Origin of the sequence: Ruegeria sp. HKCCD6604 (assembly GCF_013110635.1) — a bacterium.
Classification (GTDB): domain Bacteria; phylum Pseudomonadota; class Alphaproteobacteria; order Rhodobacterales; family Rhodobacteraceae; genus Ruegeria.
Window position 1 is genome coordinate 284,322 of record NZ_WVQW01000001.1, and the last position, 111,681, is coordinate 396,002.

The 111,681-nt window shown below is 56.3% G+C and carries 119 protein-coding genes and 2 tRNA genes (2 of these 121 running past the window's edge); 69 read left to right on the plus strand and 52 right to left on the minus strand.

Features of this window, described 5'->3' with window-relative positions; genetic code table 11:
- The 4 genes from GS614_RS01385 to GS614_RS01400 form a co-directional block, all read right to left on the minus strand.
- Positions 1-142: the 5' portion of a TenA family protein gene (locus GS614_RS01385; protein ID WP_171725326.1), read on the minus strand. Its footprint begins 509 nt before the window's first position; the window shows 142 of its 651 coding nt (coding positions 1-142); it begins with the start codon at positions 140-142; the stop codon falls past the left edge of the window.
- Positions 143-201: 59 nt separating this feature from the next.
- Complete coding sequence (locus GS614_RS01390) at positions 202-855, minus strand: hypothetical protein (RefSeq protein WP_171362893.1); 654 nt, start codon at positions 853-855, stop codon at positions 202-204.
- A gap of 13 nt (positions 856-868) precedes the next feature.
- Positions 869-2,269: a selenium-binding protein SBP56-related protein gene (locus tag GS614_RS01395; protein WP_171725327.1), complete on the minus strand. Its 1,401-nt coding sequence runs from the start codon at positions 2,267-2,269 to the stop codon at positions 869-871.
- Between the two features lie 117 nt (positions 2,270-2,386).
- Positions 2,387-3,118: a FadR/GntR family transcriptional regulator gene (locus GS614_RS01400; RefSeq protein WP_171725328.1), complete on the minus strand. Its 732-nt coding sequence runs from the start codon at positions 3,116-3,118 to the stop codon at positions 2,387-2,389.
- Between the two features lie 115 nt (positions 3,119-3,233).
- Here GS614_RS01400 and GS614_RS01405 point away from each other — a divergent pair, with 115 nt between their 5' ends.
- From GS614_RS01405 to GS614_RS01490, 19 genes are all read left to right on the plus strand, one after another.
- A complete protein-coding gene (locus GS614_RS01405; protein WP_171725915.1) occupies positions 3,234-3,998 on the plus strand; it encodes a DUF2182 domain-containing protein in 765 nt (254 codons plus the stop codon).
- Positions 3,999-4,002: 4 nt separating this feature from the next.
- Complete coding sequence (locus tag GS614_RS01410) at positions 4,003-4,707, plus strand: DUF1326 domain-containing protein (protein ID WP_152457918.1); 705 nt, start codon at positions 4,003-4,005, stop codon at positions 4,705-4,707.
- 26 nt (positions 4,708-4,733) lie between these two features.
- A complete protein-coding gene (locus GS614_RS01415) occupies positions 4,734-5,234 on the plus strand; it encodes a DinB family protein (RefSeq protein ID WP_371809374.1) in 501 nt (166 codons plus the stop codon).
- Complete coding sequence (locus GS614_RS01420) at positions 5,235-6,338, plus strand: dimethylsulfoniopropionate demethylase (protein ID WP_171362891.1); 1,104 nt, start codon at positions 5,235-5,237, stop codon at positions 6,336-6,338.
- Between the two features lie 89 nt (positions 6,339-6,427).
- Positions 6,428-7,423, plus strand: coding sequence for an acryloyl-CoA reductase (acuI, locus tag GS614_RS01425; protein ID WP_171725329.1), 996 nt, complete (start codon positions 6,428-6,430; stop codon positions 7,421-7,423).
- A 181-nt stretch (positions 7,424-7,604) separates the two neighbouring features.
- Positions 7,605-8,168: a ribosome recycling factor gene (gene frr, locus GS614_RS01430; RefSeq protein ID WP_171116013.1), complete on the plus strand. Its 564-nt coding sequence runs from the start codon at positions 7,605-7,607 to the stop codon at positions 8,166-8,168.
- 9 nt (positions 8,169-8,177) lie between these two features.
- Positions 8,178-8,909, plus strand: a complete 732-nt coding sequence (locus GS614_RS01435; RefSeq protein WP_171116012.1) for an isoprenyl transferase — start codon at positions 8,178-8,180, stop codon at positions 8,907-8,909.
- Entirely contained in the window at positions 8,906-9,688 is a 783-nt protein-coding gene (locus GS614_RS01440) for a phosphatidate cytidylyltransferase (protein WP_152457923.1), read from the plus strand. The genes GS614_RS01435 and GS614_RS01440 overlap by 4 nt, the downstream gene beginning before the upstream one ends.
- Positions 9,688-10,860 (plus strand): 1-deoxy-D-xylulose-5-phosphate reductoisomerase, encoded by a 1,173-nt coding sequence (dxr, locus tag GS614_RS01445; RefSeq protein WP_171168244.1) that lies wholly within the window; start codon positions 9,688-9,690, stop codon positions 10,858-10,860. The genes GS614_RS01440 and dxr overlap by 1 nt, the downstream gene beginning before the upstream one ends.
- 4 nt (positions 10,861-10,864) lie before the next feature.
- Positions 10,865-12,217: an RIP metalloprotease RseP gene (gene rseP / locus GS614_RS01450; protein ID WP_171231669.1), complete on the plus strand. Its 1,353-nt coding sequence runs from the start codon at positions 10,865-10,867 to the stop codon at positions 12,215-12,217.
- Between the two features lie 78 nt (positions 12,218-12,295).
- Positions 12,296-12,424, plus strand: a complete 129-nt coding sequence (locus GS614_RS22330; protein ID WP_256367495.1) for a hypothetical protein — start codon at positions 12,296-12,298, stop codon at positions 12,422-12,424.
- 235 nt (positions 12,425-12,659) lie between these two features.
- Positions 12,660-14,912 (plus strand): outer membrane protein assembly factor BamA, encoded by a 2,253-nt coding sequence (bamA, locus tag GS614_RS01455; protein ID WP_371807866.1) that lies wholly within the window; start codon positions 12,660-12,662, stop codon positions 14,910-14,912.
- Positions 14,913-14,918: 6 nt separating this feature from the next.
- Positions 14,919-15,497, plus strand: coding sequence for an OmpH family outer membrane protein (locus GS614_RS01460; RefSeq protein ID WP_152457927.1), 579 nt, complete (start codon positions 14,919-14,921; stop codon positions 15,495-15,497).
- 73 nt (positions 15,498-15,570) lie between these two features.
- Positions 15,571-16,044, plus strand: coding sequence for a 3-hydroxyacyl-ACP dehydratase FabZ (fabZ, locus tag GS614_RS01465; protein WP_152457928.1), 474 nt, complete (start codon positions 15,571-15,573; stop codon positions 16,042-16,044).
- Entirely contained in the window at positions 16,041-16,826 is a 786-nt protein-coding gene (gene lpxA / locus GS614_RS01470) for an acyl-ACP--UDP-N-acetylglucosamine O-acyltransferase (RefSeq protein ID WP_171116000.1), read from the plus strand. The genes fabZ and lpxA overlap by 4 nt, the downstream gene beginning before the upstream one ends.
- A gap of 4 nt (positions 16,827-16,830) precedes the next feature.
- Complete coding sequence (locus GS614_RS01475; protein ID WP_171725330.1) at positions 16,831-17,625, plus strand: LpxI family protein; 795 nt, start codon at positions 16,831-16,833, stop codon at positions 17,623-17,625.
- Entirely contained in the window at positions 17,625-18,791 is a 1,167-nt protein-coding gene (lpxB, locus tag GS614_RS01480) for a lipid-A-disaccharide synthase (protein ID WP_171725331.1), read from the plus strand. Before GS614_RS01475 ends, lpxB begins: the two co-directional genes overlap by 1 nt.
- Positions 18,784-19,359, plus strand: a complete 576-nt coding sequence (locus GS614_RS01485; RefSeq protein WP_171362883.1) for a hypothetical protein — start codon at positions 18,784-18,786, stop codon at positions 19,357-19,359. The genes lpxB and GS614_RS01485 overlap by 8 nt, the downstream gene beginning before the upstream one ends.
- A gap of 100 nt (positions 19,360-19,459) precedes the next feature.
- Positions 19,460-20,005, plus strand: a complete 546-nt coding sequence (locus tag GS614_RS01490; RefSeq protein WP_171204732.1) for a carboxymuconolactone decarboxylase family protein — start codon at positions 19,460-19,462, stop codon at positions 20,003-20,005.
- Here the strand turns inward: GS614_RS01490 and mnmA are convergent.
- Entirely contained in the window at positions 20,002-21,147 is a 1,146-nt protein-coding gene (gene mnmA, locus GS614_RS01495; protein WP_171725332.1) for a tRNA 2-thiouridine(34) synthase MnmA, read from the minus strand. The two genes, GS614_RS01490 and mnmA, sit on opposite strands and share 4 nt — an antisense overlap.
- Before the next feature lie 128 nt (positions 21,148-21,275).
- Here mnmA and GS614_RS01500 point away from each other — a divergent pair, with 128 nt between their 5' ends.
- The 5 genes from GS614_RS01500 to GS614_RS22335 all read left to right on the plus strand — a co-directional run bounded on the left by GS614_RS01500 (position 21,276) and on the right by GS614_RS22335 (position 27,070).
- The gene (locus GS614_RS01500; protein WP_171725333.1) at positions 21,276-21,569 is read left to right on the plus strand and encodes a DUF1153 domain-containing protein; all 294 of its coding nucleotides are present in this window, start codon (positions 21,276-21,278) and stop codon (positions 21,567-21,569) included.
- A gap of 86 nt (positions 21,570-21,655) precedes the next feature.
- A complete protein-coding gene (gene ctrA / locus GS614_RS01505) occupies positions 21,656-22,372 on the plus strand; it encodes a response regulator transcription factor CtrA (RefSeq protein WP_152457936.1) in 717 nt (238 codons plus the stop codon).
- A 123-nt stretch (positions 22,373-22,495) separates the two neighbouring features.
- Positions 22,496-24,748: an NAD-dependent DNA ligase LigA gene (ligA, locus tag GS614_RS01510; RefSeq protein WP_171328455.1), complete on the plus strand. Its 2,253-nt coding sequence runs from the start codon at positions 22,496-22,498 to the stop codon at positions 24,746-24,748.
- Positions 24,745-26,835 carry an ATP-dependent DNA helicase RecG gene (gene recG, locus GS614_RS01515; RefSeq protein ID WP_171115985.1) on the plus strand — a complete coding sequence of 697 codons (2,091 nt, stop codon included), beginning with the start codon at positions 24,745-24,747 and terminating at the stop codon, positions 26,833-26,835. Before ligA ends, recG begins: the two co-directional genes overlap by 4 nt.
- Before the next feature lie 112 nt (positions 26,836-26,947).
- Complete coding sequence (locus tag GS614_RS22335; RefSeq protein WP_256367496.1) at positions 26,948-27,070, plus strand: hypothetical protein; 123 nt, start codon at positions 26,948-26,950, stop codon at positions 27,068-27,070.
- A 183-nt stretch (positions 27,071-27,253) separates the two neighbouring features.
- Here the strand turns inward: GS614_RS22335 and GS614_RS01520 are convergent, their stop codons facing one another.
- Both GS614_RS01520 and GS614_RS01525 read right to left on the minus strand, forming a co-directional pair.
- Positions 27,254-27,892, minus strand: coding sequence for a MarC family protein (locus GS614_RS01520; RefSeq protein WP_152457939.1), 639 nt, complete (start codon positions 27,890-27,892; stop codon positions 27,254-27,256).
- 59 nt (positions 27,893-27,951) lie between these two features.
- On the minus strand, positions 27,952-28,404 hold the full coding sequence (locus tag GS614_RS01525) for an iron-sulfur cluster assembly scaffold protein (RefSeq protein ID WP_171725334.1): 453 nt from the start codon (positions 28,402-28,404) through the stop codon (positions 27,952-27,954).
- A 48-nt stretch (positions 28,405-28,452) separates the two neighbouring features.
- Here GS614_RS01525 and hisI point away from each other — a divergent pair, with 48 nt between their 5' ends.
- The gene (gene hisI, locus GS614_RS01530) at positions 28,453-28,842 is read left to right on the plus strand and encodes a phosphoribosyl-AMP cyclohydrolase (protein ID WP_171228735.1); all 390 of its coding nucleotides are present in this window, start codon (positions 28,453-28,455) and stop codon (positions 28,840-28,842) included.
- 10 nt (positions 28,843-28,852) lie between these two features.
- Here hisI and gluQRS read toward each other — a convergent pair whose 3' ends face one another.
- From gluQRS to GS614_RS01550, 4 genes are all read right to left on the minus strand, one after another.
- On the minus strand, positions 28,853-29,734 hold the full coding sequence (gluQRS, locus tag GS614_RS01535; protein WP_171168219.1) for a tRNA glutamyl-Q(34) synthetase GluQRS: 882 nt from the start codon (positions 29,732-29,734) through the stop codon (positions 28,853-28,855).
- Entirely contained in the window at positions 29,731-30,345 is a 615-nt protein-coding gene (locus GS614_RS01540; protein ID WP_171725335.1) for a class I SAM-dependent methyltransferase, read from the minus strand. Before GS614_RS01540 ends, gluQRS begins: the two co-directional genes overlap by 4 nt.
- A gap of 37 nt (positions 30,346-30,382) precedes the next feature.
- Entirely contained in the window at positions 30,383-31,723 is a 1,341-nt protein-coding gene (gene trmFO / locus GS614_RS01545; protein ID WP_171725336.1) for a methylenetetrahydrofolate--tRNA-(uracil(54)-C(5))-methyltransferase (FADH(2)-oxidizing) TrmFO, read from the minus strand.
- A 253-nt stretch (positions 31,724-31,976) separates the two neighbouring features.
- Positions 31,977-32,762, minus strand: a complete 786-nt coding sequence (locus GS614_RS01550) for an enoyl-CoA hydratase (protein ID WP_171725337.1) — start codon at positions 32,760-32,762, stop codon at positions 31,977-31,979.
- Positions 32,763-32,820: 58 nt separating this feature from the next.
- On the opposite strand from GS614_RS01550, the gene GS614_RS01555 reads away from it, so the two are divergent.
- Positions 32,821-33,264: a PaaI family thioesterase gene (locus GS614_RS01555; RefSeq protein ID WP_171228740.1), complete on the plus strand. Its 444-nt coding sequence runs from the start codon at positions 32,821-32,823 to the stop codon at positions 33,262-33,264.
- Positions 33,265-33,325: 61 nt separating this feature from the next.
- Here GS614_RS01555 and GS614_RS01560 read toward each other — a convergent pair whose 3' ends face one another.
- Positions 33,326-33,553, minus strand: coding sequence for a DUF1127 domain-containing protein (locus GS614_RS01560; protein ID WP_171115969.1), 228 nt, complete (start codon positions 33,551-33,553; stop codon positions 33,326-33,328).
- Positions 33,554-33,652: 99 nt separating this feature from the next.
- Here GS614_RS01560 and GS614_RS01565 point away from each other — a divergent pair, with 99 nt between their 5' ends.
- A complete protein-coding gene (locus GS614_RS01565) occupies positions 33,653-35,056 on the plus strand; it encodes a PLP-dependent aminotransferase family protein (RefSeq protein ID WP_171725338.1) in 1,404 nt (467 codons plus the stop codon).
- 3 nt (positions 35,057-35,059) lie between these two features.
- On the opposite strand, the gene GS614_RS01570 is transcribed toward GS614_RS01565, so the two are convergent.
- Positions 35,060-35,425, minus strand: a complete 366-nt coding sequence (locus tag GS614_RS01570) for a nuclear transport factor 2 family protein (RefSeq protein WP_171725339.1) — start codon at positions 35,423-35,425, stop codon at positions 35,060-35,062.
- Between the two features lie 243 nt (positions 35,426-35,668).
- Between GS614_RS01570 and rplM the strand changes: the two genes are divergently transcribed.
- Together rplM and rpsI are read left to right on the plus strand one after the other, a co-directional pair.
- The gene (gene rplM, locus GS614_RS01575; RefSeq protein WP_039536983.1) at positions 35,669-36,127 is read left to right on the plus strand and encodes a 50S ribosomal protein L13; all 459 of its coding nucleotides are present in this window, start codon (positions 35,669-35,671) and stop codon (positions 36,125-36,127) included.
- A 6-nt stretch (positions 36,128-36,133) separates the two neighbouring features.
- Complete coding sequence (rpsI, locus tag GS614_RS01580; RefSeq protein WP_152457951.1) at positions 36,134-36,619, plus strand: 30S ribosomal protein S9; 486 nt, start codon at positions 36,134-36,136, stop codon at positions 36,617-36,619.
- Between the two features lie 391 nt (positions 36,620-37,010).
- On the opposite strand, the gene GS614_RS01585 is transcribed toward rpsI, so the two are convergent.
- The 8 genes from GS614_RS01585 to GS614_RS01620 form a co-directional block, all read right to left on the minus strand.
- Positions 37,011-38,171, minus strand: coding sequence for an ABC transporter substrate-binding protein (locus GS614_RS01585; protein WP_171725340.1), 1,161 nt, complete (start codon positions 38,169-38,171; stop codon positions 37,011-37,013).
- A gap of 25 nt (positions 38,172-38,196) precedes the next feature.
- The gene (locus GS614_RS01590; RefSeq protein WP_171725341.1) at positions 38,197-40,083 is read right to left on the minus strand and encodes a long-chain fatty acid--CoA ligase; all 1,887 of its coding nucleotides are present in this window, start codon (positions 40,081-40,083) and stop codon (positions 38,197-38,199) included.
- Between the two features lie 5 nt (positions 40,084-40,088).
- Positions 40,089-40,862 carry an ABC transporter ATP-binding protein gene (locus tag GS614_RS01595; protein ID WP_171204747.1) on the minus strand — a complete coding sequence of 258 codons (774 nt, stop codon included), beginning with the start codon at positions 40,860-40,862 and terminating at the stop codon, positions 40,089-40,091.
- Positions 40,859-41,623 carry an ABC transporter ATP-binding protein gene (locus GS614_RS01600; RefSeq protein ID WP_171204748.1) on the minus strand — a complete coding sequence of 255 codons (765 nt, stop codon included), beginning with the start codon at positions 41,621-41,623 and terminating at the stop codon, positions 40,859-40,861. The genes GS614_RS01595 and GS614_RS01600 overlap by 4 nt, the downstream gene beginning before the upstream one ends.
- Positions 41,620-42,717 carry a branched-chain amino acid ABC transporter permease gene (locus GS614_RS01605; protein ID WP_171725342.1) on the minus strand — a complete coding sequence of 366 codons (1,098 nt, stop codon included), beginning with the start codon at positions 42,715-42,717 and terminating at the stop codon, positions 41,620-41,622. Before GS614_RS01605 ends, GS614_RS01600 begins: the two co-directional genes overlap by 4 nt.
- A 3-nt stretch (positions 42,718-42,720) precedes the next feature.
- Positions 42,721-43,596 (minus strand): branched-chain amino acid ABC transporter permease, encoded by an 876-nt coding sequence (locus tag GS614_RS01610; protein WP_170344324.1) that lies wholly within the window; start codon positions 43,594-43,596, stop codon positions 42,721-42,723.
- A 75-nt stretch (positions 43,597-43,671) separates the two neighbouring features.
- Positions 43,672-44,700 carry an alcohol dehydrogenase catalytic domain-containing protein gene (locus GS614_RS01615; protein ID WP_171725343.1) on the minus strand — a complete coding sequence of 343 codons (1,029 nt, stop codon included), beginning with the start codon at positions 44,698-44,700 and terminating at the stop codon, positions 43,672-43,674.
- 198 nt (positions 44,701-44,898) lie between these two features.
- Positions 44,899-45,456, minus strand: coding sequence for a hypothetical protein (locus GS614_RS01620; RefSeq protein ID WP_171725344.1), 558 nt, complete (start codon positions 45,454-45,456; stop codon positions 44,899-44,901).
- Positions 45,457-45,894: 438 nt separating this feature from the next.
- Here GS614_RS01620 and GS614_RS01625 point away from each other — a divergent pair, with 438 nt between their 5' ends.
- The 5 genes from GS614_RS01625 (at position 45,895) to GS614_RS01645 (ending at position 50,264) form a co-directional block, all read left to right on the plus strand.
- A complete protein-coding gene (locus GS614_RS01625; protein WP_171725345.1) occupies positions 45,895-47,109 on the plus strand; it encodes a site-specific integrase in 1,215 nt (404 codons plus the stop codon).
- A 324-nt stretch (positions 47,110-47,433) separates the two neighbouring features.
- Positions 47,434-47,619, plus strand: coding sequence for an AlpA family transcriptional regulator (locus tag GS614_RS01630; protein ID WP_171363066.1), 186 nt, complete (start codon positions 47,434-47,436; stop codon positions 47,617-47,619).
- Positions 47,620-47,623: 4 nt separating this feature from the next.
- Positions 47,624-47,890 (plus strand): hypothetical protein, encoded by a 267-nt coding sequence (locus GS614_RS01635; protein WP_171725346.1) that lies wholly within the window; start codon positions 47,624-47,626, stop codon positions 47,888-47,890.
- Complete coding sequence (locus GS614_RS01640) at positions 47,890-48,768, plus strand: toprim domain-containing protein (protein ID WP_171725347.1); 879 nt, start codon at positions 47,890-47,892, stop codon at positions 48,766-48,768. Before GS614_RS01635 ends, GS614_RS01640 begins: the two co-directional genes overlap by 1 nt.
- Positions 48,765-50,264 (plus strand): DUF3987 domain-containing protein, encoded by a 1,500-nt coding sequence (locus GS614_RS01645; RefSeq protein WP_171725348.1) that lies wholly within the window; start codon positions 48,765-48,767, stop codon positions 50,262-50,264. Before GS614_RS01640 ends, GS614_RS01645 begins: the two co-directional genes overlap by 4 nt.
- A 182-nt stretch (positions 50,265-50,446) precedes the next feature.
- On the opposite strand, the gene GS614_RS01650 is transcribed toward GS614_RS01645, so the two are convergent.
- The 4 genes from GS614_RS01650 to GS614_RS01665 form a co-directional block, all read right to left on the minus strand.
- Positions 50,447-50,758, minus strand: coding sequence for a hypothetical protein (locus tag GS614_RS01650; protein WP_171725349.1), 312 nt, complete (start codon positions 50,756-50,758; stop codon positions 50,447-50,449).
- A 55-nt stretch (positions 50,759-50,813) separates the two neighbouring features.
- A complete protein-coding gene (locus tag GS614_RS01655) occupies positions 50,814-52,157 on the minus strand; it encodes a HEAT repeat domain-containing protein (RefSeq protein WP_171725350.1) in 1,344 nt (447 codons plus the stop codon).
- Between the two features lie 36 nt (positions 52,158-52,193).
- Positions 52,194-53,666, minus strand: coding sequence for a serine protease (locus GS614_RS01660; protein ID WP_171725351.1), 1,473 nt, complete (start codon positions 53,664-53,666; stop codon positions 52,194-52,196).
- Positions 53,667-54,276: 610 nt separating this feature from the next.
- Positions 54,277-54,366, minus strand: a tRNA-Ser gene (locus tag GS614_RS01665).
- A gap of 123 nt (positions 54,367-54,489) precedes the next feature.
- On the opposite strand from GS614_RS01665, the gene GS614_RS01670 reads away from it, so the two are divergent.
- From GS614_RS01670 to GS614_RS01710, 9 genes are all read left to right on the plus strand, one after another.
- A complete protein-coding gene (locus GS614_RS01670; protein ID WP_171725352.1) occupies positions 54,490-55,332 on the plus strand; it encodes a DUF2059 domain-containing protein in 843 nt (280 codons plus the stop codon).
- Entirely contained in the window at positions 55,332-56,132 is an 801-nt protein-coding gene (locus GS614_RS01675; protein WP_171725353.1) for a DUF2059 domain-containing protein, read from the plus strand. Before GS614_RS01670 ends, GS614_RS01675 begins: the two co-directional genes overlap by 1 nt.
- A gap of 219 nt (positions 56,133-56,351) precedes the next feature.
- Complete coding sequence (locus GS614_RS01680) at positions 56,352-56,963, plus strand: 50S ribosomal protein L21 (RefSeq protein WP_152457962.1); 612 nt, start codon at positions 56,352-56,354, stop codon at positions 56,961-56,963.
- An 11-nt stretch (positions 56,964-56,974) separates the two neighbouring features.
- Entirely contained in the window at positions 56,975-57,244 is a 270-nt protein-coding gene (gene rpmA, locus GS614_RS01685; RefSeq protein ID WP_039535512.1) for a 50S ribosomal protein L27, read from the plus strand.
- A 95-nt stretch (positions 57,245-57,339) separates the two neighbouring features.
- Positions 57,340-57,948 (plus strand): LysE family translocator, encoded by a 609-nt coding sequence (locus GS614_RS01690; protein ID WP_171725354.1) that lies wholly within the window; start codon positions 57,340-57,342, stop codon positions 57,946-57,948.
- A complete protein-coding gene (locus GS614_RS01695; RefSeq protein WP_152457964.1) occupies positions 57,945-58,481 on the plus strand; it encodes a GNAT family N-acetyltransferase in 537 nt (178 codons plus the stop codon). The genes GS614_RS01690 and GS614_RS01695 overlap by 4 nt, the downstream gene beginning before the upstream one ends.
- A gap of 38 nt (positions 58,482-58,519) precedes the next feature.
- Positions 58,520-59,554, plus strand: coding sequence for a GTPase ObgE (gene obgE / locus GS614_RS01700; RefSeq protein WP_171725355.1), 1,035 nt, complete (start codon positions 58,520-58,522; stop codon positions 59,552-59,554).
- On the plus strand, positions 59,542-60,648 hold the full coding sequence (gene proB, locus GS614_RS01705; protein WP_171725356.1) for a glutamate 5-kinase: 1,107 nt from the start codon (positions 59,542-59,544) through the stop codon (positions 60,646-60,648). Before obgE ends, proB begins: the two co-directional genes overlap by 13 nt.
- A 33-nt stretch (positions 60,649-60,681) precedes the next feature.
- Complete coding sequence (locus tag GS614_RS01710) at positions 60,682-61,944, plus strand: glutamate-5-semialdehyde dehydrogenase (RefSeq protein ID WP_171168187.1); 1,263 nt, start codon at positions 60,682-60,684, stop codon at positions 61,942-61,944.
- On the opposite strand, the gene GS614_RS01715 is transcribed toward GS614_RS01710, so the two are convergent.
- Entirely contained in the window at positions 61,941-62,537 is a 597-nt protein-coding gene (locus tag GS614_RS01715) for a histidine phosphotransferase family protein (protein WP_171725357.1), read from the minus strand. The genes GS614_RS01710 and GS614_RS01715 overlap by 4 nt on opposite strands.
- A 43-nt stretch (positions 62,538-62,580) precedes the next feature.
- On the opposite strand from GS614_RS01715, the gene GS614_RS01720 reads away from it, so the two are divergent.
- The 5 genes from GS614_RS01720 to tsf all read left to right on the plus strand — a co-directional run bounded on the left by GS614_RS01720 (position 62,581) and on the right by tsf (position 66,387).
- Positions 62,581-62,763, plus strand: coding sequence for a DUF3553 domain-containing protein (locus GS614_RS01720; protein ID WP_050602459.1), 183 nt, complete (start codon positions 62,581-62,583; stop codon positions 62,761-62,763).
- Positions 62,764-62,871: 108 nt separating this feature from the next.
- Positions 62,872-63,627: a GNAT family N-acetyltransferase gene (locus tag GS614_RS01725; RefSeq protein WP_171725358.1), complete on the plus strand. Its 756-nt coding sequence runs from the start codon at positions 62,872-62,874 to the stop codon at positions 63,625-63,627.
- The gene (locus tag GS614_RS01730; RefSeq protein WP_171725359.1) at positions 63,614-64,468 is read left to right on the plus strand and encodes a 1-acyl-sn-glycerol-3-phosphate acyltransferase; all 855 of its coding nucleotides are present in this window, start codon (positions 63,614-63,616) and stop codon (positions 64,466-64,468) included. The genes GS614_RS01725 and GS614_RS01730 overlap by 14 nt, the downstream gene beginning before the upstream one ends.
- A gap of 166 nt (positions 64,469-64,634) precedes the next feature.
- Complete coding sequence (rpsB, locus tag GS614_RS01735) at positions 64,635-65,435, plus strand: 30S ribosomal protein S2 (protein WP_152457971.1); 801 nt, start codon at positions 64,635-64,637, stop codon at positions 65,433-65,435.
- A 76-nt stretch (positions 65,436-65,511) separates the two neighbouring features.
- Positions 65,512-66,387 carry a translation elongation factor Ts gene (gene tsf, locus GS614_RS01740; protein ID WP_171725360.1) on the plus strand — a complete coding sequence of 292 codons (876 nt, stop codon included), beginning with the start codon at positions 65,512-65,514 and terminating at the stop codon, positions 66,385-66,387.
- 367 nt (positions 66,388-66,754) lie between these two features.
- Here the strand turns inward: tsf and GS614_RS01745 are convergent, their stop codons facing one another.
- Positions 66,755-67,510, minus strand: a complete 756-nt coding sequence (locus tag GS614_RS01745) for an autoinducer binding domain-containing protein (RefSeq protein WP_152457973.1) — start codon at positions 67,508-67,510, stop codon at positions 66,755-66,757.
- Positions 67,507-67,956 (minus strand): type II 3-dehydroquinate dehydratase, encoded by a 450-nt coding sequence (gene aroQ, locus GS614_RS01750; protein ID WP_171725361.1) that lies wholly within the window; start codon positions 67,954-67,956, stop codon positions 67,507-67,509. The genes GS614_RS01745 and aroQ overlap by 4 nt, the downstream gene beginning before the upstream one ends.
- Before the next feature lie 456 nt (positions 67,957-68,412).
- On the opposite strand from aroQ, the gene GS614_RS01755 reads away from it, so the two are divergent.
- Complete coding sequence (locus tag GS614_RS01755; RefSeq protein ID WP_171725362.1) at positions 68,413-69,231, plus strand: SDR family oxidoreductase; 819 nt, start codon at positions 68,413-68,415, stop codon at positions 69,229-69,231.
- Between the two features lie 28 nt (positions 69,232-69,259).
- Here the strand turns inward: GS614_RS01755 and GS614_RS01760 are convergent, their stop codons facing one another.
- Positions 69,260-69,889: a 2-hydroxychromene-2-carboxylate isomerase gene (locus GS614_RS01760; RefSeq protein WP_152457975.1), complete on the minus strand. Its 630-nt coding sequence runs from the start codon at positions 69,887-69,889 to the stop codon at positions 69,260-69,262.
- A gap of 197 nt (positions 69,890-70,086) precedes the next feature.
- Here GS614_RS01760 and GS614_RS01765 point away from each other — a divergent pair, with 197 nt between their 5' ends.
- Positions 70,087-71,319 carry a serine hydrolase gene (locus GS614_RS01765; protein WP_171725363.1) on the plus strand — a complete coding sequence of 411 codons (1,233 nt, stop codon included), beginning with the start codon at positions 70,087-70,089 and terminating at the stop codon, positions 71,317-71,319.
- Positions 71,320-71,370: 51 nt separating this feature from the next.
- Entirely contained in the window at positions 71,371-72,240 is an 870-nt protein-coding gene (locus GS614_RS01770) for an acyl-CoA thioesterase II (protein ID WP_171204759.1), read from the plus strand.
- On the opposite strand, the gene GS614_RS01775 is transcribed toward GS614_RS01770, so the two are convergent.
- From GS614_RS01775 to GS614_RS01825, 11 genes are all read right to left on the minus strand, one after another.
- Complete coding sequence (locus GS614_RS01775; RefSeq protein ID WP_171204760.1) at positions 72,237-73,004, minus strand: SDR family oxidoreductase; 768 nt, start codon at positions 73,002-73,004, stop codon at positions 72,237-72,239. The two genes, GS614_RS01770 and GS614_RS01775, sit on opposite strands and share 4 nt — an antisense overlap.
- A 187-nt stretch (positions 73,005-73,191) precedes the next feature.
- The gene (gene phoB / locus GS614_RS01780; protein ID WP_152457978.1) at positions 73,192-73,881 is read right to left on the minus strand and encodes a phosphate regulon transcriptional regulator PhoB; all 690 of its coding nucleotides are present in this window, start codon (positions 73,879-73,881) and stop codon (positions 73,192-73,194) included.
- 12 nt (positions 73,882-73,893) lie between these two features.
- Positions 73,894-74,595, minus strand: a complete 702-nt coding sequence (phoU, locus tag GS614_RS01785; protein ID WP_171115921.1) for a phosphate signaling complex protein PhoU — start codon at positions 74,593-74,595, stop codon at positions 73,894-73,896.
- 16 nt (positions 74,596-74,611) lie between these two features.
- Positions 74,612-75,409: a phosphate ABC transporter ATP-binding protein PstB gene (gene pstB / locus GS614_RS01790; RefSeq protein ID WP_152457980.1), complete on the minus strand. Its 798-nt coding sequence runs from the start codon at positions 75,407-75,409 to the stop codon at positions 74,612-74,614.
- A 12-nt stretch (positions 75,410-75,421) separates the two neighbouring features.
- Positions 75,422-76,753 carry a phosphate ABC transporter permease PstA gene (gene pstA, locus GS614_RS01795; protein ID WP_171204761.1) on the minus strand — a complete coding sequence of 444 codons (1,332 nt, stop codon included), beginning with the start codon at positions 76,751-76,753 and terminating at the stop codon, positions 75,422-75,424.
- Positions 76,750-78,222, minus strand: a complete 1,473-nt coding sequence (gene pstC, locus GS614_RS01800; protein WP_171725364.1) for a phosphate ABC transporter permease subunit PstC — start codon at positions 78,220-78,222, stop codon at positions 76,750-76,752. Before pstC ends, pstA begins: the two co-directional genes overlap by 4 nt.
- A gap of 92 nt (positions 78,223-78,314) precedes the next feature.
- Complete coding sequence (locus GS614_RS01805) at positions 78,315-79,355, minus strand: substrate-binding domain-containing protein (RefSeq protein ID WP_152457983.1); 1,041 nt, start codon at positions 79,353-79,355, stop codon at positions 78,315-78,317.
- Positions 79,356-79,549: 194 nt separating this feature from the next.
- Complete coding sequence (locus GS614_RS01810; protein WP_171168162.1) at positions 79,550-80,590, minus strand: cell wall metabolism sensor histidine kinase WalK; 1,041 nt, start codon at positions 80,588-80,590, stop codon at positions 79,550-79,552.
- Between the two features lie 27 nt (positions 80,591-80,617).
- Complete coding sequence (locus GS614_RS01815; protein WP_171725365.1) at positions 80,618-81,142, minus strand: gamma carbonic anhydrase family protein; 525 nt, start codon at positions 81,140-81,142, stop codon at positions 80,618-80,620.
- Positions 81,139-81,780, minus strand: coding sequence for a guanylate kinase (gmk, locus tag GS614_RS01820; RefSeq protein WP_152457986.1), 642 nt, complete (start codon positions 81,778-81,780; stop codon positions 81,139-81,141). The genes GS614_RS01815 and gmk overlap by 4 nt, the downstream gene beginning before the upstream one ends.
- A 17-nt stretch (positions 81,781-81,797) precedes the next feature.
- Positions 81,798-82,688, minus strand: coding sequence for a YicC/YloC family endoribonuclease (locus tag GS614_RS01825; RefSeq protein ID WP_171665618.1), 891 nt, complete (start codon positions 82,686-82,688; stop codon positions 81,798-81,800).
- A gap of 245 nt (positions 82,689-82,933) precedes the next feature.
- On the opposite strand from GS614_RS01825, the gene GS614_RS01830 reads away from it, so the two are divergent.
- A complete protein-coding gene (locus GS614_RS01830; protein WP_171725917.1) occupies positions 82,934-83,608 on the plus strand; it encodes a PAS domain-containing protein in 675 nt (224 codons plus the stop codon).
- A 68-nt stretch (positions 83,609-83,676) separates the two neighbouring features.
- Here GS614_RS01830 and GS614_RS01835 read toward each other — a convergent pair whose 3' ends face one another.
- Positions 83,677-85,047, minus strand: coding sequence for a class II 3-deoxy-7-phosphoheptulonate synthase (locus tag GS614_RS01835; RefSeq protein ID WP_171115908.1), 1,371 nt, complete (start codon positions 85,045-85,047; stop codon positions 83,677-83,679).
- A 169-nt stretch (positions 85,048-85,216) separates the two neighbouring features.
- On the opposite strand from GS614_RS01835, the gene GS614_RS01840 reads away from it, so the two are divergent.
- Complete coding sequence (locus GS614_RS01840) at positions 85,217-86,221, plus strand: GlxA family transcriptional regulator (RefSeq protein WP_171168156.1); 1,005 nt, start codon at positions 85,217-85,219, stop codon at positions 86,219-86,221.
- Between the two features lie 9 nt (positions 86,222-86,230).
- On the opposite strand, the gene GS614_RS01845 is transcribed toward GS614_RS01840, so the two are convergent.
- Together GS614_RS01845 and GS614_RS01850 are read right to left on the minus strand one after the other, a co-directional pair.
- Positions 86,231-86,758, minus strand: coding sequence for a GNAT family N-acetyltransferase (locus tag GS614_RS01845; protein ID WP_171725366.1), 528 nt, complete (start codon positions 86,756-86,758; stop codon positions 86,231-86,233).
- 96 nt (positions 86,759-86,854) lie between these two features.
- Positions 86,855-87,952: a PQQ-dependent sugar dehydrogenase gene (locus GS614_RS01850; protein WP_171725367.1), complete on the minus strand. Its 1,098-nt coding sequence runs from the start codon at positions 87,950-87,952 to the stop codon at positions 86,855-86,857.
- Positions 87,953-88,105: 153 nt separating this feature from the next.
- Here GS614_RS01850 and GS614_RS01855 point away from each other — a divergent pair, with 153 nt between their 5' ends.
- The 7 genes from GS614_RS01855 to GS614_RS01885 all read left to right on the plus strand — a co-directional run bounded on the left by GS614_RS01855 (position 88,106) and on the right by GS614_RS01885 (position 94,653).
- Positions 88,106-89,287, plus strand: coding sequence for an ABC transporter substrate-binding protein (locus GS614_RS01855; RefSeq protein WP_152457993.1), 1,182 nt, complete (start codon positions 88,106-88,108; stop codon positions 89,285-89,287).
- 125 nt (positions 89,288-89,412) lie between these two features.
- Positions 89,413-90,201, plus strand: a complete 789-nt coding sequence (locus tag GS614_RS01860) for an ABC transporter ATP-binding protein (RefSeq protein ID WP_171725368.1) — start codon at positions 89,413-89,415, stop codon at positions 90,199-90,201.
- Positions 90,198-91,028, plus strand: a complete 831-nt coding sequence (locus GS614_RS01865) for an ATP-binding cassette domain-containing protein (protein WP_171725369.1) — start codon at positions 90,198-90,200, stop codon at positions 91,026-91,028. Before GS614_RS01860 ends, GS614_RS01865 begins: the two co-directional genes overlap by 4 nt.
- Positions 91,029-91,356: 328 nt before the next feature.
- On the plus strand, positions 91,357-91,686 hold the full coding sequence (locus GS614_RS01870) for a hypothetical protein (protein ID WP_171725370.1): 330 nt from the start codon (positions 91,357-91,359) through the stop codon (positions 91,684-91,686).
- Positions 91,687-91,896: 210 nt separating this feature from the next.
- Positions 91,897-92,907 carry a branched-chain amino acid ABC transporter permease gene (locus GS614_RS01875; protein ID WP_171725371.1) on the plus strand — a complete coding sequence of 337 codons (1,011 nt, stop codon included), beginning with the start codon at positions 91,897-91,899 and terminating at the stop codon, positions 92,905-92,907.
- Entirely contained in the window at positions 92,904-94,217 is a 1,314-nt protein-coding gene (locus GS614_RS01880) for a branched-chain amino acid ABC transporter permease (RefSeq protein WP_171725372.1), read from the plus strand. The genes GS614_RS01875 and GS614_RS01880 overlap by 4 nt, the downstream gene beginning before the upstream one ends.
- A gap of 181 nt (positions 94,218-94,398) precedes the next feature.
- On the plus strand, positions 94,399-94,653 hold the full coding sequence (locus GS614_RS01885; protein ID WP_171115893.1) for a hypothetical protein: 255 nt from the start codon (positions 94,399-94,401) through the stop codon (positions 94,651-94,653).
- Between the two features lie 32 nt (positions 94,654-94,685).
- Here the strand turns inward: GS614_RS01885 and GS614_RS01890 are convergent, their stop codons facing one another.
- A complete protein-coding gene (locus tag GS614_RS01890) occupies positions 94,686-96,233 on the minus strand; it encodes a helicase HerA-like domain-containing protein (protein WP_171725373.1) in 1,548 nt (515 codons plus the stop codon).
- Positions 96,234-96,681: 448 nt separating this feature from the next.
- Between GS614_RS01890 and GS614_RS01895 the strand changes: the two genes are divergently transcribed.
- A complete protein-coding gene (locus tag GS614_RS01895; protein WP_171115889.1) occupies positions 96,682-97,260 on the plus strand; it encodes an invasion associated locus B family protein in 579 nt (192 codons plus the stop codon).
- A 51-nt stretch (positions 97,261-97,311) separates the two neighbouring features.
- Here the strand turns inward: GS614_RS01895 and GS614_RS01900 are convergent, their stop codons facing one another.
- Genes GS614_RS01900 through GS614_RS01915 form a run of 4 tightly spaced genes read right to left on the minus strand, consistent with a single transcriptional unit; the run spans position 97,312 to position 101,553 of the window.
- Positions 97,312-98,520, minus strand: a complete 1,209-nt coding sequence (locus GS614_RS01900) for a beta-ketoacyl synthase (RefSeq protein ID WP_152458002.1) — start codon at positions 98,518-98,520, stop codon at positions 97,312-97,314.
- A gap of 9 nt (positions 98,521-98,529) precedes the next feature.
- The gene (locus GS614_RS01905; protein WP_171204768.1) at positions 98,530-98,787 is read right to left on the minus strand and encodes an acyl carrier protein; all 258 of its coding nucleotides are present in this window, start codon (positions 98,785-98,787) and stop codon (positions 98,530-98,532) included.
- A gap of 32 nt (positions 98,788-98,819) precedes the next feature.
- Positions 98,820-99,911, minus strand: coding sequence for a UDP-3-O-(3-hydroxymyristoyl)glucosamine N-acyltransferase (gene lpxD / locus GS614_RS01910; protein ID WP_171328386.1), 1,092 nt, complete (start codon positions 99,909-99,911; stop codon positions 98,820-98,822).
- Between the two features lie 34 nt (positions 99,912-99,945).
- Positions 99,946-101,553 carry a murein L,D-transpeptidase gene (locus GS614_RS01915; RefSeq protein ID WP_171725374.1) on the minus strand — a complete coding sequence of 536 codons (1,608 nt, stop codon included), beginning with the start codon at positions 101,551-101,553 and terminating at the stop codon, positions 99,946-99,948.
- A 351-nt stretch (positions 101,554-101,904) separates the two neighbouring features.
- Here GS614_RS01915 and GS614_RS01920 point away from each other — a divergent pair, with 351 nt between their 5' ends.
- Positions 101,905-102,474, plus strand: a complete 570-nt coding sequence (locus tag GS614_RS01920) for a DUF882 domain-containing protein (protein WP_152458006.1) — start codon at positions 101,905-101,907, stop codon at positions 102,472-102,474.
- A 55-nt stretch (positions 102,475-102,529) separates the two neighbouring features.
- Here the strand turns inward: GS614_RS01920 and GS614_RS01925 are convergent, their stop codons facing one another.
- Positions 102,530-102,862, minus strand: a complete 333-nt coding sequence (locus tag GS614_RS01925) for a hypothetical protein (RefSeq protein ID WP_171115883.1) — start codon at positions 102,860-102,862, stop codon at positions 102,530-102,532.
- A 239-nt stretch (positions 102,863-103,101) separates the two neighbouring features.
- Here GS614_RS01925 and GS614_RS01930 point away from each other — a divergent pair, with 239 nt between their 5' ends.
- From GS614_RS01930 to GS614_RS01960, 7 genes are all read left to right on the plus strand, one after another.
- On the plus strand, positions 103,102-103,404 hold the full coding sequence (locus GS614_RS01930; protein WP_171725375.1) for a hypothetical protein: 303 nt from the start codon (positions 103,102-103,104) through the stop codon (positions 103,402-103,404).
- Between the two features lie 391 nt (positions 103,405-103,795).
- Positions 103,796-104,497, plus strand: coding sequence for a hypothetical protein (locus GS614_RS01935; RefSeq protein ID WP_171725376.1), 702 nt, complete (start codon positions 103,796-103,798; stop codon positions 104,495-104,497).
- Between the two features lie 541 nt (positions 104,498-105,038).
- Positions 105,039-105,590, plus strand: a complete 552-nt coding sequence (locus GS614_RS01940) for a recombinase family protein (protein ID WP_171725377.1) — start codon at positions 105,039-105,041, stop codon at positions 105,588-105,590.
- A 600-nt stretch (positions 105,591-106,190) separates the two neighbouring features.
- Entirely contained in the window at positions 106,191-107,042 is an 852-nt protein-coding gene (locus GS614_RS01945; protein WP_171725378.1) for a hypothetical protein, read from the plus strand.
- 238 nt (positions 107,043-107,280) lie between these two features.
- Positions 107,281-107,520 (plus strand): hypothetical protein, encoded by a 240-nt coding sequence (locus GS614_RS01950; protein WP_216601080.1) that lies wholly within the window; start codon positions 107,281-107,283, stop codon positions 107,518-107,520.
- Positions 107,501-107,818: a hypothetical protein gene (locus GS614_RS01955; RefSeq protein WP_171725380.1), complete on the plus strand. Its 318-nt coding sequence runs from the start codon at positions 107,501-107,503 to the stop codon at positions 107,816-107,818. Before GS614_RS01950 ends, GS614_RS01955 begins: the two co-directional genes overlap by 20 nt.
- A gap of 212 nt (positions 107,819-108,030) precedes the next feature.
- On the plus strand, positions 108,031-109,230 hold the full coding sequence (locus GS614_RS01960; RefSeq protein ID WP_216601081.1) for a hypothetical protein: 1,200 nt from the start codon (positions 108,031-108,033) through the stop codon (positions 109,228-109,230).
- A 192-nt stretch (positions 109,231-109,422) separates the two neighbouring features.
- On the opposite strand, the gene xerC is transcribed toward GS614_RS01960, so the two are convergent.
- The 3 genes from xerC to GS614_RS01975 form a co-directional block, all read right to left on the minus strand.
- Complete coding sequence (gene xerC, locus GS614_RS01965) at positions 109,423-110,769, minus strand: tyrosine recombinase XerC (RefSeq protein ID WP_171725381.1); 1,347 nt, start codon at positions 110,767-110,769, stop codon at positions 109,423-109,425.
- 75 nt (positions 110,770-110,844) lie between these two features.
- Positions 110,845-110,921, minus strand: a tRNA-Arg gene (locus tag GS614_RS01970).
- 77 nt (positions 110,922-110,998) lie between these two features.
- Positions 110,999-111,681, minus strand: partial view of a cysteine desulfurase gene (locus GS614_RS01975; protein ID WP_152458008.1) — the 3' portion only. The gene runs 538 nt beyond the window's last position; only the last 683 of its 1,221 coding nucleotides appear in the window; its start codon lies off the right edge, out of view; its stop codon occupies positions 110,999-111,001.

Here is a 111,681-nt window from a genome sequence, read left to right on the forward strand (position 1 = left end):
CCTGTTGCAGATACCAGCGCATCTTGTTCTCGGGCAGGGTGCCGTCAGACAACTCGCGGGTAAAGGCATGGGTTGTGGCGGCCGTCCAGTCGACGATTTTGCCCTGACGCAGCACTTCGGTTGGGCGGGATTGGTCCGGCATTCGGAAGCTCCAGTTTTGTTTCCATGCAGACAAAGCGCGTTTCAAAACAAAGTACAAGGTCAGCCAAGTGCGGACCAGAGACCCAGACCACCGACCAGAATGAGGCTCAGGGCCCAGAGGAGCTCCAGGTTGAACCAGCTGCGCGACAGGAATTGCAGTCCGAGCCAACGATAGACCGCAAAGGCCAAAAAACCGCCCCCCAGAACCATGGCGGCCGTATGCAGCGCGGCGACGCCCAGAACCAAAAGGGTGTTCGTGGTCATGATCTGAGAAATCGCTTGATGGCCCGCGTCCAGTTCATCCACGGCACACAGGCCCAGATAGATTGGAACCAGCATCAGGGCAGCCCCGTGGGCAAGCGCCACAAGAAAAGACCACAGCGCGAGCCTGCTTGGCGGGATCCGCGAAAGAAAGCGGGGGTGACGGCGGGTTATCGCGATGTACAGGCCCATGCCAATCACGACCAGAGCCGCGCCGATGCGGATTTCATTTTGATAATCGACCAATACGGCCATCAAGGCAAAAGGAAGAAGTACGCCGAGCATGGCTACGAAATGCCCGCCAGCCAAAGCCGCGAGTGCACCCCAAAGCGCGGATTGGCGTTGTTCCATCAAAGCCGAAGACACTGCCAGTGGCCAGCCCATGCCGGGGTTCAGGCCGTGATAGGCTCCGCTCAGAACAACGGCCAGCCACAGGCCAGCCGTTGATGACATCAAAAATTCCAACTCAGACCGACGGATAGCAGAAGCTGTCGGTTGAACAGTCTCCGCCTTCCAACCGGATCTGGTGGCTGCGATAGCCCTTGGGAAACTCTACCCAGAACTTCGGATCCAATGTCAGACCACCATTCTCGCCGACATCAGCCTTGACCATGGCCGCACCACCTTCCTCGGGGTAGAACTGGTCGTCCCACGTGGAATAAAGCGAATTGGTCCAATAGACGCGTTTGCCGTCGCGGCTGATTTCGACCATCTGTGGACCATAGCCAAAGGTTTGACCATTTGGATGCTTTGTCTTTTTGACGATTCCGCCGATCTCGACCTTGCCTGCCAGGGTTGGGTTCATCGGGTCGGATACATCGTATTGATGCATCTCGCCGGTTCCCCAGCACGCGACATAGAGGTACTTGTCGTCCAGGCTCAGGTCGATATCAGTAACCAGCGGCGGAACGGCAGAAAAGCCCTTCAGAAGGTCAGGAAGATCATCAGGATCAGCGGGTTGCGGATCGATTGATATGGTCTTCTTGGCTTCGAACGTGCCGTCATCATTGCGCCACCAGGTGAAGATCGCACCTTGCAGGTTGGTCGTATCGACGACAACGCCGCAGAACCCGTATTGTTTTACGGGATCATGCGCGGGGCGGATTTCCAGGGCCATCTGATGGTTTTCGCCCAGATCGATGGTTTGAATATTCGTCCGGTTCCGAAGGTTCCAGAAATGGATCCGGTGGCCGTATTTGTTGGACAGCAGATCCTCGGCCACCAGCCCGTTTTCGAATTGCGGCGGCAGCCCCCATTCGGAACTGACCATGTAGTCACGCGGCAGGTTCCACCAGAAATCATAATGCTTGTCCTGCACGCCGCGCTCGATCTCATAGCGCCCGATGATATCGAAGGTCTCGCAATCCATGATGAATATGCCCGGAGGGCCATCTGTGCCGTCGGGGCCGCCGCCACCAAGGGTGCTGACATAGATGCCCTCAGGCCCGCAATGGATCGTGTGCGGACGGGAATACCCTGTCTTTGCAAAGACTTCTTCGGGTTCGATGATCTTGTGAATCTTGGCCTCAAGCGGGTTTTTCACGTCAATGACATAAATCCGGCTGGACCGGATGCCCGGGATGATCAGATAGCGCCGCTCCAGAAACGCGTGACCGCTCAGCGGCGACAGGGAAGAAGAACAGGCGTTCCAGCCAAAGTGGTGAAATTCGTCGCCCTTTTCGGGCATGATCACCTGATGCACGATCTTTCCGAAATCGTCCGAGCTTGGATCGACATTCACAACCGCCAGCCCGTCGGGTTGAGAAAAGTCAGGGCTGAGCATCAGCGTGAATGCAAGCGTCTCAGCGGGGCCCTCCATCGCTAGTTTCGCGGATGGATAAAAACTTGGGTCCGGTCTTTGGTTCATAACGTCCTCCCGTAAGTCATTGAACTTCAATTCATATTGAGAGTTCCGATCTTGGCGCCGGATGACAATCTGCCCGCTTTTTTGCCCCTTGTTCTGATCTTGTTTCGAATGCGGCCCTCAGGTCGGTTTACGTTTGCTTTCGGCCACGTCATGGGCCAGCCGTCGTGTGTAATGTTCCAGATCAATAAGTGCGGTGTCTACGGTGTCTGCGTCTTTTGCCTCAAGCGCGTCCACTATTCTGCTGTGCAGTCCGATGATCTCTTCGCGGGATCGCGCCGTGAACGTGATCATGTTCATCAGCGGTTGCATCGCTTCCACGGCGCCTGCCAGCTGATAGGACAGGACCGGGTTGCCAGCCCCATCCACCAGAGCGCGATGAAAAGTGACGTCCGAGGCGCAAAATGCTTCGTCCGTCAGGCCCGGTTGGGACTGGCGGAATATTTCTGCCCGCATGGTCGCCAGGTGATCTGCCGTGCGCCGTTGGGCAGACAAGGCCGCACAGGCCCTTTCCAGGGCATATCGCGCTTCGCATGCGGTATCGAAGCTGACCGCATTCATCGACAGCAGCAATGTCGAAGTCGTGACTTGCTGAGAATAGGCATCCTCAAAGCTCAGGCGATTCACGAACGCTCCGCCAGAAGCGCCGCGTTGCGTGCGGATCAAGGATTGCGCGGCCAGCCGTTTCAATGCCTCACGTACGGTCGGGCGAGAGACCTGGAACTGATCCGACAGTTCGGCTTCGGACGGCAGGCGCGCGTCCACGATCAGTTCACCCGATACGATCGCATCCCGAATGGCCTGGGCGATCTGGGCAGACAGGTCTGCGGTTTTCCGGGGCGCGGTTTTCATCTTCAGACGACCTTGGGCAAATTTTTATTTGTCTGACATTTAAAAGTCTGACATTTGAAAAGCAAGGGAGTTGAGTCGGGAGGCCGAAGTGAGTCGTACGTGGCTGCGCAGCGGAATGTGGCTGGGCTTTTATGTTCTGATCTTGTGGGCGTGGTGGGTCATGTTCTCGATGAGCCGGGACATGGACCTTGATCTGATCGGCCGTCCGGGGCCGATGGGGCAGGCGATGGCCGCGATGGATCCGCGCATGGATATGTACATGCCCATGGCCGAGTTCGGGCCGCTGTTTTCAATGTGGGCGATCATGATGGCGGCCATGATGCTGCCGACCCTGATCCCGACCCTGCGCAGTTACGATGACCTGATCCGCAGCGCAAATGGCAGCCGCGCCGGCTGGCTGGGGGTTCTGGCCGGGTATTCCATCGTCTGGGTCGGGTTTGCGGCCGTGATCGCAGGAATTCAGTTGGTTCTGCTGTTTGGCGGTGTTGTCGATATGCTGGGAATTGCCAAATCCGGATGGGTCGCGGGCGGCTTGATGATTGCCGTGGGCGCCTTTCAGTTTTCCCGCGCCAAAGAGGTGTGCCACGGTGTCTGCCATGCCCCGATGACCTATTTCCTGGGACATTGGAGAACCGGTTTTGCAGGTGGCGTGCGCATGGGCCTGGGTCTTGGCGCGTTTTGCGTCGGCTGTTGCTGGGGCTTTATGGCACTTGGCTTTGTCGGCGGTGTTATGAGCCTGTTGTGGATGGGGCTCGCGACCCTGTTCATGGTTTTGGAGAAACTTCCTCAGATCGGGCACGCCGTGACCCGTCCAATGGGGTTTATGTTGATTGCGGGCGGTCTTGTCCTGCTCGTGTATCCAATTAGCTACGGAGGATAAGCCAATGGCTAAAAACAGAAAACCAGACGCCGACCGGCTGCCCGTCAGCCAGCGCATCGACAGCCGCATGCCCAATCCCAAGCGGCGAGAGATGAGCCCGACGGAATGGGCCATCAAGGGCGAGTTGATCCTGAATTGTTCATGCGACGTGTTCTGCCCCTGCGTGGTGTCGCTGGGCGCACATCCCCCGACGGAAGGTCACTGCCATGCTTGGATGGGCATCATCGTTGATGAAGGCCACTATGAAGGCGAGGATCTGTCGGGTCTGAATGTCGGCTTGCTGGTCGATATTCCGGGCCGGATGGGGGAAGGCCAGTGGAAAGTCGCCGCTTATGTCGACGAGCGCGCAAGCGGCAAAGCTTATAACGGTTTGTTGCAAATCTTCAGCGGTCAGGCGGGCGGCACGACCGGTCTGTTTACCATGCTGGTCAGCGAGATCATTGGTGCGGAACGGGCGCCGGTCCAGATTGAGCGCGACGGAAACAAACGTCGGATCGCGATTGGTCGCAAAATCCAGGGAGAGATCGAGATGCTTGCGGGCAAGGACCCGGAGCATCCGGTGATGGTCTCAAATTCCAAATATTGGATGGGACCTGACATCATCGTGGCGCGTGGCACCAAATCGAAGGTGCGCGACTATGGCCGGGTCTGGGACTTTGGCGGCAAGTCCGCTGAAATCTGCCCGATCGACTGGCACGGGCCCAAATGATGATCACGGGTAGGTATGCGCAGGAAATGGCGCGTTACAATCACTGGCAGAACAAACAGTTGGCAGAGTTTTTGCAATCTCTGACACCGAAGGAGCTGACCCTTGAACGCGGGGCGTTCTTTGGCTCGATCATGGGCACGGTGAACCATCTGCTGTGGGGCGACTGGATGTGGATGTCGCGTTTCGAAAAGCGCGACGGGCCAGATGGCAATATTCACAAGGCGGGCGGGGGTATCCATGAAAGCGTATACCTGTGCCCGTACCTGCAAAGCTGGTTGGCGTTACGCGAAAAGATCGACACGCGTATCCTGCACTGGGCAGAAGGGCTGGGGGATGATCCGCTGACCGGATCGTTCACGTGGTATTCCGCCGCAAAAGAGGCCGATGTCACAATGCCTTACGCGCTGTGCGTGATCCATTTCTTCAATCATCAGACCCATCACAGGGGACAAGTGCACAAAATGCTAACCGAGACGGGCTCGGAAGCGCCTGTCAGTGATATCGTCTTTATGCCGCAGGAGGTATGAATGCCGCAGATTTCCGCCTCACGCCGCTTGCGGCGCACTCCGTTCTCTGAAGGAGTCGAAGCTGCCGGGGTCAAGGGCTATACGGTTTACAACCGCATGTTGTTGCCGACGGTATTTGAAAGTGTTGAAGCCGATTACCGGCATCTGAAGACCCATGTTCAGGTCTGGGATGTGTCGTGCGAGCGGCAGGTTGAATTGCGTGGCCCTGATGCTGCGCGTCTCATGCAGATGCTGACCCCGCGCGATCTGCGCGGTATGCTGCCGGGGCAATGTTTCTATGTGCCGATCGTTGACGAAACCGGCGGCATGCTGAACGACCCGGTGGCGGTGAAGTTGTCCGAAGACCGATGGTGGATCTCGATTGCCGACAGTGATCTGTTGCTGTGGGTCAAGGGTATCGCCGTTGGGTACCGTCTGGATGTGCTGGTGGATGAACCGGACGTGTCGCCGCTTGCCGTTCAGGGCCCGAAGGCGGACGAGCTGATGGCCCGTGTCTTCGGGGACCGAGTGCGCGACATCCGTTTCTTCAAATTTGATATGTTCGAGTTCGAGGGGCGCGATCTGGCCGTCGCGCGATCCGGTTATTCGAAACAGGGTGGTTTCGAGATATACGTGGAAGGTGTCGATATCGGCATGCCTTTGTGGAACGCCCTGTTTGCCGCGGGCGAAGACCTGCATGTGCGCGCGGGTTGCCCGAACCTGATCGAACGCATTGAGGGCGGTCTGTTGTCCTATGGGAACGACATGACCGACGACAACACCCCGCATGAATGCGGTCTGGGAAAGTTCTGCAACACGCACACCGCAATCGGCTGCATCGGTCGGGACGCTCTGTTGCGTGTCGCCAAGGAAGGGCCGGTGCAGCAAATCCGACCTATCGCCATTGATGGTGATCCGGTGCCGGGTTGCGATCGTCCCTGGGACCTGTTTGCAAGCGGCAAGCGCGTGGGGCAGGTGACATCGGCGGCTTGGTCTCCGGATTTTGAAACCAATGTGGCGATCGGTATGGTGCGCCTGAGCCATTGGGATGCCGGGACGGAACTGGAAGTGGAAACACCGGCCGGGATGCGCCGCGCGACCGTGCAATCGCATTTCTGGATCTAGCAGAATCAAGGACGCTGCCGCGTCGACCTCGGGATATTTTGAACCAGCTGACGACATGGGCTGGTCGCTGAACACGAAAGGAATGACAAATGTTCAATGCACTTGTGATGGACAAGGATGAAGAGAGCGGACTTGCCACCGGCTCGATCAAACAATTGTCGGTGGATGATCTGCCGCATGGTGATGTCACGGTTGCGGTCGAATATTCCACGGTGAACTACAAGGATGGCCTGTGCCTGTCTCCGAAAGGGGGCGGGCTGGTGCGGGCCTATCCGCATGTCCCGGGCATTGACTACGCCGGCACGGTCGAGGCCTCATCGGATGACCGCTACAAACCCGGTGACAAGGTTGTTCTGACCGGATGGCGCGTCGGTGAGGCACACTGGGGCGGCTATTCGCAAAAAGCCAACGCGCGGGCCGATTGGCTGGTGCCGCTGCCCGATGGGCTGACAACGCGTCAGGCAATGGCTGTGGGCACCGCCGGGTTTACTGCGATGCTGGCGGTCATGGCGCTGGAGGATCATGGGCTGACCTCGGATCGTGGACCGGTATTGGTGACCGGAGCGGCGGGCGGCGTCGGATCGGTGGCCACGGCCATTCTTGGCAATTTGGGCTATGAGGTCGCCGCGGTCACCGGACGGCCCGAAACCGGTGACTATCTGAAATCACTTGGTGCGACGACCATCGTGCCGCGCGACGACCTGAACGAGACCACAAAACGTCCACTGGAAAGCGAAACATGGGCGGGCTGCGTTGATGCTGTGGGCGGCGCCATGCTGGCGCGTGTTCTGGGCCAGATGAAATACGGATGTTCAGTTGCTGCGGTTGGTTTGGCAGGGGGCGCTGCTTTGCCAGCGACGGTGATTCCGTTCCTGCTGCGCGGCGTGAACCTTTTGGGCATCGACAGCGTGATGCAGCCCTATGACAACAGGGTGCGCGCGTGGAAACGGATCGCCACGGATCTGCCGATGGACATGCTTGAGGCGATGGTTCAACCGGCCGGTCTGTCCGATCTGCCGCAACTGGGCGCCGACATTCTGAAAGGTCAGGTCAAGGGGCGCGTCGTGGTGGACGTGAACGCCTGAGGCTGACCCATGAACTCAACCTGGCCGAAGAAACTCGGCCAGGTTCCGGAAAAGATGTTTGCCCAAATTGGTCGCAACACCTCTGGCCATTGATACAATTCCCGATCATGATTGCTATACATCCCAATTGCGATGGCGTAAGACCCATCCAAAGATTACCTGAAGACGGGGAGTGAGCAGAATGTCTGACGACTTCGAACTGGACACCGATGATCTGCAGCGCCGCATGGATGGCGCAATGGCCAATCTGAAAACCGAATTTGCATCATTGCGAACAGGGCGTGCTTCGGCCTCGATGCTGGAACCTGTCATGGTTGACGCTTACGGTTCGATGACACCGATCAACCAGGTGGGCACCGTGAACGTGCCCGAACCGCGAATGGTCACTGTAAACGTCTGGGACAAGTCACTGGTGGGTAAGGTGGAAAAGGCCATCCGCGAAAGCGGCCTTGGGATCAATCCGCAATTGAACGGCACCATCATAATGCTGCCGATACCCGAGTTGAACGAAGAACGTCGCCGCGAGTTGAGCAAGGTCGCCGGTCACTACGCGGAAAACGCGCGCATTGCGATCCGGAACGTGCGTCGCGATGGCATGGATCAGATCAAGAAGGCCAAGGCGGACGGCATGTCGGAAGATGACCAGAAGCTTTGGGAAAGTGAAGTTCAGGACATGACGGATGAGATGATCAAGGCCGTAGATGCTGCGCTCGAAACCAAGCAAGCCGAAATCATGCAGGTCTGAGCCGAACTGATGCCAAAAGACCCGCAAACCGAGCTGGAGTCCGGCCCGCGCCATGTGGCCATCATCATGGATGGCAATGGTCGTTGGGCGCAGGCACGCGGCCGTCCCCGGCTGTTCGGCCACCATGCAGGGGCGCGGCGCGTGCGCGAGGTTGTCGAGGCCTGCCCTGGTTTGGGGATCAAGTACCTGACGGTGTTCGCTTTTTCGACCGAAAACTGGAAGCGGACCCAGGTCGAGGTGGCCGGCCTGATGAACCTGTTCCGCCGCTATATCATCAAGGAAACCCGGACACTTGCGGATAATGGCATCCGCGTTCGGTTCATCGGAGATCGGGTCCGGCTGGATTCCAAGTTGATCGAGTTGATGGACTCGCTGGAAGAAGAAACCAAGAACAACGATCTGGTTCATTTGACCGTCGCGCTGAATTACGGTGGGCGCGACGAGGTCGCTCGCGCCACAAAGCGTCTGGCACGGGATGTGGCTGAAGGGCGGCTGAAACCCGAAGAGGTGGATGAAGAAACTCTTCCTAAGTATCTGGATACGCGTGTTCTTCCTGATCCCGACCTTGTTATTCGAACCAGCGGTGAAGCACGGATTTCAAACTTTCTTCTGTGGCAATCGGCTTACTCGGAATATGAATTCATCGACACCCTCTGGCCGGACTTCACTGCTGCTGAACTGGCCCGTCTGTGCCAGAATTACGGCACCAGAGATCGGCGGTTCGGAGCGGTTCTGGCATGAGAGACGGCCGATGGTCTGACCTGACAACACGGGTTCTTTCTGCTGCAGTTCTGGTCGTGATCGGATCAATCGAAGTCTGGCTTGGCGGGTGGTGGTTCGAAACCTTCATTGCCGCAGCCTGTGGTCTGATGACGTGGGAATTGGTTCGGATGATCGACCCGCAAGCCCGCGGCGTGGCCGTTCAATTGGGGATTCTGACAAGCATCACCGTGGTTCTCAGCTATCATCTGCCGCCGATTTACACTTTGCCGGTCGTGCTTGCGCCTGCGCTTGTGGGAGTGGGGCAGATCAGTCGTTCGAAGGTTCTGTTCGGGATGTTCGTGGTCTGGATCGTCGGGGCCGGGCTGGGTTTCATTTCGATCCGGGAAAATTCCGGTTTTGGCTGGATGGTTTGGCTGATTGCTGTCGTGGTCGCCACGGACGTCGCGGGCTATTTCGTGGGCAAGGCGGTTGGTGGCCCGAAATTCTGGCCCAAGGTCAGCCCGAAGAAGACGTGGTCGGGAACCGCCGGCGGGTGGGCCGCCGCGGCATGTGTCGGCGCGGTTTTTGCAAGCCTGGCCGGCTTTGGATTCGCTTTTGTCGTTGTTTCCGTTTTGGCTTCAATGGCAAGTCAGGCCGGTGATATTGTCGAAAGCGCGGTCAAGCGCAAGTTCGGTGTCAAAGACAGTTCGAACCTGATACCGGGCCATGGCGGCTTTCTGGATCGGTTCGATGGCATGATGGGGGCCGCGCTGTTCGTTCTGATCGCGGGGCTGATCTATTCGCCGGGTGAAATGTAATGCGAAAGGTATCTGTTTTTGGAGCCACCGGGTCGATCGGGCAGAACACGATTGATCTGATTTCGCGCGCACCGTCCGAGTATGACGTCGTGGCCTTGACCGGTGGTGCCAACATTCAAAGGCTTGCGGATGACGCGCGTCGGCTCGGTGCCGATATTGCCGTCACCGCTCATGAAGACCGGCTTGATGACCTGCGTTCCGCTTTGGCCGGCAGTGACGTCGAGGCGGCTGCGGGCCGGCGCGCCATCGTCGAGGCTGCGGCACGTCCGGCGGATTGGATCATGTCGGCCATTGTCGGCTCGGCCGGGTTGGCGCCGGGCATCGAGGCGTTGAAACAGGGCACAACCCTTGCACTGGCAAACAAAGAGACATTGGTCTGCGCAGGATCATTGGTTCTGGAAACGGCCAAACAGCATGGCGCGCGATTGCTGCCGGTCGACAGCGAACATTCGGCGGTGTTTCAGGCTTTGGTCGGTGAAGACGTCGAAACAGTCGAGCGTGTGATCATCACCGCCAGCGGCGGGGCGTTCCGAGATTGGCCCCTGAGAGAACTGGTGAACGCGACTGTTGAACAAGCCTCCAGCCATCCGAATTGGGATATGGGGCAGCGTATCACCATCGACAGCGCATCGATGTTCAACAAAGCGTTGGAAGTCATCGAAACAAAAGAATATTTCGGTGTCGAACCGGATCAGATCGAAGTGCTGGTGCATCCGGAATCCATAGTACACGCCCTGGTTGGCTATCGTGATGGTGCGATGATGGCCCATATGGGGGCACCCGATATGCGCCACGCCATCGGTTACGCGCTGCATTGGCCCGAAAGACGGGAATTGCCGATACAGCGCCTTGATTTGGCCAAGCTGGGGCAGTTGCGTTTCAACGCGCCGGATCTGGCACGTTATCCGGCATTGAAACTGGCCCGGGACGTGATGGCGCGTGGCGGCCTGGCGGGCGCTGTTTTCAACGCCGCGAAGGAACGTGCGCTGGATCATTTCATCGCACGCCGGACCGGATTTCTGGATATGGCTGATGCCGTCGCCGCGGTTCTCGACAGGTTCGACGCGTCAGACAGCCTTATTGATGCCCCGATGACCCTTGATAACGTACAGCAAACAGACCATCTGGCACGTCAGTGGGTCGATGACGCTGTGGTGGAACGAGCAGGATAGAATTTTGGACGTACTTTCCCTAATCCCGCAATTTGGCAATCTTCTCTGGACGATTGTCGCGTTTGTCATCGCATTGTCGGTCATCGTCGCGGTGCACGAATACGGCCACTACATTGTGGGGCGTTGGTCCGGTATCCATGCCGAAGTGTTCTCGATCGGGTTTGGCCCGGTTCTCTGGAGCCGTGTCGACAAACGGGGGACCAGATGGCAGATCGCGTTGCTGCCTTTTGGGGGGTATGTGAAGTTCCTGGGCGATGCCAATGCAGCATCGGGCAAGGATGAAAAGGCGATGGAAGGCATCGCTACCCAAAGCCCGGAAGAGCTGCGCCGCACCATGCACGGTGCCCCTTTGTGGGCACGGGCCGCAACGGTCGCGGCCGGACCTGTCTTCAACTTCGTCATGTCCATTCTGGTGTTTGGCCTGATTTTCTGGTCACAAGGCGTATCGAAAGAGCCGCTGACAGTCGGATCGTTGCAACCCTTGCCGGGCACTGTGCAGGAGCTGAGAGAAGGTGATGTGATCACGGCCATCGCCGGTGTTCCGACACCTGACTATGATGAAGAGGGGGCCTGGCAGGACTTTATTGAGGCGCTGCCTGTGGAACCGGTTCTGGATTACACGGTGATCCGGGACGGTGAGACGCTGGATGTACAAGCACCATGGATGTTTCCACCCCTGATCCGCCAAGTGGCCCCACGCAGCGCGGCGATGGATATTCAGCTGAAACAAGGCGATGTCATCACGGCGGTGAACGGGGAGCCGATCTTTGCCTTCGAGCAGCTGAAGGATTTTGTCGAAGGGTCCGATGGCCGGGTTCTGCTGTTGGACGTCTGGCGGGATGGGTCCGAGCTGGAATTCGCATTGGCCCCCCGACGCACGGATGAACCTCAGCCGGATGGCGGTTTCGTCACCCATTGGCGGATTGGGATCATCGGGGGCATGATGCTGGAGCCGGCAACTGAACCGGCTGGTATTCTGGATTCACTGACCGGCGGTGTCAGACAGACGGGCCGCATTATCGAAGGGTCGCTGTCGGGTATATGGCACATGGTGACGGGGGCAATCAGCACTTGCAACATCTCGGGGCCGATCGGAATCGCCGAAACCTCGGGGGCAATGGCCAGCCAGGGGGCGCAGAACTTCATTTTCTTCATCGCGGTTCTGTCGACGGCGGTCGGATTGCTGAACCTTTTTCCGATCCCGGCATTGGATGGCGGGCATCTGGTGTTCTACGCCTATGAAGCCATTGCAGGGAAACCACCCAGTGATGGGGCGTTGCGAGTGCTCATGGGGGTAGGGATCACCTTAATTCTCACCCTCATGCTGTTTTCAGTGAGCAACGATTTGTTCTGCTAATTGTGGCGCGTGGCGCAAGATTGGGCCGCAATATTGCCTCATTCTGACGTTATGGTTTTTGCGTCTGAGGGAAAAGCCATGACCAAAACGCTGAAAAAATCGTATCAGAGCTTTAGCTTCCTGTTCGTGCTGAATTGGGATGTTCTACTGAGCTTTGCGGTTACGGCTTTGGCTATGGCAGGTGCCGCCTATCTGGCGGCCATGTGATTCTTACCGAAATTAACGTCGTCAATTTGAATGGCAGTCTTCGCGGCTGCTTCTATTTCGCCTTTTGACAAGCTCATTCAATCCCGCTACTCAGCATTAAAGTCTTAAATTCTGGGTAGAGCATAAAATGACTGACAGGCGAGGGGCGGGCACATCCTGCGGGCAGCAAATGCCAACAAACAATATTTTGTGGCAGGCGCTAGCGGTTCTTTTCCTTTTTGTTGCTGCAAGCTTAATGACTTTTCCGCATGCAGCACTGGCGCAAAATTTCACGATCAATTCGTTTGACGTTGAGGGCAATCGCCGGATTGAAACCGGTACGATCATCGCCCGAACGGGAATCGAACCTGGCCAGACCGTAACTGCCGGCCAGCTCAATGATGCCTATCAGCGTTTGCTTGACAGTGGTGTATTTGAAACAGTTGAGCTGACGCCGCGGGGGTCTACGCTGGTCATCACGGTTCAGGAATATCCGACGATCAATCAGATCAGCATCGAGGGTAACGCCCGTGTCAAAGACGACGTGTTGCTGGACGTAATCGAATCTCAGCCGCGCCGCGTCTTTACCCCGCAGTTGGCCGAGTCTGACGCTGACATGATTGCTGAAGTGTATTCAGCCCAAGGCCGAGTTGCCGCGACCGTAATCCCTCGGATTATCCGCCGTAGCGACAACCGAGTTGATCTGGTTTTTGAAGTGGCAGAAGGCACGACCATTGAAGTGGAACGTGTCAGTTTTGTTGGCAACCGTGCCTTTTCGGACCGTCGTTTGCGCCGCGTTCTGGAAACCAAGCAGGCAACCTTCCTGCGGACCTTCTTCCGGAACGACACGTTCATCGGCGATCGTATCGAGTTCGATAAGCAAGTCATTCGGGATTTCTACCTTTCACGAGGCTATGTCGACTTCCGTGTGAACAGCGCCAACGTCGAGTTTACCCGTGAAAGGGATGCGTTTTTCCTGGTGATGAATGTAACCGAGGGTCAAAAATTCTCGTTCGGTAAAATCACGACCGTCAGCGAAATTCCGGGCGTCGATCCGGCACCTTATCAGGACGCGCTGAAGATCAAACCCGGCGTCACATATACGCCGACGCTTGTTGAAAACTCGATTACAAGACAAGAGCGACTGGGCCTGAAGCAAGGCGTGGATTTCCTTCGGGTGGAACCTCGTGTTACGCGCAATGACCGCGATCTGACTTTGGATGTCGAATTTGTTCTGACAAAAGGTCCTCGGATCTTTGTCGAGCGGATCGATATTGAAGGCAACACAACCACCCTGGACCGAGTGATCCGCCGGCAGTTTGACACTGTCGAAGGCGACCCGTTCAATCCACGCGAAATCCGTCAGGCTGCGGAGCGTATCAATGCCTTGGGCTTCTTTGCTGTCGCCGAAGTCGAACCGCGCGAGGGATCGTCGCCAAGCCAGGTCATTCTGGATGTAGACGTTGAAGAACAACCCACCGGCTCGCTGAGCCTTGGAGGCAGCTACTCGGTTACGGACGGTTTCGGGATTGCAATTGGTCTGAACGAATCCAACTTCCTGGGCCGTGGCCAGAACCTTGGTGTCTCGATCTCCACCGCGCAGGACTCGGAACAATATACGCTCAGCTTTACAGAGCCCTATCTGCTGGGCCGCAAGCTGCGCTTTGACCTTGGTCTGGGGTTGTCAGCCACCAATTCCGGGTTTGCAAGTTACGACACAAGCAGTCTTTTCTTTGCACCTCAACTGACCTACGCGATTGGTGAATTGTCGGCTCTGCGGGTTCGCTATGGCTGGGACCGCAGCGAGATGACGCAGCAGGACAATGAAGTTAACGGTGCGGTGATTTCTTCTGAAATTGCGCAGGGCAAACGGACGTCCAGTTCATTGGGACTGTCCTACATTTATGACAGCCGTCTCGGCGGCCTGGACCCCAACACTGGCGTTCTGTTTGAAGTAGGTGTTGATGCCGCCGGACTTGGTGGGGACAACAAATTCTTCAAGACCACGGCACGTGGCATCGCGCAAACCCGGGTTTGGAACGAAGAGGTGGTGCTTCGGGCAACGATGGAACTGGGCGCTCTGCATTGGCGGGGAAACGATTTCAGCCGTACTGTTGACCGGTTTGTGCTGGGCCCCAATACTTTCCGGGGTTTCGAACCTGCGGGTATCGGACCGCGTGACCTGTCCAACGGTCAGGATGACGCGATCGGGGGCAATTACTACTGGGTTGCCCGTTTCGAAACCGACTTCCCGCTGGGTCTTCCCGAGGAACTCGGTCTACGCGGTGGCTTGTTCTATGATGTTGGCAACCTCTACAACATCGACAACGTCAATACGGCAGGTGCAACTATTGTCGGTGCAAACGGATCGATCCGGCACGTGATTGGGATTTCGGTGCTCTGGGAAACTCCATTCGGGCCGTTGCAGTTCAACTTCTCGCAGCCTCTCAAGAAAGAATCTTTCGACAAGGAGCAGAACTTTGACTTCACGATCCAGGCCCGGTTCTGATCCGCGATGCTGAACAGATTGCTTGGCAGAACACGGGGCCCGCTTTGGGCCCTGTGTGCATTTGTGACGATGGTCTCGGCGCCTTTGGCAAATGCACAGCAGCTTGGTGTGCCACAAGCCAGTGTTGTCACCCTGTCCAGTGAAGAGCTGTTTGCCAAGTCCGCCTTTGGACAGCGCGTTTTTCGCGAAATTGAAAAGGAAAGCGCCTTACTGGCCGAAGAAAACCAACGGATTGTCGCGGAACTGAGCCGCGAAGAAAAGGAACTCACCGAGCAGCGCGCCACCATGTCGGCCGACGAGTTCCGCCCCCTGGCCGAGGCGTTTGATCTCAAGGTTCAGTCCCATCGCGAGGGGCAAAGGGCAAAGCTGGATGTTCTGGCCCGTCGCAGCGAAGAAGCCCAGCAGACCTTTTCCGAAATTGTGCGCCCGGTGCTTGTCGATCTGTTGCGCGAAATTGGGGCCAGCGTGATGATCGAGCGATCCAATGTCGTCGTCAGCACGTCCGACATCACCGAAGCCGCAATCATCCGAATAAACGCTGCGATAGGTGACGGAAGCGATTTGCAAGAGGGTCAGGGCGAATAGGTTCGCTTGCCCTTGCAGTGCTGTATTGCTAACCACGCAAAAAAAGAAACATCCAAAACGGGATATCTGCATCATGAGCACTGAAACCAAAAGCGCAGACATTCAGCTGATCCAGAGGATCCTGCCGCACCGCTATCCGTTTTTGCTGGTCGACAAGGTGGTAGATATCTCGGGCTATCAGTCGGCGCGTGGAATCAAGAATGTCACCATGAACGAACCGCATTTTCAGGGGCATTTCCCCGGTACGCCGATCATGCCGGGTGTCACGATTGTCGAGGCAATGGCGCAGACCGCCGGTGTGATGCTGGGTGTGGGAATGGACGTCATCGACACCGAACTGTTGATCTACTTCATGAGCATCGACAAGTGCAAATTCCGCCGCAAGGTCGTGCCCGGTGATGTGCTGGAAATGCATGTGGAAACCGTACGTGGGAAAAAAGGCGGAAAGCTGTTCAAATTCAGCGGCCGTGCAACTGTCGAAGGCGAAGTCGCCGCCGAGGCGGAATTCTCGGCCTATGTCGACTGGGATATGGAAAAAACAACATGAACGGAGTCCATCCCAGCGCAATTATTGAAGATGGTGCGCAGATTGGACAGGATTGTATCATCGGTCCCTTCTGCCACGTGGGCCCACAGGTGAAACTAGGCGATCGGGTCGAGTTGAAATCGCATGTGGTCGTGACGGGCGACACCTCGATCGGCGACGATACCGTCGTGTTCAATTTCTCGGTGATTGGTGAGATCCCTCAGGATCTGAAATTCAGCGGCGAAAACACCCGGCTTGAGATTGGCAAACGCAACCGCATTCGCGAGCATGTGACAATCAATACCGGGACAGAAGGTGGCGGAGGGGTCACGCGGATCGGTGACGACTGTCTGTTGATGGCGGGTGTTCACGTGGCCCATGACGTTCAGATCGGCAGCCGTGTGATCATGGTGAACCATGCCGGCGCCGCCGGGCATTGTATCGTTGAAGACGACGTGATCGTCGGTGGCATTTCGGGGTTGCATCAATGGGTGCGCGTTGGACGCGGGGCCATTATTGGCGCGCTGACCATGGTGCCGAAAGATGTTATTCCTTACGGTCTGGTACAGGCGTCGAGGGGTGAGCTGGATGGCCTAAACCTCGTCGGTCTCAAGCGCAAGGGTGTATCGCGTGAAGATATCTCGGCGCTGCGCGCGGCCTTCAAGGAATTGTCCGACGGCGAAGGCACCTTTATGGATCGCGCCAGCCGGATCGGTGAAGGCAACGAAAGCGACTATGTGCAGCAGATCGTGGATTTCGTCACCGGCCACAGTGACCGATCCTTCCTGACCCCGAGGAAATAGGGTCATGCTTGCGTTGATTGCGGGAACCGGGGCGCTGCCGACCGAAGTTGTTGCGCACTTGACAGAACGCCCTTTGATCTGCGCGATGGAGGGGTTTCTGCCGGACACCCTGAGCGCGGATGTCGTATTTCCTCTGGAACAGCTGGGCAGTTTCATCGCTGACCTGAAGGCGCGGGGCGTGACCGATATCTGTCTGGCTGGCGCTGTTCGGCGCCCGCCAATCGACCCCTCGCGCATTGACGCCGCGACGCTGCCATTGGTTCCGATCATCCAAAAGGCCATCCTGTCCGGGGATGACGGCGCTTTGCGCGCGGTGATCGGAATTCTTGAAGGGGCCGGCCTCACCCTCAGGGCCGCGCATGAGATCGCGCCCGGTTTGTTGCCGCCTGTGGGATGTCTGACCGAAGCCCAGCCCTCAGACGCCGACATGGCAGACGCTGACCGCGCCGCCGGGATTCTTCGGGCAATGGGGGCGGCGGATACGGGGCAGGCCTGTGCCGTGTCCAAAGGGCAGGCGCTGGCCATCGAGGGGGTGTTCGGCACCGCGTGGATGCTGCAATCCCTGACCCAACGCCCCGACGCTGGCGGCGGCATTCTGTTCAAAGGTCCCAAACCCGATCAGGATCGGCGCGCCGATTTGCCCGCCATCGGGCCGGAAACTGTTGCGGACACGGTTGCGGCAGGTTTGTCCGGGATCGTTTTGGAAAAAGGCGGTGTACTGGTTCTGGAAAAAGAGCGTGTCATCGCTGAATGCAACCGTCTGGGTCTGTTTCTCTATATCCGCGAGCGGGCGGTCTGATGCGTGTCTTTCTGGTCGCCGGTGAACCTTCGGGCGACCGGTTGGGCGGCGCGCTGATGGATGGGTTGAAAACCCTGGTGCCTGATGTTGAATTCGACGGGGTCGGTGGCCCGTTGATGCAAGCGCAGGGCCTGAGCAGCCGGTTTCCCATGTCCGAGCTTTCGGTCATGGGGCTTGTTGAAGTTCTGCCGAAGTTTTTCCACCTGAAACGGCGGATTTCCGAGACAGCACAGGCGGTGCTGGACACGAAACCGGATGTATTGATCACCATAGACAGCCCTGATTTCAGCTTGCGCGTCGCCAAGATGGTCAAAGCCAACAGCAAAATCCGAACCGTGCATTATGTCGCGCCCAGTGTCTGGGCCTGGCGCCCCGGGCGTGCAGGCAAGATGGCAAAGGTCATCGACCATGTGCTGGCGCTTCTTCCTTTTGAACCTCCGTATATGGAGCGGGCAGGGATGGAATGCGACTTTGTCGGCCATCCAGTGGTTGGCGAACCGATTGCAACACCTGACGAGATCGCCGCCTTCCGCCACCGCTTTGATCTGGGCAATGCGCCGATCTTGCTGGCCTTGCCCGGGTCTCGGCGGGGTGAGATCGAACGTCTGGCAGAGTCTTTCGGCGGTGCGTTGCGGTTGTTTGTCGATGACCACCCGAATTACCGCGTGGTGATCCCGACCGTAGGTGCGACAACCGATCTGATAAACGACCTGGTGCCAGAATGGCCAGGCACTCCCGTGGTGCTGGACCCCCGCCAGGTGGGGGCAGAGCAAGCCACGGCCGACAAACGAGCAGCCTTTGGCGCCGCAGATCTTGCGCTTGCTGCTTCGGGAACGGTCTCGCTGGAACTTGCGGCGCAGAATACACCGATGGTCATTGCGTACAAACTCAACTGGCTGACGCAGAAAATGGCGGAACGGATGGTCAAGCTGGACACCGTTACACTGGTCAATCTGGTTTCGGAAACACGCGCCGTGCCGGAATGCCTGCTGGATGACTGTCAGCCTCAAAAAATCGCCGAAGCCTTGCGAAAGGTGGCCGGCGCGCCCGATGCGCAACAGCATGCCATGAACCTGACCATGGACAGGTTGGGGCGTGGGGGCGAAGCACCCGGCTTGCGCGCGGCGCGGGCGGTTTTGAACAGAATGCAGCCAAGCAATGCTTGATCACGCGCTGTTTGCAGTCTCTGCGGGGATCGCGATGATCTCTACCAATCTGGACAATTTGGCTGTTTTGTTGGGTTTGATTCTGGTGATCGAACAGCGCCGTGCGATTGTGGGCTTTGCCGTCGCTCAGACGATCGTACTTTCCCTGGCCATGACCGTGGCCGTGGGCCTGAACCAGAGCGGCCTTCCGTTTTGGATCGGCTATCTTGGCCTTGTCCCACTGGTGTTTGGCTTGCGCGGAATCTGGCATCAGTTTCGCGAGTCGGACACCGAAGGCGCGGAGTCAAAAGGGGCGGTGACTTCGGTGGTGACGCTTTTCCTGAGCCTCTCGATAGACAGTTTTGCGGTAATGACCCCTCTGCTTGCGGATTCGGCGCCGTCCTATCGGGTTGTTGCGTTGATCGGTGCAGCCAGCGCGGCCGCCTTGCTGGTTGTTGTTGCGGCATGGGGGGCACCACACGCCAAAAGCCTTGGCCCGCGCGTTGCCCGGCTGGATCGGATTGCGCCCTATATCATGGTCTGCGTCGGCCTCTATATTCTCTTCAACTCTCCCACCGATATGTTGTGACCCGGCAAAGAGAGCGCTTCGTCTCGCATATGTGACCTGCAAAGGTCTGTTGCAGGAACGCAGGTCCAAGGTATCGTGACCCAGAAAAGGAGCTTTCGACATGACCCGCATCCCCCCTTTGTCGGATCAGGAAATGACCGCCGACGCGCGCGCGTCCCACGCTGCATTGGGCGCCTATGGACCATTTGACAACTGGGCCCGCGTCGCTGCGTATTGCCCTCCGGTTCTGAACCATGTCACGGGAATGCTGACAACCCTGCGAGAGCAAGAGAACTTGCCACGCCGTGCGTTGGAGCTGGCGATGGTGACGGTATCGAAACTGAATGCCTGCGATTATTGCGTGTCGCATCACACACCGCTGCTGTCCGTCGCGGGGCTGAGCCCCGAAGGGGCGTCGCGTCTGCCGGACGTCGAGGATCATCCGGAGCTGGATGCCTGTGACAAGGCGGTCGTGCGCTATGCCGAAGCCGTGACGATCCGGTCGGGCCGTATGAAGGATGCCGAAGTGGCGGATCTGAGGGAATGGTTCACCGATGCCCAGATCGTCGAGCTAACTTGGCGCATCGCCTTGTGCGGTGCGTTCAATCGGTTCAACGATGCATTGCAGATTCAGATCGAACCCGAGGTCGAGCCGGTTTCAGCCTAATACCCACGCCAGATCCAGCCGCCGCCGAACACGCGACTGCCTTCGCTTGCGTAAAATACGCAGGCCTGCCCAGGCGAGATGCCTTCCTCGGGGGTCAGCAGTTCGACCTCGGCCGTGGTGTCCGACAGCGGCCGAATGATTGCCTCGCGCGGCGGGCGGGTCGAGCGGACTTTGACGGAAAGATGCCATTCATCGCGTGACGAAAAGGGTTCATCGCCCAGCCAGTTGATCTCGCGCACCGGAACGACGCGCGTTGCCAGCATCTCTTTCGGGCCGACAACGACCTGCTTTTTGTCGACGTCCAGTTTGACGACGTAAAGCGGCTCGCTAAGGCCGCCGATGCCAAGACCGCGACGTTGCCCGATCGTATAGTGGATCACGCCGTTGTGCTGCGCCAGTACGCGGCCATCGGCGTGAACGATCTCGCCGGGTTCCGCGGCTCCGGGGCGCAGCTTTTCGATGACACTGGCATAGTTGCCGTCGGGCACGAAGCAGATATCCTGACTGTCGGGCTTGTCCGCCACCGACAGCCCATACTGCGCCGCCATCTCACGGGTTGCGTCTTTTGACGGCAGGTGGCCCAGCGGGAAGCGCAGAAAATTCAATTGCTCTGGCGTGGTCGAGAACAGAAAATAGGACTGATCGCGATTGGCGTCTTCGGCGCTGTGCAGTTCCGGTCCGTTGGCGCCCATCTTGCGCTGAATGTAATGGCCGGTGGCCATGCAGTCTGCCTCGAGATCCTTGGCGGTTTCCAGAAGGTCCTTGAACTTCACGCGCTCGTTGCAGCGGATGCAGGGAACCGGCGTCGCGCCTGCCAGATAGCTGTCGGCAAACTCGTCGATCACGGCATCCTTGAAGATGTTCTCGTAATCCAGAACGTAATGCGGAAATCCCCGCTCTTCCGCCACGCGTCGCGCATCATGAATATCGATTCCAGCGCAACAGGCACCTTTCTTGGCCAATGCCGCGCCGTGGTCATATAGCTGCAAAGTCACACCGACCACATCATAGCCCTGATCGGCCAGATAGGCCGCGACAACGGAACTGTCGACGCCCCCCGACATCGCCACAACGACCCGCGTTTCCGAGGGTGGTTTGGCAAAGCCAAGCGAGTTCAGCGGGGTCTCGGTATCGAGGGCCATTGCAGGTTCCAGTCCGGGTTAAGAAAGACCGGCAGAATATAGGAAAATTCTACACACTCTCAAGGGGCGGTTTCACGCGACTTTAAGTAGGCTGAGGGCAGCTTTGGTGCAGCAAGAAGGGTAAAGCGATGTATTTGCACAAAGTTGAAGGGCCAAGGTCTGTTGCTCTGCCGGATGGATCTATTTTGACGCATGCGGATTTGCCGCCGGCGAACACAAGGCGATGGGTGGCGTCACGCAAGATTCTTGTCGTGCGTGGCGTGCTTTACGGGCTGATCAGCCTGTCTGACGCAAAAAAGAAATATGGCCTGAGCGACGAAGAATTCAATGGTTGGGTTTCTTTGGTCGCGGAACACGGCGCCGAGGCGTTGAAGGCGACGGCGCTAAAAAGGTATCGACAACCTAAAGGAGAGCGTGAATAAATAATTCAACGGTAACGTCAGATTAACCATTCTTGGTCAGGTTTGAATTTAATTGGAATTATTGACCCGAATTGGAGCAGTGAAAAATGCGCATACTTCTTGTCGAGGATGATCCGACCACGTCCAAAAGCATCGAACTGATGCTGACGCATGCGAACCTGAACGTCTATGCGACGGATCTTGGCGAAGAAGGAATCGATCTGGCGAAACTCTATGATTACGACCTGATCTTGCTTGATTTGAACCTGCCGGACATGAACGGGCACGAGGTTCTGCGCCAGTTGCGGATCGCCAGGGTGGAAACGCCGATTCTGATTTTGTCCGGTGCCGATGATACCGAAAGCAAGATCAAGGGATTCGGCTTTGGCGCCGATGATTATCTGACCAAGCCCTTCCATCGCGAAGAACTGGTGGCACGCATCCACGCCATCATCCGCCGTTCCAAAGGGCATTCGCAATCGATCATTCATACAGGGCGAATTGCGGTGAACCTTGATGCAAAAACCGTGGAAGTGGATGGCAAAACGGTTCATTTGACCGGCAAGGAATACCAGATGCTCGAGCTGCTCAGCCTGCGCAAGGGGACGACTTTGACCAAGGAAATGTTTCTGAACCACCTGTATGGCGGCATGGATGAACCTGAACTGAAAATCATCGATGTGTTCATCTGCAAACTACGCAAAAAGCTCAGCAATGCGACCGGCGGAGAGAACTATATCGAAACCGTCTGGGGCCGTGGCTATGTGCTGCGAGATCCGCAAAGCAACACGCTGGACGAAACACGGATGGCAGTCGGGCTTTGAATTGAACCACCCGTGCCGCCGGTGGTCCAGGGCGGCACATTGCACTCACGGCTCAGCACGTCTGGACCTGGCCATGGCCTCGCCCTATCACTGAGGTCCAAGTACGCGTGACAGGGCGAGGCCATGAGCAACTTAATTTCCATATCCGAGCTGACGGAAGATGAGGCGCGTGCCGAGCTTGCACGTCTGGCCGAACTATTGTCGAAAGCAAACACGCTGTATCACACGGCTGATGCGCCTGACATGTCGGATGCCGACTATGACGCTCTCAAACGGCGCAATGCCGAGATAGAAGCGCGCTTCCCTCATCTCAAGCGTCCCGACAGCCCGACGGATCAAGTGGGTGCAAAGCCTGCTGATGGTTTTTCGAAAGTCACGCACGCCGTGCGCATGATGTCGCTGGGCAACGCTTTCGATGATGACGACGTGGCCGATTTCGACAGGTCGATCCGGAAATACCTGGGTCTTGGGGCGGGTGAAAGTCTGGCCTACACCGCCGAACCCAAGATTGATGGCCTGTCGTTGTCATTGCGGTATGAAAACGGACAGCTTGTTCAGGCTGCCACGCGCGGAGATGGTGAAGTCGGTGAAAACGTAACGGCCAATGCCCGCACGGTATCTGATATCCCGCAGCACCTTGAAAACGCGCCAGAGGTTCTGGAAGTCAGGGGCGAGGTTTACATGTCTCACGCGGATTTCGAGGCGTTGAACGCGCGGCAGGCAGAGCGCGGCGGAAAACCCTTTGCCAATCCAAGAAACGCGGCGGCGGGGTCTTTGCGGCAACTGGATCCGGAAATCACGCGCTCGCGCCCGTTGCGTTTCTTTGCTTACGCCTGGGGAGAGGTTTCAGAGCCATTGTCCGACTCGCAGATAGGGGCGATCGAGCGGTTGAAATCACTTGGATTTTCGACGAATCCCCTGACCCGCCTGTGCAAAACGACGCAAGAGATGCTGGAACATTACCGGGATATCGAAGCGCAACGTTCCACCTTGGGCTATGACATCGACGGGGTCGTCTACAAGGTGAATGATCTGTCGCTTCAGGCGCGTTTGGGGTTCCGCTCAACTACGCCGCGATGGGCGATTGCTCACAAGTTCCCGGCCGAACTGGCCTGGACGAGGCTGGAAGCGATCGACATTCAGGTCGGTCGTACAGGCGCGCTTAGCCCGGTTGCACGGTTGCATCCGGTGACGGTGGGCGGTGTTGTTGTGTCCAACGCCACCTTGCACAACGAAGACTATATCGCGGGGCGCGATGCCAAGGGCGGCACGATCCGCGATGGCAAGGATATTCGTGTCGGTGACTGGGTTCAGGTATACCGCGCCGGGGATGTGATTCCGAAACTGTCAGATGTTGATCTGTCCAAGCGCCCGGCCGGTTCGCAGCCCTTTATCTTTCCGACGCGCTGTCCGGAATGTCAAAGCGAGGCGATCCGTGAAGAAGGTGATGCGGTCCGTCGCTGCACCGGTGGTTTGATTTGCCCCGCGCAGGCCGTTGAAAAGCTGAAACATTTCGTCTCGCGCAAGGCGTTTGACATAGAAGGCCTTGGCGCGAAACAGATCGAGATGTTCTATGATGATCCGATCCTTCCGATAAAGACTCCGGCGGATATCTTTACATTGGAACAGCGTGACAGGGCCAATCTGGCACGGCTGAAAAACCGGGATGGGTGGGGGGAAACCTCGGCCAGAAATCTGTTTGCCGCGATCGACGAAAAGCGGACTATTCCATTTGCGCGCCTGTTGTTCGCTTTGGGCATTCGACATGTCGGCGAGGTCGGAGCGCGCGATCTGGCGCTGTTTTACCGCGATTGGGAGACCATGACGCAGGCCCTGGACACCGCCCGCCCGGCAGCTCTGGCTCAGCGGCAAGCGGATGAGGCCGAGGATGCCGAACGGGCGGCCGCGCTGGCAGAAGGTCGTCGGGCACGTGTCAAGGAAGTGCGGGATGCGGCCATAACCGCGGCGCGCGTTCCGCCGGATGCCAATGCCGCCTGGGCTGAATTGATCGGAATAGACGGGATCGGCGCAACGCTGGGTCTGTCCCTGTCCGATGCGTTTTCGAACGTGGAAGAGAGGCGCGCGTTCGATACGTTGCGCAAGGAACTGACAATCGTCGCACCTGATGCGCCCGCCTCAGACAGCCCGGTGGCTGGCAAGACGGTCGTGTTCACCGGTACTCTGGAAAAGATGACCCGCGCCGAGGCAAAGGCACGGGCCGAGGCGTTGGGTGCGAAGGTTTCCGGTTCCGTCAGCAAGAAAACAGATATTCTGGTCGCCGGGCCCGGTGCGGGTTCGAAAGCCAGGAAAGCGGCAGAGCTGGGTATCGAAACCCTGGATGAGGATGGCTGGTTGCAGCTGATCGAAGGCGCATGAGCGGGAGGCCGGAACAGCTGTTCCCGCTGTTTGCGGGGCTTGAAACACTCGAGGGCGTCGGCCCCAAGACCGCGCAGGTCCTGCAACAGGCCGGCGTTGAGAGCCCACGCGACGTTCTGTTCGGCCTGCCTTATGCCGTCGTCGACCGACGTCGGCGAGAGACGATTCAGGGCGTCGATCTGCCTGCGACGTTGACGGTCGAAGTGACTGTCGGCCCACACAGGCCGCCTCGAAACAAGGGGGGCGCATACCGCGTGCATGTCGAAGACAGCCAGGCCGATTTTCAGTTGGTTTTCTTTCACGCGCGCGGGGAGTATCTGAAGAAAGTACTGCCTCAGGGCGCGCGCCGTGTGATCTCGGGCAAGCTGGAGCTGTTCGACGGCATGGCTCAGATGGTGCATCCGGATCATATGTTGCCGGTCGAGCAAGCCAGTGAAATTCCGGAATTCGAACCGGTATATCATCTGACACAGGGGCTGACCCAAAAGACGGCCTTCAAGGCCACCCGCAGCGCATTGGCGCGGGCGCCAGAGCTGGCCGAATGGATCGACCCGGCGCAGATGGCACAGCAAAACTGGCCGGATTGGATCTCGGCAATTCGTGCCGGTCACAATCCTCAGGGGGCTGATGATGTCTCACCATTTGCGCCCGCGCGTCAGCGTCTGGCCTATGACGAGCTGTTCGCCCATCAGATGACGCTGGCTCTGGCGCGTCAGCGAGAGCGGAAATCCCGTGGTGTCGTCAGCGTAGGGACAGGCGCGTTGCAATCCAGGGTGTTGGCCAGCCTTCCTTATCGTCCGACCAGCGCACAAAGCCGCGCGATCGAGGAAATCGCGGCCGATATGGCATCGGATTCCCGCATGAACCGATTGTTGCAGGGTGACGTGGGGGCCGGCAAGACATTGGTGGCCTTCATGGCCCTTCTGATTGCAGTCGAGGCTAAAGGGCAGGGCGTGATGATGGCCCCGACCGAGATACTCGCCCGCCAGCACTTGGAAGGGTTGCGCCCGTTGGCGGAAGAGGCCGGAGTGGTGTTGGAACTGCTCACCGGGCGTGACAAGGGCGCAGAGCGGCGCGCCAAGCTTGAGGCTTTGAAAAATGGCAATATCCGAATTCTGGTCGGCACCCATGCCGTGTTTCAGAGTGATGTTGAATTCAAAGCGCTGCGCTTGGCCATAGTTGATGAACAGCACCGGTTTGGCGTGCGCCAGAGGATGGAGTTGTCGGAAAAAGGGCAGGGCGCGGATGTATTGGTGATGACCGCCACCCCGATTCCACGCAGTCTGGCGTTGGCGCAATATGGCGATATGGATGTCTCGGTGCTGGACGAAAAGCCGCCGGGGCGCAAACCGATCAAGACAGCGATTGTCAGTACGCAGCGCATGGACGAGGTCGTGTCGCATCTGCGTCGGGCGATTGATGAGGGGCGGCAATGCTATTGGGTCTGCCCCTTGGTCGATGAATCAGAGGTTTCAGATCTGACGGCAGCTGAAGAACGGTTCAAACGCTTGCGTGCCATATTGGGCGAAGGTGTGGTCGGGCTGGTTCACGGGCAAATGCCGCCGTCGGAAAAAGACGCGGCAATGTCCGCATTCCAGAACGGGGACACCAAGGTTCTTGTGGCCACGACCGTCATAGAAGTGGGGGTCAATGTGCCCAATGCCACGATCATGGTCATCGAACGGGCCGAAATCTTTGGTCTGGCCCAACTGCATCAATTGCGCGGCCGTGTGGGCCGGGGTGATGCGGAATCGACGTGTTTGTTGATGTATCAGCCTCCGCTCAGCGACGGGGGACGTAAACGGTTGGAGGTTCTGCGCGAAACCGAAGACGGGTTCCGTATTTCGGAAACCGATCTGGAGATGCGCGGCGCCGGGGATCTGATCGGAACTGCGCAGTCCGGTCTGCCAAAGTTCCGCATTGCGGATCTCGAGCGTCAGGCCGGCTTGATGGCCGTGGCCCAATCCGATGCCCGGGCATTGCTGAATGCGGATCCCAAGCTGACCTCGGACCGGGGGCGCGCGGCACGCGTACTTTTGTGGCTGATGAAGCAGGATCAGGCGATCCGTTTGATTTCAGTGGGTTAGGCAAAAAGTTCCAGAAAGTTCACAAATGTTCTCAAAAAGTTCTTTACCGACTCGCGTAAATATGAGAACAAAAGGTCAACAAAGGATTAAAGCTCTGACCGGAGGTGACCCTATGCTGACCCAGATCAAGACCGTATTCAGCCGCTCGCAATCGACGATCCTACAGGATGCCGTGGGCGTGATGTCTCTGGTCGTGATCCTGATGGTCGCCTTGCACCTGCCGGTTGGCTTCTGAACCTTTCTGCCTGCGATCTCGTGCCGAAAAAACCGCGCTGTCATCCCCATTTCAGTCAAGGGTGACCTGCCTGTCCCAAACCCCTTGAGGGGCCTTGCCTCGGCCCCGTGCGGTACTCCGGACCCCACGCGAGACACGCAATGCCTGCCGCCGCCCTTTCGCCCGGAAGGTGCGGCGGTTTTTTTACAACTGGCCGGTTTTGAAAATCTCAAGCAATGCGGACAGGACCGAGTTAACCGCGACCGAGGCTAGGATCATCCCCATGATACGGCTGATGATCGCTGCTCCTGAATGGCCAATCAGGCGGATGATCGGTTCGGCCAGAAGCATGAGAACGAAGGCAACTACTAAAACCGACAGCATGACCAATGCGGTAATCCCCTGATCGGCTGCACTGTATCTATGGTTGTCCGTCAGGATCACCACTGCAAGCATCGCGCCGGGCGAGGCCAGAGACGGAACCGCAAGAGGAAATATCGCGGGATTCTGCTTGTGATACTTATCTTCCTGATCCTCTTCGGCCTGACGCTGTTCTATGTCTTGTTTGCTTTCGCCAAAGATCATGGTCAGAGCGAACAGAAACAAGATGATGCCGCCTGCGACCTGAAATGAATTCAGTCCAATATCCAGCGCTTCGATCAGCAATTGCCCAAACACGAGAAAGAACAAAAGGACACCGGCGCTTATTATCGATGCCAACAGCGCTGTTTTGCGACGCGCGGCGGCCTCTAGCCCCGCAGTGACGGCAATGAAAACGGGAATAGTTCCAATCGGGTCTATTACGACCCAAAGAGTTACAAAATGCTCGAGTAGATTTTCCAAAACCCATCCCTCCTTAAATTTAAGCGGAAGGTAAACGGGTTTACATCAAATAGCTATGATCAGGCGCAATCTGCCTGTTCGGCCTGCGCCATGGCTTCGGCGGCGGCATCCAGCGCCAGCAGAATTGACGCGTGGCGGTTCTTGTAGTCCCGCGCCGGCATCAGGACCTCAAGGCCGTCAAACGGCGCATCCGGGGCGGGGCCGTCCTTTTTCAACATGGCCGCAAGCTGATCGCGCGCTGCTTCGACCTGCGCACGCGTGGCACCAATGATCGCGTCGCCAACCACCGAAGCAGAGGCCTGTCCCAGCGCGCAGGCTTTGACGTCCTGCCCGAAGGCGCTGACACGTCCATCCTTAACCTTCAAATCAACCGTTACGGTAGAGCCACAAAGAGGCGAGCGTTTCTTGACTGTTGCATCCGGGTTTTCCAACCGATCCAGATGCGGGATGTCGGCCGCCAACGCCAGAATGCGTCCGGAATACAGCTTGATCAAGTCGTTCTCGCCGCTCATGGCTTTCCCTCGTCGTGTGTTCCTCATACATAGTGACCAACCCAACGGATGCAAAAGGTTTTTGTCATGTCTCACCCCGTCGCGTTTGATCCATCGACTCTGAAATATAACGAGGCGGGGCTGATTCCGGCAATTGCGCAGGATGAGGTGTCGGGCGAGGTTCTGATGATGGCATGGATGAACGCACAGGCCATTGAAAAGACACTGGAAACGGGCAGGGTGACCTATTGGTCGCGCTCGCGTCAGTCTTTCTGGATCAAGGGTGAAACTTCGGGCCATGTGCAGGAACTGGTGGATTTCCGCATCGACTGTGACCGCGATTGCCTGTTGGTTCTGGTGCGTCAAACCGGTGCTGCCTGTCACACCAACCGCCGGACGTGCTTTTATACTGCGGTGCGGGACGGGGCCGAGACCGAACTGATGGCCCCGATGGAGTAACCGAGTCAGATCAAAGCCCCACCATATGCCGGATGTCTGCCGGGCTGGCACCATCGGCCCGGTATTTCGCGATGGCACGCGCATCGTCGCGTTTCGCCAGCCGTTTGCCGGCGTCATCGCGGATCAGATCGTGATGATAATACACAGGCGTCGGCAAATCCAACAGCACCTGAAGCAGCACATGGATGCGTGTGGCTTCGAACAGATCCTGACCTCGGACCACATGGGTGATCCCCTGGGCCGCGTCGTCAAGAACGACGGATAAATGGTAGGACGTGCCCATGTCGCGGCGGGCCAGAACGATATCGCCGACACTGGTTTCCAACTCATCCGGGGTAAAAGAAATTGTTCCTGTTTCGCCACCGGGGCCGGAGCCCAGTTCCAAGAATTGGAATTTGGCCGGATCTTGGATTGTTTGACAGGCCTTGGCAACATCCAGTCGCAACACCTGGTCCCTCGGGTGAGGGTTTTGACTTAAGTCTATACCCTGGTTTATTTTTCGACACGTTCCGGGATAGATAATTCCGTCTGGCCCAAGCAAGGGCGCGCCTTCCTGGGGCGCGCTTGCGGCGGCGGCAATATCCTTGCGATTGCACAGGCAGGGATACAGAAGACCTTTCATCCACAACCGCTCCAACGCGAGATCATAGATACTCAGCCGATCTGATTGACGCAGCACTGGTTCCGGCCATGTCAGCCCCAACCAATTGAGGTCATCATAGATCTGGTCCTCCCAATGCGAGCGCGAGCGGGACCGATCGATATCTTCGATGCGAAGCAAGAACCGGCCGCGTTCAGATCTGGCCATATCACTGGCGATCATCGCAGAATACGCGTGACCAAGGTGAAGCGGGCCAGTCGGGGATGGCGCGAAACGCGTTACGAAAGTCACGCTTTTTCTATAACATACACGTCAGAGTTAAGGTTGATGCCGGGCAAGTGCGGCCCGTGTTCACGAAATAGCAAACGTGCGGCACCCATGTCGACCCAATCCGTCAGTCGGCAGGTGAATTTGTGATTTTTCAGCGCATGATCGTTCAGGGAAAACGCCAGCAACCCACCTTTGGGCAAGGTGTGCATCAACTGGTCGAATGTCTCGGGCGGGGCCGCGCCCTGACCGATGACACCGATTGCGGTGATCACCGAATACGAGCCGCGGCTGAGCGGGGCCGGTTTGGTGATGTCAAACCCGGTCAAACTTCGGTAAACACCCTTGGCCTCTGCCTCTTCCAGCATTTTGGGGGTGGGATCGATACCATCGATGACCTCAAATCCCGCCGCCCGCAAGGCGAGACCGGAAAGCCCCGTTCCGCAGCCGAAGTCCAGAATCGGCGTTTGGGGGTGAGGGTGGAATTGCCACAAAGCCGCGGCCACCCGTCCCGGGGTTGCATATCCCTGTTCCGCGACCTCTTCTTCATAGGTCGCGGCCCAGTTCTGGTAATGCGTTTCAGTGTCTTCAGGCGTGTCGAGATCGTAGGTGCTGTCCAGGAACTTGTCGCTCATCCCGTCATGCTAGGCCGAGATCACGCCGCGCGTCCAGTCAGCATTGATCCAACCAGGTTTGCCATTCTGTCTTGGCACGATCGGTATAGGCCTTGTACCGGTCCTTCCGGCCGCGCCGCCCGCCTTTCAGGCCGTCCACGGGGCGGAACAGGCCAAAGTTTACGTTCATCGGCTGAAACGTCTTGGCTTCGGCCCCGCCGGTAATGTGATGGATCAACGCACCCATTGCACTGTCTTTGGGTACTTCAGGCAAATCACGACCCTGTATTTCCGCGGCGGCCATGCGACCGGCAAGCAATCCCATCGCGGCGCTTTCAACATAGCCTTCGACGCCCGTAATCTGGCCGGCAAAGCGGATGTTGGGCTTGGATTTCAAGCGCATCTGTGCATCGAGCAAGGTGGGAGAGTTGATGAACGTGTTGCGGTGGATACCGCCCAGCCGGGCAAAGCTGGCGTTTTCCAGGCCGGGGATCATGCGGAACACGTCGGTCTGGGCGCCGTATTTCATCTTGGTCTGAAACCCCACGATGTTGAACAAAGTGCCCAACGCGTTATCGCGCCGCAACTGAACCACGGCATGGGGTTTGACGTCAGGCGCATGGGGGTTTGTCAGCCCAACAGGCTTCATCGGACCATGGCGCAGTGTCTCGCGCCCGCGTTCGGCCATGACTTCAATGGGAAGGCAGCCATCAAAATAGCCTGCGGTCTCACCTTCGTGAAACTCGGTTTTTTCCGCTGCCAGAAGGGCGTCGATGAAAGCCTCGTATTGATCACGGTCCATCGGGCAGTTCAGGTAAGCCGTGCGTTCTTCCTCGGTCTCGCCTTTGTCATACCGGGATTGCATCCACGCTTTGCTCATGTCGATGCTGTCGGCATAGACAATGGGCGCGATTGCATCGAAGAACGCCAGCGCGTCCGATCCCGTTTCCGCCCGGATGGCTTCTCCCAATGCGGGTGAGGTCAACGGGCCGGTCGCAAATATCCAATGGCCGTCATCAGGCAGCGAGGTGACTTCCTGATCGGTGACGCTCACGCGTGGGTGGGCGCGCAGTTTTGCGGTGACCGTCTCGGCAAAAGGGTCGCGATCCACGGCCAGAGCCCCCCCGGCAGGGAGCCTGTGTGCGTCGGCGGTTGTAATGATCAACCCATTGGCTGCTCGCATTTCCCAGTGCAGCAGACCGACGGCATTCTGTTCATCATCATCCGATCGGAACGAGTTCGAACACACCATTTCCGCCAGGTTTCCTGTCTGATGTGCGAAGGTGCCAACGGTGGGGCGCATTTCATGAATGATCACGTCAACGCCCATTTCAGCGGCTTGCCAGGCCGCTTCGGACCCGGCCATTCCACCGCCGACGATATGCAAAACTTGTGTCATGTGCAGCCACATAGGGCACCGCACACACAGGCGCAACTGCCGTATTGTATGTGATTGATCTGGTGGAGGGGTCTTGGGGTCGCCGCTGCGGGAATGTCAGCGCTGGTGAGAGAGACCAGCTGGAGGGACCTTCCGCCCACGGCGACCCAAAAGTGTCTTGAGGCCTTGGCCTCGACCCAGCTTTGCCACAGAGTTGCCCTTTTGGAAAGTGCAAAAATGAAAACAGTGGCAAAAAATGTTCAAAACAATTGCGTCATTGGGTCCAATTCGGGGGGCGCTTTTCAATAAAGGCGGAAATGCCTTCTTCCGTATCGCGGTACAACATATTCTGCGCCATTGCGTCTCCGGTATAGGCATAAGCTTGGTCCAAAGGCATTTGCAGCTGTTGATAGAACGCTTCTTTGCCGATCTTCACGGCGACGCCAAGCTTGGATGCGACCAGTTCCGCAAGCCCGTTGGCTTCTTGTTCCAGCAGCGCTTGAGGGACGACGCGATTTACCAGCCCCAATTCGGCGGCGCGCTCTGCTGAAATGAATTCGCCGGTGGTCAGCATTTCAAATGCCTGTTTTCTGGGGATGTTGCGGCTGAGAGCCACCATCGGCGTGGAACAGAACAGGCCGATATTGACCCCGTTGACGCCAAACCGTGTTCCTTCTGCGGCCACCGCCATATCGCAGGTCGCTACCAACTGACACCCGGCGGCAGTCGCAATGCCATGGACTTGCGCGATAACGGGTTGCGGCAAGGACTGGATCGACATCATCATCCGGGCGCAACGGGAAAAGAGATCTTGAAAGTAGGCCTTGCCACCATCTTCGGATTGGCGTCCGGCTGTCATCTGCTTCAGGTCATGCCCGGCGCAAAACGCCTTTCCCGCCCCCGACAGGACCACGGCCCGGATCGAGCCGTCGTCGCGCAGCGCATCAAGTTCGGCTTGCAGCGCAGCCAGCATCTCATCACTCAGTGCGTTCAGCCGGTCCGGGGCGTTCAGTGTCAGCCGTGCCACCGCGCCCGTGTCGTAACGTTCCAGAATTGCCATCTTGCCCTCCGTTCCCAAGTTGGGCCAACTCTAGGTCGGCAAGAGCAGGAGGGGAAGTATGGCTTTGGCAATGAATCGGGACGAACTGTCACAATACCTCAAAGAGGTGTTCCCGCAGGTGCACAAGGATTTCGTCGTTGAAGATTTGACTGAAGACACGATCACCATGCGCCTTGTGGTTCAGGATCAACACCTGCGTCCCGGGGGTACGGTATCAGGCCCGTCGATGTTCGGGCTTGCCGATGTCAGTGTCTATGCGATGGTTCTGGCAAGGAAAGGGCGTCAGTCTTTGGCCGTCACCACCAACAGTTCTTTTGATTTCCTGCGCAAACCGGAAGGCGGCGCCGATATGATTGCGGCCTGTCGTTTGTTGAAGCTGGGAAAAACACTGGCCGTTGGGGATGTGCTTTTGTATTCGGAAGGCAGTGATCTTCCGGTTGCACGGGCAACGATGACCTATTCCCTGCCGCCAGCAGGGTCAGCTGCCGCGAATTTCGGATAAAAAAGGCCGGGGACAGGCCCCGGCCCAGGAAGAGGTCCCAATAATTGGGACTGGGGATCAGTCAGGGCTGCCAGAAAAAGCGCTTTGTTTCCCGGCCAGCCTGATGGCGGGTCAGCCCGACGTCCTGAAGCAGACGGTCATCCAGATAGCTCAGATTGACGCGACTGCGGCGACGGCGTTCCCATTGAGTGACCGCCGCCGCAAACCGCACGGCCAGAGCCGCGAGCAGAGGCAGCCGTGGGCTGTCGTTCAGCAGCAGAAGGGCGGTGGTGTGCATTGTGCGTGTCATCTCGGAATTCCTTTCAAATTGTATTGACACAAAACAGTATTGCTTGGTACATAGTATTGATACATTCGAAATTGTGTCAAAGGCAAAGGAAGAATTGTAATGGATACAATTTGGCCGGAGGCTCTGCCAAAATCCAAGGGTCCGAAATATACATTGGTTGCTGACGCAATAAGAAAAGCCATTGGTGACAAGAAATTAGATGTTGGCGCCAAGCTTCCGCCGGTTCGTGAACTGGCGTATCGCCTGCAAATCACACCTGGTACAGTCGCACGTGCCTATACGATCCTGACCGACGAAGGCTTGCTCCACGCCGAGGTTGGGCGTGGTACATTTGTGGCCCCGCCGAAATCACCGATTCTGGATGATGTCTGGGCCAGGCAACTGCATCTGAGGGAAGACAAGTACAACGCCAATGTCAGCCTGTTCAGCCCGCGTTTGCCGGATGCGGGGCAGGTCGCGCTTATCCGGGAATGCCTGCAAAAGGTTTCGCAAGCTGATCCCGGGCAGTTTCTGAATTACCCCACGCGGGACGCGTATATACCCATGAGGCAATCGGTCGTGGATTGGCTGTCGGATTTGCCGCTGGGCCCGCTGACCCATGATGACATCGTCTTGACCCATGGCGGTCAGAACGGATTGTGTCTGGTGTTCCAGACCATCCTGCGCGGACCCAAACCAATCGTGTTGGTTGAGGACCTCTCTTACGCCGGGTTCCGTCGGGCCGGAGAGTTGATGCGCGCCGAAGTCATTGGCGTCAAGATGGACAAATGGGGCATCGATCCGGCGTCGATGGAGCATGTTTTGCGGCAAACCAATGCTCAGGCCGTTTGCGTCTCGCCAGAAGTTCAGAACCCCACCGGCATCCACACGCCGCTGGAACGCAGGAAAGAGGTCGTGGACGTCGCCCGGCGCTTCGACCTTCAGATCGTGGAAGACGATTGCTATCGCATGGGAGAGGCGCGCGAACCCAGTTATCGTGCGCTCGCCCCCGAGCGGGGCTGGCACGTGTCGTCCATTTCAAAGATACTCACACCGGCTTTGCGCGTTGGCTTTGCCATTGCCCCAAAGGATCGCAGCGCCGATCTGCGCCGATCGGCCGAATATGGGTATTTTGGCCTGGCTCAACCCTTGGCCGAACTGACCCGGCTGCTGCTGTCGGATCCGCGTACCCGCCAGATTGCCCAGGATGTGCGCAAACGGATGGGCGATTATGTTCGGATCACCGTCAATGCGCTGGGTGGTTTCGATCTGAACTGGGCACCGGATGTGCCTTTTATCTGGCTGAACCTGCCATCGGGGTGGCGGTCTGCCGCGTTCAGCCGCGCGGCAGAGCGGGAAGGCATTCAGCTCAGATCAGCGGATGAGTTCGCCCTGCGCGACGGGCGCGCCCCAAACGCCGTACGCATCGCAATGAATGGCCACGTTTCGTTGGAACGGTTCGAGGACGCAATGCTGAGGTTGCGCGCTTTGCTGGACAATCCGCCTGAACAGATCAGCGTCTAGCATTCAACTCAGCGGCGGCGGGTCGCCAAAGAAACCGGCCAGATGGGCAATTCTTCCGTCCTTGTCCAATCGAATGAAATCATGCCCGGCCACCATGATTGCGCCGTCCGGGGCCACCATATGCCACGTGAAGTGGACGACATCATGGTGCGACACAGGATTGCTGGTGATTTCGACACGCCCATTCGAAGTCAAAAGGACTTCGCCGATATGTGCACTCAACTGCTCTCGGCCTGAAACATCGGCTGTCGGATCCACGTACCGACCATTTTCCGCAAAGCACTGGGTCAGAAGCGCAAGCCGTTTATCGGCGGACTTTTCCTGCCAGGCCGCGCCATAGTTTTCAATCGTGCGCATCAAATCCTGCATACGACCCTCCGTGGTTGAGCATGATCAATTCCAACCGAGTGTATCAGAGTGTCGAAATTGGGGCGATTTCCGTGCTGACGACATGGGGTAAAATAATACCTATTTAACAAGTCATTGTTTTAAAACATTTTAAATGGCGCTTGGTCGCTTGACGTGGCGATCATGGGTGTCTAGATACGCATCCATCGAATTCGGGCCGCCTCGCTTGGGGCGGTCTTTCACATCAAACAGGACTATCCTGCCATGAAAACCTTTTCTGCAACACCTGCAGACATCGACAAGAAATGGATCCTGATCGACGCCGAGGGCGTTGTTCTGGGCCGTCTTGCGTCGATCGTCGCCATGCGCCTGCGTGGCAAGCACAAAGCGTCGTTCACCCCGAACATGGACATGGGCGACAACGTCATCGTGATCAACGCTGACAAGATCCAGATGACCGGCAAGAAGCGCGAAGAAAACTTCTACTGGCACACTGGCCACCCGGGCGGCATCAAGTCGCGCACCAAACAGCAGATCCTGGAAGGTGCACACCCCGAGCGCGTCGTGACCCAAGCGGTCAAGCGCATGCTGCCGGGCAACCGTCTGGCGCGTCAGCAAATGACCAACCTGCGCGTTTATGCCGGTGCCGAGCATCCCCACGAGGCGCAAGCGCCCGAAGTTCTGGACGTCAAGTCCATGAACAAGAAAAACACCCGGAGCTAATGACCGATGGCTGATCAGATCAATACTCTCGAAGAGCTGAGCGCCGTCGCAGGCGTTGAAACCGTGGCCGAGGAAGTCATCGTGCGTGAACCCGTACGTGACGAGCTGGGCCGTTCCTATGCCACCGGCAAGCGTAAAGACGCTGTTGCCCGCGTTTGGATCAAGCCGGGTTCCGGCAAGGTCACCGTGAACGGCAAGGATCAGGACGTCTATTTTGCACGCCCCGTTCTGCAACTGATCCTGCGCCAGCCGTTCCAGGTTGCTGGTGTCGAAGGCGAGTTCGACGTTGTCGCCACCGTCAAAGGTGGTGGCCTGACCGGTCAGGCCGGTGCGGTCAAGCACGGCATCTCGAAAGCGCTGCAACTGTACGATCCCAACCTGCGCGGCGCCCTGAAAGCCGCTGGCTTCCTGACCCGCGACAGCCGCGTTGTGGAACGTAAGAAATTCGGTAAGCGCAAAGCCCGCCGTTCGTTCCAGTTCTCCAAGCGTTAATTCGCCGGGAAAACCCAACAAAGAAAGGGCTCGCAATTGCGAGCCCTTTTGCTATTTGTCCTCAGTAACTGTAGTCGATGGATGCTTCTTGGCGTAGCCAGTTGTTACGAATTGCCCGGTTCTTGCACTTCTAGATCTGCCGGTTTCGCCACCTCCACGATTTTCACCTATCGTAGTCGTCGGGTGAGATTTCGCATATTTTGGCGTTACAAACTGCCCGGTTTTTGAACTGCGATAATTTTTACTCATATTTTCTAATCTACTAGTTACGTAAGTATCAATATGACCCCTCCCGATGAGAACGCAAGGGGAACAGATGGTAACAGCTCAAAAAATTATCTGGATAAAAAGGGGGCAAAAACTAGCCCCATTTTTTAGTAGAAGCGGTGCTTTATTCTTCGTAAACCAGCTTCCACGCGCCGTTTTCAACGACATTGACGAAAACCGTATCCGCCCCCTGGTGATCATCCGGGCCATAGGTAATGTGGTTGCCGACCAGGTCATCCTGATAGTCCAGTGACTCCATCGCTTCGATAAAGCTGTCATGCGTCAGGTCAGGGCCCGCGGCCTCAAGCGCTTTAACCATCATTTCGGCGGCGGAATAGCCCAACATGGCGAATCCAACCGGGTCTTCGCCCGTGGCGGCCTTGTATTCTTCGATAAACGCCGCCGGGGCAGGTTGATCTGCACGCGCCCACAGATCCTGCCACGAAGCTGCTGCATAGAACCCGTCAGTCACCCCACCGGGAACCTGTGCCACGACAGTCAGGAAACTGGCCGAAGTCCCGAGGAACTTCATGTCCGTCAGCCCCATCTTCTTGGCCGTGCCTACTACGGTGATCGCCTGCCGCACGCCAAGCGCCATGGTGACGATATCGCAGCCCTCTTCCTTGAGCTTGCTGAGCGACCCGACAAAATCCGTCTCATCCGGTTTGTGGGTCGTTTCAGATCCAAAAGCGATCCCGGCTTCTTCGGCGCCGGCCTTGCTGCCCTCAAGAATTTCCTCACCGAAATCTGTCGGCAGATACATGGTGCACACCGTCTTTGATCCAAATTCGCCGGCCAGATATTTCACACCGACACGCGCCTGATCATAGTAGGTCGAGAAAGACGTGAACTTGTTTCGCATCGGCTCTTGCAACATCTGACGCGCAGCGGTCAGAGGTGCCACGTTGGGAATGCCCTTGGGATCCAACAACTTGAACCCAGCCATGTTCATCGGCGTGCCAAGCGATTGCAGCATGGCGAACACCTTGTCGCGGTTCAGCAGTTTGTTGTAGCCCTGCATCGCACGCGGCATCTGGTATCCGTTGTCCTCGACCACATAGCGGATTTTGCGCCCGTGTATGCCACCGGCTTCGTTCACCCGGTCGAATACCACGTTGGCACCTTTGGTCGCCGGGACACCCACCGCGGCAAAAATGCCGCTCAGGTCGTTGACGGACCCGATGACAATCTCATCATCCGTCACGCCCTGCGTCTGAGCCCAACCGATGCTTGCCGAGGCGGCCAACGCCGTGGCGGCGGCCAGCCATTTGAATGACTTCTTCATCTTTCTCCTCCCGAAAACTCTTTGGCTAAGTGTACATGTCTTCAATCAGATGTCCGTGTTTCTTTTCGACCAGGCCGCGTTTCAGCTTCATTGTGGCGGTAAGCTCGTCATCCTCGGCGGTCAGCAGAACGTCGATCAGGCGAAAATCCTTGATCTGCTCGACCCGTGCGAATTCTTTGTTGACTGCGGCCACTTCGGCGCCGATCAGCTCCTTGACTTCGGCCGCGGCGCAAAGCGAGGCAAAGTTCGAAAACGGGATTTTCTGGTCCTGCGCATATTTTTCGACATTTTCCTGATCGATCATGATCAGCGCCGTGAGGTATTTGCGCCGATCGCCGATGATCACCGCGTCCGAGATGTAATGGCTGAACTTCAGCCGGCTTTCGATTTCGGCCGGGGTGATGTTCTTGCCACCGGCGGTGATGATGATGTCTTTCAACCTGCCGGTGATGGTAACGTACCCGTCCTTGTCGATACGTCCCATATCGCCGGTGCGCAGCCAGCCATCGGCAGTAAAGCTTTCCGCCGTCTTTGCGTTGTTGCGCCAATAGCCCTGAAAGATGTTCATGCCTTTGAGTTGAATTTCACCTTCATCCGAGATGCGGATGTCGCACCCCGGGACGACCTTGCCGATGGTTCCGATCTTGTTGCTTTCCACGGTGTTGAGTGTGGCAAGGCCGGACGTTTCGGTCATGCCGAAGCCCTCGACGATCGGCACTCCGATGGCCCAGTACCATTTCAACAAATCCGCCGAGATAGGCGCGGCACCCGTGCCACCCCGGCGCAGCTTGTCCAAGCCCAGCATCCGGCGCAAATTCTTCAGAACCAACTGATCCCAGAACCAGAACCGGGCCGCGATGGCGGCGGGAACGGGTTTTCCCGAACTCACGTAATCGGCCCGGCGCGCGCCGGCCTTCAGGGCAAGACCGTATGCCATTCGACCCAGCGCCGTTGCATCCTGCGCCAGGATTTGCACCTGCGCATGGATCTTTTCCCAAACTCTCGGCACAGCCGTGAAGGTCGAGGGCGAGACCTCTTGCAGATTCGCAAACACCGTCTCGGGGCTTTCCGCGAAATTCACGGTGCAGCGGGCGGCCAGAGGGTAATAGACAGACACGTCGCGTTCCAGAATATGGCAGAGCGGTAGAAAACACAGCTGTTCGTCACTGGCCTGTGTTGGCAATGACCAGGCACCGGCCTCGATGCCGGCCAGGATGTTTTCATGGCTCAACATCGCACCCTTGGGTTGGCCGGTGGTGCCGGATGTGTAAACCAGCAAAGCTGTGTCCTGAGGTTTGGCCTGTGCGATTTCGGCTTCGAACCGTCCCGGATCTTCCTGTTCGGCCTGCTGGCCCAAAGCGTAAAGGTCGTCGATCATCATGCAGCGTGGATGGGTCAGGTCATGCAAGCCTTCGTCTTCCAGAATGATCACCTTGATCAGATCTGGAACTTGATTTTCGACTTCCAGAAACTTGTCCAGATGCTCTTCGTCCTCGACGATGAGGAACTTGCTGCCACTGTCGTTGACCAGATATTGCAGTTGATTGGCCGAATCCGTGGTGTAGACGCCGGAAGAAATGCCCCCGACGCACTGAATGCCCATATCGAACCACATCCATTCCTTGCGGTCCTCGGACAGGATCGAAACAACGTCACCGCGTTCCAGGCCCAGCTTGCGCAGGGCAAGCCCGCTCCACTTGGCGTGCTGCCAGTAGTCGGCCCAGGAATATGACTTCCAGATGCCCAAATCCTTTTCGCGATGGGCTGTACGATCCCCCAGTTCCGCGCAACGGTGTTGAAACAGCATGCTGATGGTGGTGCACCCATCTACGCGCAACGGGCGTTGTCCGGGGGTTGCATTCAGTTCAACGCCGTTGATCTTGACCTGCGAGGCGAGGGGCGTGGCATCCATCTTGCTTACCTCCACGTCTTCTTGCGTTTCCAACGGCGGCTTTCGCGTGCGCCTTCTTCCTGCACGCCAAGATAGAAGTTCTGGATGTCTTCGGATTTCAGCAACGTATCCGCAGCGCCGTCCATGACGATGCGGCCTACCTCCATCACGTATCCATGATGCGCCAGCCGCAACGCCGCATTGGCGTTCTGTTCGACCAGCAGCATCGTCATATGCTGTTCTTCGTTCAGACGTTTCAGAATGGCGAATATTTCCTGCACCAAAAGCGGTGACAGACCCAGCGACGGCTCATCCAGCAGCATGATGCGGGGACGGGCCATCAGCCCACGTCCGATTGCCAGCATTTGTTGCTGCCCGCCCGAAAGGGTGCCGGCCTCTTGCGTGTGACGATCTTTCAGAACGGGAAAGTAACTGAAAACAAGCTCGCGATCCTGGTCGATCTGCACTTTGTCCGTTCGGGTATACGCGCCGAGGCTCAGGTTTTCATCGACGGTGAGCAGAGGAAACACCTCGCGCCCTTCGGGTACATGCACGATCCCGCGCTGGACGACGGTATGCGGCTCGGCCCCTTGAATGTCGTCTCCATCAAAGGTGATCGTGCCTTTTTCCGGGTCCATCACCCCCGAGACGGTTTTCATCAACGTCGTCTTGCCGGCACCGTTTGCGCCAAGGATCGAAACAATCGCACCTTCGTGAACGTCCAGCGAAACACCGCGAATGGCCATGATCGGGCCATAAAAGCTTTCGACATTTCGGATTTTCAGGATTGGCGCGCTCATGAAGCCTTCCCAAGATAGGCTTCGATCACTGCCGGGTGCGATTGAACTTCGGCCGGGGTCCCAAGCGCCAGTTTTGCGCCGTCTGCCATGGCCAGAACCCGGTCTGACACGCCCGAGACCAGGCCCATGTCATGTTCTACCATCAAAACGGTGATGCCCATCTGCCGTCGGATATCATCGATCCACCAACGCATGTCCGTTGTTTCTTCCACGGACAACCCCGAGGCCGGCTCATCCAGCAGCAAGAGTTTTGGGTCAGTTGCCAAAGCCCGTGCAACTTCGACCACTTTGCGCACGCCGTAGGGCAGCCCCGATATCATCTTGTCGCGATAGGCTTGCAGGTCGAGAAAATCGATGATCCGTTCCACTTTCTCGCGGTTTTCCAGTTCCTGTTGCTTTGCGGACGGGGTGAACAGAATCTCGGAAATCAGGTTTGTCCTGCGGTGGCGGTGCCGCCCGACCAGCAGGTTTTGCAGAACGGTGGCGTGTTCGAACAGTTCGATATTCTGAAAGGTGCGCGCCACGCCATAGGCGGCGACGCCGGACGGTTTGACCCGAAGCAGATCATGACCGTCAAACCGGATCGCCCCGTCAACGGGATCGTAGAACCGGGAAATCAGGTTGAAAACAGTGGACTTGCCCGCACCGTTTGGGCCGACGATGGCAAAGACTTCACCTTCCCGAACGTCGAATGACAGGTCATCCACCGCCGTCAGGCCGCCGAACTTGAGGGTGACATTTTCGAACTCCAGCAAGCTCATCTCAGACGCTCCGTCTTGAGATAGGATTTCTGCCGTTTGAACATGTCCTTTCGATAGAAGGGGAACAGCTCGAACCAGGTGCGGATTTTCAGCCAGCGGCCATAGATGCCCATGGGTTCGAACAGGATGAAGGCGATCAGGATCATGCCGAAGATGCCGAACTCCAATCCCGGAATGGCCACCGTACTGCCACCGAACAGAGCGCCGGCATATTCCTTTGAGATCGACAGAAACTGCGGCAGGAACCCGATCACGATCGCGCCCAGAAACGCGCCGTGGATCGACCCAAGCCCACCGATCACGATCATCATCAACAATTGGATCGAGATCAGAACACTGAAGGTTTCGTTGTTGAACGCTCCGGCGAACAACCCCATCAGTGCCCCGGCCCAGCCCGTCACCGCGCAGGACAAGGCGAAAGAGATCATCTTTGTCCGTGCGATATCGATTCCCATCGCCTGGGCCGAAACCTCAGAGTCGCGCACAGCGATAAAGCTGCGGCCCAAAGGCGCGCGCAGCAGGTTGATATATCCCAGTGTGACCAGAACGGCGACGGTCAGGACCAGCCAGTAAAACTGATCGGGCGTTCCCCAGCGGTCCACCAGATGGCCGAAGATTTCGACCCCGCCGACATATTTGCCTGCAACGCCGCCGGTGATGGGTTCGGACAGAACGATGATGTCGTCCATCAGGATCGAAAGAGCCATGGTGAAGATGGCCAGATAGATGCCATGCAGGCGCAGGGCAGGGATCGCAACGGTCACGCCCGCGATCCCCGTCAGGATGCCGGCCAGTGGAAAGGCGAGAAGAAAGGGCACCCCTGCTTCGATCAGGGCAACGTTGGCATAGCAGCCAAAGGCCAGAAAGGCCGCGTGGCCCAGACTGACTTGCCCTGTATGCCCGGTCAGGATCATCAGGCCCAACCCGGCAATGGCCCAGATCAGGACGTTGGTCAGTTCACCCAGATAGAACTCGTCAAGCCACAAGGGGGCTGCGGCAACAACCGTCAGCAGGATCAGATACAGGACAAGCTGATAGCGGTCTTTCCATGGATGGATATCCTGCATGTAGTCGGTTTTGAAGACGATCCGCATGGCTCAGACCTTTTTGACCCGAACCTGACTGAACAACCCGTTGGGGCGAAAGATCAGCACGGCAAGCAGCAGGGCGTATGGCGCGATCTGGCTGTAACCCGCCGCGATATAGCGGCTGGCAAAAGGTTCGATCACGCCGACGATAAGTCCACCGGCCAACGCACCGGGCAGGCTTCCGAATCCTCCGATAACGGCGGCGGCAAATGCCTTGATGCCCAGCAATCCGGTTGTCGGATCCACCGCGCCCTTGGCGGCGAACAGAATGCCCGCAATCCCCGCAACGACACCGGCCAGCGCCCAGATGAACCCCTGAACCCGCTTGACAGGTACGCCCATGTAATACGCTGCCAGCTGGTTCTGCGACGCCCCCTGCATCGCCAGCCCAAGTTTGGAGCGTTTGAAAAAGACGTAAAGGCCCCATGTCAGCAGGATGGTCACGACGATCACGGCGACATCCTCCAGCCCCAGCACAAGGCCGCCAAAGCGCAGATCTTTCCCCGCCAGCGGGTTTTGCAGTGTTTGCGGTTCGTGCCCCCAGATCAATCCGGCCACGAAACGGATCACAAAGCCCAGGGCGATGGTCAGGATAACAACGGCGGTCTGACTTTCGCCAAACAGGCGACGGATGATCAGGCGATCCAGAAGATACCCCAATGCCCCCATGATCCCCAGTGATATCGGCAGGGCCAGCCAGAACGGCAGACCCATGTACTCGGTGTTGGTCAGGCCGATGGTGACAAAGGCCCCCAGCATCATGAAATCGCCCTGCGCGAAATTTACCGCTTCGGTCGCCTTGTAGATCAGAACAAAGCCAAGCGCGATCAGGCCATAGACACACCCGTTTGCCAGTCCGCTGATCAGCAGCTGTGCGTTATCCAAACTGTCCTCCCTCGACCGGTTTGCCGGTGTCGCGTTCTGCCCGCGCGTATCCTGCGGTGACGCGGGTTTGTTCTACTATGGCGTTATTATCACCTTGCCGTCACTCTTTTTCAGCGCATCCGCCAGATTTGGCACAAGATTTTTCAGCCTAAGATGTTCTGAAACATCCGTTTTCCAGCGCCCGTCGGCAAACCGGGCCTGAACCTCGGCCACGACGCGCATCTGATCGGCGGGCGGGGTCGACATCATCCAGTTTGTCAGCCAGAAGCCTTCGATCCGCTTGCTCATGAAGATCAGTTGACCGGTCTGCGTCAGCGTCGGCGCCTCGGTAGACAGCTTGCCATAACTGATCCAGCGCGCCCGGTTGGGCATGGCGCAGAACAGTTTTTCAGACAACTGGTCCGTCACAGCATCCAGAAACGCGCGCGGTTTCAGCTGCGCGCTCAGATCCGCAAACTTGGCGACAACGTCTTCATCGGTTGTCACCAGCACTTCGGCCGCGCCAAGATCTTTCAACATCTCTGCCGTCTCGGCCCGGCGCACCAAAGCGATCGGCTTCAACCCCAGGTCGCGGCCAAGGCTGCACATCAGCTTGCCCAATTGGCTGGTCGCGGCTGATACGACAAAGGCATCGCCGTCAGCCTTGGCCATATCCACCATGGCCATCGCCGTCATTGGATTGACGATCTGAGCAGCCCCATCATCGTCCGAGATATCAGGGCGCAGAGGGATGCACATCTGCATCTGTGTAACGACATATTCCGCCCAGGCCCCCGATCCGGCGGCAACAAACGCGACGCGTTGCCCTTGCAGGGCTTCGGCGCCCTTGCCGGCGGCCACGACGTCTCCGCATCCTTCAAAGCCGGCGGGGGATCCCTTGACCCTCGGCTGCCCGTATTCACCCTTGATGAAATGCAGATCTGACGGATTGACCGAAGCCGCGCGCAACCGGATCAGCACCTGACCCGGGCCGGGTTCCGGCGTGGGAACTTCAGCTTCTTCCAACCAGTCGGCGGCGTTTTCAATGGCCGGTCCGGTGGCCGTGCCGGAATACCCGTCATGCTTCAGGATTGCGGCGAACATAGTCTGGGGCAGGTCGGTCATCGGGTCATCCTTGAAATGGCTAAAGCACAGCGCGCACCATATCTGGAAAGCCCCCGATAGTACGGGCAAGGTGCGGGCTGTTTGTCAGGCACAGCCAATCAAAAGCGGCGAAGGAGGTCAATTCAACGACGCCCTAACGTAGGGGCAGCGCGGATGCGCCCTTGGGAAAGGCCGACCCGTGGATCGGCCTTTAAAACTTTACTGATGGGTCAGCAGGTTGGTCAGTTCCTGAATTTTCTGAACAATCGTTTCAGGCGAGTCCTTGATATCATTCACAATCTTGATCGCCTGATCCTTCAGATCGGTGGCCAGAGTGCTGTCCTGAAGGGATGCCATAATGCCATCATAGTCGAAGTTGGTCGGGTCCAGCTTGCCTTCCTGAATCCATGAGTTCAGCAACTCCTGCCCTTGACCGGCCAGCGCGGCTACCTGATCGCTGGCCTCCTGAGCCGCATCAGAGGCCTGATCCGCCACCGATGACGCCGCTTCGCTTGCCTGATCTGCAACCGATGACGCCGCTTCTGTAGCTTGGTCCGTCAGCGACGAAGCTGCTTCGGCGGCTTGTTCGGTCGCTGCATCGACAGCGTCAGAGGCAGCGTCCTGTACAGATGAAGCTGCGTCTGTCACCGCTTCGGCGGCTTCTTCTGCCGCGGTTTCCAAACGCTCGGCGGGTGTGGGTTCGGGTTGATTCAGGTAATAGTATCCGCCGGCGCCAATTGCGGCGATGACGATGGCAAGAATTAGAGTACGCGACATGTGTGTCTCCTTTGGAAATTGTGTCGCCGGGATGCGCTAAAAATAACTCAGGTACAAAGGGGAATTCCCGATAATTCTCAGCAGAATAGAGTATAAGCCGGGCTATGCTCATTGTCCTTTGAAACGCGGCAAGAACACGCCGGCACAAAGATGTCGCGCCCTGTTTTGGCGGCGATCCGCCGGGAATGGCCCGCAGCCGCAACCAATTTTAGGGCGCTTCTTGTGGGCCAAAAGGCAGCATTGAGCCTGCATTGGGATAGTGGCGGAGAGACAGGCAGCCATATAGTGATCCGATGCGACCCACAGATTTCCCATAGTATCAAATAATTAAACAGTTATTTTCCGTTTTAGCATCCAATAAGGTCTTGCGAGTTCCGATGGAATCCAGCATCTAATGGGGGATAACCTGACGGACAATAATACGGAACACGTAGCACCATGGCAGCAGGCAAACCCTTGACGGCAACCTTTGTCAAAAACGTTACCACGCCGGGGAAATACTTCGACAACAGCCGTTACGGCCTGTTTCTGCGAATTGACAAAAAGGGTCGCAAATATTGGGTGCAGCGGATCGTGATCTCTGGCAAGCGGCGCGAGATTGGTCTCGGAAACTACCCGCTTGTCACATTGTCGATGGCACGGGAACAAGCGGTTGAGAACAAACGTAAAGCCTATCTGGGCGGCGATCCCCTGGCTGAGAAGCGCAAAGCAAAAATGGATACGGACTTTGCCAGCGTTGTCGATAAGTACCTGGAGGCTAAGCTGGCGGAGTTCCGCAGCGAGAAACACAAAAAGCAATGGCGCGCGACACTGGACACCTACGCGATACCGGTGATCGGCAATAAGTCAGTGGAGGCTATCGACGTCACGGATGTCGTGTCGGTTCTCAAACCGATCTGGGAGGAGAAGACCGAAACCGCCAGCCGCTTGCGCGGACGCATTGAAAAGGTCTTGTCCTGGGCAACCGTGAACGAGTTGCGCATTGGCGAAAATCCGGCACGCTGGAAAGGCAACTTGTCAGAAGTCCTGCCTAAACCAAGCAAAGTTGCGACCGTTAAGCATCATCCAGCCTTGGCGCATAAGGATACAGGGCGCTGGTGGGCTGACCTGTCTGGCCGGGATGGTATGTCGATCAAGGCGTTGCAATTTGCGGCTCTTACAGCCTCACGCTCTGGCGAAATACGGGGCATGACCTGGGATGAAGTGGACTTTGAGGCGGGTCACTGGACCATTCCGGCGACGCGCATGAAAGCACGGCGACAGCATCGCGTTCCATTGACCCCTTCCATGATTGCACTCTTGAAGGAACTTCCAAGGCTTGAAGGCTCGCCTTTTGTGTTCTTTGGAGCCAAGGGTGGCATGCTCTCAGACATGGCTTTGTCATCGGTGATGCGGAAGATGCACAAGGCAGACCTGGCAAAGAACGGTCCTGGCTATTGTGACGCCAAGAGCGGATCACCTGCCGTCCCCCATGGGCTCCGTTCTACCTTCCGCGATTGGGCCGCTGAAGAGGGTTATGATCACCACATGGCGGAGCTGGCACTTGCGCACAACGTGGACAGCATGGTCGTGCGCGCCTACCGCAGAACCGATGCTTTGGAGCGCCGCCGCAAAATGATGGTCGCCTGGGAAAAATTCTTGAAAAAAGAATAGCGTAAAATCAGAAGCTTAGGATTTCCGTCCAAAAAAAGCGCATTTTCATTGATTTCCGATACATAGTCCCCCAAAGCTCCGCACAACCATCTGTAATCTATAGATTTTAACCTGCCATCGGGAGCCCGTTGGCAGGTGTTTTTTCCTGTGCTTATTCGGACTTACGCGGCGCTTACTGGCAGTTAGCGCTTCGTGTCGGCCCCGATGCGCCAACACCGGAACCGACGGGAAGTTAGGAATTAGAGCAATCCCTGCCTTTCTCGATACTGCCGACAATTGATCGCGTCAAAAGAAACGGCGCGGCGCTCGAAGGGGCATATTGAAATGCAAGACAAAATCTATCGCAGGCCAGACGTGGAATCCTTGGTCGGTCTCTCTCGGTCCACCATATACGCCATGATTGCAGACGGCTCGTTTCCAAAGCCTATCAAGCTTGGGAAGCGCGCTGTGGGCTGGCGTCAATCAGATGTTTTGACCTGGCTGGATAGCCGCGCAAGCGAGGCGGTGTGAACCGATGACACAGCATCATGAAACATCGGCGAACTACGAACGTGTGTTATTTTCTCTTGGGCGCTATCGTGTGGCGGTTTGTAAAGATGACCTGCAATGGCTCTTTCAACAGCGCGTAACGGTTAAAACCTGTGCTGGGGCGCGGTGGCGGAACTTGGGCTACTGCACCACCCGAAATGCCCTTTTGCGGTTCCAGCACAAGTTTCTAGGCCTCTATTCCCCCGAAATCGGTGCGCTCCCGGAAACCTTCAAGGCAGGAGGCTGGAATTGATGGATGCTGAAGCCATCACTCGCGCACTCGGTGGACGTTGGACCGGGCGTTCTGGCATTGCTTGCTGTCCAGCCCATGATGACCGCTCACCCAGCTTGAGCATCGCAAACGGACATTCAGGTCAGCTTTTGCTGACTTGTCATGCTGGATGTAGTTTTGTGCTTGTTTTGAACGCGCTCAAAAGTCTTGGATTGGCAGGCAGCCAAGAAGAGTATGTGCAGCTCAATAGAGAAGTCGTACGTAAGAACCGTGAAAAGGAGCGCCGCCACACTCAACGGCGCGCAGAGATTGCTCAATCCGTTTGGAAAGAGGCTCAACCAGTTTGCGGCACACCGGGCGAAACCTACCTGCGTAAACGTGGGATCACATGCCCACTGCCGTATTCCCTACGTTACCTGGATAGGTGTTGGCATCCGACGGCAAAAAGGGTGCCTGCCCTTATAGGGTGTGTAGGCGGAACCGATACATTCGCCGTGCACCGGACCTATCTACGTATAGATAGTGCTGGAAAAACAGACCTCTCCCCATGCAAGGCCATGCTTGGGGCAACCAAGGGTGGTGCGGTTCAACTCTCCAATGCGCCTGGACGGCTAGTGGTGACAGAAGGCATCGAAACCGGGCTGTCGCTGCTCTCCGGCCTGTTAGATGGCCCTGCAACAGTGTGGGCGGCGTTGAGCGCCAGCGGCATGAACTCTCTGCGCTTGCCAGGTCAACCTGGCGAATTGGTGATTGCGCCCGATGGCGATGCCGTTGGACGCGAAGCGGCGCAAGTGCTGGCAACCCGCGCCTATGCCTTGGGCTGGCGTGTCTCCTTGCTGCCCGCTCCGGACGGCTATGACTGGAACGACGTACTGACGGGAAAGGCAAAAGCGCAATGACGATCCATCCGAAAGAAGAGAGCTTTGCACCGGATTGGCCGGAACCGGCATCGCGGTTTTTGCGGGATGAACGCGCGGCTGCGCCGAAGCTGCCCTTGGAAGAAGTCTTTGGGCCTAAATGGGCGCAATGGATCACGGTTGCAGCTGAGGCAAAGTCATCACCACCAGATTACATCGTGGCCGCTCTGTTGGCAGTCGCCGGATCACTGATCGGCAATACCCGGTGGGTGTCTCCCTGGGCAGGCTGGTCGGAACCGCCAATTCTGTGGACGATGGCAATTGGCCTGCCGTCCAGCGGTAAATCACCTGGCTTGGATGCAGTTCTGACCCCGCTACGGAAGGCTGAGCGGGAACTCCGAAAAAACGCAGAAGGCGAACTTGCCCAATGGCGCGAAGCGGCAGAGATCGCCAAGATTGCAGAAAGCACGTGGAAAGAGGCAACCAAAGCCGCGATCAAAGACGGGTCCGCCCCACCGGAGCGACCTGACGCAGCCAATCCCGGTCAAGAGCCATTCTTACCGCGTCTGTGCGTTGCTGACGGCACCGTAGAGAGGCTGGCCGTGATCCTGGAAAAGCAGGCGCGCGGAACGTTGGCGGCCCGGGATGAACTGGCTGGGTGGCTGCAAGGCATGACGCGCTATTCCGGCGGTGGATCGGATCGACCATTCTGGCTCGAAGCCTATGGCGGTCGCGCCTATACGGTCGAACGTATGGGGCGTGATCCCGTATACATAGATCGGCTGTCTATCGGTGTGGTTGGTGGTATCCAGCCGGATAAGCTCAACGGGTTGCTGATCAACTCTGATGATGACGGACTTTTAGCGCGGTTCACGCCGATCTGGCCTGATCCCGTTCCGATACAGCGCCCGCAGTCCATTCCTGATGATGCGTTTATTGAACGCGCGCTCACCAGGCTCCTATCCCTACGTATGGTAACGGACGAATACGACGTCACGCGGCCCTGGCTCATTCCGTTTACGGAAGAGGCCCGCGACCATCTCGATACGTTACGTAGCTATGTAAGGGACTTGGAGGCCAAAGCAGACGGGCTGTTGCTCTCCTATATAGGTAAGCTTCCCGGCATGACCATTCGGCTTTCTCTGGCGCTGTCCTACCTGGATTGGGCGACGGGTGTCGAAGACGAGGCACATCAGATCAGCGCGGAAGACTTCGACCGGGCGGCATTGTTCGTCACGTCTTTTGCACTTCCAATGGCGCAGCGCGCCTATGCCAGCGCGTCACTGTCAAAAACCGAACGGGCTACACGACGTTTAGTGGCCGTGATCAGAGAGCAAGGCTGGGAGCGTTTTACATCGCGTGAGGTCTTGCGCCTGGATCGGTCGGGGCTGGCAACGGCAAATGAGTTAAACCCAGCCCTCAAAGCATTGGAAGAAGGCGATATTGTGCGTCTAGTCCAAAAACCAACGAACGCAACAGGCGGGCGGCGGTCGCGCCTCTATATCGTCAACCCGACAATACACTCGGCAGGCGCTTGATTACCTCATGACACAACCGACAAAACTGACAGAACTTCCAGGTGCATAGGTTTTGTCGGTTGTGTCGGTTTTGTCAGACCTAGTGAAGTTATTCTACGCTGCATCGGTATCAATCGACTGTGTCTAGCAATTTGCACATGGATATGTCACCAGACACAAGTCTTGTGCGTGTGATAATCTCGTTACGAAGTTGGCGGCAATACAGTCACTTTCGTTTGTTCTACATTAGAAGGTAGAGGAATAATAGTTTCTCCAGTCACAACAATTGGTTGCGGTGCACCTGGCTCAACGACCCCCTTCTTCAGAATTGCATCGCACACAAGTTTGGCAGCATTATCCTCTCCTGCAAATGCATCTTGAATTTCTCCCAAATCGGTTTCGCTTATGAGAACGTCAGCGAAACCACAGAGCACTCTGAGAGTTGTTCCAAACCCTGGAGTGATACATGCGCTGGTCAATGTGAGAGTTGACAAAATGACAACGATAGGCCTCATAGTTTCCTCCAAATCAAAAGAAATAATTTAGTTATACATGAATTGATGACGACGCTTAATCATAATAACCTACCAAACCATTAGATTGTATCGCGGTCATTTCCCTCAAATACTGTTCAACAAACTCCGAACCACCAGCAGAAGTAACAGCCATTAGTGTTCCTGGTGAAACATTCGATATCAAACTGGTATCGCCAAATTTGCTAGTAAATGCTAACGCTTCATTTTCCGCGATGATGGGTTGAGGCAATCCTGGATCAACACTAGCCTGCATCTGCTCCAGTCTGGCTCTGGCCTCTGCTGAACCTGATAGTGTCAAACCAACAATCGCTTTTGAAACCAAGTATGAGATTAAAGCTTCTTGATCTTTATATACTGGATTATCCCAATCAATATCGACTTCTTCAGCCCACCAATCCGCATTGCTGGCGTTCAACAAAAGCTGAAGTGCAGTGATGTCACCTGAACGGTTAACCAACCAGCCAAGAGATGATAATACGCTTGCTCGCGTGACAAGTTCTTCTCCAGAAAGCTCCAGGGAATTGTCTTCAATAAGAAACGCTATCAGCGCATCCCGAGCAGTGTCTGATCCAATAGCTCCCAAGGTTGAAACAATATTATCAGCCACAAACGCATCTGGTTCACTCTTAAGTGCTTGGACTAATTCCTGAACATCCTCGTCAGTGTAGCTGCTTGCAGTTCCAAAGGGAACGCCGTGAGCATATTGGTTAGAAACGAAGTCCAGCACGCTTTCTGGCCGATCGTCGAGCGTTTCAGAATGTGCTGGGGAAGTACCTGTATTCGCCGCAAGAGGATCTCCGAACAACGCCGCATTCGGCCCCGACGCGAGACGAACGCACTCTTTGTTATTAAAGGCCTCGTTAGATTTGTTTACCACTGATCTCATCACCGCAAGTTCTTTTTCCCGGTGACGACTACCTGTTGTATGAGCAAATTCATGAGTAAATATTAGTGCATTTATCTTGCGATTAGGTCCAAACCTTACTACTAGCCCTGTTCCCGGAGTACTCGCACAACCTGCGATATTAGTTCCCAACCGTCCGCACCAAGATATGTCTCCTACTATTTTCACAGTACCAGGTGCGCGCTTGACTTTGTTGAAAGCAGCCTTGGAATCTATGTGATAAGGAATTTCGTCTTCTTCGAATGTTCCAACGCTTCCATCTAGCGCAAACACAACTTGGCAAGCAATATCATCTACAGAAGTCGATTCCGCAACTATTGCATTGCTAATCTCTAGAATTTTTTTCACTTCGCTATCATTCGGTTTTGTCAAAGCTTCGTGACGTCGAACGGATATGTCAAATTCGGCCGCGCCCACTTCTGTAAACGCAAATGTTGACAGAAGAAATAAACTGAATGCTTTTGAATATCTCATTATTTTACCCTCTGAATAATTCTATACGTGAATATGCTACTTAGTTTGTGGATAACTTCTAAAGATAAATCGTTTTAGCGCATCACACTGATCAGGTCGTATCTCGGTTTCTTTGGCAACAATCGTCGGCGCCATAAAGTTAGCTTTCCCTTCGGAACTTGAAATAACATGCGTAAGTCCTGCGTTGTGTCCGATTTCATGGAGGACAATGCTTGCCATTTTTTTTAACAACATTTCTGAATAATCAGAATCGAGATCGAACCAACGCACGATTGCAGAACGAGATTCGTTGTTTGCTGAGCACCCGGCCAAACCCAGGAGTGTTCTGTTGCCACACCATGAAATTTGAGGAACTATCTTAACGTGCCCCGGAGCATTCCGCAATTCTTCGAAGTCGCTTTCACTTTCTAAGTGGCTATTCGGAAAAAAACTTATTGCTTCATCTATCTTAAAACTAACGTTGCACTTTTGATCTTTCAGGATCTCATTAATTTGTGTAGTTAATTTTTCAAATGAACCAAAATCCACCGATATGGCTTTTGATACGCCGAATGTCAGTAGCGCATTGATGTGATCTGGTATAATTTCATTATCTTCGGGAAAAAGCGGGATTCTTTTTGTTACGTTTAAAGGCAGCTTTTGACTAACGGACAATGATCGCTCGATAGCACTTACTAAGGTCCCGAGATTAATGAAATCAACACCCAAATCTGGTTTACTACCGCTTGTATGAATTCCAACCACCAACAGATCTTTTTCATCTAGTATTGGCGCTCCAGACATTCCCTTCAAAGTTTCACACTTATGTCGAATAATAAAATCGTTGATCGTTGGATGTTGCCTTGTTGCGTGACATTTGCGATCAGACACGAACATTCTTAGACCGAGCGGGTGGCCAACAACAACTAGGTCGTGGCTGTTACGAATCGTAATGTCGTTGCCGATCGGAAGTGGAGTAACAGAATTTGGAAGGTCATCTCTTAAGAGTATGTAGGCGAAGTCCAAATCTTTGTCACCAATACTATCGCCACTAAAAATTTCAAAATCCTTGAATTCTACAAAAACAGCACCGTTGTCGTCTTCTCGAAAAAATTGAAAATGAGCCCCGATCCTTCTTATATTTCCTGAAACGCAATGACCGGCTGTAGCGAGAACTCTCTTAGATCGCACCCAAACGGTGCAAGGGACATTACACAGAAGACCATTCTGTTCTTCAAGTACGGTTAATCGCCCGATCCCATTCAGTATAGATTTCAACCGTGCGTGCTGATCGCGTGGGGCGGACTCCAGCCCCGAATTTTCCAATGCGGTTTTACTGGCTTTGAAAAACTCCACTTCGTCATCAAAGGCGCTCTGGTTAATAAACCGCCCAGCTTGAAGTGATGGGGCGATCGCGAACTCTACAACTCCAAATTGTTCTTCTCCTGGAAACAAGCATTTGGCGTCAACACTGATCACGCTCGAGAAAATCAGCAGCACTGGAAGCAATATATATACAATAACACTCATTTGAACATGACAACGTGGTAATGAAGCATTTCAGTGCAGTGGATTGTACAGTATTTTTTCAACAATATCACTACTTAGAAATGTGCCGCATTGACAAATGCTAGTTCTGGGGAATTACAAGCTAATTGTGACAAATACCCTGGGGTTCTTAGCATTAGTCAGATACTAGTCCACATGAAACAATAGCAATCGCATGTTTCAAGACTTTGAGTGGGTTTTTTGTTCCAATCAATATGTTACCTAAGATATTGAAATGAAACTAAAAAACGGCAACGTTTTCCGTAAACTTGGCAACTCCTAAAGCGTCAGGAAAGCGGTGGGCTAATTCCCGGCAAACATCGGTCGTCAGCTTGTTCGTTTGAGGCAATTTAAGTCTAAGTCCCTAGCCTGAACACAGTGGAGAATACCACGTTGGAGTCGAGTTTTGCCCAAAACATTCGCAAACTGCCAGTTGAAGGTGATGGCGAGAATCGGCGCCATGTCGAATTGCGCTTCTCTTTTGCCATTGATCAAGGTTTTGACAACTCGGCACCTTGGGGGATAAACGGGAGGTAAGTTACCCGCGCGGGCGCAAAATTTTATTATAATACAATATGTTGAGCAGGTAAACTGGCGGAGAGACAGGGATTCGAACCCTGGGTGGGCTTGCACCCACAACGGTTTTCGAGACCGCCCCGTTCGACCACTCCGGCACCTCTCCGCGGGGGTCTGTGAGGGGGGGATTTAGTGAGGAACGGGCAGGGGTGCAAGCAGAAAATTCGGGATTTGAAGAAACCCGGGATTTTCCGTTGCCTGCCAGCGCAAAACTCCTAGTCTGATATCCATGATACAGTTTGTACGCCGCTCCGCCTTTTGGTTTCTGGCCCCGCTCTTTGCGCTTGTTCTGATCCCGTTGGAACTTTCCGCCGCCAGCCGTGATCGGATAGAGGCCTTTCTGACCACGACCGGGTTTGACGTTGCCCTGGAAAGCATCGCGCTGAGCTCGAGGTCTGCCCCCCAGATGCTGGGGATTGATCCCGATGGCTTCGGTTCGGACTGGACGCGTCTGGCAGACGAAGTCTTTGACGTCGGCGCCATGCACGAGACCGCGGTTTCCATCCTCGAACAAACCCTGAGTGATGAGGCTCTGACACACGCGGTTGACTTTTATGCATCGGATCTGGGTCAGCGCTTGGTAGAGGCCGAAAACGCCTCGCATATGCTCGAGGACGATGAGGCCAAGCAGCTGGAAGGCCAAAAAATCATCGCAGACTTGATCAAGGACGGATCGCAACGGGTCGAAAGTTTCAAGCGTATGAACAAGGCGATCGATTCGACCGGTACCGCAGTGCGGGCCCTGCAAGAAATTCAGGTGCGTTTTCTTCTGGCAGCCAGCGCATCAGGTGTCATTGACCTGCAACTTGATGCGGATGAATTGCGTGCGCTGATGAAGCGGAACGAAGCCGGTATGCGCCAGTCACTGCAACTGTCCAGCCTTGCGGGGGCAGCCTATACCTATCAGGACTTTTCCGATGCGGATGTCGACTCGTATGTCGAGGCGCTGGAACAACCCCTGATGCAGGAGGTGTATGAATTGCTGAACGCGATCCAATACGAAATCATGGCCATGCGGTTCGAAGTACTTGCGGCCCGAATGGCCGAACTGCATTCCGCACAGGATATTTGATGCACCGCGTTTTTCTGGCGATTGCGTTTGTTCTGTGGGGCGCACAATTGCTGGCAGATCAAAGGGTCGACCGGCTGGCGCAGGCCATGCACTTGTCGCATGTGATGGAAATTCTCGTACAGGAAGGTCAGGGGCACCGTGAGGAACTTGACGAAACGCTGTTGGACAATACCGGCGGCGCCTATTTTGAAGCGCAGGTCAAAGACATTTACGACCCGGTCTGGATGCAGAAATTCCTGACGGATGCTTTTGAGGCGGGTCTGTCCGTTGCGCAGCTTGATCAGGCGATCCTGTTTTTCGAAAGCGATCTTGGTCAGACGATCGTGTCGCTGGAAAACTCGGCCCGGCAGGCGATGTCGGACCAGGCCATCGAGGACATGGCCCGCGAAGCTTATGAGTCCGTTGAGCGCGACTCGACTCGTTTCGAGTTGGTCGATGAGTACATCCAGGCAAATGACCTTGTCGAAAAGAACGTTCATGGGGCGCTGAGTTCCGACTACAGCTTCTTTCAGGGTCTTGATGTCGACGCTCAAGGCGACGATCAGGAATTGCTGGCCGAACTTCTGTCACAGAAAGAAAGCCGCGCAGTGGAAACCGAGGCGTGGCTTTATTCCTTTCTTCTGATGGCCTATCGGCCGTTGAACGAGACCCAGATGCGTGAGAATATTGCGTTCTCCAGAACCGAAACCGGGCGCGCCCTGAATGAGGCGCTGTTCGACGGCTTTGACCGCATGTTCAACGATATCTCTTTCCGGTTGGGGCGGGCGGTCGCACAGACTCTCAGGGCGTCTGATCTCTGACGACGCTTTGGTGTTGACTTTTCCCGGCGATCTATGGATAAGCGCGCATCCCGGCCGGTTTTCCGTGCCGGGTATCGTTATTATTTGACCCTTGGGATGTCCTGATGGTCATTCACACAGCCCGAAAAGGGCGCGCTGTTCGAGGTGGCTTTCAAGTGTCTTGGAGCCGGAAACTCCCGGAAGGGGACCACAGAACGCGGTTAGACAAAGGAAAGACGCATGTTTGCGGTCCTCAAGACTGGCGGCAAGCAGTACAAGGTTCAGGCGGGTGATATCCTCCGCGTTGAAAAGCTGGCTGCCGACGCAGGTGAAAAAGTTCAATTCAACGATGTTCTGATGTTGGGTGGCGACGCTCCCGTCGTTGGCGCACCGTTCATCGAAGGCGCGGGCGTTCAGGCCGAAGTTATCGAACAGATCAAAGGTGACAAGGTCATCAAGTTCGTAAAGCGTCGTCGTAAGCACAGCTCGAAGCGTACCGTTGGCCACCGTCAGAAGCTGACACTGGTCAAGATCACCGACATCCTGTCGTCGGGCGCTGACAAGTCGGGCATCAAGGCTGCAACCGGTTCGGCTCCGGCTGGCGAAGCGGCACCTGCTGCAAAACCTGCCAAGAAAGCCGAAGCCAAGGCAGAGGCACCTGCCGCTGCTGCTGCGGACGATCTGACCAAGCTGAACGGTGTCGGCCCTGCCGCTGCCAAGAAGCTTGCCGAAGCCGGTATCGAGAGCTTTGCCGCTCTGGCCGCCTTGTCGGACGAGCAGATTGCTGCTATCGAAACGGTCAAAGTGAAACCCGAATGGGTTGAGCAGGCCAAAGAGCTGGCCAAAGGCTAAGGAGAGAGAGAATGGCACATAAAAAAGCTGGCGGTTCCTCCCGTAACGGCCGCGACTCAGCGGGTCGTCGCCTTGGCGTCAAACTGTATGGTGGCCAGGCTGCCATCGCAGGCAACATTATCGTGCGTCAGCGCGGCACCAAGTTCTGGCCGGGCGAAGGCGTAGGCATGGGCAAGGATCACACCATCTTTGCAACTACTGATGGCGCCGTGAAGTTCCACAAGGGGCTCAAAAACCGCACCTTCATTTCGGTCCTGCCAGTGGCGGAGGCCGCGGAGTAAGCCGAAACCCAGAAGGTTTAAGAAAAATTCATGGGGGACCGGCACAAAGTGCCGGTCCCTTTTTCGTTTTAACGCAGTCGTGATCAAACAAACCGATGACAGTTGCAACCACCAGTTTCCTGATCTTTGCCGCCAGCCAGGTCGGCACGCCGGGACCGGCCAACATGGTCCTGCTGGGTACTGGTGCGCGTTTTGGCTTTCGCGCCGCGTTGCCTTTTGTCGGGGGTGTTATCCTTGGGAAGCAGTTGATCATTTGGCCGGTCGGCTTTGGATTGCTGCAACTCGCGGATCAGGCACCCGCGGTGTTTACGGTGCTTAAATACGCGTCAGCGGCCTATATTTTTTGGCTGGCGTGGAAGATCGCCAACACGCGTTTGTCGCGACAACAGGCTGAAGGGAACGCCCCCGGCTTTCTGGCCGGGCTGATTGTTCATCCGCTCAACCCCAAGGCCTGGGCCATGATCATTGCCGGGTTCACCGGGTTCGTGGCTGCGGGCACCCCCAGTTTCGAAGCGACGGTTACGATTGCTCTGTGTTTGTTGTTTTGCCAGGTGATCCTTCATCCGATCTGGACTTTTGCGGGCGATAGAATTGCCCATGCGGTTGAAGGACGACCCGTTGAAAAATATCTGATGTGGACGTTGGCAGGCCTTACGGTTACGTCCGTACTTTTCGTGTTGTTCGGAGGAGGAACACACCCATGAAACTTGAAACAATAATAAATCAGCCGGTCATAGAAACCGAGCGGTTCGATCTGCGCCCTCTGCGTCGGTCGGATATGGGGCTGATCGAGCACTATGCCGGTGATGAGCGTGTGGCGCGCATGACGACGAGTATCGCACATCCTCTGGCCCCCGGCTCGACCGAGGCCTTTGTGACGCGCTCAATGGCCGAGGACCGGGACGAGGACGTCTGGGTCATGGATGCCACCAAGGACGGCGGTCCGGAACTGATTGGTCTGATCACGCTGAAGCGGCTGGATCGGAACCAGTCCGAAGTCGGCTATTGGGTGGCGCCGATCTACTGGAACACTGGCATTGCGTCGATGGCTGTCGAAGCGCTGGTAAATGCCAACCCGCTGAAAAACGCGACGATGTTTGCCAGCGTGTTTCAGGACAATCCGGCCTCGGCCCGGGTCCTGACTCATTGCGGGTTCCAATATCTTGGCGATGCAGAAAGCTATTCGGTGGCGCGTGATGCGAATGTGCCCACCTGGACATACAGTAAAAAACTCTGACTTGTGGCCGATGGGGCCTTTGCAGTAGGGGACAGACCATGAAATTTCTCGATCTTGCAAAGGTCTACATCCGGTCCGGGGCCGGCGGTAGCGGCTGCGTCAGCTTCCGACGCGAAAAATACATCGAATACGGCGGCCCTGACGGTGGGGACGGCGGCAGGGGCGGGTCTGTCTGGGCCGAAGTCGTGGACGGGCTGAACACCCTGATCGACTTCCGGTTTCAGCAGCATTTCTTTGCCAAGAACGGCCAGCCGGGCAGGGGCCAGCAACGTACCGGCAAGGATGGCGATGACATTGTCCTGCGCGTGCCTGTCGGCACCGAGATCCTGGATGAGGATGAAGAAACCGTCATCTGCGATCTGACCGAGGTGGGACAGCGCGTTCTGCTTGCAAAAGGGGGCAATGGCGGTTTCGGCAACCTGCACTTCAAATCGGCCACCAACCAAGCCCCCCGGCGTGCAAATCCGGGGCAGGCCGGCATTGACCGCACGATCTGGCTGCGTCTGAAGCTGATCGCCGATGTGGGCCTGCTGGGCATGCCAAATGCAGGCAAATCGACCTTTCTTGCAGCCACGTCAAACGCGCGGCCCAAGATCGCGGATTATCCGTTTACCACGCTGCACCCAAATCTGGGTGTCGTAGGGGTCGACAATGTGGAATTCGTGGTGGCTGACATCCCCGGCCTGATCGAAGGCGCGCATGAGGGCCGCGGGATCGGAGACCGCTTTCTTGGCCATGTTGAGCGCTGTGCCGTGCTGCTGCATCTTGTCGATGGTACCTCGGAAACGGTTGCCGATGACTACCGCACGATTATCCACGAGCTTGAGGCCTATGGCGGCGAGCTGGCCCAGAAACCCCGGATCACCGTCCTGAACAAGGTCGATGCGCTGGATGACGAAGAACGTGATATGGCCAAAGCCGAGCTTGAAGAGGCCGTTGGCGGCCCGGTGATGATGATGTCCGGTGTTGCTCATCAAGGTGTAACCGAGGTTTTGCGCGCGTTGCGCGGCCAGATCGATGACAATCGTGTGCGTCAGAAACCCACTGAGGAGGCGCAGCCTTGGCAACCCTGACTTCAGCGCGCCGATTGGTTGTCAAAATCGGGTCGGCTTTGCTGGTTGATCGCGAAACCGGCTTGTTGCGCAAGGAATGGTTGTTTTCGTTGGCGCAGGATGTCGCATGGCTCAAGGGGCAGGGGACAGATGTAATCCTCGTCTCCTCCGGATCGATTGCACTGGGCCGCGGCGTTTTGGGTCTGTCCATGGCGACATTGCCGTTGGAAAAGTCGCAAGCTGCCGCCGCAGTCGGGCAAATTCGTCTGGCGCGCGCGTATGAAGAGGCGTTGACACCTCATGGGATCACCACGGCGCAGGTTTTGGTGACATTGGAGGACAGCGAGGATCGCCGCCGCTATCTGAATTCACGCGCGACCCTGGAAACGCTGCTGGGTTTGGGTGTCGTGCCGATCGTCAACGAAAACGATACCGTGGCAACGGATGAGATCCGGTATGGCGACAATGATCGTCTGGCCGCGCAAATTGCCGTGACCGTGGGGGCGGATCAGTTGATCCTGCTGTCGGATGTCGATGGCTTCTATTCGGGCAACCCCAACGAGGACGCCTCGGCCACGCGTTTCGAAACGATCGAAAAGATCACGCCCGAGATCGAAGCCATGGCGGGCGATGCGGGCTCTGGTCTGTCGAAGGGCGGAATGAAGACAAAGCTGCTGGCCGCCAAGATGGCCACCGCGGGCGGATGTGCGATGGCGATCACGGAAGGATCGGTTCTGAACCCTCTGAAAACGCTGGAAAATGGCGCGAACTCGACGTGGTTTACCGCAACGCTGGACCCGCATGCTGCGCGCAAACGTTGGATTTCGGCCATGAAACCGCGTGGCGAAATCACCATCGATGAAGGGGCTGCCAATGCGCTGGCAAATGGCAAAAGCCTGTTGCCCGCGGGTATTGTTGAAGTGACCGGCGATTTCGGGCGCGGCGACCCCGTCGCGATTCTTGACCCCAAAGCCCGCCGGCTGGCGCAGGGGATCAGCCGTTACACCGCGCAGGAGGCTGACGCGATCAAGGGGCGCAAGTCGTCCGAGATCGAGGCGACCCTTGGATATCCCGGCCGTGCGGCCTTGATTCACCGGGATGATCTGGCCCTGTAAATACTGAAAAAGATGACCTGAAAGGCACGCGACATGAAAGATTTCGACAGCATTCCCGCTCTGATGGCTGATCTTGGGAAACGTGCCAAAGCGGCATCGCGCGATCTGGCTTTTGCAAACCCAGAACGCAAACATGCCGCCCTGATTGCAGCGGCCGACGCGGTTTGGGCCAATCGGGCGCAGATCATCGAAGCCAACCGGAAGGATCTGGAGTTCGGCCGCGAGAAAGGTCTGAGCCCGGCGATGATGGATCGGCTGATGCTGGATGAGGCGCGTGTTCAGGGCATGGTCGATGGTCTGCGCGCAGTGGCTGATCAGACCGATCCGGTGGGCGAAGTGCTGGCCGAATGGGACCGCCCGACAGGATTGAAAATCCAACGCGTACGCACCCCGCTGGGTGTGATCGGCGTGATCTATGAAAGCCGCCCCAATGTCACGGCCGACGCAGGTGCGCTGTGTCTGAAATCCGGAAATGCGGTCATTCTGCGCGGCGGCTCCGAGAGCTTTCATTCTTCGACAGCAATTCATGCCTGCCTGGTCGAGGGGCTGAAGGCCGCCGATCTGCCGGAAGATGCGATTCAACTGGTGCCGACACGTGACCGTGCGGCGGTTCAGGAATTGCTGACCATGACCGACTATGTCGACGTCATCGTTCCGCGCGGCGGCAAGGGGTTGGTCGGGCTGGTCCAGCGTGAGGCCCGTGTGCCCGTTTTTGCCCATCTTGAAGGCATCGTGCACATCTATGTCGACAAGGCCGCTGATCCGCAGAAAACGCTGGACGTGGTGTTGAACGCCAAGACGCGCCGTACCGGGATCTGCGGCGCTGCCGAATGCCTGCTGATCCATCAGGACATCGCCGAAACGCTGGGGCGTGACGTGATTGCCGCGTTGCTGAAAGCAGGGGTCGAGGTTCACGCCGAAGGCGCACTTGCGGTCGAGGGTACAATTCCCGCGACGGCGGAGGATTGGGGAAAAGAGTTTCTGGACAGCGTGATCGCGGCCAAGCCCGTCGCCGATATCGATGCTGCCATTGCGCATATCCAGCATTACGGGTCGAACCATACAGATTGTATCATGACCGAGGATGACACGGCCGTGGCCCGTTTCTTTGAGCGTTTGGATAGCGCGATCCTTATGCACAACGCTTCGACTCAGTTCGCCGATGGTGGTGAATTCGGGATGGGCGCCGAGATCGGTATCGCCACGGGCAAAATGCATGCCCGCGGCCCGGTGGGGGCCGCCCAGTTGACCAGTTTCAAATATCTGGTGCGCGGGAACGGAACAATTCGGAACTAAAAACGCAGCACAAGGCGGGTCGCGGCGGTTTCCACGGAAACGCGTCGACCCATCGCATTTGCCGTTTCCGGCAGCAGAGCGAACTGGACCTGCGCGGGGGTAATCTTGTTGGGGAACCGGCCGGTTGCAACATGTTTCCATAAGGTATTGTCTACGTTCAACTTGTCGGCAGTTCCGGTCACTGTCCAATTGGTGCCTTGGTTCTCGATCTCAACCTCTCCGCCCATCGGCATGGCACTTTCGCAGCACATGAGCGCAAGGAACGCCAGCTTGATTTGGTTGCGCGGCATGGGCTCGGTCATAAACCAGTTTGCCCGCACCCGTCCGGTGCGTTCGATGTCCTTGAGCAGTTCGGCCACTTCGGCCCGGCCCAGCGGCTGTTCTCCTGCTGATCCGAAGGCAACCCGAAAAAACCGGATACGCGCGCCCGCACTGCCGACGCTGCCCGAGATCAACTCCATCTCGGGGCCCTGGACAGCACCAACCATGTCCAACAGTTCCAGCCCGTTGGTGATTGCCCCGATCGGGCTGATCAAATCGTGGCAGATCCGTGAGCCGATCAATTCAGCCAGGTTGACGTTCGTGTTGCCCATGCGTACCTCCTGCGGTATCTGCCGCAGGAACCGGAAGCCCCAAATGACAGACATGAATGCTATTCTTGCACCGGGCATGTTTGTTCGCCACCCGGATTTCCCCGAATGGGGTGTCGGACAGGTTCAATCCAACATCGCAGGCAAGATCACCGTAAACTTTCGCGAGCAGGGGAAAGTGGTAATCGACGGAACACGCATCGCCCTGATGCCGGTCTTTGATCCGTGAAACTGGTTTAAGAAGAGTTAACGGAAAAGACCAGATCTCCACTTGTTGCCTTCCCCCGAAGAACTGAGGTATCAGCCGCGTTGATAAAACAGGATTGATAAATCTGACATGCCGGACGCTGGCCCCTCGTTCACGATCAAACTGGCGGAAACCCAGGACGAACTGCGCGCAGCGCAGCGGTTGCGTTATGACGTATTTGTGCGCGAACTCGGCGGCGGAGGGGCGCTGGTTGATCATGTGGCGGGGCTGGAACGGGACCGGTTTGATCCTTATTTCGATCACATGCTGGCCATTGATGATGCGACCGGAGAAGTTGTCGGCGTTTACAGGCTGTTACCGGGTGATCGCGCCGCTGAATTGGGGCAGTTTTATTCCGAAGACGAATACGATCTGAGCGTTCTCAAGCAAAGTGGCCGCAAGTTGCTGGAACTGGGCCGGTCGTGCCTGCACAGGGACTACCGGGGCGGTACGGCCATGTATCATCTCTGGAATGGTCTCTCTCGCTATGTGGCCGAACGCCAGATCGAAGTTCTGTTTGGCGTCGCCAGCTTTCACGGCACGGATGTTCAGGAACTGGCCCAGCCGCTGTCGATGCTGCATCACAATCATCTGGCGCCGCCAGACCTGCGGGTGCGCGCCCAGCCGAGCGTGTTTCAGACCATGGATCTTGTCGCACCGGACGCGCTGGATCGTCGCCGTGCCATGGTACAGGTTCCGGCCCTGATCAAAGCCTATCTGAGGCTTGGCGGTTTTGTGGGTGAAGGGGCGTTCATCGATCATACCTTCAATACCACCGATGTGTGCCTGATCCTGGATACGACCCGTATGAACGAGCGGCAGAAGCGCATCTATGGCGGAGCTTGATCCGGTGAATGATCCGCTTTGGAACAGTGAGGATGCACCGGATCCGATCGAACTGGGTTTTGTCGGCTGGATTCTGGTGATCCTGAGGGGTTTGCCCTTGGCCATCCTTGTGTTCGGTGGACTGCTTGTTCTGTTGGCCATTCGACTGATCGAGTTGCCACTCTGTGGTGTTCGTCGCCCCGTTACACCGTTCATCAGCCAGTTCGTGTGCCGAAACGCGTTCCGAATCCTGGGAATCGGATTTCGCTGCTCGGGGGCGTTGATGAAGGAACACGGTGCCGTTGTCGCCAATCACACATCCTGGCTGGATATCTTTGCCCTGAACGCCCGAAAAAGGGTCTACTTCGTGTCCAAGGCAGAAGTTGCGACATGGCCGGGTATCGGGTGGTTGGCACGGGCCACCGGGACCGTATTCATCGAAAGGGATCGCAAAAAGGCGCGCGAGCAGACGGCGATCTTCGAAGAACGCCTGAAGGCCGGACACAAGCTGTTGTTTTTCCCCGAGGGCACCTCGACCGACGGATTGCGTGTTTTGCCATTTAAAACAACGCTCTTTGCCGCTTTCTTCGCAGACGAGCTGCGGGATTTCATGTATGTTCAACCGGTCTCGGTGGTGTTTCACGCGCCGAAAGGTCAGCCTGAGCGGTTCTATGGCTGGTGGGGCGATATGGATTTCGCGCCCCATCTGCTCAAGACATTGGGCGCGCGCAGGCAGGGGTCTGTTGAACTGATCTATCACTCTCCGGCCCGGGTCAGGGATTTCGCCAACCGCAAGGAACTGGCGGCCCATTGCGAGGCGGCAGTGCGCCACGCGCATGCATTGGCGCGGCTTGAAAAATAAGGCTTTGACCCTTGCACTGCCTTCAAACCTGCCGTATACGCGCGCCATTCAAACCCGCAGGCGGGGTTTGGGCCTTGTAGGGGAGACATCCCTATCTGGCCCGCCGGTTGGAGCATTCGCTTCTTTCACCCCCGCCGAGGCGTAAACCGGAAAAGGAAAATACAGCATGGCTCTTCCCGAGTTCACCATGCGTCAGCTGCTGGAAGCTGGCGTTCACTTCGGCCACCAGACACAGCGTTGGAATCCCCGCATGGGACCGTTCATCTACGGCTCGCGCAATGGCATCCACATCATGGACCTGACCCAGACCGTTCCGATGCTGGATCAGGCGCTGCAGGCCGTTCGTGACACCGTTGCCAAAGGTGGCCGCGTTTTGTTCGTTGGTACCAAGCGTCAGGCTGCTGGCCCGATCGCAGAAGCGGCTGAAAAGTCGGCTCAGTACTACATGAACCACCGCTGGCTGGGCGGCACGCTGACCAACTGGAAAACCGTTTCCCAGTCGATCAACCGTCTGAACCAGATCGACGAAGCGATGGAATCGGGCGCCGAAGGCCTGACCAAGAAAGAGCGTCTGGGCATGGAGCGTGACCAGGCCAAGCTGCAGGCTTCGCTGGGCGGTATCCGCGAGATGGGCGGCGTACCTGATCTGCTGTTCGTCATCGATGTCAAGAAAGAAGCACTGGCCATCGCCGAAGCCAACAAGCTGGGTATCCCGGTTGTGGCTGTTGTCGACACCAACTGCTCGCCCGACGGTGTTGATTACATCATCCCTGGCAACGATGACGCAGCCCGCGCAATCTCGCTGTACTGCGATCTGGCCGCACGTGCCGCTCTGGACGGTATGACCGCTCAGCTGGGTGCCGCTGGCGTTGATTTGGGTGAATTCGAAGAAGCGCCGGTTGAAGAAGCCGTTGCGGAAGAAGCACCCGCTGAAGAAGCTGCTCCGGAAGCCAAAGCCGAAGCGTAAGCTGCCCGTCACGTAAATGACATATGGGGCAGGGTAGACCTGCCCCAATTCCATTTGAATTGAGGAGAGCCTAAAGATGGCAATCACAGCAGCAATGGTTAAAGAACTGCGCGACTCGACCGGCGCAGGCATGATGGACGCGAAAAAAGCGCTGACTGAAACCGGCGGCAACATGGATGAAGCCGTTGACTGGCTGCGCACCAAAGGTTTGGCCAAGGCGGCCAAGAAGTCGGGCCGTACCGCAGCTGAAGGTCTGGTTGCAGTTCACGTCGATGGCGGCAGCGGTGTTGCTGTTGAGGTGAACTCGGAAACCGACTTTGTCGCGAAAAACGCCGAGTTCCAGGAAATGGTCGGCAAGATTGCATATGCGGCTGAATGCGTCGACAACGTAGAGGAACTGCTGGCAGCAGATCTGGGCGGTAAGTCCGTCGCGGACACCCTGACCGACAAAATCGCCACCATCGGTGAAAACATGTCGGTGCGTCGCATGGCGAAACTGTCGGGCGACACCGTTGTGTCCTATGTCCACAATGCGGCCACCAACGGCATGGGCAAAATCGGCGTTCTGGTTGCTTTGACCGGTGGCGACGAAGCGATTGGCAAGCAGGTTGCAATGCACATCGCGGCCGTGAACCCGGCGGCCCTGTCCGAAGCAGACATGGACCCGGCAGTTGTTGAGAAAGAAAAGCAAGTCCAGATGGACATCGCCCGCGAATCCGGCAAGCCGGAGCAGGTGATCGAAAAGATGATCGAAGGCCGCATGAAGAAATTCGTCGCGGAATCGACTCTGCTGAACCAGCAATTTGTCGTGAACCCTGACCTGACCGTCGAAGCAGCGGCCAAGGAAGCAGGCGCAACCATCACCGGCTTCATCCGTCTGGAAGTTGGCGAAGGCATCGTGGTTGAAAAAGAAGATTTCGCCGCCGAAGTCGCCAAAGCCGCGCAAGGCTAAAAGGGCACAGGGAAAGTACCGGCAACGGCCTTTCCCAACAAATCTATAGGGTTACGCACTGCGTAACCCTTTTTTTCTGCCAACGGCGGATTTCAAAATTCTGAAATGTAGAGAAGAATTGGAGGGCCCCGCATGATGGGGATGGTCGAGGCCCCCCAAAATTCCGACACCGGTACGCGGACAAATAGGCGCCCCCTTGTCAGAGTGATCGGAGAGCTTTGTTATTGCAAAGATCCAATCCAATGTTCCCTGGCTAAAGCCACCACTCACGGAACACTCTCACTTTGCAACTTTTAGGATTGGTTTGAAAAGTAGTGATTTCCTTACCTAGGGTAAACTGACGCGAGATAGCGTCAAAATATTGCGGTTATGCTTCCATAATGAACATCTGGTTGTGCAGTGACGCCTTGAGAACCGCTTGCGCCGTCGTTTCGACCGAAAGCGCCTCGCGCGCGAGTCGCAGGTGCTTTTCCACCGTTGCAGATGTCAGTCCCATCAATAGCGCGATATCCTGAGTGGTTTTTCCGTCACCAACCCACTGCAAAGCTTCGCGTTGGCGTTTGGTAAGTGCCCGGTTCGGTGGATGGAACGGCAATGTCAGGATTTTCAGGTGGGCGACATTGTTCATAAGTAGAATGTCGTCGCCGTGCTCTTCCCAGACCGCATCCACATCCTCCTGGCTCAACCCATTATTGGCCGACAGGGAAATCGCTCCTTTTGAGCGCATGGAAACCGAGTTGAAGCTGACGGTATAACCCGAAACCACGCCCATGGATTTGTTGAACTCGAAAACTTCGCGTTCCTTCGCGGTCATCGTCCCGCCCGAGTTCATGTCCTGCAACATTTTCCAGCTGGCGGCGCCTTCGTTGTCCAAGGCCCACTTCAACATCGGAGCGTGAAAATACAGACCATCCTTGATGAATCCGTCCACATAGGCCCGCTTGTGGTTCGTCAGGATTACGAAATCTTCTGGATCACCCAGAGATGTGGCCGTCCGGAATTGCGTGTACCCATAGATCAGGCGGGTAAAACCAAATTCAGCCATTTGGCGGCAATGTGCATCCCACAGGTCTTCCAGGGTTTTGGCGTAGCTGACAAACCGAAGATATTCCTTGAGCTTCATGTCGTGCTGCCTGCTTTCAGATGAGCCGCGAGCGCATCCAGCGCGAGGATATAGCTGTGGGCACCGAATCCACAGATCTGACCCAGTGCGACAGGGGCTATGTAGGACCTGTGCCGAAACGTTTCCCGGGCATGAATGTTGGAAAGATGCACTTCAACAACCGGCAGTTCCACCGATGCAATCGCATCCATAAGGGCAATCGACGTATGCGTGAACGCGCCTGCGTTCAGTATCAGCCCGCTTTGTACACCGCGGGCCGCGTGAATGGCGTCAAGCAGCACACCTTCGTGATTGGATTGCAGGTGGGTGACGTCCAGCCCAATGGAGGCGCCATGCTGAACGCAAAGATCCTCGATCATATGTAGTGTCGTGCTGCCGTAAACCTCGGGCTGCCGTGTTCCAAGCAGATTGAGGTTTGGGCCATTCAATACCAAAACGTTATGCATGTTTTCACGATCCCCATACTTGGTTCATAGACGCGAAAAGGCCGGGTTGTCTACCTGACTTTGGTGGATTGAATACAGACAGTTGCCCTGAAAACAGACCTTGGGATGGAAGAGGAAACCAAGTTCAGTCATTCGACATGACGACACAGCGCGTCCGTTTGGACTTGGGCCGTACATTTACGTCCGTTTTTCGATTGCGGGAAAACAGGTTTTCGGGCGCATTGTCGTCGGTATCAGTATCGGAACATTGGAACTATCCGGGCTTACCAGCCGGCGCTTTGCGACGCTGAGTAATCCTTGCAAACCGTCTCTGATGCGATTGAAGATTGTCATGTGGAGTTTTGGTGCAACCCGGTTTCGTGCCAACGCAGCGGGCGGCTGATCGCCGCAAAGACAACAAGGCTTTGAACCGGGCCGGAATGCAACCGAAATCAGATTTAGCAGAGGAACATGACAATGACCCCCGATACCCTTTTCTCGCTGCCCGGCAAAACCGCATTGGTCACCGGAGGCGCCACGGGTATCGGTCGGATGGCCGCAGAGGCGTTGGTCAGGGCCGGCGCGCGCGTGTTGATTGCTTCTCGAAACGGGGACGCCTGTGTCGCGGCCGCCGCCGAGCTGAATGCACTGGAGGCAGCGGGAAGTGCCGAAGGGTTTGCCGGAGACATCAGCAGCGAGGCAAGTATCGCTAAACTGGTTTCGGACATTCAGGACCGGACAGAAAGGCTTGATATTCTTATGAATAACTCTGGCGTAACCTGGGGCGCGCCCTTGGGCCAGTTTCCGTATGACGCGTGGGACAAGGTGATGTCGGTCAACGTGGCCGGGGTTTTCGAGCTTACCCAGAGGCTGCTGCCAATGTTGATGCAATCCGGAACCGCAGACGATCCGGCCCGGGTCGTGAATGTTGGATCCGTGATGGGAGAGGTTCCCATGGGGGATGGCGCCTATAGCTATTCAGCCTCGAAAGCTGCGGTTCTGCATCTGACAAAAATCATGGCCAAGGAACTGTCGCCTTACCACGTGACGGTCAACGCGCTGGCTCCGGGGCCGTTCGTATCGCGGATGACAGCCTTTGCTACGGCGGATGAGGACAAGCGTGAAAAGGTCGGCAAGTCAGTGCCTCTTGGGCGCGTCGGCTGTGATGAAGATATAGCGGGGTGCGTGCTGTTTCTGTGTGGACGCGGGGGCAGTTATGTAACCGGTTCGATCATCCCGGTTTCTGGTGGGATCAACGTTGTAACGTCGGGCAATATCTTTGCCGAAGCTTTCTAAGTCGCGCTGCGATCAAAACCGATCCCGTTCACAACGTGTTGGATTTGTGTCGTTTCTTGTTTTTCGACAGTTCAATTTCCAGGTTCGGCAAGCTGTTCTTGCCAAAGAACATTTCAGAGCCGTAAAACAGGCTGGGAACGCCAAAAACGCCGCGGCGCACGAACGATTTGGTCTGATCCTTCAGATCCTGTTTGATTTCAGGGCTTGTCATGGCCTCGCGCAGCTTGCGAACCGGCAGTTCATTTTCCTGTAGAATGTCAATCAGAACGGCCAGTTCATCCGCCTTTTGGCCATGCACCCATATGGCATCAAAGATGGCGTTTATGTATTTGATTTCCCATGATTTACCACTAGCGAACCGGGCACCGCGCATCGCAAATTTCGTATTGATCGGAAAATGCGGGCTCATGTGAAAGCTCAGCCCGCGACGCCGCGCGAACCGATGCAAGTCATGAGTAAGATAGGCGGTTTTCTGGCGGTTTTCGGAAAACGCCTGAAACGGGCTCTGGTTGTGCGTTGCCTTGAAAACAACGGGCAGAAGGACAGGGGAATACCTGATCTTGGCATTATGCCGCGCGGCCAGCTCTGGCAGCATCTTGTGGGCCAGAAAGGCATTTGGGCTGCAAAAATCGTAAACGAAATCTATGCTTTGCGTCATGCTATTCCTCCAGGCCAATCCGGCACGTCGCCGTCCAACAATTTACAAGCGAATCTGTGACGGTTTCACTGTATCACTTGGATTTAAGGCGTGCCTCTTGGCCCTGGTTGTATAACCATTCATTTCAGCCCGGGTTTTGCTGTTGTTTCAGGCCCTACGCGTACACGATATTAGTCAACTTCTGGTGGAACTCAAAAATGCTTCGAAAACAAGTCATGTTCGATGAAACGCGCCTGAACCGGATTCGCATCTGGATGGACCGCTATGTTGAGCAGCGTAAATACGCGGGTTCGTCCTTTTTGCTGAAGCACAAGGGGGATGAGGTCTTTTTCCACTCCAGCGGCCTGCGAAATCTTGAAGAGGACTTGCCGTTCCAACGCGATACGCTGGTGCGCATCTACTCGATGACCAAACCCGTTACGTCTGTTGCCTTGATGATGCTGGCGGAACGTGGGCTTTTTCACCTCGACGCACCGCTTTCGGATTTCCTTCCCGAGTTCAAACAGATGCAGGCTCTGGTAACCGGCGCGGACAAGCTGGATCAAACCGAGGACGCGGCAAGCCCGACCCTTCATCAGTTGCTGACCCATACCAGCGGTTTCAGCTATCCGTTCAACCCTGGGATTCTACCGGAGGCGATGGATGAAAAGGACCTTATATTCAAACCAAATCAGGGTCTTCTGAAAGATCGCGTACGTGAACTGGCAGAGTTTCCCTTGGCTTTCCAGCCCGGAACACGGTGGGAATATTCGGTTGGAACCGATGTGCTTGGGCGCGTTGTCGAGGTCGTCTCGGGACAGACCCTGGAACAATTCTTCCGGCAGGAAATCTTGGCGCCCCTCGAGATGCGCGAAACCGGGTTTTCCGTGCCCGACGGGGCAGGGGACCGGTTCGCCTCGCTTTATACGCCGCTGGCCGGCGATGCGATGGCGTTGAATTCCGCGGAACAGGGAGGCGATACCTTGCGTCTGGTGGATGCCCACGAAACCTCTCCATTTGCGAATGCGACAACGTTCTCGGGCGGCGGCGGGCTGGTTTCCACAATCGATGACTATGTCAAATTCGTCGACATGCTTCGCAATCGCGGGTCCGGCAACGGGCATCAACTGCTTGGCCCGAAAACGGTGGACTTCATGATGCGCAACCACTTGCCGGGCGATATCGCTTCGATGGGACCAAAGAGCTTTGCAGAACAGCCCATGGAAGGCATGGGATTTGGCCTTGCAGGGTCGATTGTCCTCAACCCGGGTCGGGTGCGCGTGCCCGGATCCGTTGGTGATTTCAGCTGGGGTGGCATGGCCTCGACCTATTTCTGGATCGACTGGCAGAACGATCTGACGGCTGTGTTCTTCACGCAATTGTCGCCGTCCAGTTCCTACCCATCCCGGGCTGAACTCAAGGCCTTAGTGCACGCCGCCATTATTGAATGATTTTGCTCAGGCTGATACCCGGGTTTCGATCAATTAGCCCATGAGCAGACAATGACCGAAGCGGAACGCATCTTACTGGACCTTCTGGATATCGAACGGCTTGAAGTCGATCTTTTCCGCGGCACAGGATCGGGTGGAGAAACACCGACCCGAATTTTCGGCGGTCAGGTCATTGCGCAGGCCTTGGCTGCGGCATACAGAACCGTGGAAGACCGGTTGTGCCATTCCCTGCACGCCTATTTCATCCGACCCGGGGATCCAGATAAACCCGTTATTTATCAAGTAGATAGAGCGCGTGACGGGGGGTCGTTCACAACCCGTCGCGTTGTTGCCATTCAAAATGGCAAGCAGATCCTGAACATGTCAGCTTCCTTTCACGTTCAGGATGAAGGTTGGGATCATCAGCATCCGATGCCAACCGTTAATCCACCCCAGACGTACCCATCGCGTTCTGAGCTTCGACACGCATATGTCGATCGCGTGCCCGAAGGTTTTCGCGGTGAGCTTCTGCGTGAACGCCCGATCGAAGTGCGGGAGGTGGATCATCTGGATCCGTTCAACCCCGAAGTGTCGGACGACCGCAACAAAACCTGGTTTCGCATGGCGGCTGCCGCGTCTGCGGACGCAAAAACTCAACATCTGCTTTTGGCCTATGCGTCAGATATGAACCTGATGTCGTCAGGTTTGCGACCGCACGGGCTGAGCTGGTTTTCCGGAGAGTTCAACGGCGCCAGTCTGGACCATGCTTTGTGGTTTCATGCACCTGTGAAATTTCAGAACTGGCATCTGTATGTGATGGATTCTCCGTGGACGGGGCAGGGACGCAGCTTCAATCGCGGATCGATCTATTCAGAAGACGGAACCCTGGTCGCGTCGGTGGCTCAGGAAGGTCTTATGAGGAAGGTTCAGAGAAAACGTTAAGTATCTGGCGTAAACTGTTGATTCAACTTTCGCATCCCGCCCAGCCAGCGATCGTAGTCAGCCGCTTTGAGTTGCAGATAATCCAAAACCTGCGGATGCGGAAGAACCAGAAATCGTTCTTCCCGGATGGCTTGTACGCAGGTTTCAGCGACGTCATCGGGCTCCAGCATTCCGTCGATCGATGCCACTGAAACCTCATGTCCTTCAGTCATTTTTGACCGAACCGCCTGAGGACAAAGAACCGAAACCCGCAGACCTTTGGCGCCATATGTCAGCGACAGCCACTCGGCAAATCCGACCGCCGCGTGTTTCGTGACACCGTATGGCGCTGCACCCGGTTGGTTCAGCAAACCCGCCGCAGAGGCCGTCGTCAGAATATATCCGCCGCCGCGACCGATCATGCGAGGCACCAAATGGCGCGCGGTCCACACGTGCGACATCACGTTGATTTTCCAAATTTTTTCCCATTGATCATCGGGAACATCCAGACCGCCAAGCGTCAGGATGCCGGCATTTGCGCAGAACAGATCAATTGGGCCAACAGTATCTTCAGTGAAATCAATCAACGCCTTGATCTGTTCCTCATCCGAGACGTCACACGTGAAGGCAACGCCGCCAGTTTGAGTTGCGATGTCACGGGCTCCGGCCTCGTCAATATCCGAACAGATGACGCGCGCACCTTCCTGAGCAAAACGTTCCGCCAAACCCCGGCCAATGCCATCTGCGGCACCGGTCACGATGACAGTTCTATTTCTGAGCTCCATGGCGCATTCCAAAACAAGTCTTATGTGTTCTGGGCAGAGTGTTCACTTTGCTGCCAAGTTACAAGCGGCCAATAATTACCATAATACCGATTATACGAACACTCGAATGCCGCCACGGAGGCGCCACCCACAAATACGGCTCCTGTCAGAATTCAAACGTTTTTGGCGTCATATGCGCAGGATGTGGTTACCCCAAGGCGTATCCAGCGCCTCGGACGGTTCGTACTGGATCGGTCCCACCATATTGCGTCAAAGCTTTGCGCAATCGCCCGATATGCACATCAACGGTTCGGGTATCGACATAGATGTCGCGACCCCAAACCCGGTCCAGCAATTGCTCGCGGCTCCAGACCCTGCCCGGCTTTTCCATGAATGTGCTGAGAAGCCGGAACTCGGTCGGCCCCAGTTTCAGGGGTTTGTTGTCCCGGCTGACCTTGTGCGTCTCGGAGTCAAGAATGATGTCATCGAATTCCAGGCGCAAACCAACGGTCGAAGGACGGACGCGGCGCAATTGCGTGCGAACGCGCGCCATCAGCTCGACCACGGAATATGGCTTGACCACGTAATCATCTGCGCCGGTTTCAAGACCGCGAACTTTGTCGACTTCCTCGGTCCGCGCAGACAACATGATAATCGGGATTGAACGCGTGTCCGGGCGGCTTTTCAGGCGTCGGCAGACTTCGATACCGCTCAGATTGGGCATCATCCAGTCCAGAACAATGATGTCCGGGCAGTCTTCGTCAACCAACAGCATGGCTTCTTCGCCGTTGCCAGCCTTGGAAACCCGAAACCCTTCAGCTTCAAGGTTGTAAGCCAAAACCTCACGCTGGGCCATTTCATCCTCTACAACCAAAACGGTAGGTTGATCTGCGGACATCTCGCTCGTCTCCTAAACGGTTTGCGACGTGTTGTCAGCCTTGGGCCGGGCTTCGGCCGGGCGGTCGCCGGTGACCAGATACACGACCTGTTCAGCGATCGAGGTTACGTGATCGCCCATGCGTTCGATGTTCTTGGCGATGAAATGCAGGTGCATGCAGGCCGAGATATTGCGTGGGTCTTCGGCCATGAATGTCAGAAACTCCCGGAACAGGCCGTTATACATCTGGTCAACTTCTTCATCACGGTTGATGACGTCTGTGGCCAGTTCCGCATCGCGCTGAATATAGGCATCCAGCGCATCACGCAGCATCCGCTCGACCTCGCGTGCCATACGGCGCAGGGCCGCAGCGCTTCCGTTAATCTCGCTGGCATTGACCAGAACCGTAGTTCGTTTGGCGATATTCTTGGCATAGTCGCCAATGCGCTCAAGGTTGCCGGACACCTTCAGAACCGACAGGATCAGCCGCAAGTCACTGGCCGTGGGTGCCCGCAGCGCAATCAACCTGGCCGTTTCTTCGTTGATCAGTTCTTCAAGCGCGTCGATGGCTTTGTCGCCTTTTCGCACCTCTTGCGCCAACTCTTCGTCACGGGTTTCCAGCGAGCGGGCCGCGCCTATGATGGCGGCCTCGACCAGTCCGCCCATCTTCATGATATGCGCTTGGATCGCCTCGAGGTCGCGGTCAAAAGCAGTTGCAATATGTTGTTCGCTCATTGTCAGATACCTGTGCTTAGCCGATGCGGCCTGTAATGTAGCTTTCCGTGCGCGGATCTATCGGATTGGTAAAGATCTGGCCGGTTTCACCGAATTCAACCAGATTGCCCAAGTGGAAAAAGGCCGTTTTCTGACTGACCCGTGCCGCCTGCTGCATCGAGTGGGTGACGATCACAACAGAAAACCGCGACCTCAGTTCATCGATCAACTCTTCGACCTGTGCGGTCGCAATCGGATCAAGGGCCGAGCACGGCTCGTCCATCAACAGAACTTCGGGTTCGGTGGCGACGGCCCGGGCGATGCACAAACGCTGCTGCTGGCCGCCGGAAAGGCCGGTGCCCGGTGCATCCAGACGATCCTTGACCTCATCCCAGATCGCGCCGCGGCGCAGGGATTTTTCCACGATTTCATCCAGTTCCGCCTTGTTGCGGGCCATGCCGTGAATGCGCGGGCCATAGGCCACGTTGTCATAGATCGATTTCGGGAACGGGTTGGGTTTTTGGAACACCATTCCGACCTTGGCGCGCAACTGGACCGGATCGACACGCTTGTCATAGATGTCTTCACCATCCAGCAGGATGTCGCCTTCGACACGGCAGATATCGATGGTGTCATTCATTCGGTTCAGGCAGCGTAAGAAGGTGGACTTGCCACAACCAGATGGCCCGATGAAGGCCGTGACGGTCTTGTCTTCGATCTCAACGCTCACGTCCTTGATGGCATGGGTTTCACCGTAGAAAACCTGTACGTTCTTGGCGTTGATCTTGATGTCTTTGGAGTCCACGGTTCTCTCCACTCGTGTCATGTCGTTCATTCCAGCCCCCATTTACCAGCGGCGTTCAAAGCGGCGGCGCAAGATGATTGCGATGATATTCATGGTCAGCAGGAACATCAAAAGTATGATGATCCCACCCCACGCCTTCTCGTAAAAGCCGACGTCAGCGCGTGCGGCCCATGTATAGATCTGGGCGGGCATGGCCGAATTCGGCTCGGTAAAGCCTGCAAGAAAGCCGTCGGGATATCCGCGTGCGACAAACCCCACCATGCCGATCAGCAAAAGAGGTGCGGTTTCACCCAAGGCTTGCGCCAGACCGATGATGGTACCTGTCAGAATGCCCGGCGCAGCCAGCGGCAACACGTGGTGAAACACCGCCTGCATTTTCGACGCCCCTACCCCAAGCGCCGCGTCGCGTATCGACGGAGGCACGGCCTTCAAGGACGCGCGGGTCGAGATGATGATCGTCGGAAGCGTCATCAGGGTCAGAACCAGACCACCGACCAGCGGTGCCGATTGCGGCAGATGCATGAACTGAATGAAAACGGCCAGGCCTAGAATACCGAAGACGATGGACGGAACCGCGGCCAGGTTCGAAATGTTCACTTCGATCAGGTCAGTCAGCTTGTTCTGCGGCGCAAATTCCTCGAGATAGATCGAAGCTGCAACGCCAATCGGCAGAGACAGACACAGAACGACCAGCATCATGAAGAATGATCCCACAACCGAGACACCGATACCTGCGCCGCCGGGGTTGTCCACGCCTGCGTCCGCTCCGGTGATGAAGGGCCAATTGAATGCCTGCTTGATGATGCCGGCCTGTTCCAGCGCATCGACCAGATCCAGATCGCTTTTTTGCAGAAACCGGCTGTCCTGTATCGTGTCGCGGGATACGCGGCCTTTGAAATACCCGTCCACCCGGCTGGATGCCGCCAGATCGAATTGGACCGGCTCACCCAGCTTGTCGGGGTTTTCGGTGTAAAAGGTCCGGATCGTGCCGCCGACTTTACCCAAAAGACGCTCGATCGCGGCCTCATCAAAATCAACGCTGATCCCGCGTTCAGCAAGTTCACTGTTCAACTGAGCGACGAACAGGTTGGAATAGACTTTTGTCTTGAACAGGGCCCCTTCGGCCTCGTCCCGCTGCGGTTCGGTCAGTGTGAAATCAATGCTGACGACCGTGCGCTGGAAGGCCGGAATCCCCTGCGACAGGATCGAAGCGAACAGAACAACCAGAAAGAACAGACCGGTTGCGATTGCGGCGATGCCATAAGCACGGAACCGTTTCTCGGCTTTGGCACGTTTCTTCGTGCGTTCATCCGAAGCCGTGAGCGAGATCCTATGGCGACCGGATTGGGGGCTTTGCATACTGGTGTCGGTCATTCGTACTGCTCCCGGTATTTGCGCACGATATACAGGGCACACACGTTGAGCCCCAAGGTGAGAATGAAAAGGGTCATGCCAAGTGCGAAGGCGACCAGCGCCTCGGGCGAGGCAAAGTCGGCGTCCCCCGTCAACTGGCTGACGATCTTGGCTGTCACGGTTGTCATGGCTTCGAACGGGTTCAGGCTGAGGCGGGCCGCAGCCCCTGCCCCGAGAACCACGATCATGGTCTCGCCGATGGCGCGCGATGCCGCCAGAAGGATCGCGCCGACGATACCGGGCAACGCGGCGGGCAGAACGACCTGACGGATGGTTTCGGATTGCGTGGCGCCAAGACCGTAAGAACCGTCGCGCATGGCCTGCGGCACCGCGTTGATAATGTCGTCAGACAGTGATGAGACAAACGGGATCAACATGATCCCCATCACCAGACCCGCAGTCATGACGGCGGTGCCGGCTTTCATCCAGCCCAGGCCACTTTCACCAAAAACATCCAACAGCAGCGGGCCAACGGTCAACAAAGCGAAGAGACCGTAAACGATGGTCGGAATCCCGGCCAGCACCTCAAGCAGCGGCTTGGCGACAGACCGCAAACGGGGCGAAGCGTATTCGCTGAGATAGATCGCGGCGAACAACCCGATCGGCACTGCGACCAGCAACGCCACGACAGAGATGTAGAGCGTCCCCCACAGCAGCGGCAAGATCCCAAGTTCGGACAACCCGCCGCGGCCCGAAAAGCTGGGCGCCCAGGTCATACCGAAAAAGAAATCTGACGCCGGATATAGTTTGAAGAACTCCCAGGTGTTGAACACAAGAGACAGGACAATGCCCACCGTTGTGAGGATTGCAACCGACGCGGCCGCCAGAAGCAGGACACGAACCCCCTGTTCCACAACGTTGCGCGCACGGTATTCGGCGTTGGTTTGCAACCAGCCCGCTACGGCACCGATCATAGCAACCGCGATAACGGCAATGGACATGATCGCATACCCGGTCGAGCTCATGGCGCGATAGCTCTGCGCAGCGCGCAGTACCGGTTGAGTGATGTCCGAGGTCACCACCTGCCCCGCGTCTTTCAAAAGCTGGGTGATCTCGCCGATATTTGCATCGGCATCACTGGCGGCGTTCTCGGTCAGGGTTCCTTGCGCAACCGCATTGTCCAGCCCGGCGGCGGTGCGGCGTACTTCGGCCATCACCAGGCTGCGGGAGGAACCTTCCTTTATCACGGAGTCCGGTATCATGTCCGACACCTGCGCATTGAGGAAGAAAGGCTGCGCCAACAGCCACACGATCAAGAGACCGAAGGCCGGAACAAGTGTCTTCAGCGCAACGTTTGCGCCGTAAAATGATGGCAGGGAATGCAGATTCCGACTGTCACCATCTGCGTTTTGCAGTGCGCGTGTGCGTCCCAACAGATAGCCGACAGCCGCGATCGCCGAAACGATCAGAAAGAGCCAAAGTATCGGCATGACACCCCCATTGCCTTCGATTGCGAGTAGAAAAAAGACAGTGAAGGGGCGACTGATCCGTCGCCCCTATTTGCATTAGAACAGTGTCAGGCTCAGCTGCCCGAACCCATGGTGACTTCGTTGGCGATCGCGTCCTGAGTTTTTGCCAGCTCAGGATCGGCGACAAGGCCATAGTTGGCAAGCGGGCCCGACGGACCGGCGATTTCGTCATGGGTGAAGAACTGCGCGTATTCCTTCAGGCCCGGGATCACGCCGATATGAGCTTTCTTCACGTAGAAGAACAGCGGGCGAGAAACCGGATATTCACCGGTCGAGATGGTTTCGGTCGACGGTGCGACGCCCGACATGGTGGCAACCTTCAACTTGTCGGTGTTGTTCTCGTAGAACGCCAGACCAAACACGCCGATACCGTTGGGGTTGGTGTCGATACGCGCCAGGGTTTCGGTATAGTCACCGTCGATATCGACCGATTTGCCATCGGTACGAACCGCCAGACAGGCATCTTCGGCATCGTCTTCGCTCATGCCGCCGGCGATCATGGCTTCCATCGCGCCGGTTTCTTCACAGCCGATCAGCAGAACCTTTTCTTCGAACACTTCGCGGGTGCCGTGCTTGGTGCCCGGGATGAAGCTTGCGATTTCAACATCGGGCAGTTCTGGGTTGAACTCGGCCCAGGTGTTGTACGGGTTGTCAACGATCTCACCGTCTTTCAGAACTTTTGCACCCAGAGCGTTGAAAATGTCGGACGGTTCGAACGCGGTGAAGGCAGGCCCGGTCTGCTGGCTAGCGAATACGATGCCGTCATAACCGATGCGGACTTCCATGATGTCGGTCACACCGTTTTCGGCGCAGGCTTTGATCTCTTTTTCACGGATCGCGCGCGACGCGTTTGCAACGTCGATGGTGTTTTCGCCAACGCCTTCGCAGAAACGCTTCAGACCAGCCGACGAACCGCCGGATTCAACAACCGGAGTTGGAAAGTCTGTGTTTTCACCGAACAGTTCGGCTACGATCGAGGCATAAGGCAGAACGGTCGACGAACCGGCGATCTGAACGTTGTCACGCGCCGCAGCAGTGGTCGCCGAGACGGCAGCGATAGCCAGCGCAGATGCCGACAGTTTTACAAAGGACATTTCAGTCTCCCTGAAAAGGTGTACTTGATCACCACCATGATGATCCTGCGGGGACCCCTATGGCGCGTGCGTAAGCCTTTTGTGACACATGCGTAACGGTTTTATGACAGCAGGGGATTTTTTTGCGTTTGGCTCCTGGAACAGCCAATGCCCCGTGGGGTCAGATTAAAAGCAAACCTGCATTCCAAGTTGTTTCAACGGGGCAAAATTACCGTAAAAACAGAACCTTTTCCCAATTCGCTTTCGACACGAAGTCTTCCACGATGGCGATTGACGATGTGCTTCACGATCGCAAGGCCAAGCCCGGTTCCGCCCAGTTGCCGCGACCTGTGGCTGTCGGCGCGATAGAATCGCTCTGTCAGGCGCGGCAGGTGAACGGCATCTATGCCGGGCCCTTTGTCTATGAACTGGATTCGGACTGCCGGGCCGCGCATCGCCGGATCCCTGTCCGCTGGCAGGACACGTACCGTAACACTGCCGCCGCTGGCGCCATATTTGATCCCGTTCTCGATAAGATTGGTGAAAACCTGTCGCAACTGGTCGCCGTCACCGGTGACTGAAAGCGGGCCGTTTTTCACATCCAGCGACAAAACCACGCCAGCATCCTCCGCAAGGGGCCGCAGCGAGTTTATCGTGGATTGAAGAAGACCGGTAAGTTCCAGCTGTTGCCTGGGTCGCACACGTTCTTCGCTTTCGACTCGGTTCAACGACAACAGATCCCCGACCAGACGGTTCATCCGGTTGGCCTCGTCGGCCATGATCTTGAGGAACCGGTCACGCGCGGCGGGGTCATCCCGGGCCGGACCGCGCAGGGTTTCGATAAACCCCATCAAGGCAGTCAACGGCGTGCGCAATTCATGGCTGACATTGGCCACGAAGTCCCTCCGCATCTGGCTGGCGTGCTCCAGATGGGTGGTATCCTGAAACGTGACCATGACGGCCCCTTCGGAAGCGACCCCGTTCATGTATCTGCACTCAACTGTGTATGTTGTGTCCTGCGCACCGTCATTGGACAGATGACGTGCTTTCTTTGCGCTTCTGCTTGTCAGGCTTTGCTCAATCGCGTCCAGAACCTGTGGCTGTCGCAATATGGTCGCAAAATGACGTCCAACAATGTTCTGGCCCAGAAGGGACGTTGCATCTGTGTTCGCGGCAATGATCCGTTCGGTCTGATCCACCATCAGCGCCGGCAGCGGGATCGCAAGAACAATGTCCTCAAGAACGTCTTCGGTCATGCGTCAAAACCCACTCATTCCGTGGCGTCAAAGCACAGGTTTCAGGGTTTCGCGGAATTTGCGCATGTTTTCCTGATAGTGCAGCGCACTGAACGTGATCCTTTGGGCTGCGGCCTCATCCAGCTGACGCACGACCTTGCCCGGCGATCCCATGACAAGCGAATTGTCGGGGATTTCCTTGCCCTCGGTGATCAGGGCCCCTGCTCCGATCAGACAGTTCCGGCCGATCTTTGCGCCGTTTAGAACGATTGCGCCCATTCCGACCAAAGTGTTTTCGCCTATGGTGCAGCCATGCAGCATCACCTTGTGCCCGATGGTGCAATTTCGACCAATCGTCAGGGGAAAGCCGGCGTCGATATGCATCACGCAGTTTTCCTGAACGTTGCTGCCCTCGCCGATCCGGATTTCTTCGTGATCCGCGCGAATAGTACATCCGAACCAGACCGAGGCCCCCTGCTCCAGCACAACCTTGCCAATCAGATTGGCATCCGGCGCGACCCAGGTGTCCTCGTGAATGTGCGGAGCGTGCTCTCCCAAAGCATAAATGGTCATGACAGTCCCTCGAATTCTCTCTGCAACTTGCGGACGTGCTGTTGCAACCTGGGTTGCTGAATGCGACGCATCCGTTCCGCGCTGACGATGGTTTTCAGCTTTTCTTCGGTTGCCTCGAGGTCATCGTTGATCAGGACGTAGTCGTAATAGCCCCAGTGGCTGATTTCATCCCAGCTTTTGAGCATTCGACGGGCGATGACGTCATCACTGTCCTGCCCGCGTGTTTCCAGCCGGCGGCGCAGCTCGGGGATGGACGGCGGCAGAATGAAGATCGACAACGCGTGTTTGCCCAGATCCGAGTTTCGGATCTGCACTTCACCCTGCCAGTCGACGTCGAACAATACGTCCTTACCGGCATTGATCGAATTTTTGACCGGCTCGGCAGGCGAACCATAGAAGTTTCCGAATACATGGGCGTGTTCCAGCATCTGCCCATCAGCGACCTGCTGTTTGAACTCGTCCTCGGACAGAAAGAAATACTCGCGCCCATGCTCTTCCCCGGGGCGTGGGGCGCGGGTCGTCGCCGAGATCGAGAATTCCAGATCCGTATCCCAGGCCATCAACCGTCTGGCCAGGGTCGATTTGCCCGCTCCGGACGGAGAAGACAGGATGATTAGTAGGCCTCGGCGGTCCGCCATGTCAGTCGTTCCCATTCTTATTCCACATTCTGCACTTGCTCGCGCATCTGATCGATCACCGCTTTCAGTTCCAGCCCGACCGATGTCAGGTCCGAGCTTTGCGCCTTGGAACACAGCGTGTTGGCTTCGCGATTGAACTCTTGCATCAGGAAATCCAGCTTGCGGCCCACGGCCCCGTCCTGTGCCAACAACTCACGAGCGGCCGCCACATGCGCGGTCAGGCGGTCGATTTCTTCGGTTATATCCGCCTTGACCGCGATCATCGCAAGCTCTTGCGCGACACGATCGGGATCCGCGCCCTGCGTATTCTCCAGCACCCGCGCGAGATTCTCGCGCAGCCCCTCGGTCATCTTGTCCTTGCGTTGCTCGGCAATCTCTGCGGCCTGCGCCGTCAGCTCCGCGACCTGATCCAGTTGCGTGTTCAAGACAGCGGCCAAAGCTGCCCCTTCGGCTTTGCGCATATCTATGAACGCCGCCAGAAGATCTTTGAATTCGGACGTTAGATGAGCAACAAGCGGAGCCGGATCGTCGGCCTCGGTTCCTGCATCCATCATCCCCTTGAGCGCCAAAAGATCTGACGCACGCGACGGCGCAAGCGTGATGCCGCGCGCAGCTGCCCGCGCTTCAGTTCGCTCGAGAGCTGTCAGGGCCGCAGCCATCGCGGTTTCGTTCAAGGCCAGTTCCGGGGCAGAATCCTCGCGGTTCAAGCGCATCGACAGGGTCACGTTTCCCCGGCTCAGGGATTTGGACAGGGACGCCCGCAACGCGACTTCGAGGCCGGTCAACCAGTCGGGCACGCGCAGACGCATGTCCAGCCCCTTGCCATTTACGCTGCGAAGTTCCCACGACCAACTGTGCGGGCCGAAAGTTCCCTTCCCCGAGGCAAACCCGGTCATGGATCTGATCATGATGGCCCTTTCCTGTTCCCCTGCTGTTTCGAGCATGTGCCGCACCTAATGCCATTGACTGGTGCAGAGCAAGAGTTTGCTGACGACGCAATTGTTTGGCGCAAGTTAACCATTCGTTAAAGAATTGCTCCAAAATTGAATTAACCCGAGTCAAAATGCCTATAGCAATGGTTTGCGGGCCGCAGATGCTTCCAATGTGTTGCATTTTATGAAAAAGGCGGACAATTGACGGTAGGGTGATGAAAATGAAAACCTTTTTCGGGATAGGTTCCGGGTCAGAATTTGGAAAGATCGTCGCAATGGATCGCTTTGACAGTGGGCGCAGCCTATCGCCGATCCGCCAGGCCGAGGCGTATTGGACCGCATTGTTGAGCGGCGACAGCGTGCCGATGCGGTCTCAAATCGACCCGCGCGGTCTTGAGAATGTTCTTGAATATACTTTTATCCTGGAACGCATCGCACCTGGCCTGGCCCGTTTTCGCCTGGCGGGCAGCCATCTGAACGCGCTTGCAGGTATGGAAGTGCGGGGAATGCCGTTGACCGCGTTCTTTCAACCCGATGCCCGCGCGCAGACCAAGGATGTACTGGAGCAGGTGTTTGCGTCCCCGGCTGTTGCCGAATTGAGTCTGAACTCGGGCGGGGTGTTGGGACGTACCCGGATGCAGGCCCGGATGATCCTTCTGCCGCTGAAAAGTGACCTTGGGGATGTCAGTCGTGTTTTGGGGGTCATGATCGCCGATGGCGCAATCGGCAAGACACCGCGCCGGTTTACTCTGACCGATACGCGGATCAAACCGGTTTCTGAAATTCAGGTGCCCGCGCCCACACTGCGCCGGCCTGTGGAAGGTTTTGCCGAGGAACAACGCGAATTCAAACGCTCTGCCAGCCATCTTCATCTGGTGGTGTCTCGCGACGATTGAGACCCGCCGATTACCTTGAGCGGAAACAGCGGGCCGATGGCCCGCTGTTGTCAGTGTTTCAGATGCGCTCAGCTTACCGCGCGTTTCGATCCGTTGCGGCGCAGGTTGGTCAGCTCTTCCGCCACCAGGAACGCAAGTTCCAGCGACTGCGACGCGTTCAAGCGCGGATCGCAAGCGGTGTGGTAGCGGTCCGACAGGTCCTCTTCAGTCACGGCACGTACACCGCCGGTGCATTCGGTCACATCCAGCCCGGTCATTTCGAAATGCACGCCACCGGGGATGGTTCCCTCGGCCTGATGCACTCCGAAAAAGTCACGCACCTCGCGCAGAACAGAATCGAACGGGCGGGTTTTATAGCCCGTGGCCGATTTGATCGTATTTCCGTGCATCGGGTCGCAGACCCAAGTGACCTTGGCGCCCTCTTCCTTGACCGCCTTGATCAGACGCGGCAGATGCTCGCCCGCCTTGCCCGCACCGAAGCGCGCGATCAGGGTCAGACGCCCCTCTTCATTGTCAGGGTTCAGCTTGGACATCAGAACTTTGAGGTCCTCGGCCGTGGTGGTCGGGCCGCATTTCAGACCGATCGGATTCAGAACCCCGCGGCAGAACTCGACATGCGCGCCGTCGGGCTGACGGGTGCGGTCGCCGATCCAGATCATGTGACCAGAGCCAGCCAGCCAGTTGCCCGAGGTGGAATCCAGACGCGTTAGTGCCTCTTCGTATTCAAGCAGCAGCCCTTCGTGGCTGGTGTAGAATTCGACGGTCGAGAATTCATGGGTTGTTTCCGCAGTGATTCCAGCGGCTTCCATGAAGTCGATGGTGTCCTGAATGCGATCGGCAACCTCGGAATATTTCTGAACGTCCTGTTCATCCGCGAAACCCAAAGTCCAGGCATGCACGCGGCTCATATCCGCGAAGCCGCCGGTCGAGAACGCACGCAGCAGGTTCAGCGTCGCCGCCGCTTGCGTGTAGGCCTGCAACATCTTGTTGGGATTCGGAATCCGGGCTTCGGGCGTGAAGGCCAATTCGTTGATGATATCGCCGCGGTAGCTTGGCAGTTCCACACCGTTCACGACTTCGGTCGGGGCACTGCGTGGTTTGGCAAATTGCCCGGCCATACGACCGACTTTGACCACTGGCACCTTGGCGCCATAAGTCAAAACCATCGCCATTTGCAGCATCACCTTGAACGTGTCACGGATCGCATCAGCGCTGAATTGTTCAAAGCTTTCAGCGCAATCCCCACCTTGCAGAAGGAAGGCCTCGCCGCGCCCGGCGGCACCCAGATGCTGTTTGAGACGCCGCGCCTCGCCGGCAAAGACCAGCGGGGGATACTTTGAAAGCTGAGCCTCGACCTTGGCCAGCGCGGCCGCGTCGGTATAATCTGGCATCTGAACCCGGGGCTTGTTGCGCCAGTTCGATTTTTGCCATTCGGTCATAGCTTTGATCTCCGCTGAAGTTTTCAGGTGGTCTCTATACAAAATGCAATGAAGAGTGACCATATCCCATTTGCGCCTCTTGACGACGTAAACAAGCTTTGATCATGGTGGCTGTCAAATCTGCTGCTGGATAATCAACTGACCAGCAGCGAAGCAAGGACATCTCGCCATGCAAGAGCAACGCCAAGTTGTCACGGTGGAAGACACTGCGGCCCCACCCCGGAATTTCGTGTTTGTCCTTTTGGACAAATTCTCGCTTCTGTCCTTTGCTTCGGCGCTTGACAGTCTGCGCATCGCCAACCGCATGGCAAACAGACAGCTTTACACCTGGAAGCTGATGGGAGAAGGCGGAGAGACGGTAACCTGCTCGGCCGGGACCGAGTTCAAGCTTGACAGTGATCTGGTAGAGCTGCAGCGAGACGACGTTGTTCTGATTTGCGGTGGTGTGGACGTTCAGGCGGCCACCAGCAAGCGCGTGCTGAACTGGCTGCGGCGCGAAGCCCGAAGGGGATTGCGGATCGGTGGCCTCTGCACTGCGGCCTATACTCTGGCAAAGGCCGGGTTGCTGGACAACAAGAAGGCAACGATCCATTGGGAGAACTCTGACAGTTTCATCGAGGAATTCGATGAGGTCGAACTGACCAAAGCCGTCTTTCAGATCGATGGCAGCCGCATGACGACTGCGGGCGGCACCTCGTCGATTGACCTGATGCTCAAGCTGATTGCAGATGACTATGGCGAGGATCTGGCCAACGCGGTGGCGGATCAGATGATCTATTCCTCGATTCGAACCGACCAGGACACGCAGCGCCTGTCAACTCCGACCCGAATCGGTGTGCGGCATCCGAAGTTGAGCCAGGTTATCCTGATGATGGAAAAAAACATCGAAGAGCCGATCTCGCCATCGATCCTTGCCAAGGACGTGGGAATGTCGACCCGCCAGCTGGAGCGTCTGTTCCGCCGGTATCTCAGCCGTTCCCCCAAGCGCTATTACATGGAACTGCGCCTGCACAAGGCCCGCAACCTGCTGATGCAGACCGATATGAGCGTCATCAACGTGGCGCTGGCCTGTGGGTTCGCCTCGCCCAGCCATTTCTCGAAATGCTACCGGGCGCATTACAACACCACGCCCTATCGCGAACGTGGTGCGCAAAGTGGAAGACTGTCAGTCTAAGGCTCAGCGTCAAAGCTCTTTTACGAAATAGTGCAAGTGCGGTCGGAGCATGGGCTGATCTTTGTAGGTTGTTGTCTTGATCGGAGAGTCCAGTTCAACAAACCCGAGCTTGGGATACAAAGACCGCATTTCCACATTTGGGGTGAGTGTATCTGCGATCAACCGCTTCAGCCCCATAGCTCTGGCGGCTTGTTCTCGTGCTTGAATCAATGCGCGCCCGACTCCGGTACCCCGAGCGTCTTCGGTTACAAATACACGTTTCAACTCGCCGGTAGACTGATCAAACCGTTTCATCATTCCACACCCCACGATTTTGCCACCTCGGTTTCTTGCGACGATTAGGCATCCGTTCGGAGGCATGTAGTCATCCGTGTTCGCCCAGAATTCCTCAAGTGCGCTTTGCGGTGCGGAAGGATCCAATTCGAACCCCATACCCTGCATTCTTTGAGCGATAAGAGCATAATATTGCTCCAAAATAATATTCAGCTCGGTTCTTGGCGGGATACTTGTGCACAATTCAATGTCGAAATCACTCATTGATATCCCCTTAACCGTGTAACCTGTTGGACAGAGTGACTGCGACGATGGAAACGCGCAAATGGAATTGTAAAGTCTGCCGGCACGCTTCGTATGTCACTGTTTGACAGACATCCTGTAAACCGCGCCCTGCCCGACTGAAATGAACCAGATCGCCCCATCCGGGGCCTGCACGATGTCGCGGACTCGTTCGGTCTCGGGGCCCTTGATCTGCTCGACCTCGCGCAGCGGATCTCCAGACAGCCGCGCGATATAGTCGAATTTCAGCGAGCCTACGAAAATGTCGCCCCGCCATTCAGGAAACATATCGCCGGAATAAACCATCAACCCCGACGGCGCGATCGACGGGTCCCAGTACAGGCGCGGCTGTTCCATACCGGGCTTGCTGGTGCCCTCGCCGATCTTCTCTCCGGAATAATGCGTGCCGTACGAGATGACCGGCCAGCCGAAATTGGCGCCGGGTTTGACAAGGTTCACCTCGTCACCGCCGCGCGCACCGTGTTCAGACACCCACAATCGGCCGCGCGCATCCAGATCGGCCCCCTGTGGGTTGCGGTGCCCATAGGTCCAGATTTCAGGTCGGATATCTGCCTTCCCGATGAAAGGATTGTCCGACGGCACCGAGCCGTCGCGGTTGATACGGATCACGGACCCTATGGCGTTCGAGCGATCTTGCGCCTGTGGCGCATCTCCTCGGTCTCCGATGGTTACAAAAAGCGTGCCGTCATTGGCTTCTACAACGCGCGAGCCGAAATGCCGCCCGCCTGATCCGCCGGGGGAAGCCTCGAAAATGACCCGCAGATTCGTCAGGCGCGTGCCGTTCTTAGACAGGCGCGCGACGGTGACAGCCGTGCCTGCGCCACCTTTTTGCGGTTTTGAAAAGGTCAGAAAGACCTCGCGGCTTTGATTGAAATCGCGCGGGATCGTGATGTCCAGCAATCCGCCCTGCCCCGAAGCTGCAACCTTGGGAACGCCGGATATGGCTTTCGCCTCTCCGTCCTTAACATACAGCAGGTTTCCGTCCCGTTCGGTGACAAGAAAACTGCCGTCAGGCAGGATGCCTACGGCCCAGGGCGTATCCAGCCCGCCTGCCATTTCGACAAGTTCAATATTCCCGACCGAGGTCGAGAACGCCTGTGCCAAGGCGCTTTGAGTGCAAAAAGTGAAGAACAGAATCGCGGCAGCTCTGAGCATGTTGACCCCTCTCCGGACAATCTTGGGCAAACCCTAACAAAACAGATAGATTTCCGATCGATAAAGGCACGATTGCGTTAGGACTTTTCTTTTCCGGGCAGCTTGCCTAGGTTCGTGGCCAGAACGAATACGTTCACAATAGGGAGTAACCATATGAAAAAGCTGCTTACAGCAACTGCAGCATCCGCTTTGCTGGCCGGACCTGCGCTGGCCGAAGACATTACGCTTGGTGTTTTGTTCGGTTTCACCGGCCCAATTGAATCGCTGGCACCCGCAATGGGTTCGGGCGCTGAATTGGCGATGGCGGAAGTCACCGAATCCGGAAAACTGCTGGATGGATCCAAAGTGACCGCATCGCGCGCCGACACCGGCTGCATTGATAACGGTCTGGCCACTTCGAACGGCGAACGCATGATTGCCGACGGTGTTGCCGGCATCATTGGCGGCGATTGCTCGGGCGTGACCGGTGCGATCCTTCAGAACGTCGCGATTCCGAATGGCATGGTCATGATCTCGCCCTCGGCGACCTCGCCGGGCTTGTCGACCATGGAAGACAACGGCCTGTTCTTCCGCACCGCGCCTTCAGATGCGCGCGAAGGCCAGGTGATGGCGGATATCCTGAAGGATCGCGGCATCAACTCGATCGCTCTGACCTATACCAACAACGACTACGGCAAGGGTCTGGCGGACGCGATCCAAACCTCTTTCGAGGCAGCAGGTGGTGAAGTGACCATCGTTGCAGCGCACGAGGATGGCAAAGCCGACTATTCGGCCGAAGTTGGTGCTCTGGCCTCGGCCGGTGGCGACATTCTGGTCGTTGCGGGTTATCTGGATCAGGGCGGTCTGGGCATCATCCAGTCGGCGCTGGACAGCGGTGCGTTTGACACCTTTGGCCTGCCCGGCGGCATGATCGGTGACTCGCTGCCGGCCAATGTCGGCCCCGACCTGAACGGTTCGTTCGGTCAGATCGCCGGTTCGGGCGGTGAAGGCGCCGAGAAGTATTTCGCAATGGCCGAGGCAGCAGGCTTCGACGGTTCGTCGCCCTATTCGCCCGAATCCTATGACGCTGCGGCTCTGTTCATGCTGGCCATGCAGGCTGCCGGATCGACCAATCCGGCCGACTATGGCGGCAAGATCATGGACGTTGCCAACGCTCCGGGCGAAAAGATCTATCCCGGCGAACTGGCCAAGGGTCTGGAATTGCTGGCAAACGGTCAGGACATCGACTATGTCGGTGCGTCCGGTGTTGAGCTGATCGGCCCCGGCGAAAGCGCGGGTTCCTATCGTGAGATCGAAGTGACCGACGGTGAAAACAAGACCGTCAACTTCCGTTGATTGATCGCCAAAAGCTATGAATGCAAGCAGCCCGGGCCTTGTGTCCGGGCTGTTTCAATGAAAAAAGACCGCACCCGGCAAACGGGGTCGAGACAACAGCGCCGAACAGGCGGCAAGGGGAAAAGATGATCGTCGTCGAGGACGTGCACAAGCATTTCGGCGGATTTCATGCGGTGGACGGGGCATCGCTGGAAATCCAGAAAGGGTCGATCACCGGCCTGATCGGGCCCAACGGGGCAGGAAAAACCACTCTGTTCAATGTGATCGCAGGTGTTCTGCCGCCGACCAGCGGCAAGGTGGTGATGGACGGCGGGGATATCACCGGTCTGCCCCCGCATGAACTGTTCCACAATGGTCTGTTGCGCACGTTTCAGATTGCACATGAATTCCCGTCTATGACCTGCCGCGAAAACCTGATGATGGTGCCCGGCGCGCAATCAGGCGAGTCGCTGTGGAACACGTGGTTTGGCCGCAAGCGCATCGCTGATGAAGAACGCGCGTTGAAGGCCAAGGCCGATGAGGTGCTGGAGTTTCTGACGATTGAACATCTGGCCGATCACAAGGCGGGTCAGGTCTCGGGTGGTCAGAAAAAGCTGCTGGAGCTGGGCCGCACGATGATGGTGGATGCCAAGATCGTGTTTCTGGACGAGGTCGGCGCGGGTGTGAACCGCACCCTGTTGATGACCATTGCCGACACGATCCTGCGGCTGAACAAGGAACGCGGCTATACCTTCGTTGTCATCGAACATGACATGGATTTCATCGGCAAGATCTGTGATCCGGTCATCTGCATGGCTGAAGGCAAGGTTCTGGCCGAGGGTACCTTGGACGAGATCAAGGCGAACGAGCACGTGATCGAAGCCTATCTGGGCACCGGCCTGAAGAACAAAGACAAACTGGAGGCAGGCGCGTGAGCGACAACCCCTATCAGGATGACAAGGGCAACAAGGACGCCTCGATCACCAATCCGCACGGTGTCGGCACCATGACGCCGGCCCATCGCAAAAGTGGTGCGACGCAAAAGGTCGAGGGCGGCCCGTTTCTGATCGGCGACACCATGACGGGTGGCTACGGCAAAGGGCCCGACATCCTGCATGACTGCACCATTGCCGTGGACAAGGGTGAAATCGCAGTCATCGTCGGCCCCAACGGTGCGGGAAAGTCTACGGCGATGAAAGCCGTGTTCGGGATGCTGGATGTCCGTTCAGGGTCTGTGCGTCTGGACGGCGAGGATATTACAAACCTCACCCCGCAGGATCGGGTCATGCGTGGCATGGGCTTTGTGCCGCAGACACAGAACATCTTTACCTCGATGACGGTGGAGGAAAACCTGGAAATGGGCGCCTTCATCCGTCGCGACGACATCAGCCAGACGATGGAGCAGGTCTATGACCTGTTCCCCATCCTCCGCGACAAGCGCAATCAGGCCGCCGGAGAGCTGTCGGGCGGACAACGCCAACAGGTCGCCGTGGGCCGCGCCCTGATGACCCAGCCCAAGGTGCTGATGCTCGACGAGCCTACGGCAGGTGTTTCGCCGATCGTGATGGATGAACTGTTCGACCGGATCATCGAAGTTTCCCGCACCGGCCTGCCGATCCTGATGGTGGAACAGAACGCCCGCCAGGCCTTGGAGATTGCCGACAAGGGATATGTTCTGGTTCAGGGGCGCAATGCCTATGCCGGAACAGGCAAGGAACTGCTGGCCGACCCCGAGGTGCGAAAGTCGTTTTTGGGCGGCTGATCGACGCTTTTCAATGGCAGGTTTTTATGTGGGACCAGTCGAGATTCTCGGCTGGTCCTTTTGCTTGATCGCAATGCGCAAAATTGAAGGCCAGAACATGGCAACCGGTGCTTCAAGTCGAGGCTCTGTATATGAGAGCCTTTATTAGGTATCTGAAAAATATCAATTAATCTCCTGCGGGCCGTTGCGGAAAAAAGACTTTGAAAACGCGCCGAATGCCAATCTGCTGCTTTAATCAGGCCCAATTTCAAAAATATCGCTGCGCCCGAACACCTAAACCAATCCCCGAAACGCGCCCCGGTTGGGGACACAAGAATTGGAAGTCAAAATGAAAAAATGGATGATCGCCGCCCTGGCCGCACAACTGGCAACCGGTACCGCCGCTCAGCAGCGCGAATTTGTGTGCACATCGGAAATTGATGGAACCGAGTATCGGCTGACGCGGTTTGAAGGTGCGCAAAAGGGATCGGTCAAGTTCGGTGACACGACCGGGGACGCGCAGGTGTTTCCGGGGCTGAACAACTTGACGTTCATCCTGACGACCGAACAGCATGTCATGACGTTCTTCGTCAAAAGCCCGGATCTGTCCTACAACCTGTCCATCCGCCGCCCGGTTCTGCAAAATGACCGTGGCCAATGCACGGAAACCGGAGCCTAGCCCCGCGATCTTTTGCGATTTCGGACCGCGCCCCTCAGTGTGGCGCGGTCTTTTTCTTTGGGGAAGAACCAAGGGGCCTCTGCCAGCGTGTCCGAAGCCTGCAAAACGGCATAAAAAACATGCATAAAGCCCTAAAAATCATGTTCCAAATTGTTGTGTCTTTCGTCGCCGTCATGCCATAAAGCCGCACCCGGACAGTGAGAAGAAATAATGGATCTACTCAACGCGCTTGTTGCGCTTGCGAATTTTGTGTTGGTGCCAGCGGTCGCTTATGGCAGCCAATTGGCATTGGGCGCGCTTGGCGTGACCCTGATCTACGGCATCCTGCGGTTTTCGAACTTTGCCCATGGTGACACCATGGCCTTTGGCGCGATGGTCGCCGTACTGGTCACATGGGGGTTGCAGGCAGCCGGAATCAGCTTTGGACCGTTGCCAACCGCCCTGCTTGCCCTGCCCTTAGCCATCCTGGGCTGTATCGTGCTGGTGCTGATCACCGACAGGCTGGTCTACAAATTCTACCGTGAACAAAAGGCAAAGCCCGTTATTCTGGTGATCGTCTCCATGGGCGTGATGTTCATCATGAACGGCCTTGTCCGGTTTATCATCGGGCCGGATGACCAACGGTTTTCGGATGGGGCTCGGTTCATTGTTTCGGCACGCGATTTCAAGGCGATGACCGGTCTGCGTGAGGGTCTGGCCATCAAGACGTCGCAAGGTATCACGGTGATCGTGGCCGTTGTTGCCGTGGCGCTGCTGTTCTGGTTTCTGAACAAGACGCGCACCGGCAAGTCGATGCGGGCCTATTCGGACAATGAGGATCTGGCGCTGTTGTCAGGCATCAACCCGGAACGTGTGGTGATGATCACATGGATCATCGTTGCGGCGCTGGCCACAACTGCTGGCGTTCTTTACGGGCTGGACAAAAGCTTCAAACCCTTCGTCTATTTCCAGCTTCTGCTGCCGATCTTTGCCTCGGCCATCGTGGGTGGTTTGGGCAATCCTCTGGGCGCCATCGCAGGCGGGTTTATCATCGCGTTTTCCGAAGTGACGATAACATACGCCTGGAAGAAGGTGCTGACCTATGTGTCGCCTGAAAGTCTGGCGCCGTCAGGTTTGGTCCAGCTCCTCTCGACCGATTACAAATTCGCGGTCAGCTTTGTCATCCTGCTGATTGTGCTTCTGTTCAAGCCCACGGGACTTTTCAAGGGAAAGGCCGTATGACCGACTCTGTCAAAAACACGCTGCTGTTCGCAATTGTCGGTGGCCTGATCCTGTTGACCGGTTTCACGCAAAGCTGGAACACCGCGATCCTGATCCTGAATATGGGGCTGATTTCCGCCATCATGGCGATCGGTGTAAACCTGCAATGGGGTTTTGCCGGTCTGTTCAATGTGGGCGTGATGGGCTTTGTCGCACTGGGCGGTCTGGCCGTCGTACTGGTTTCAACGCCGCCCACGCCCGGTGCTTGGGCTGCCGGAGGTTATGGCATCGTTCTGTCTTTGCTGCTGGGCGCCGCGACAGTTGTTGCCGCCGTTCTGGTGGCAACAAAGCTGCCGAAAGGCCGTGTGCAAACCCTGACGATCATCGCCGTTCTTGTCGTGGGCTTTTTTGTCTATCGCGCGGTGTTCGATCCCAGCATTGCGGCGGTCGAGGCCATCGACCCGGCGATTTCCGGCAATATCGGAGGTCTTAACCTACCCGTTCTGCTGGCCTGGCCGGCGGGCGGTTTGCTGGCGGCGGGTGCTGCGTGGCTGATCGGTAAAACGGCGCTGGGCCTTCGCTCGGATTATCTGGCGATTGCCACATTGGGGATCGCCGAAATCATCATCGCCGTCATGAAAAACGAAGACTGGCTGGCCCGGGGCGTCAAGAATGTCTACGGCATCCCTCGCCCGTCCCCCGTTGTGGGCTACGAAGTGGATTTGCAGAACGACCCGGCCTTTCTGGCGCGGGCCGAATGGTTGGGGTTGGACCCCGTCACTGCATCCACTCTTTCGGTCAAACTCGGTTATTCGCTGCTGTTCCTGATCGTGCTTCTGGTTCTGCTCTGGATGGCTCAGATGGCGCTGAAAAGCCCTTGGGGCCGGATGATGCGCGCAATCCGTGACAATGAAGTGGCGGCTGAGGCCATGGGCAAGGATGTCACCCGTCGTCATCTGCAAATATTCGTACTGGGTTCGGCCATTTGCGGTATCGCGGGTGCGATGATGACAACGCTGGACGGCCAGTTGACGCCAAGCGCCTATCAACCGCTGCGCTTTACCTTTCTGGTCTGGGTGATGGTGATCGTGGGTGGTTCGGGCAACAACTTCGGGGCCGTTCTGGGCGCATTCCTGATCTGGTTTCTGTGGGTTCAGGTTGAACCGATCGGGTTGTGGCTGATGAATGTCATTACCGCCGGCTTGCCGGACGGAAGTGCATTGAAAGCCCACCTGCTGGACAGCGCCGCGCATATGCGCCTGTTCACGATGGGTCTGATCTTGTTGATTGTTCTCAGATTCAGCCCAAGAGGGCTGATCCCAGAGAAATAGATCACTTCCACCTTCAATAAGCGAAACCGCGCCTCTCATCCGGCGCGGTTTCTTGATTCTTAACGATTTTTTGAATAAACGGACACACCGCAGTGTTTTCTTTTTGCGGTATGTCGCCGGCACTCACATCCGTCTACACCGATCTGTAACGATCATTTACACGTTTTGAAAAGAGTCAAAAATGAAAGCACCACGGTTCAAGACACTGCTTCTGTTTCCGGTTGTTGCCATCGTAACAACCGCCTGCATTCCCACACCGGAAGAACTTGAGACAACTCCCGTCAAGGTTCAAACGCCCAAAGGTGTCGTAACCTGTCAGCTATACCGTCACGACCGGGTGACCTGGGACCGGGCGATTGACTTCCCGGCTTCAAAAATGTCCGTGCCGGAGGCTGACGCCTACTGCCGTCAGGAAGGCCAGCGTCGTCTGAAGTAAACATTGCGGCGCCCGTGATGGGCGCCGTTCCGTCATCTGTTGCGGAACAATCCACCCAGAATACCACGAACGATCCGGCGTCCGGTCGTTCCTTTCAGTTCTTTGATAACCGCGTCGGTCATCGCCGATGCAAACGTGTCTTTCCGGCGCTGCACCCGGGACGAGGATCTGCCGACCCGGCTTCCCGAATATCTGCGAGCCGAAGAATATTCTCGCTCCATCGGTGATTGTGCCTCCAGCACTTCATCGGCCTCTGCCTGTTCAGCGGCCTTGGCGGCAGCCTCAGCCCGGGCCTGAAGGATTTCAAAGGCCGATTTTCGATCAATACCATTGTCATATTTCGACGCCATCGGAGAGGCATCGAGAATGGCCCGCCGCTGGGCATCGGAAATAGGCCCCAACTGGGACCCCGGCGGACGAATCAATGTGCGCTCGACAATTCCGGGAACACCTTTTTTCTGCAGCATCGACGTGACAGCCTCACCGACGCCCACCTCGCGGATTGCGGCTTCGGTGTCGAAGGAGGGGTTTTCGCGATAGGTTTCCGCCGCCAGACGCAGGTTCTTTCGGTCACGCGCCGTGAACGCCCGCAAAGCGTGCTGAACGCGATTGCCCAACTGTCCCAGAATATCCTCGGGTATATCGGCGGGATTCTGGGTGATGAAATAGACCCCCACCCCTTTGGACCGGATCAGGCGGGCAACCTGTTCGACCTTGTCCACCAGCACTTTCGGAGCGCCGTCAAACAGCAGATGCGCCTCGTCAAAGAAGAACACCAGCTTGGGTTTTTCAGGATCACCGACTTCGGGAAGCTCTTCAAACAATTCGCTCAGCAGCCACAGCAGGAACGTCGCATACAGCCGTGGCGCGGCCATCAGTTTGTCCGAGGCAAGGATGTTCACCATCCCCTGCCCGTTTTCATCGGTGCGCATCAGATCGGACAGATCCAGCGCGGGTTCGCCAAACAGCTTTGTTCCACCCTGGTTTTCCAACACCAGCAAACGCCGCTGGATCGCACCGACCGAAGATGTCGATACATTGCCATATCGCAATGAAAGCTGGGCCCGGTTCTCGCCGATCCAGACCAGCAGCGCCTGAAGGTCTTTGAGATCCAGAAGAGGCATTCCCTCTTCATCGGCCACGCGGAACGCGATGTTCAGGATGCCTTCCTGCGCTTCGCTCAATTCCATCAACCGGGACAGCAGCAAAGGGCCCATTTCAGTGACCGTCGTCCGCACCGGATGGCCCTGTTCGCCAAAAAGATCCCAGAACGCAACCGGGCAGGCAGAATAGGAAAAATCGTCGAACCCAATGCGTTTGGCACGATCCATAAATGCCTGTTGCAGTTTGTGCGCGTCGCTTCCGGGCAAAGCCAGGCCCGACAGATCACCTTTGACATCGGACAAAAACACCGGAACCCCGGCTTGGGAAAAGCCTTCCGCGAGGATTTGCAACGTTACGGTCTTACCGGTCCCGGTGGCGCCGGCAATCAGCCCGTGGCGGTTCGCATATTTCAGCGCCAGTTCCTGCGGCTGGCCATAGCCTTCGCCTCCGCCACCCAAAAATATATTCTTGCCCATTAACATTGCCTTATGTTTCACCGATCCGTGACCAGCATACAAAGTTAACCTTTGACTGCGATAGTCAATTTGCCCCGCGTTTGTTTCCCTCACGTGGGGCAGACTTCCTCCCTGTCGACTGGCCGTGCCTTCGGGCACGGCTTTTTTGCAGGTTCGAATTTGGTTTCAAAGTTCTGACCGTAATATTAAAATTTGAGGATAGCTGTTGACCCGTCTGCGCCCCTTTCGTAGGGTTTGCGCATAAATAAGTCGGCCAGTCCGACGGGGAGAACCTTTTGGAAAAGAGAGCTGGCTTATACAGCTCTCTTTTTCTGTCTCAGGGCAGTTGGTTTCTGGTGTTCTGGCAAGAATCCGTTCACGTTCAGACATGGCGTTCTGTTAGTGCCTGACACCAGTTCAGAAGAGTGTTAAACGAAGCAAAAAGCTCAAGCATCAAGTCGAGGCATTCATGATCAAGAAAATCCTCTCGCTAAGTACAGTGGCGGCAATTCTTCTATGTGGCGCAGGATATGCGCAGGACACAACGACATCCGAACCGGACAACGGTCTCGATTTGGGTCAGGAAGGCCCGCGCCCCGGAGAACAGTTCGTCAAGGAAAAGTTCGGCGACTGGGACTTGTCCTGCATCAAGGCGCAGCAAGGCGAAGACCCGTGCGCCATCGTCCAGATTCTGAAGGGCAACCAGGGTGATCCGATAGCTGAGGTGTCGATTGGAAGACTGCCCGAGGGCGGCGCGGCAGTTGCATGGGCGAATGTGATCGTTCCGTTGGAAACACTGCTGCAAGCTCAGCTCGCCCTGTCCATCGATGGTGCGCCCCGCAAGTTGTACAACTATCATCATTGCCTGCCTGTTGGCTGCGTCGCACAGCTGGGCCTAAGCCAAGGCGATATCGATGCAATGAAAGCTGGCACCAAGGCGATCTTCTCGCTGGTTCCGGCCCGCTTCCCTGATCAGGTACTGGAGATGGAGATGTCGTTGTCCGGCTTTACGTCCGGCTATGACACTCTGACCGTCAACGCGAACTGAGGGTGCGTTTACGATTGTGCCGCCGCACCGATTGCGGCGGCGCTTCGCTGATTAAATTCGCTTCAACGCCAAAACCGCATTCAGCCCGCCGAAAGCAAACGCATTGCTGAGCGCGACGTCAACTTTGGCTTCCCGAGCCTCGTTCGGCACAACATCAAGCGCGCATTCCGGATCGGGTTCCTCGTATCCGATGGTGGGTGCAATCACACCGTCCCGCAGCGCCATGATACATGCCAAGAGTTCCACCGCGCCGGTTCCACCAATCAGGTGACCATGCATGGATTTGGTCGACGATATCATCAGGTCGTCAGCATGGGGCCCAAAAACATCCGCAACGGCGGCGCATTCGGTTTTGTCATTCGCGGCCGTCCCGGTGCCGTGTGCGTTGATATAGCCCACATCGCTTGCATTCAATCTGGCGTCGGCCAAGGCACCTGACATGGCCCTTGAAGCCCCTTGCTTGCTGGGCATCACGATATCGGCCGCGTCCGACGACATGGCAAAACCAACGACTTCGCACATGATCTCGGCGCCACGGGCGCGGGCGTGCTCGTATTCCTCGAAAACAAAGATACCGGCCCCTTCGCCCTGTACCATTCCGTTGCGATTGGCGCTGAACGGTCGACACGCATCCTTGGACATGACGCGCAACCCTTCCCAGGCCTTGACGCCTCCAAAGCACAACATGGATTCGGATCCGCCAGTGATCATGACCGGGGCCATACCGCTTCGGACCATCTGAAAGGCCTGAGCCATGGCATGGTTCGACGACGCGCAGGCGGTCGACACGGTGAAGCTGGGGCCTTTGAGATTGTGTTCCATGGAAACATGGCTGGCCGCCGCATTGTTCATGAGTTTGGGAACAACAAACGGGTGTACCCGGTTCTTTCCGTCCTCATAAACCGAGCGATAATTGTCATCCCAGGTCGATACGCCACCGCCGGCGGTCCCCAAAACAACACCTGATTTTGCGGCCAACTCTCCGTGAAACTCGATGCCGGACTGATCGATGGCCTCTTTGGCGGCGGTCAGAGTGAACTGAGTGAACCGGTCATACAACGACATCTGCTGACGGTTGAACCGACCTTCAGCCTCAAAGCCGCGAACCTGCCCGCCGATTTTGATGGCCAACCGATCAACATCCCGAAATTCCAGTTCCGAGATGCCGCAACGGCCTTCGCGCATGGCTTCAAGGGTGTCAGGAACCGAATGGCCCAGTGAATTGATCGTACCTGCGCCGGTAATGACAACACGTTTCATGAGCGTCAGTCAGACCTTTTCCGACACGAGCTTTTCGATCCCGGCAATGATCGCAGCGACATTGGATATGTCAAAATCGTTGGCCTTGGGTTCGTTGGCGTTGAACGGAATTGAAATGTCGAACTCTTCCTCGATGGCGAAAATACTTTCGACCAGACCAAGGCTGTCGATTCCCAGATCTTCCAGCGTGCTTTCGGGCGTCACATCCGATGGCTCCAGCACGGCCTGCTCTGCAATGATTGCGATGACGCGGTCGCTGATGCTCATGTCGATCCCCTGATTTTCAGTTTGACGATGATTTAATCGCTTGGGGTCTGTTTGAAAACAGCCTTTTTCAGTGCCTCAACGTCGCGTGCCATTCGGGGCAGTCGCCGCTGCGCCTTGTAGACATCGGTATGGGTCTCCATTTTGATGCCCGGATACCCCATTATGACGCGCCCGGCGGGCACATTTGACAGAATCTTCGTGCCCCCGCCCGAAATGACGCCGTCCCCTATGAAAATATTGTCGACCACTCCGGTCTGGCCACCCAGAACAACGTTGTTGCCGATCTCGACCGAGCCGGACACACCCGTCTGACCGCACAGCAGACAATCCCGCCCGACGCGGGTGTTGTGTCCGACATGGACAAGATTATCCAGCTTGGTGCCGTCACCGATCCGCGTGCTGCGGATGGTTCCATTATCGACGGTGCAATTGGCGCCAACCTCGACATCGTCACCGATCTCAACCGCGCCCAAAGAATGAATACGAAGCCAGCTTTGGGCCTTGGCGTCCCCCTGATCACCCAACGTTTCGCGGGCGCGCTCAGCGCCAGAGACCTCGGGCGTTACGAAACTGAACCCGTCGCCGCCAATCCTTGCACCGGGTTGCGCGATGAACCGATCCCCGATTTGTGCACGCGCGCCAATACTAACCATTTCGCGCAACAGGGCCTGTTCGCCAAGAATGGCGTCCATTCCCACCACGCAGTGTGCACCGATGACCGAGCCCGAACCTATTCGCGCCCGAGCACCAACAACAGTCAGAGGTCCTATCGCCACATCTGGTCCAATTTCGGCCGTTGGATCGATCACTGCGGAAGGGTGAATGCCCGGTTCAATCCCTTGCCCGCGATCCAGCATTGCGGTGATCCCCGCCATCGCCATGCGCGGACGCTTCACGAAAATGGCCGCTCGCAACCCCATTGCCTGCCAATCCGCGCCTTCCCACAGAACGGCGGCGCGCGCTTCCCCTTTCGAAAGCGCTTCGGCGTATTTCGGTGACATGGCCATGGCCAGATCTGTTGGTCCGGCATCGCCCGGCTCGGCCGCCCGCACGATCGTCAGGCCACCATCGCCTTGGCATTCGGCACCCAAAGCGTCGGCGATTTGCTGAATGGTAAACTGCATCTCGGGCTTCCTTTTGGCAGGATTTGCCCTGTGCTTAACCCTGAACGTCCGGCAGGGCCACCCCTGCCTTTTGCAGGGCCTCCCAAATCTTGCGGTCCCGGCCATAGACATCGCGGCGATACTGCACCTCGCCTTTTGGACCGACATATGCCGTTCGATAGATCAGGTGGACCGGAACCTTTTGTTCCAAATCAACCTTGGTTTCCTTTCCTGTGTTCAGAACACGATGAAAGAATGCTTTGGGGTCCTCTTCCTGTTTGGCCAACAATGCATAGGCAAACTCGAAAGGCTGAGCCAATCGGATGCAGCCGTGCGAGAACGCCCGCACCTCACGCGCGAACAGGCTTTTCTGAGGTGTATCATGCAGATAGATATTGTACTTGTTGGGGAACATGAACTTGACCAGCCCCAAAGCATTGCTTTTGCTGGGCGGCTGGCGCATCGCAAAAGGAAAGCTTCGCGCGGTGAACTGATTGAAATCAACCGCCCCGCGATTGACCTGCCGCCCCCTGCTGTCCGTGATCTGGATATGACCGACCGCGTTGGGGTTCGCTTTCAGCTTCGGAAGGTATTCCTTGGTGATGATCGAGCGCGGAACATACCAGCTGGGGTTTATCACCATATGTTCCATCACATCCGAGAACTCCGGGCTGCGGCGATCATGCGTGTTCTTGCCGATCACCGCACGGGTTTCAAACGTGACTTGCCCGTCATCCACGATCTTTGCCGAAAAATCTGTCTGGTTGACAAGAATATGACGTGCGCCGCGATCCCGAGGCAACCAGCGCTCTCGTTCCAGAGCAACATAAACAGCCTTGAGCCGGTCCACGGCGGGGCGATTCAACTCGGCAATCGTGCCCTTGCCTGCAACACCATCGGGTTCCAATCCATGCGCGATTTGAAAGGCCCTGACCCCTTCCAGCAGCGCGGCGTCGAAAGACGGGCTGGCCGATGGTTTCATGTAGCCCATCAACACCAGCCGATTGCGAAGCTTTACAACATTGGGCCCGGTATCACCGTATTCCAGCTTGGTTTCCGGGACAGTCGCCCCCCAACCGCCTTGATCTACCAAATCCTGAAGCGCCAGTTTATGCTTCATCAGAGCCCGGTACTGACGGGTTTGAGGAGCCAATTGCGCAAGATACGCGGCGCCATGTGTGTTCAGGGCGTTAAGATGCTCGGCCGCGCTGCGACGATCCACCGACCGAACAAGCCCGTCGTCGATGTTTCCGGGCCGAAGAAAACCCGAGTACAATGCGTCGGCAAAATCCACGAAAACCCTGCTCAGTTCAGCCTCAACGGCGCCAAGGTCGCGTGTCGAGCGTGCATCCTGCATTTTCTGAATCAAGGATGAAACAGTGGCATCAGCCTGCGGCAGACCGTGCAGATGCGCATGTGACAGTGCCAGGATCAATGCGGCCCGGCGTTGCATATGCTCATCGGATTCACCCACCCAAATCGGCGAAAACCCGTTTGTCCGGTAAAACTCTGCGATCTGCGATTCCCGTGGGGTATGTTCTGCAACGGCCATCTGAAACGCCGTGTTGTGCACAGGTTCAGAAGTGGTGTTTGCCATACTGGCAGTGGCCGCAAAACAGGCGGCAAGCAGGATACTGGTACGGGTTCGGAAAACAGAAAGCATTGGATGGCCTTGGAATCAATGGCTTGGTTGATGATATGTGCGTCGAACAACTATGAGTTTGACTGCGCAGACTTGTCTATTCACAAATTCCTTACCGAATTGCTTCTATTGTCGCCTGATGCGCGTTTGCATCGGCCCGGTGATGCGCAGCTCACACCTGCAACTATTCTGCGCTCGGCTGTGACATTTGCGCAAAAATCTGCCGAAAATTCCCCCTTGAAAAGGTGACTATGAAACACTTCTTGGCCGTCGAATCCGATTGTGTCATAAATTCCGCATCTGGGATGGGAAAAAATTAAGACAGCGCGCGTAACATCGTGCGCAGGCAGGAACAGTACGGGACGAACCAAAATGACCAAGAGCAGTTCCTCGGGCTTGACCCGACGTGCCCTATTGGGTGCGTTTGCAGCAACAGCAGTCGCAGCAGCACCCACCTACTCCAAAGCAGCAGGCTTTTTGCGCGGCGGCGGCGATATCCGTCGCATTCGCATGTATTCCGGTCGCACGGGCGAACGGTTGGACATGATTTATTGGGTCGATGGTAAATATATCAAGGACGCTGTCAAAGAAGTGAACCATTTCATGCGCGATTGGCGCACGGATCACGTAAAATCCATCGATTTACGCACGATTGATATCATGGCGGCATCACACAACCTTTTGGATGTCAACGAACCTTACATGTTGCTGTCGGGCTATCGCTCCCCCCAGACCAACGCCATGCTCCGCGCCCGCTCTCGCGGCGTCGCCCGGAAATCGCTTCACATGAAGGGACAAGCGGCAGACCTGCGCCTGTCTTCCCGCTCCGTCTCGCAGATGGCTAAGGCTGCTATGTCATGCCGGGCCGGCGGTGTAGGTCAATATTACGGGTCCAATTTCGTGCATATGGACTGCGGTGTCGTCCGCACCTGGCGCGGCTAAGACAGCGACTTTACGATCTCGGCTTATATGACAGGGGTTTGACTGGGGCGGCCAGTTACATCCCCGCGTCTCCCCCTCCGCCGCCGGCATCACCGCCTCCGGTGTCATTGCTGGATGCTGTCGCCGCAGTGGAATTGCTGGTCTCACGAGACTTTTCATCACCGACGTCAGTGGGAACACTGGAACCGGAAGCATTGTCGCTTTCTGAATCATCATCGCTTTCGGGTTCTTCATCATCGGTCAGCTTTCCAAGGATAAACGCCAGAATTACGGCGACCACGATCCATCCTAAAACGCTTGAAGCTGAAACCCCGGTAATCGCGCTACCCAATAGTGCTACAATCACGACAACGATTATCAGCTTCTTATTTGAAGAGATGACTTTCACATTCCTTCCTCCATTTGAACTGACGCGCGCCAGCCTCGTTCGGAAAGTGTACATCAAAAAAACCACTGCTTGAGGGGTTAAGCCTCAAAATGATTGTCAGGATTGTTAGGGTGGTGGCAAGCGGGCGAAAAACGGAGGCGTGCAGACACTATCCATGGCCCGAAAGGGTATTAGCGTTGAAAATATCCCGAGAGGGGATCAGCCAGGACACCTTTCGTAGTTTCAACAGCAGATGCGGGTTGGAACTGTTGGAAGCCAAGATGCTTCGGGCGCTGGAAACCGAAAACGCGAAAGCAAAAAAATTCCTGGCCGGTCAGATGTTGAATGACGCTATTCTGCGGCATATCCTCGGACCAGCGCAGGACCCTTGTCCTTCATTAGCGACGGCCATGTGGCCCGCGAACTTCTGCCAATTCGGCGCAGAAGTTCCTGTTTTGCCAAAAAGCCTTAGAAATATGGCGATGGTGGCGCACCTGAGATGGCTCTCGTGCAAATCCAACCTCCGCGAAGTCCCTTATTTCATTGGGTGCGTCAGCCGCTGAGTATGATTGAAGTGGTACTGAAGTGGTACAGAGCGTGTCAAGGGACGACTTGATTACATGCACCCCGGTGGCCCAACGACAAAGGCATCGCCAGCGAGATATACAACGACAGGCTTGGCCGGGATGTTCTGCGACGGTCGCGCGTAAGAAAATTGATAGTATGCGGACTAACGGGTACCTTCTGGGGCTTTTGGTCACACCACCAGTCAGCTTGCGCGCGGAATTAATTTCTTAGTAGAGGGTTCCCACACAAAAAAGCATAACTCAGTCGGCTACGATTTACAGAAAGTTCGCCATTTTGAAACTCCCAGATCAGATAAGAAAATGCGTTGCATTTCTCGGCTATAGGACTGTCGACGGCGAATTTCACTTTGCTGGCACGTGCTTTTTCGTGACGTTCGAAGACAAAAATAGTAGCTACTACGTAACGGCGCGCCACGTAATTGAGGGCATGAGAAGAAAGGGAATTCAGGAGGTATTCGTCCGCCTGAACACAAAGAGCCAACAGTCAGAATGGCTCTCTAGCGAACTGGCAAATTGGGTTCATCATCCAGATCACACAGTGGACGTTTCGGTACTTTGTGCAGGTCTTCTACCTCATCACGACCATGTCTCACTAGGGACGAGCTTTTTTGCGGTTCAGTCTACATTTGAGGAAAATGAAGCGGGCCCCGGTGATGAGATGATTATCACTGGCCTGTTCAAGCATCATACGGGTGACAGCAGGAACATACCAATTGTGAGGGTCGGTAACCTAGCGGCAATGAATGAAGTCACTGTGACAACACAGATTGGCCAGATTGATGCGTACCTTGCCGAAGTCCGTTCTATTGGTGGATTAAGTGGCTCACCAGCCTTCCTAAACCTTGGCGTAACTCGAAGGATTGGCGGGAAAGTTAAGCAAGCAACGTCAGATATGATTTTCCTACTGGGTCTCGTTCACGGGCACTATGATGAGTTCCTTTCGCGGCAAGATCAAGTTAGTCTGGATGACGATTTAAGCCCTTCTCGAATTAACACTGGAATTGCCATTATTGTGCCGTCAGAGAAGATAATGGAAGCCATTCAGCACGCCGAGGCCCTGAAGGCTTAAAGGTCAAACCACCCTCTATCGAGAGGTTCCTTGAAAACTTCCGACAAAAAATTCTGAGTGCCGGAGATTATATACAGTGCCGCGCATACCCCCCCGGTGGGGCCACCTCAGGACCAACTCTCTCCACCTGCGGGAAGCTCCATTAAATGCAATAAAAACATTGGGTAGAATGTCTTTTGTCGCTGGGCCAAGTTAAGCGCGCATCGCTCCTGATGCACAACGTTTTTGAGGTAACGACCCATGATCATCTTTGACTTTCGCTTTGGTCCTTTTGACTTGCTCATCGAACGCGAGGCCCGTTCAGTTCCCTTTTAGGTGACACGAGAAGGACCGGGCGAGGTGTTCCTTGACGCTGGACACTATGCCCTGACCTTCACGAACCACCGTAAGGCAGCCTGAACATCCGTGTCTCATTTGACCGGAGTGTAACAAGACAAGTGCCGACCCCTCAGATACTGTCTCATTTAAGTGGGGTTGACGCTTAAAACACACTTTCTTACTTAACCTAGAAGGTAAATGATACACTCTCGGAGGCAGAAACATGCTCATCGGCTACGCACGGACGTCCACAGCAGACCAGATTGCAGGCTTTGAGGCGCAGCAGCGTGAGTTGAAAGACCATGGGTGTGAGAAGGTGTTTGCCGAGCAGGTGAGCAGCGTTAGGCAGCGTGACCAGCTTGAGGCAGCCATAGACTTTGCCCGTGAAGGGGACACTCTGGTCGTCACCAAGCTGGACCGTCTGGCGCGTTCGGTCCCTGACCTCATCGACATCCGCAAGCGGCTTTCTGACAAGGGCGTTGGTCTGCATATCATGAACATGCCCATGATGAACGACAGCGCCACCGCACAGATGCTTGAGACCATCCTTGGGGCTGTTGCTCAGTTTGAGCGTGAGGTGATGCTTGAGAGGCAGCGTGAAGGGATTGCCAAAGCCAAAGCTGAGGGGAGGTTCAAGGGCCGCCCTGCCATGGATGAGGACAAGGCATCCGCCATCCGTGAAGCGTTCCAGAGAGGCGATAAGCCGACCCAGATTGCAAAGGACTTCAAGGTCAGTAGAGCGACCGTCTACAGGCTGGCTAAAGGGGCGGCTTGAAGCGCGGATTATGTAACTCGCAGGCCCTTATTTTGGGGGCCTTAAGGGGGACGCAACGGTGACTTGAGTGACGCCAGAAACCCAATACACCCCCATACAAGCAGTAAGCAAATGACCACCAAGGCCAAATCACCCACACTATAGCCGTAAGCAAATGCTCGTCAGCCTTAGAGCGCCGCTGAAAGGTCGTAGAAAAAGTTGCCTAAGGCCAAAGGCTAAGCAACGACCCCCACTATAGCCGTACACAAGTTTTCCGAATTGCCTCGTTTCATGGAAAGGCGAGGTGATGTCAGCGTGGCGTTATCAACGTCCGTCGAGGATGACTGATAGCAGACCGTCTGTGGTGGGGCGTCCTATGCGCTGGACGTCTCGCCCTAGCATATTCCGTGATGTGCCCCTTGGGTTGCCCCGAAGTGGAACCTAACGGACACCTCAGGTGTGTTTCCTTTCGTCGTTGTTGTGATCTGGCGGGACTTTGGTCCCGTCAAATCATTTTGACGCTCCTGTGCATTGGGGCGTGATCGATTGAAAACATACTTTGCACACAGCCTCACAAGCACATGAGACCAACAGGTCCAAGCAGACAACAGGAGTTCAATGATGAACCAAAGCAGCAGCCCGCCAACAGTGAAAATACGGGCAGACCAGATCAAACAGGACGACAGGTTCAATGTCCGTTTCGTCCTACTAAACCACGACAATGTGGATGAACTCGCCCGCGCATGGACAGCGTGGAAGAGAGACCCCAAGACCCACAGCCCTCCTCCCCCGATCAAAGTCTGGCATGATGGTATGGACTACATCGTGGTGGACGGACACCACCGTCTGGCCGCCTTCAAGAGAACCTTTAAGCCGAGCCGTAAGGGGTCCAGATGCACCGCTGAGATAGAATGCGAAGTGGTCACCGGGGGACTGACTGAGGCCCTGATCGCGACCGTCAGGGATAACAAGCAAAAACAAGCGGGACTGTCCAAGACAGAACGGACCAATGCGGCTTGGAAGTTGGTGAGATTGACCGACCTATCCAAGAACCAGATTGCCACCGAGACAGGTGTCGGGACGACCACCGTAGCGCGGATGCGTAAGGTCTTCCTCAGGCACACTTCAGGGGAACTCACGGAGACACCTAAGCCGACATGGAAGCTGCAGATGGAGTTCATCCAGCAAGTGGACATAACGCTTGAAGAGATCAACGCTGAGCTTGATGGCCCACCTACTAGGGGAACCGGGAGGGTCCTTGAAGGTGAGGCCAGAAGCAAGTTCATAGCCAGGGCCTCAAGCCAACTTCGCAGCAACCTAAGGCGTGAATGCTGGTATGATGATGAACTTCTCGCGGAGGTCATTCAGGCCACTGTAGGCGAGAACCGAATGCACAAGGTCATGGACTGGCTTGGGGCAACCGATGACGAACAACCTAGCGCCTTGATAGGCGATGGTGATGAAGATTTCTGAACCCCAAGAATAGCCCCAATTGAAGCCGCCTGAGGTGTGCCTTCATAGGTGCCAAGGGGGGAGTTTAGCTGTCCCCAAATGGTACAGGTAAAGGGCCTTTCAGAAAACCTGATCTCAATAAAAACAAACACTTGGCGAAAGTGAAGGGGCCTTAAGGTGTACCATTGGTATATGGTCCGAAAGTCTCGCCCCTTTTCACACGTCGACACAGAGAAGAACGACAAAAGGAATGAACAAGATGACACTTGAGAAGCAGATGCAGGTGCAGGCGGCATGGTTACTCGTGCTGAGTAAGAAGCCGAACTCACGCCACCAAATAGCGCGGACGGCAGGCGTATCACCGAGCGCTGTGCGAAGGATGGTTAAGGCCAAGATGTCAATGATTGCTGAGGGCGTGATGCCTTCCGGTGATTGGATGATTGACCGGGACACAGCCAAAGAAATTATGGAGAAAGACCATGGAACACTCATCCAATAACCGAGTGGCCGACAAGCGGTTGCGCCGCATTGGCTATGAGAAACGCAGAGCGTTCACGAAACGTCTCAGGTCGACCGCTCGTATCCGCTTAGGACACGACAGGATTGACCGACAACTGGCCCCTTGGGCTGACCGACAGGACCACTGGGCAAGCATGAGAGTGCGCCCTGAGGTGGTGGCTACGGTCAACACCGTGCGGGAACGCATGGTTAAGAAGTTGGACCGAGAGGTCTCTCAGAGCGAAGCACTTTCCCATCTAGTCGAACTTGGCGTAATCGCCCTGACCGAACGCAAATGAACAAAGACGCACAACGCACAATAATGTAGCCCTATTTTGCCGGTTCAAAGATGCAAGTTGTGCGTTGGCATTAAGCTATACCCTACATATAGTTCGTCACAAGAGTTCATAAAATATGCGAGATTACGATGCGAGGCTACAATTCAGGGCCAGCTGATCTACTTTTCAATCAAGGGGACTGGCACTCTACACAAGATGCCTGGAAGGCGCGGATGGTATCATCGATTGAAACCATGGACGGCGACGAACTCTTGAATACATCGACAACTGACTTGGCCCGCTATTATGCGGACCAATACGCTTTCGAAGCGCCAACCATTCATCCAGAAGACCTTGAGGTGGATCAACGTGAAACCCAAGTCGACGTCAGCCGCAATAGTAACCGGTGGACACGTGATCGCTCGCGCCCGTATTACATAACCGGCACCGCACTGGACGTTGAAATTCCTTACTCCGGCAACAAGGTTGGTTTCGAAATTCAACCCACGACTTGGAGCACAGTAAAACCGCGTGGTACAGTTACCGAGAACGTAATTAAGTTCACCATTTCCGGGACGGACCTAACGCAAGACCGTGTGAAAGACGAAATCGACAGGCGTATAGCTGGACTAAACGAATACCTTGAATGGCTGCGCAACGACGCGTATGGCTACAACGCCGCGCTTGAGGCACTTGCGACGGAAACTATTGAACGGCGCAAGGAAAAACTTCTAAAGGACAAATCGTTGGTCGCAGGCTTGGGCTTCAAAATGAAGCAACGCCCCGGTACTGCTGAAACATACGCCGCTCCGCAGGTGCGGAGGAAAATCCGCCCGTCCACGCCGAAACCTTCTGCTTCCCGCGCTCCCTACAAGCCCGAACCGACGCTTACCGTCGAAGACTACGAGCACATACTCACGGTGCTCGAGAACATGGTTAGCGTAATGGAACAAAGCCCCGGTGCTTTCCGAGAAATTGACGAAGAAAGCCTTAGAACGCACTTCCTTGTTCAGTTGAATGGCCACTACGTCGGCGATGCCACCGGAGAAACATTCAACTACGAGGGCAAAACCGACATATTAATCAAGGCTGAAGGTCGAAACATCTTCATTGGTGAATGCAAGTTCTGGACAGGTGAGAAAGCATATCTCGAAACGTTGGACCAAGTGCTTTCTTATTTGAGTTGGCGTGACACTAAGGCCGCTGTCCTGATGTTTAGTCGAAACAAAGACTTCACCGGCGTTCTTGAGAAGATTTCCAGCAGCACGTCGAGCCACGCAAACTTCAAGAAGCTGGTAGAGCAACGCTCCGAAAGTAGCTGGACCTACCTTTTCGGCCATAAAGACGACCCAAACCGCGAAATTTCCATCACGGTTCAAGCCTACAATGTGCCGGAGCGTATCGAGCCGCGTATTCGACGTCCGGGACGGTGAAAATACCGCATTAACGGTGTGTACGCCCCCGATGAATAACTGCAAGTAACAATAGGGTTCAGTCGCCACCTTGGCGGGGAAGCCCTTGGGAAAAGCCCAAAGGGTCCACTCGCAACCCTCAAAGTCGGAGCCATAGAATTGGACGCTATGGCGCAAGGTTTGGAACTAAAGCGATCAGGCCGCCCCCGTGATCTATGACCCAATGCTTTGGTGGTCTTCGTTCACTGCGTCGAACGCCTCAGATACCAGCTTCAAACGAGCCTCAGGCCCACCATATGTCTCACCAACACCCGAAACCGCGTGACCCAGCGCGAACTTCTGGACCACTGGATCAACGCTGGCAAGCCTGAGCCTGTCTTTCATGGCGTGGCGAGTAGAGTGGACAGTGAGCCTGCTGTCTGGGGTGATTGTTCTAAGGTGTTTGATCAACACTTGAGACGCACTGTCAGCCCCCCGAGGACGGCCATATGACGGAAACAAGGGGTCATTGCCAGCAGCACATTCCCTGCTCTTCATCACCTTTTCAATAGCTCCCAAAGCACGGCCCTTGAGGGGCACCCTACGGACTGAAACCTTGGTCTTGATGGAGCGAATGGAGTTAGGTTTGATGTCGATGTAAGGGATGTCAGCATTGAGATGGACATCGTCCAGTGTGAGACCAGTTATCTCTGCAAGACGACAGCCAGTGTCGATGAGTATATCCCAGATCAGGAACAGATCGGGTGACCTAGCGTGGTCCCTCAGGCGGGCACTCATGGCCAGCATTTGGTCCATACTGAGAGGCAGCCTTTTCTCTTCTGCGAGGGTTTCCCCTTGGTGGACCTCAAGGCCTTGGAAGGGGTTTGCTGCTTGATTGGTGAGGTCAAACTCTTTGATACCTACATTGACCATGGCGGAGACAATCCGCAATTCCCGCTTTACAGATGAAGGAGAAAGGAGCTTGTTTGGTGTGGTGTGCATCTTGAGCATCTGGTCTCGAAGATGGCGAGCTTGTTCCCTCTTCAGTTCAGTCAGCTTCATTTGGTCAAGTGGACCAAGGACATCTTCTATTCGTCTACATGTTCGGTCCAACTGTTGTTGTGCGGACCTTTTCCCCCTCACCTTTTCTGTCTCATAAACAGCCTTCGCATCTGCCAAAGTGACTGCTGGTGGTTTAGCCTCAGGGTCACGGATGGCTTTGAGCAGCATGGGGTCAGACCCTAGCTTGTGCATCTCATCTGCTAGGATGTCCCTGAGGTCTTCATCAGGCAGTTCATCGACAAGCCTCTCAGCTTCTGTGAGGGCACGATACCATCTCTCTCTAGGTGGCACTTCTTCCGACCCTGTAGCCTGCCTTCTGGCAGCCCTGACGGTATCCTCAAAATCTCTCAGCAAGGCGGCATGTTCACGGAGCAGAGCAGGCCCCTCTTCCTTCACTGCGAACCGAGCCTGAAAAAACTCTCTTCCGGTGACCTGAGCAACGTCCTTAGGGAACCTCCGCTTGAACCGGAAACCTTCCTTGAGTTTGTCGAGATACTTGATCTTCATCACGATAGCCATGTGGTACTTAAACTCCTGCAAAAGTGGTACAGAAGCGGCTGTTTTGCCCAATAAACCTTAGAAATATAGCGATAGTGGCGCACCTGAGAGGATTCGAACCTCTGGCCTCTGCCTTCGGAGGGCAGCGCTCTATCCAGCTGAGCTACAGGTGCCTTGGCCGTTAGCTAACCTTGTTCCAATCCGGGTGCAACTGAAAATCGTGATTGTTGCACCCTCTTTGAAACCAAAATCAGGCGAAAAGATCATGCGCCAATTCAAGCGCTTCGATCAGTGTGTCGACCTCATCCGTCGTGTTATATAGACCAAAGCTGGCACGGCAGGTCGCCGTGACGCCCAGGTGATCCATAAGCGGGCCCGCACAGTGATGCCCGGCGCGGACGGCAACCCCTTTTTTGTCCAGAATCGTGGATACATCATGGGCATGGCCGGCCCCGTCCAGCGTAAAGCTGAAGATGGCTGCCTTGTCTGGCCGCGTGCCCTGAACCTGAAGCCAGTTGAGACCGTTCAGGCGCTGCATGGCATAGTCCCGCAGGCCGGATTCATGGGCGGCAATGTTGTCCATTCCCAAATCCATCATGTATTCCAGCGCAACGCCCAGGCCAATTGTTTGGACAATGCCGGGTGTTCCGGCCTCGAACTTCATTGGCGGGTCGTTGTAGATCACCTGATCCTTGCTGACCTCTTTGATCATGTCACCGCCACCGACAAAGGGGCGCATCTCGGCCATGCGTTCGGACTTGATGTAGATCGCACCCGACCCCGACGGGCCATACAGCTTGTGGCCGGTAATGGCGTAAAAGTCGCAACCGATGTCCTGCACGTTCACCGGCATATGCACCGCGCCCTGACTGCCATCGACCAGCACCGGTACGCCCCTGGCATGTGCACCTTCGGTGATGGCTTTGACATCCA

What these genes read in the sequence shown, in the direction of transcription:
- rpsB (WP_152457971.1), top strand. Translation starts at nt 64,635, where the DNA reads ATGGCTCTTCCCGAGTTCACCATGCGTCAGCTGCTGGAAGCTGGCGTT.
- GS614_RS01670 (WP_171725352.1), top strand. Translation starts at nt 54,490, where the DNA reads ATGATACAGTTTGTACGCCGCTCCGCCTTTTGGTTTCTGGCCCCGCTC.
- GS614_RS01435 (WP_171116012.1), top strand. Translation starts at nt 8,178, where the DNA reads ATGCCAAAAGACCCGCAAACCGAGCTGGAGTCCGGCCCGCGCCATGTG.
- obgE (WP_171725355.1), top strand. Translation starts at nt 58,520, where the DNA reads ATGAAATTTCTCGATCTTGCAAAGGTCTACATCCGGTCCGGGGCCGGC.
- GS614_RS01635 (WP_171725346.1), top strand. Translation starts at nt 47,624, where the DNA reads ATGACACAGCATCATGAAACATCGGCGAACTACGAACGTGTGTTATTT.
- GS614_RS01710 (WP_171168187.1), top strand. Translation starts at nt 60,682, where the DNA reads ATGAAAGATTTCGACAGCATTCCCGCTCTGATGGCTGATCTTGGGAAA.
- GS614_RS01620 (WP_171725344.1), bottom strand. Translation starts at nt 45,456, where the DNA reads ATGTCGCGTACTCTAATTCTTGCCATCGTCATCGCCGCAATTGGCGCC.
- hisI (WP_171228735.1), top strand. Translation starts at nt 28,453, where the DNA reads ATGCAAAAGGTTTTTGTCATGTCTCACCCCGTCGCGTTTGATCCATCG.
- GS614_RS01395 (WP_171725327.1), bottom strand. Translation starts at nt 2,269, where the DNA reads ATGAACCAAAGACCGGACCCAAGTTTTTATCCATCCGCGAAACTAGCG.
- frr (WP_171116013.1), top strand. Translation starts at nt 7,605, where the DNA reads ATGTCTGACGACTTCGAACTGGACACCGATGATCTGCAGCGCCGCATG.
- GS614_RS01775 (WP_171204760.1), bottom strand. Translation starts at nt 73,004, where the DNA reads ATGGAGCTCAGAAATAGAACTGTCATCGTGACCGGTGCCGCAGATGGC.
- lpxB (WP_171725331.1), top strand. Translation starts at nt 17,625, where the DNA reads ATGCGTGTCTTTCTGGTCGCCGGTGAACCTTCGGGCGACCGGTTGGGC.
- GS614_RS01815 (WP_171725365.1), bottom strand. Translation starts at nt 81,142, where the DNA reads ATGACCATTTATGCTTTGGGAGAGCACGCTCCGCACATTCACGAGGAC.
- GS614_RS01460 (WP_152457927.1), top strand. Translation starts at nt 14,919, where the DNA reads ATGCTGAACAGATTGCTTGGCAGAACACGGGGCCCGCTTTGGGCCCTG.
- GS614_RS01765 (WP_171725363.1), top strand. Translation starts at nt 70,087, where the DNA reads ATGCTTCGAAAACAAGTCATGTTCGATGAAACGCGCCTGAACCGGATT.
- lpxD (WP_171328386.1), bottom strand. Translation starts at nt 99,911, where the DNA reads ATGCAGTTTACCATTCAGCAAATCGCCGACGCTTTGGGTGCCGAATGC.
- GS614_RS01810 (WP_171168162.1), bottom strand. Translation starts at nt 80,590, where the DNA reads ATGACCGAAGACGTTCTTGAGGACATTGTTCTTGCGATCCCGCTGCCG.
- GS614_RS22330 (WP_256367495.1), top strand. Translation starts at nt 12,296, where the DNA reads ATGACCAAAACGCTGAAAAAATCGTATCAGAGCTTTAGCTTCCTGTTC.
- GS614_RS01950 (WP_216601080.1), top strand. Translation starts at nt 107,281, where the DNA reads ATGACACTTGAGAAGCAGATGCAGGTGCAGGCGGCATGGTTACTCGTG.
- xerC (WP_171725381.1), bottom strand. Translation starts at nt 110,769, where the DNA reads ATGGCTATCGTGATGAAGATCAAGTATCTCGACAAACTCAAGGAAGGT.
- pstB (WP_152457980.1), bottom strand. Translation starts at nt 75,409, where the DNA reads ATGAACGACATGACACGAGTGGAGAGAACCGTGGACTCCAAAGACATC.
- GS614_RS01695 (WP_152457964.1), top strand. Translation starts at nt 57,945, where the DNA reads ATGAAACTTGAAACAATAATAAATCAGCCGGTCATAGAAACCGAGCGG.
- GS614_RS01490 (WP_171204732.1), top strand. Translation starts at nt 19,460, where the DNA reads ATGACCCGCATCCCCCCTTTGTCGGATCAGGAAATGACCGCCGACGCG.
- GS614_RS01805 (WP_152457983.1), bottom strand. Translation starts at nt 79,355, where the DNA reads ATGTCCTTTGTAAAACTGTCGGCATCTGCGCTGGCTATCGCTGCCGTC.
- GS614_RS01885 (WP_171115893.1), top strand. Translation starts at nt 94,399, where the DNA reads ATGAAAGCACCACGGTTCAAGACACTGCTTCTGTTTCCGGTTGTTGCC.
- GS614_RS01840 (WP_171168156.1), top strand. Translation starts at nt 85,217, where the DNA reads ATGCAAGAGCAACGCCAAGTTGTCACGGTGGAAGACACTGCGGCCCCA.
- acuI (WP_171725329.1), top strand. Translation starts at nt 6,428, where the DNA reads ATGTTCAATGCACTTGTGATGGACAAGGATGAAGAGAGCGGACTTGCC.
- trmFO (WP_171725336.1), bottom strand. Translation starts at nt 31,723, where the DNA reads ATGACACAAGTTTTGCATATCGTCGGCGGTGGAATGGCCGGGTCCGAA.
- GS614_RS01915 (WP_171725374.1), bottom strand. Translation starts at nt 101,553, where the DNA reads ATGCTTTCTGTTTTCCGAACCCGTACCAGTATCCTGCTTGCCGCCTGT.
- GS614_RS01600 (WP_171204748.1), bottom strand. Translation starts at nt 41,623, where the DNA reads ATGAGCTTGCTGGAGTTCGAAAATGTCACCCTCAAGTTCGGCGGCCTG.
- pstC (WP_171725364.1), bottom strand. Translation starts at nt 78,222, where the DNA reads ATGCCGATACTTTGGCTCTTTCTGATCGTTTCGGCGATCGCGGCTGTC.
- GS614_RS01595 (WP_171204747.1), bottom strand. Translation starts at nt 40,862, where the DNA reads ATGAGCGCGCCAATCCTGAAAATCCGAAATGTCGAAAGCTTTTATGGC.
- fabZ (WP_152457928.1), top strand. Translation starts at nt 15,571, where the DNA reads ATGAGCACTGAAACCAAAAGCGCAGACATTCAGCTGATCCAGAGGATC.
- GS614_RS01715 (WP_171725357.1), bottom strand. Translation starts at nt 62,537, where the DNA reads ATGGGCAACACGAACGTCAACCTGGCTGAATTGATCGGCTCACGGATC.
- pstA (WP_171204761.1), bottom strand. Translation starts at nt 76,753, where the DNA reads ATGACCGACACCAGTATGCAAAGCCCCCAATCCGGTCGCCATAGGATC.
- ligA (WP_171328455.1), top strand. Translation starts at nt 22,496, where the DNA reads ATGAGCAACTTAATTTCCATATCCGAGCTGACGGAAGATGAGGCGCGT.
- GS614_RS01540 (WP_171725335.1), bottom strand. Translation starts at nt 30,345, where the DNA reads ATGAGCGACAAGTTCCTGGACAGCACCTACGATCTCGACACGCCTGAA.
- GS614_RS22335 (WP_256367496.1), top strand. Translation starts at nt 26,948, where the DNA reads ATGCTGACCCAGATCAAGACCGTATTCAGCCGCTCGCAATCGACGATC.
- GS614_RS01890 (WP_171725373.1), bottom strand. Translation starts at nt 96,233, where the DNA reads ATGGGCAAGAATATATTTTTGGGTGGCGGAGGCGAAGGCTATGGCCAG.
- GS614_RS01415 (WP_371809374.1), top strand. Translation starts at nt 4,734, where the DNA reads ATGGCGCGTTACAATCACTGGCAGAACAAACAGTTGGCAGAGTTTTTG.
- GS614_RS01655 (WP_171725350.1), bottom strand. Translation starts at nt 52,157, where the DNA reads ATGAGATATTCAAAAGCATTCAGTTTATTTCTTCTGTCAACATTTGCG.
- GS614_RS01900 (WP_152458002.1), bottom strand. Translation starts at nt 98,520, where the DNA reads ATGAAACGTGTTGTCATTACCGGCGCAGGTACGATCAATTCACTGGGC.
- GS614_RS01485 (WP_171362883.1), top strand. Translation starts at nt 18,784, where the DNA reads ATGCTTGATCACGCGCTGTTTGCAGTCTCTGCGGGGATCGCGATGATC.
- GS614_RS01585 (WP_171725340.1), bottom strand. Translation starts at nt 38,171, where the DNA reads ATGAAGAAGTCATTCAAATGGCTGGCCGCCGCCACGGCGTTGGCCGCC.
- GS614_RS01625 (WP_171725345.1), top strand. Translation starts at nt 45,895, where the DNA reads ATGGCAGCAGGCAAACCCTTGACGGCAACCTTTGTCAAAAACGTTACC.
- phoU (WP_171115921.1), bottom strand. Translation starts at nt 74,595, where the DNA reads ATGAGCGAACAACATATTGCAACTGCTTTTGACCGCGACCTCGAGGCG.
- GS614_RS01875 (WP_171725371.1), top strand. Translation starts at nt 91,897, where the DNA reads ATGGATCTACTCAACGCGCTTGTTGCGCTTGCGAATTTTGTGTTGGTG.
- GS614_RS01630 (WP_171363066.1), top strand. Translation starts at nt 47,434, where the DNA reads ATGCAAGACAAAATCTATCGCAGGCCAGACGTGGAATCCTTGGTCGGT.
- gmk (WP_152457986.1), bottom strand. Translation starts at nt 81,780, where the DNA reads ATGGCGGACCGCCGAGGCCTACTAATCATCCTGTCTTCTCCGTCCGGA.
- GS614_RS01835 (WP_171115908.1), bottom strand. Translation starts at nt 85,047, where the DNA reads ATGACCGAATGGCAAAAATCGAACTGGCGCAACAAGCCCCGGGTTCAG.
- GS614_RS01870 (WP_171725370.1), top strand. Translation starts at nt 91,357, where the DNA reads ATGAAAAAATGGATGATCGCCGCCCTGGCCGCACAACTGGCAACCGGT.
- GS614_RS01940 (WP_171725377.1), top strand. Translation starts at nt 105,039, where the DNA reads ATGCTCATCGGCTACGCACGGACGTCCACAGCAGACCAGATTGCAGGC.
- GS614_RS01675 (WP_171725353.1), top strand. Translation starts at nt 55,332, where the DNA reads ATGCACCGCGTTTTTCTGGCGATTGCGTTTGTTCTGTGGGGCGCACAA.
- GS614_RS01405 (WP_171725915.1), top strand. Translation starts at nt 3,234, where the DNA reads ATGTGGCTGGGCTTTTATGTTCTGATCTTGTGGGCGTGGTGGGTCATG.
- GS614_RS01565 (WP_171725338.1), top strand. Translation starts at nt 33,653, where the DNA reads ATGGATACAATTTGGCCGGAGGCTCTGCCAAAATCCAAGGGTCCGAAA.
- rplM (WP_039536983.1), top strand. Translation starts at nt 35,669, where the DNA reads ATGAAAACCTTTTCTGCAACACCTGCAGACATCGACAAGAAATGGATC.
- GS614_RS01645 (WP_171725348.1), top strand. Translation starts at nt 48,765, where the DNA reads ATGACGATCCATCCGAAAGAAGAGAGCTTTGCACCGGATTGGCCGGAA.
- GS614_RS01880 (WP_171725372.1), top strand. Translation starts at nt 92,904, where the DNA reads ATGACCGACTCTGTCAAAAACACGCTGCTGTTCGCAATTGTCGGTGGC.
- GS614_RS01650 (WP_171725349.1), bottom strand. Translation starts at nt 50,758, where the DNA reads ATGAGGCCTATCGTTGTCATTTTGTCAACTCTCACATTGACCAGCGCA.
- GS614_RS01640 (WP_171725347.1), top strand. Translation starts at nt 47,890, where the DNA reads ATGGATGCTGAAGCCATCACTCGCGCACTCGGTGGACGTTGGACCGGG.
- GS614_RS01770 (WP_171204759.1), top strand. Translation starts at nt 71,371, where the DNA reads ATGACCGAAGCGGAACGCATCTTACTGGACCTTCTGGATATCGAACGG.
- rpmA (WP_039535512.1), top strand. Translation starts at nt 56,975, where the DNA reads ATGGCACATAAAAAAGCTGGCGGTTCCTCCCGTAACGGCCGCGACTCA.
- GS614_RS01745 (WP_152457973.1), bottom strand. Translation starts at nt 67,510, where the DNA reads ATGAAGCTCAAGGAATATCTTCGGTTTGTCAGCTACGCCAAAACCCTG.
- GS614_RS01960 (WP_216601081.1), top strand. Translation starts at nt 108,031, where the DNA reads ATGGTATCATCGATTGAAACCATGGACGGCGACGAACTCTTGAATACA.
- GS614_RS01680 (WP_152457962.1), top strand. Translation starts at nt 56,352, where the DNA reads ATGTTTGCGGTCCTCAAGACTGGCGGCAAGCAGTACAAGGTTCAGGCG.
- GS614_RS01860 (WP_171725368.1), top strand. Translation starts at nt 89,413, where the DNA reads ATGATCGTCGTCGAGGACGTGCACAAGCATTTCGGCGGATTTCATGCG.
- aroQ (WP_171725361.1), bottom strand. Translation starts at nt 67,956, where the DNA reads ATGCATAACGTTTTGGTATTGAATGGCCCAAACCTCAATCTGCTTGGA.
- GS614_RS01850 (WP_171725367.1), bottom strand. Translation starts at nt 87,952, where the DNA reads ATGCTCAGAGCTGCCGCGATTCTGTTCTTCACTTTTTGCACTCAAAGC.
- dxr (WP_171168244.1), top strand. Translation starts at nt 9,688, where the DNA reads ATGCGAAAGGTATCTGTTTTTGGAGCCACCGGGTCGATCGGGCAGAAC.
- GS614_RS01760 (WP_152457975.1), bottom strand. Translation starts at nt 69,889, where the DNA reads ATGACGCAAAGCATAGATTTCGTTTACGATTTTTGCAGCCCAAATGCC.
- rpsI (WP_152457951.1), top strand. Translation starts at nt 36,134, where the DNA reads ATGGCTGATCAGATCAATACTCTCGAAGAGCTGAGCGCCGTCGCAGGC.
- GS614_RS01845 (WP_171725366.1), bottom strand. Translation starts at nt 86,758, where the DNA reads ATGAGTGATTTCGACATTGAATTGTGCACAAGTATCCCGCCAAGAACC.
- GS614_RS01400 (WP_171725328.1), bottom strand. Translation starts at nt 3,118, where the DNA reads ATGAAAACCGCGCCCCGGAAAACCGCAGACCTGTCTGCCCAGATCGCC.
- GS614_RS01420 (WP_171362891.1), top strand. Translation starts at nt 5,235, where the DNA reads ATGCCGCAGATTTCCGCCTCACGCCGCTTGCGGCGCACTCCGTTCTCT.
- GS614_RS01825 (WP_171665618.1), bottom strand. Translation starts at nt 82,688, where the DNA reads ATGATCAGATCCATGACCGGGTTTGCCTCGGGGAAGGGAACTTTCGGC.
- GS614_RS01605 (WP_171725342.1), bottom strand. Translation starts at nt 42,717, where the DNA reads ATGCGGATCGTCTTCAAAACCGACTACATGCAGGATATCCATCCATGG.
- GS614_RS01570 (WP_171725339.1), bottom strand. Translation starts at nt 35,425, where the DNA reads ATGCAGGATTTGATGCGCACGATTGAAAACTATGGCGCGGCCTGGCAG.
- GS614_RS01440 (WP_152457923.1), top strand. Translation starts at nt 8,906, where the DNA reads ATGAGAGACGGCCGATGGTCTGACCTGACAACACGGGTTCTTTCTGCT.
- lpxA (WP_171116000.1), top strand. Translation starts at nt 16,041, where the DNA reads ATGAACGGAGTCCATCCCAGCGCAATTATTGAAGATGGTGCGCAGATT.
- GS614_RS01755 (WP_171725362.1), top strand. Translation starts at nt 68,413, where the DNA reads ATGACCCCCGATACCCTTTTCTCGCTGCCCGGCAAAACCGCATTGGTC.
- GS614_RS01830 (WP_171725917.1), top strand. Translation starts at nt 82,934, where the DNA reads ATGAAAACCTTTTTCGGGATAGGTTCCGGGTCAGAATTTGGAAAGATC.
- GS614_RS01555 (WP_171228740.1), top strand. Translation starts at nt 32,821, where the DNA reads ATGGCTTTGGCAATGAATCGGGACGAACTGTCACAATACCTCAAAGAG.
- GS614_RS01615 (WP_171725343.1), bottom strand. Translation starts at nt 44,700, where the DNA reads ATGACCGACCTGCCCCAGACTATGTTCGCCGCAATCCTGAAGCATGAC.
- GS614_RS01720 (WP_050602459.1), top strand. Translation starts at nt 62,581, where the DNA reads ATGACAGACATGAATGCTATTCTTGCACCGGGCATGTTTGTTCGCCAC.
- GS614_RS01945 (WP_171725378.1), top strand. Translation starts at nt 106,191, where the DNA reads ATGAACCAAAGCAGCAGCCCGCCAACAGTGAAAATACGGGCAGACCAG.
- GS614_RS01690 (WP_171725354.1), top strand. Translation starts at nt 57,340, where the DNA reads ATGACAGTTGCAACCACCAGTTTCCTGATCTTTGCCGCCAGCCAGGTC.
- GS614_RS01730 (WP_171725359.1), top strand. Translation starts at nt 63,614, where the DNA reads ATGGCGGAGCTTGATCCGGTGAATGATCCGCTTTGGAACAGTGAGGAT.
- recG (WP_171115985.1), top strand. Translation starts at nt 24,745, where the DNA reads ATGAGCGGGAGGCCGGAACAGCTGTTCCCGCTGTTTGCGGGGCTTGAA.
- bamA (WP_371807866.1), top strand. Translation starts at nt 12,660, where the DNA reads ATGACTTTTCCGCATGCAGCACTGGCGCAAAATTTCACGATCAATTCG.
- tsf (WP_171725360.1), top strand. Translation starts at nt 65,512, where the DNA reads ATGGCAATCACAGCAGCAATGGTTAAAGAACTGCGCGACTCGACCGGC.
- ctrA (WP_152457936.1), top strand. Translation starts at nt 21,656, where the DNA reads ATGCGCATACTTCTTGTCGAGGATGATCCGACCACGTCCAAAAGCATC.
- GS614_RS01410 (WP_152457918.1), top strand. Translation starts at nt 4,003, where the DNA reads ATGGCTAAAAACAGAAAACCAGACGCCGACCGGCTGCCCGTCAGCCAG.
- GS614_RS01895 (WP_171115889.1), top strand. Translation starts at nt 96,682, where the DNA reads ATGATCAAGAAAATCCTCTCGCTAAGTACAGTGGCGGCAATTCTTCTA.
- GS614_RS01560 (WP_171115969.1), bottom strand. Translation starts at nt 33,553, where the DNA reads ATGACACGCACAATGCACACCACCGCCCTTCTGCTGCTGAACGACAGC.
- GS614_RS01525 (WP_171725334.1), bottom strand. Translation starts at nt 28,404, where the DNA reads ATGAGCGGCGAGAACGACTTGATCAAGCTGTATTCCGGACGCATTCTG.
- GS614_RS01920 (WP_152458006.1), top strand. Translation starts at nt 101,905, where the DNA reads ATGACCAAGAGCAGTTCCTCGGGCTTGACCCGACGTGCCCTATTGGGT.
- GS614_RS01660 (WP_171725351.1), bottom strand. Translation starts at nt 53,666, where the DNA reads ATGAGTGTTATTGTATATATATTGCTTCCAGTGCTGCTGATTTTCTCG.
- GS614_RS01550 (WP_171725337.1), bottom strand. Translation starts at nt 32,762, where the DNA reads ATGGCAATTCTGGAACGTTACGACACGGGCGCGGTGGCACGGCTGACA.
- GS614_RS01955 (WP_171725380.1), top strand. Translation starts at nt 107,501, where the DNA reads ATGGAACACTCATCCAATAACCGAGTGGCCGACAAGCGGTTGCGCCGC.
- GS614_RS01390 (WP_171362893.1), bottom strand. Translation starts at nt 855, where the DNA reads ATGTCATCAACGGCTGGCCTGTGGCTGGCCGTTGTTCTGAGCGGAGCC.
- GS614_RS01590 (WP_171725341.1), bottom strand. Translation starts at nt 40,083, where the DNA reads ATGGATGCCACGCCCCTCGCCTCGCAGGTCAAGATCAACGGCGTTGAA.
- phoB (WP_152457978.1), bottom strand. Translation starts at nt 73,881, where the DNA reads ATGTCCGCAGATCAACCTACCGTTTTGGTTGTAGAGGATGAAATGGCC.
- GS614_RS01905 (WP_171204768.1), bottom strand. Translation starts at nt 98,787, where the DNA reads ATGAGCATCAGCGACCGCGTCATCGCAATCATTGCAGAGCAGGCCGTG.
- GS614_RS01725 (WP_171725358.1), top strand. Translation starts at nt 62,872, where the DNA reads ATGCCGGACGCTGGCCCCTCGTTCACGATCAAACTGGCGGAAACCCAG.
- GS614_RS01475 (WP_171725330.1), top strand. Translation starts at nt 16,831, where the DNA reads ATGCTTGCGTTGATTGCGGGAACCGGGGCGCTGCCGACCGAAGTTGTT.
- GS614_RS01500 (WP_171725333.1), top strand. Translation starts at nt 21,276, where the DNA reads ATGTATTTGCACAAAGTTGAAGGGCCAAGGTCTGTTGCTCTGCCGGAT.
- mnmA (WP_171725332.1), bottom strand. Translation starts at nt 21,147, where the DNA reads ATGGCCCTCGATACCGAGACCCCGCTGAACTCGCTTGGCTTTGCCAAA.
- GS614_RS01855 (WP_152457993.1), top strand. Translation starts at nt 88,106, where the DNA reads ATGAAAAAGCTGCTTACAGCAACTGCAGCATCCGCTTTGCTGGCCGGA.